The sequence below is a fragment of the Roseobacter sp. EG26 genome (assembly GCF_049830555.1).
Classification (GTDB): Bacteria; Pseudomonadota; Alphaproteobacteria; order Rhodobacterales; family Rhodobacteraceae; genus Roseobacter.
In genome coordinates, this window is record NZ_JBNBLH010000013.1 from 1 (window position 1) to 106,107 (window position 106,107).

The following is a 106,107-nucleotide window of genomic DNA, read 5'->3' on the forward strand; positions in this document are numbered from 1 at the left end:
GACCCGGTTCAGCTCGCGCTCGCTCATCATCACCCATCCCATGCCCGCAACCTCTGCCTGTTATCGTTGCGGGCGAGAGTGACATTCCTGAATTGCAGATGGGTGACATTTTAGCTTTGCTGCTACACATGACATAACGCATAAGGATTCTTATGTTAATAAAATAGATACAGCAGACGTTCGTACGACAACATTTGAGGTCTGAAGTGCGGACTTTGCTACCCTTCGATGAAATTTCGCCGATGACCGGTTTCCATGGGAAGTTTGTCTGACGTCAGCGCTTATGGGTCCAAATAGGGTCATTTGCTAAGAGAGGGTTTGTTGCTCATCGTGACCACCAAGGAGTGGACGATGAGAAAGACAACGAAGAGCCCCGGCGAGAAGATCGTCAAAGACATCAAGCGCGCCACGCGCAAGCATTATTCCAGCGAAGAGAAGATCCGCATCGTGCTGGATGGATTGCGCGGTGAGGATAGCATCGCCGAACTGTGCCGCCGTGAAGGCATATCACAGGGCATCTACTACAAATGGTCCAAGGACTTCATGGAAGCCGGTAAGAAGCGGCTGGCTGGCGATACAGTGCGGGCTGCGAACACGGACGAGGTCAAGGCACTGCGCCGCGAAGCAAAGGACCTCAAGGAGGTCGTTGCCGAGCAGACGCTTGAACTGCGTCTTCTCAAAAAAAGCATGACAGGCGATGGGGGCGACCACGAATGAGATATCCTGCATCAGAGAAACTGGAGATCATCCGGCTGGTCGAGGAAAGCCATCTGTCGGCCCGCATGACGTTGGCCAAACTGGGCATTCCCCGCACCACATTCTACCGCTGGTACGACCGCTATCTGCAGCGTGGTGAGGCCGGGCTGCAGGATCAATCTCCCAAGCCAAAGCACGTCTGGAACCGTGTGCCCGATGAGGTGAAGCGCAAGGTTGTCGACTTCGCCTTGCAGGAGACAGAACTGTCACCGCGCGAGTTGGCGGTGACGTTCACGGATCAGGAACGCTATTTTGTGTCAGAATCTACGGTGTACCGCGTGCTGAAGGCGCATGATCTGATCACCAGCCCAGCCTTCATCGTGCTCAAGGCAGCGAACGAGTTCAAAGACAAAACAACTGCGATCAACCAGCTGTGGCAAACAGACTTCACCTACATCAAGGTCCTCGGATGGGGCTGGTTCTATCTCAGCACGATCCTGGACGATTACAGCCGATACATCATCTCCTGGAGCCTCTGCACCACTATGCGCGCGGAGGATGTGACGGATACACTCTACCTGGCTTTGCAGGCGTCTGGCTGTGATCAGGTGCATGTCATCCACAAGCCACGTTGGCTCAGCGACAACGGATCAAGCTACGTCTCCGGTGATCTGGCCGAATGGCTAAAAAACAAAGGTATGAAGCACTCTCGTGGTGCGCCATATCACCCGCAAACCCAAGGCAAGATCGAACGCTGGCATCAAACCCTCAAGAACCGCATCCTGCTGGAAAACTACTTCCTGCCCGGCGATCTCGAAGCCCAGATCGCGGCTTTCGTCGAACACTACAATCACCAGCGCTATCATGAGAGCCTCAGCAACGTCACACCTGCCGACGTCTACTTCGGCCGGCACAAAGCCATTCTACAACAACGAGAAAGGATCAAACGAAAGACGCTCGAAGCGCGGCGCTTGCATCACCGCCAGCGCGCCGCATAACAAAACCAACAAGATGAGCCAAACTCTCGCTTAGTTTACGCCGCCATCGGTTCCAAAAACCCTGACGACGGACACTACGATGGTGAGAAAATGCGGGAGCTGATTTCTCTTGGCATGCTATCGACGCCAGAGGTGTTCAAAAGCGGTCGGCGATCTTGCTCATGACGCGTGGGACTCGCCAGGGTCGGCGCTGTTCTCGAATGTATCTGCCAAAAACCAAACCATGCGGTCCAGGAACCAGAGTTTCGCCCCTATGGTGACAACCAGCCCGGCAAAAAACGACACCCAAATCAAGGTGCCACAGGCCGTAGATCAAGATCACCACCCCGGCCCCAGGGACAGAATTCAGCAAGCGTCCCATCTTCACATGATGCGCTGGAATAGATGTGACCGATTTGGCCAGCCAAACCCTCTCGCCCAGAACACCTTTAGTCATCCACGCATCATTACGTGCGGGCGGCCGAAACAGACGTGGATCGCCAACCTTCGTGTCGGGTGCCCACTTGGCCTCCGGCCATCTGGTCCGGGTCTTGCTTGAGTACATGTTTCCGGAACAGGCGCTTTATGCTGTTTTTCCTGAGCGCCGTCACATGCCAATGAAAGTTCGCGCCTTTGTGGATTTCCTTGCTGAACGGATCGGAAAGGGCAGGCCATACTGGGATGTCGAGGCGGGGTTGAATTATTGAATTATCCTGCACCAAGAACCATGCGTGTGGTAAACGTCGCGTACTGGAAACGCATTCAATTCTTATACATGTTCAGTGGTCTCACCCAGCAGGATTTAGGATAACGCCTCGAAGCGTTTGAATCGCTTTTTCAAGAACCCTGTCTGAACCCAGCAAAAGAGCACCGCTATCCTGCGGAATCTCAACATCTGGCGGAATGCCAATCGCCTCAAACTCCTCACCATCCATTGAAACGTACTTTTGCGGGGACAAACCAAGCGTCCATCCATTCGGTAAGGTTAGTTCCATCATGTCTGACAGCCCACCCGAAGTACGTGATCCCATTACTGTCACATTGGGTATTTCACGCATTGCCAACGTGAATATCTCAGCTGCACTGCCGGTCAGCTCGCTGGTAAGAAGCAAGGTTGGTTGTGCAAGAACCAGATCGGAAGACGGTGTCAGCGTCGCTGTGAACGGTTTTGAGTATTCCGGTTTCTTCCACGCCATTTTCTGGAAAACGTCCTGAGTGCGATCCGTAAAGAACCCTGCTAGGGCCATGGAAACACTGTCCGCTCCTCCGGGGTTATAACGCACGTCCACCACAAGGGCATCGGCATTCTGAAGGGCTTCAGCAACTTTAGCAAAGGCCTGAACGGTCGCGTCATATGATGACTGGTTGAACCCGGCCCGCACTTCCATTTCCTTTATTGCGATATACCCGATCCCATCAGTGCGAAGACCATAACGGATAGAGATGTTTTCTGTCTTTTGGACCTCAATATCCGCTTCGCTCAAGGCGATGTCCCACAAACGGTCATGCGTGAGTGTTGGGGCATTCTTCAGCCATTCGGGGGGGCGTTCCGGAGAGAATGTTCCCTGTTTACCCATTGAAAGCTGAACATGACCATCGTCCAGCCCGGCCACAGCATCTCGCAAGCGTTGCGCCAGCTCCGCTTCTCCAATGGTATTTGTTTCTGGAGCCCGTGACTTTTGAGCTTCCCAATCCACGCCGTAGACCGCAAAGAAGGGATAATGGTGGTCCATTACGTGCCAAAACACGTCAAATGTATGCTGTACACCGCCGTCCCGGTGTTCCGGATCATCACATTCGGTTGGAAGGTCTGAGGTGGTAAACCGTATAGGCTCCAGCGCGCCGTCCAAACGCAACTCGATGCCGCCTTTGTTGGTAGATATTGTTGCCCCGGATGCGATCTTTACTAATCCGTAATGAGCCGGGAAGTGGTACTCCCGGAAGCAACTCACTGGTGTTATTCGAAAAACCTCAGCCCGAAGAGCACCTATGCGTAAAGCCATTCCATAAGCGGGGGCAGACCAGGTGCCTCTCGGTTCTTCCTCCGGGAGGGTGACATACCATGTCACAGCTCCGAACGCGAGGATGCTACCAACGGCAGCGGTGCTCCAGCGGACCAGTGTTTTGAGCATCAGCCTACCTGTTTCGGGGATGGTTGCGTGCCTTGCGTTCATTGCCGCGTTTGTAGTTTCCGGTCAGGCGAGCCATCTCTTGTTGCTGGCTATCGAAGTCCAGCCCGTCCATGTCCTGCAGGAACCATTCTGCCTTGTCGCCCCGAAGGATTGTGGCCCGCTTGCCGCGATGGTCGACCACCACCTCATCGTTCTTGGACTGCCTGAAAGTGAAACCAAGATCGCTCATTCTAACCTCATTGAACCGTATCTTCGAAACCTTAAGACAGGAATTTAAACAAGGGTCAAACCCATCTTGGGATCGACCTCTCATAAAGAGTAGTGCACACATTTTGCCAAGCCTGATCGTGGAAACTAAGAGGAAACCCGATCAATGTGCAAACGGGCGGACCAACGGCGATATCCACTTGTGAGTGATCACTGAGAGTTCCATAAGATGCTGATGCAGCCAGTGGCGTTAGTCATCCGACTAAACCAATCTCGGCTAATTCGTATTAACTTTGGCACGCCAACCAACAATGCGCGCATGGTTTCAGGGGCTGAACTTGGGCAAAAGCCCCGATGTCACTGTAGCAAGTTATCTAGAATTGGAATTTGTGATGAGCGAGAGCAATTTGAGAAAGTCGGTATTAGCTGCCCAGAACAATGCCGATCTTTGTGCCGCAGTGTTTGCGGCCCACGGTCTTGCGGTGCGGCGAGACGAGAACGCATTGGTTTGTACCGGCACGCCTCCGCCCCTCTACCCAAAGGCGGTTACTTTACGACCGGGACTCGGCGCCGGGCCTTTTCGGTCCGAGAACATGGCCGCTCAATCCGCATTTGCCGTCAAGGACAGCTTTGCTGACTTGCCACTTGGGCAACTTTCGGCAGTAACACTGTTTTCCGCGACGTGGATCTGGAAAGAGGCTTCGGCTGAAGAAACTTCCGCTCCTTGGAAAAGGATCGCTACCAAAGAAGGCCTGACACGATGGGAAGCCGCTTGGAGCGCTTCGAACGTGCAATCCGAAACGCCGATGTTTCCTGCCAGCCTGTTGGATAACACCAATATCGCATTCTTTGGACAAGAGGGCAAAGAGGGGTTTCGGGCCGGTTGTATTGCAAATCAGTCATCCGAAGTGGTTGGCGTGTCAAATGTGTTTGGACCGACTAATAATCATTCGGTTGTTGATGCCGCTATCCGTTGTACGGAGTGTTTTGGCACGGGCCGACCCATCGTCGGATATGAAACTCACGAAGATGCCAGATCATTCGTCGACCTCGGGTTCGAAAAGTCAGGAAATCTCCGGGTGCTCTTGGTAGATCAGAATATGCAGAGCGACCAGGCAAGAGTATCAATGTAGACAATATCGACGGCCAAATATGTCCTTTTCCAGCCCACAGCGATCAGTTCGACGCCGGTCGAAGTGTCATGGTGACTAAGTGCGTATGAAAGGCCAGTTTAAGGGCCACAGAATGATCAACAAATGCAGAGGGGTTAGCGGATGCCCGACCCGTGATTAATAGGCAGCTGCCATTTGTGTTTGGTGCAGCATCAGTCAAATTGGGCTCACAGCCAGGTTTTGCCGCTGCGAAGCCCATCTCCGCTCTTGTGAAGTAACCGGCAGAGCGTCGCAGAGTGCGCGGCTAGATTAGAGTGTTGCATAGCTCGGTTAGTGGCTGGTTACGGCCTCAAACAGTCATGGACCCTGTCGCAAGAGTATTAGGCGGCGATGAGCCCACCCCTACCGTATCAAGCGCATTGTAAAGCCTTAATGTTCTCTCTATGTTCCAATCTCTACACCTGCGACGCAAAGAGCTTAACTCACAATGCGACAGTCTCTAAAGACGAAAGCAATCGGAATTTGCAACGAAAAGATCGCCAAGAAAGGTGAGACTGTAGGCCTTTCTTTCTATGCATTCTTTGCGAACAAAAACGATGATCCCGCGCTTCTCATGGAAGCTGCAGAATGGTGGATCAAAACCCATGAGCTTGATCATTTTGAGAGGGCCACAAAAATCAGAGACCTGATTGTTTCGGGCGTGTGAGCAATGACTGCTTCGTCCCGTTGACCTGTGGATTGTCTGGCCTACCTTGTGCCATCGCCACCTATTCTTAGATACCGTAGTATAGCAGGCATTTGAAAAGCTGACATTGCAGCAGCTGCCGCGAAGGACAGCTTCGTCTCGCCCCCTGCCCTTCTCGATCAACTTCAACAAAAGTCAGGAATTTCAGATCCGGTCATTCGTGTCTTTGGAACCGAAATCGTGATCTGAGCCCAAAATGGCCGAAGCTGCGTCCACAACAAACGTCCATTTCGGCGAAAACTTATTCAGGCGGACCAGTGTCACGGAGACTGGTGAGCCATAAGCGTAGAAATGAGCGATCGCTGGTATAAAGTCTGAATACAAAACCTTTCAGCGCCGCTTGCCTTTGGGTCTGTCCGAAGCTTAATTGCATAAGCTGCGTTTAAAATGGTGGCTCCAATGTCCGATGCACCGCCCACGCTACACCTGTTCTGCGGCAAGATTGCCGCCGGAAAGTCCACATTGGCCGCCACGCTCGCGAGTATGGAAGGGACCGTCCTCATCAGCGAAGACGAATGGCTCGGCGCTCTCTACTCGGATCAGTTGGCCACACCCCGCGACTATGTGCACTGCGTGTTTAAACTCCGCACTGTCATGGGGCCACATGTGGCCGCGTTGTTGAAAGCCGGCGTTTCAGTGGTGTTGGATTTTCCCGCCAACACGGTGGAAACACGCCAGTGGATGCGTGACATACTTCAGGAAACGAACGCGTCTCACACGCTGTACTTGCTGGATATTCCAGATGAACTGTGCCTGGCACGGCTGCGCGCCCGCAATGCGCAGGGCAATCATGCTTTCGCGGTGACCGAGAAGCAGTTTCGCCAGTTTTCCAGCCATTTCGTTGCGCCTTTGGCCGAGGAAGGCTTCAATATCGAGATTTTCACTGCAACTGGATGAACCTGCCACGGCCCTTCTCACCGAAGGTTCCGTCTTTGCGGCTGATTTGGCAGACGACCCCGCGTTTGGCAGCGAGGTCGTCAATAGTCCCTTAGGTCAGGCGGCTTTCACCGTGTCGGGCGCCCAGGCATTCGGTGCGAAGGCGTCATCAAGCTCAGTGCGTGCGATGTGGTTGGTATAGTTGGACATGACCTTCAGCGCGGTGCCGAGGATCACTTCCAGAACGGTCTGCCGCGTGTATCCAGCTGCAAGGAACGCGTTGACCTGCGCGTCTGTCGGCCAACCGCGGCTTTCGGTGACGGCGATGGCAAATTTCCGCAGCGCCTCGAGTTTGGCGTCAGCAATCGGCGTATCTGTGCGCAGCGCTTCGACCACATCAGCCGGTACGTTGGCCATCTGCGAAATCGTCGTATGCGCGGCCATGCAGTAGGTGCAGCCATTCAGGCGGTTATTGGTCATCAGAATGATCTGGCGCTCGGTCTCGGTCAGGTCGGTTTTGCCGAAGATGCCGGCCAGGGACATGTATCCCTCAAGCAGGGCGGGCGCTTCGGCCATATTGCCCAGAAGGTTGGGAACGAAACTGTAGGCGCTTTTTGCGCTTTCAAGGAACGGCTTGGCGGCGGCAGGCGCCGTGTCGATGCTATGCGTGGTGAAATCGGTCATGTCAGGTCTCCATTGGATTTGAGCGATTGGTCCACGTTACTTAGGTGAGTTTACCGGTCGGTCAATACTTTCTGAAAAATCCCTACCTTTCGGTTGTATGTGCAGAGCATGGCGCCGGATTGTGCAATGACCGTCACGGATATCCGAGGGCCGCATGCTAACAAGGAAGCGCGAGAGCCCCGGCGATCACCGCGCTTGACAAAATGGCCAAGCGCAGTGCGGTCACGACTTCCGGTCGGTTTTGGTTTTTGTCTATTCCGCCGCTGGCAAATGGGCATCGATCAGGACACGCGCGGTATTCTTGGCATCTCTCGCTGCCTCAAGCCCACGACCCAGCACGGCCATCACAATCGCGCCTTCTTTCAAAACCAGGATCTGCTGGGCGAGCTGCTCGGGCTGTGACGTGCCAGCCGCCTTACACAACCGAGCAAAGTGCTCCGACAAAAGCCGTTTATGTTCAGATGATTGGGCGTGAATGGGGTCGTCATGTTCCTGGTACTCGGCGCTTGCCTTGATAAACATGCAGCCGCGGAATTCACGCATGGAAAACCATTCTTCGAGCGCATCGAAGATCGCCAGTAGCTTTTCACCCGGCGTGTCGGACAAATCGTCTATGCGTCGGAACAACCAGTTCCGGAAGTTTTCGTCGCGCAACCTGAGAACGGCGAGGATGAGATCCTCCTTCGTGCGGAAGTGCTTGTAGATGGATGTCTTTGATACGCCGGTTTCCTTGGCGATCATATCCATTCCAGTGGCGTGAAAGCCATTGCGATAGAAGGTGTCGAGCGCTTTGCGAACGAGTTCGTCCCGTTTTGTTTGCTGCATGATTCGCCTCAATGGTTGACTGATCGGTTTTAACCCTTGCTGACGGCCACCTCAAGGAAAATTGGGCATGTGCTTCAAAAAACACGCAAAATTTACCGCCTGTTATAATACGCTTCATCCGAAGAAAAATACAGTTGACAGGGTTAACAGATTTGTACACTTTCTAAGTATTGACCGAACGGTTAACCTAAATCCACCTTTCAAGGATTCCCCGCATGACACATCCCCGAAGCCCCATGGCTCCCGATGCAGAGGCTCCTCCCACCTCTGCTGCAGCCATTTCCCTGACTGCTGGGGCTCTCGTGCATGCGCGGGCAGAGATCGAAAGCGACGACCGTTCGGTTAAAACTGCGCCCCGGCCCTGTCCTCCTCCCTGCCTCGTTGGCCGGGGCGCCTTACCCCAAAGAGAAAGAGCAGACATGTCCCGACCGCCCCTCCCCCCATTCAACCAAGAAACCGCCACCCAGAAAGTTCGCATGGCCGAAGACGGCTGGAATTCTAAAGAACCGGAAAAGGTCGCATTGGCCTACACGTCCGACAGTATCTGGCGGAATCGCGCTGAGTTCGTCGAGGGCCGCGCCGCCATCGAGGCGTTCCTGACCCGGAAATGGGTCCGCGAGTTCGACTACCGGCTGATCAAGGAGCTCTGGGCCTTCGAGGGCAACCGGATCGCCGTGCGCTTCGCCTATGAATGGCACGATGACGGCGGAAACTGGTTTCGCTCCTATGGGAACGAGAACTGGGAGTTCGCCGATGATGGCCTGATGCAGCGGCGTATCGCGTCGATCAATGATCTGCCGATCACCGAAGCCGACCGCCTGATGCAATGGGCCGACGGGCCAAGGCCCGAAGATCACCCGGGCCTGACCGAACTGGGGCTGTAAGGCGCCGGTCCCCGAGGAAAGCGGATTTTTCCCTTGCCCACACGGCGGCCAGACCGCCGTGAACCGGACAGACGTGCCAACAGGTACGGGGAACAGCCCGCCGACCAGGAGCATCGATAAATCTCAGCCGTGAAGTGAGAAACCATCATTTTTCACGTCGCGGTCCTCCCGTCACCCTGACAACACAAACAAAGGAGACCAGATATGAAACACAAACACGATCATGACTGCAGCTGCGGCATTGACGACGAATATGTCAATCAAGCCCGCCGTCGCGTCCTGGCTGGCGCAGCCGGTGCTGCCGCCGCAGGAGCTGTGGCCATCACCGGTCAAAGCGCTGCAGCCGCCACCGACGAAGCTCGCGCGCTTTATGCTGATCCAGAAAAGCCGGGTTTGCCGCAGATCGATATGACAATTGATCCCGAACGTACCGCCCTGGTGGTCACCGACCCGCAAATCGACTTTTTGTCGGAGGACGGCGTGACCTGGGGCGTGGTCGGAGAAAGCGTGACCGAACAGGGCACGGTCGACAATATCGAGCGGCTTTTTATCGCGGCGAAGGCGGCGGGCATGCCGGTCTTCATCTCGCCGCATTACTACTATCCGCATGACCACAAGTGGAACTTCGAGGGCACGCTCGAGGCCACGATGCATGGCATCGGCATGTTCGACCGTCCCGGGCCGCTGAACCTCGACAATTTCGATGGATCCGGCGCCGACTGGATGCCGCAATACAAGAAATACATCGAGGATGGTGAGACCATCGTCTGCTCGCCCCACAAGGTCTACAGCCCGGCGCAGAATGACCTGAACCTGCAGCTCAGGAAGCGCGGGGTCGACAAGGTGATCCTGGCCGGCATGTCCGCAAACCTCTGCACGCAGGCGCATCTCTATGACCTGCTCGAGCTCGGCTATGAGGTCGCCGTGGTGCGGGACGCCACCGCCGGGGCGAAAGTGCCCGAGGGCGACGGCTATCTGGCCGCCATCATCAACTTCCGCATGGTCGCAAACGGCGTCTGGTGGACGGATGATGCCGTCAAGCGGATCGCAGCGGGTGCCTGACGCCCAACCCAACAACCCTCAATTATGGAGTTTCCAATGAACACGACATTTATCAAAACCGTCCGCACCTGGACCACCATTCTTGTTCTGTCTTCTGCGGCAATCTTTCACCATGCCTCCCATGCCTTTGCCGCCGACGAATACAACGTCGTTAATGGCCTCACCCTGACCGGCAATTCCCTGGGCATGCACGGTATCGACCCAGTGTCGATGTTCGAAGGTGACGTTCCCGAAATCGGCGATGCGATTCATACCTCAACACGTGACGGTGTGGACTATTACTTTGCCTCTGCCGAAGCCAAGACCCGTTTCGACGCGTCGCCCGAGGCTTTTCTCCCCCAATTCGGTGGCTTCTGTGCCTTCGGGGTGCATGTCGGCAAAAAGCTCGATGGTGATGTTCGCTATGCGGATATCGCGGATGGCAAACTCAATCTCTTCGTCAACGCGACCATATTCGAGAAATACCTCGAGGATAAAGAGACGGTGATCGCTGGTGCTTTTGACAAGTGGCCGGGTATCCGCACGACACCAGTCGAAGATCTCTGACCAAAATCGGAATGCGTGATCCTGTTCCGACCGGGGTCACGCTCTCTTCTGTTCAATCGAAAAGAAACTCTATGTCTATCGAAGCCATCTTTGGCCTTCAGCTTGGATTCAGCCTGCTCGTCGTGGCCCTGATTGCCCGCGCCTATGTTGCCCCCTGGCTGTCGACGCTTTCACTTCACTCAGCTCTGGCAGTGCTTGTGATCCCGCACATGTTCCGACATGTCGGGATGAGCTTTCAGGTTCCGGGGCTCGTTGGCGCTGACATCCCTGGAGACTTCGCGGCAGCCGCTGCCTATGGCGACCTGGCAAGCGCTGCCTTGGCGGTCATCGCATTTCTTCTGTTGCGCGCGCGAGCAGCCGTTGCCATCGCGCTTGTCTGGGTTCTCAATCTGGTAGGCTTCTTTGGTCTGTTGAATGCTTTGCGACAGGCCGAAGCGATCCCGCAACTTGGTGTCACGTGGTACATACCGACATTCATCGTGCCAGTGTTACTTGTGACTCAAATCATGATGTTCGTTTTGCTGGCACGAGCGTTGCGCAGCAACCGAAACTGCGAGCGGCAGGTTCCAGCCGAATGAACTCAGTTTATCGGTTTCGGCAATGATCATTCTGTTGCCGAAACCTTTAGGTCTTCTAACAGATTGCCGCGCAAGATACGCAGCCTAAATCCAGAGCAAAAAGCTTTAGCGGCTTCTTCGGCTGACCAACTGGCCAAATATGCGTTCTGATTCAGAATCCCAAATGCTGTTGAGCGCGCGAAAGTCGGCTTCAGCTACAAAATTACAAACGGAAATGGACGTACTGCGAACTGGTTTGGTTGACGCACGTTCAGTCTCAACAATGAAAAGGCTGAACAGGACCGACTGCAGGAAACTCTGCTGCGGGATGGAGACGGACAATCTGCGCCGGGATACCAGCGACGGTGCATCCTTGTGGGACGTCTTTCAACACGACACTGCCTGCCCCGACTTTACTAAAAGCGCCGATTTCAATGTTTCCGATGATGTTGGCCCCAGTACCAATCATGACGCCCCGTCGCACTTTGGGATGACGGTCTCCCTGTATTTTCCCGGTGCCGCCGAGGGTCACGTTCTGTAGGATCGTGACGTTATCTTCGACAACAGCCGTTTCGCCTATCACAATCCCGGACCCGTGATCCAGCATGATCCCTGCGCCGAATTTTGCAGCAGGGTGAATATCGGTGCCAGAAACTGCAGAGGCACGGTTCGATAACCACACAGCAAGCTCTCTTCGGCCGGTATTCCACAATCGGTGCGCGATACGGTGCACCTGCAAGGCGTGAAAGCCCTTGTAGTTCAAGAAGGCATGGACATGTGTCCGGCACGCAGGGTCGTTTGAATAGACCGCGATGAAGTCAAGCGCGGTATCTGCGACGATGGCGGGGTCTTCATCAAGCACATCTGAGAGAAGTGTCAGATATGCGCCTTCGCCCATCCCGGCGGAGGCCAAGTCACCGGCGAGCCTGTGCGCGATAGCATCTTGCAGGGAGCCGCGGTCGAGAAGCGTCCGCTTTAATACCGGAGCGAGAAAGGGTTCCTTTTGTTCCGTCGCGCGTGCTTCGTGCAGAAGGATCTGCCAAAGCTGTGCCGGATTGAGGTCAGGTTCGAAGGTGACATTCATCAGCAACGGCTCCTATCTTTGAGGTGACTGTCGCAATTAGGCGGACTGAGATTTCTTTGGGTCGGCAGGCAACCGACCCAGCCCGCCGCCCTTGTTGGACGAGCCAGTGACCAAACCGGCAACCACCAGGGTCAAGGCCGAAAAATCTATAAGATCAGGGACCTGACCAAGCACCGGAATGGCCAGCACGGTCGCAACGCCGGGCGTCAATGCGGACAGGGCGGTTGCGTTGGTGCCGATCAATCGAAGCGCTTGGCCGAAGGCAAAGAGTGAGACCAGGCCTGAGAAGATGCCTTGGAACACAGCTTGAAAAAGAATGTCAGCCGGATGCGCCGAGCCCAATGTAGACAGATCGAGCAAGGCCCAGATAGGGATAAGCCCCACTGAAGAGACCCCGCCGACGATGGATGTGGCCAGATAAGGCGAGATGTCGAGCGCTATCACCGTTGTGGTAAAACAGGCCCAGCACAATGCCCCCATCAGAAAGAGCAGGTGGCCGACCCACATCTCGCCCGCGCCAGATGCCGCTGATGTTCGAAGCAAGATCGCCAAGGCTCCTGACTGAATAAGCAGGACGGATATCACTTGCCGGGGCGACAATCGTTGGCCCAGAAAAACATAGCTTAGCGCGGCGGCAAACACCGGCATCAGACCGGGGACCATCGCGCCGGCATGGGCAACAGGCGCATAGGTCAACCCATATCCGACACACAGGGTGAAGGGTGCGCCATATGCGGATAGGAGCAGGCATCGCGTGACGCCCAACTGAGCGATGTTCCGACGCTGGCGCCAAAGCAACGGCGCTAGTATGAACGTTGGGATCAGCGCCCGAAACCCGGCCAGGTCAACGATGGAAAGGGCGGTGGTGCGACCCGAAGAGGTCAGAACCAGCCAGCTTGCCCAGATCAAGACGGCGACCGCCATCCATGCGTAGCCCGCCATGGATGATCTTTTGCAGTTGGCGCATGTCATGACACGCCCTGCCGTGTTTGTGGTGCTTGATCCCTTTCGGCGGGCAGGTGACGCAACAATACTTGACCTCCATCGTCAAGAAGCGCGAGCCAATCAGGGCCTTGCGTGGGGATCGTATTCTCGAGCCGTGGGATTGCGTGGAGCGAAAGGTTTGTAGGCTGTGGGCCTGAAATAAAACGTTCAAAAGGTAACATCGGATCTCTCCTCTGTTCCGGCGCGCTGTCACGCGCGCCGGGCTATGTCAGAAAATGCTTGTGTGCGGTGCGAGCGCGTTCAGGATGTCGCGGCGCGGATATGGCTGACTTGCTTGCCTTCCATGCCCCAGTTGTCGAGCGGCACTTCGTCGATCACAACAAAGGTCGTGGCGGGATTTTTGTTCAGAACGTCCTGAAGGAGGTTGGTCACACCAGCGATCAGCCGTGCTTTTTCCTCCGGTGATGGTCCGGTGCCGTTTGGGCCACCTTCTTGCGTTACCTTGATGTTTACATAGGGTATGGTGTCAGTCCTTTCTCTCGACGAATGAGAAGATCTTGGTCAGAACCCGCCATCCATCGTCTGTGTTGATGAGCGTCAGCAGGTCCTGATAGTTGCGGCCCATCATGGTCATGCGTGCTTCGACAATGCCGATGCGATCCCCCTTGAGCGTGATCCGTTCGATCACCTCCTCCCGGGGGTCGCCGCGTGAGGCTGGCGGTGTGCGCGCATCGATGCGTGCCATGTAGGCCTCCAGCCCCATATGTTCATATGTGCCGGAGGTCCCATTCACATAGGCGAGGTCGTCGTGAAACACTGTGCGCAGAACTGTGCTATCGGAATGATAGAGGCCATCGAAATAGCGCCCCATCAGGCCCTGAATTTCTACGTGATCTTGCTTGGTCATCACGCAAGCCCCTCTGCAGCCAAGGCGGCCTTGGTGGCGGGACGCCCCGCAATCCGCGCAACGTAGTCCGAAAGCTTGGGCCAGCCGCCGAGGTCAATCGCCTTGAAGTTGGCCCAGAAGACCAAAACGAAGGTATAGGCATCCGCGACCGAAAACTGATTGGCGACCAGGAAATCACGGCCATCTGACAGTACCTTCTCCAGATAGTCGAACTTTTGCTTCACCTTTGTTGCGGCCGCTTCTTTTTCCGCGTCAGTCGCGTTGTCGGCAAAGAGCGGCCCCCAGGCTTTGTGCAATTCGGCTGCAGCATAGTTCAGGAATTGCTGCAGTCGTGCACGCTCAACACTACCGGGCGCGGGTGAGTAGGCGTGTTCCGCATTGTTGTCCGCGATATATTGCAGGATCGCGACGCCTTCATTGAGGTTCTCGCCGCCATCCGTTTCCAGCGACGGGACATAGCCATTCGCATTGATTTCGCGGTAGTCGCGCCCGCTTTCGGTTTTTTTGGCGGCGGTGTCGACCGCTTCGATCTCAAAATTTACCCCTACTTCGTGCAGCATGATGTGGCTGGCAAGCGAGCAGGCTCCGGGTTTGTAGTAGAGTTTCATAACACGCTCCTTTTTGATTGCGGCACTGAGGTAGCAGCCATGAGCAGCAATTGATAATATCGAGTTTTCATGATTATGATCTAAAAAAAAGATCATATGATGCGCCGATGACCCTGGACCAGCTTGTTGCACTCGACGCCATTGTTGCTGCCGGAACGTTCCGCGCTGCGGCTGAACGGTTGAACAAGGCGCAGTCTGCCGTCAGTCACCAAATTCGGAAGCTGGAGGCGGAACTTGGATTTGATCTGTTCTCCCGTGATGCTTACAGGCCCTGCCTGACGCCCGAAGGCGAAGTGTTCTTTCGCGAGACAACGCGGGTCCTGGAGCAGATGCAGGGGCTGAAATCCGTGGCCGCAGGGCTGCGCAGCGAACAAGAGCCCATGATTTTCATCGCAATGACAGCGACAATGTCCCTGGACCCAATCCTGAACGTTCTGGGTGAGGTCGGACGACGCTTTCCAGGAACCCACATTCGGGTCTCAACCGAGATGATGGGCGGCCCTCTGGCGCGGCTCATGGATGGTGATGCTGACCTGATTGTCGCTGGATTGCAGGGGGTGCCGATAGACGAGGTTGAAACTTTGCCGGTGGGCTCCATCACAATCCGGCCAGTTGCAAGCCCGGACTTTCCGGCGGCAAAGCGGTCAGGAGTACGGCCAAGACGAGAAATGCAAGCTTATACTCAAGTCATTGTGTCCGGCACAGGTGGGCCGGACTTCGATCAAAGCCGGGACTTGCTCTCAGGCGGGCAGCGCTGGACCGTTTCCGATTTTCAAGCAAAAAAATCGATCATAAAGGCCGGACTGGGCTGGGGTGGTATACCTGAGCACCTGATGGAGCAAGAACTGGCGACAGGCGAGTTTGTTCCCCTGACTGTCGAAGGCTATCCGCCGCGGCACACCGAGATATTTGCAATAAGACGACGGGATCAGCCTATGGGGCAGGTCATGTCGAGCATTTGGACAAGATTGGCGGACTAATCGTTTGTGACGCAGAGCATCTTCCGCAGTTGGCCAGTCACGTTTCGGCGCCCCCGCTGAAGGTTCCTGTAGCAACAATCGCGTCGAGAGCAACTTGTTGATCAAAGTCAGCGGCCTAATCTAATACGATCTGATTATCAGATCATAATCGTGAAAACTCGATATTATCAATTGCTCACCATCTTCGCTATCTGATCTTCATCATGGAACTCAGAAAGGAGCGAGCGATGCAACTCTCACACGAACAGGGCGCTGGTTCAATAAAAGCACCCATAAAGAGACTGTTTCAGACAGACCAATCAGAAACTTAGTACTGGCGGTCTTTACCACATCCAAGATCAACGTAGCTCTCGGAGTGCAAACCACTCCGAAGATGCACAGAATGCGAACCCAATCCAAGAACGAACTAGGAGAATATCATGTCAGAACATGTCAAAACCGCTATCGTAACCGGTGCCTCCGGAGGACTTGGCAAGGCAGTTGCTAAGGCGTTTGTTGAAGGCGGCTATAACGTCGTCGTGTCCGGTACGGACTCGGAAAAACTCAGAGTGACAGTGGCCGAGATTGGTGAGCTTGATCGGACACTTGCTGTGGTCGCTGATGTCACGCATCAGCAGGACAGAGAGAAGATTGTGGGTGTTTCAGTTGATCAATTTGGTCGTGTCGACGTCCTGGTGAACAACGCTGGCGTGTTCGAGCCGCGCCCATTTCTCGATGTCGATGAAGACCATCTCGACCGGTTTCTAAACATTAATCTCAAGGGGACATTCTTCCTAACTCAGGAAGTTATTCCACATTTTCGTAGTGCGGGTGGTGGATTGGTCATCAATGTTGGCACGGTACTAGTTGATCACGCCGTCGGCGGTGTCCCTGCCACGGCCCCGATCAGCAGCAAGGGCGCTATACACGCTTTAACCGGCCAACTCGCCGCCGAATTTGGTCCTGAGAACATTCGGTTCAACACCATCGCCCCTGGCATTATCAGATCGCCCATGCACGCACGCAATGGAATTGAGGATGACGACAGTCTTAGTGGTCTGCACCTTCTCTCCCGGATCGGCGAACCGAGCGAAATTGCAAGCGCCGCGCTGATGCTCGCCGAAAGTGACTTTATGACGGGCACTGTCATTAATATCGACGGAGGCCACGTTGCTGGACACTCACTCCATTGAAGCTACTCCCTGCCGCCCGTTGGCGTGACCGCGATATGCAATGTTCCCATGAATAAGGCTCTTGCGGACATGGACGTGTCGGCGGATTCGGCGCAGGACTACTGGACTACCACCTATCTTCCCCGCTGGACGTTCTGGAACTCTGTTCGGACGGCCGCTTGCGCCGTCTCAGCATTTCTGCCGCTCGTCGGGATGTCGCAGCTTTGAAACCAAAGGCAGGTGCAGGAGGATTGATGAGAAACCAGCTGCACCGCCTGGGGTACATTCACTGACTACGATCGATAATACGGCGTTGGATTACTTGGCGAAATCTCGGCATCCCTATAGCCCTGAAATATCAACAAAAACGCGGTAATCGGCAATCTTCCCGTCGCGAAGATCAAGATGTGCGGCAAAGGGAACTTCGTGCTCTGACAGGTCCAATCGGGTGTAGTGCACCGTGCCGTCGCAGATCGCGGTATCACCGCTGGACCAAATGCCGCTGATCGAATGGCGCATCGCATTGATCGTTGCAAAGAACGCGGCATTGCTTTCTTTGACGGCATCGCGACCTGTGAGCGGGTCGAAATTACCCAATTGAAACCGAACGTCGTCTGTTACGTGATCAACGACAGCTTGGGCGTCCCTCGCATCCACCGCAGTGTATAACGCGGCGATGAGAGGTGCATGTTCGGATGAGGTCTTGGTTGTAAATTGCATTGGTCTTTCCTTTCAGTGCAGTGGGTTGGGACGTGGGCGGCATCTTCGAAAGCGCGGCAGCCCGGCAGCTTGACGAAAGTGCGAGCGGGACAGGTGGCCGCTGGTGATCGCCAGTCCGAGAAAAATGAGCAGAAGCGCGGCAATGAAGGCCAATGAGAGCTCTTCTCTGAAGGCGATCGCGCCGAAGGTGATACCAGACAGGGTTGCAAAATAGCCTACCTGAGAGAAGCCGACACCATCCGTTCGCCTTTGGACTTCGAAGGTCAGCGCATAGCTGATTGCGGTGATCAGACCGATCCCGGTGATTGCGGCGAAGACCATTGGCTTAAGCGCTGCGATTTCTGCCAGGCGACCTGACACCAGAAGCGTGGCACCGATCAGAGCCAATTGGAGAAAAAGCGTCCCGGCGGCCAGCGCCATTGGGTCTGCACCCGCCGGGTAAACGCGACTGCGGAACACGTTTCCCGAGGCAAGAACAAACGGTCCGCTTAATGCAAGCAAGATCCAAGTTGGCTCAATCGCGGAAGTGTCCAAGCCGCGCAGTGTGGCAAGGCTGATACCGGCGAACCCGATCAGAAGTCCCAGAAGTCGATGAAGTGGGAGCATCCGGCGTTCCACCATGGCTGTGATCGCGAAGGTGAACATGGGTGAAAGTGTCACCAGTGCCGAATAGAAACCGGTCGTGATGTGCTCCAGCACGACGTATCCGATCAGCGCAGGCAGGCTGACCCCAAGCAGCCCTGCTCCGAGGTAGTAGCCGATGTAACGCGGCGCGGTGGGTGGAGTGATGCGCGTGGCGAAAAGCAGGCCAAGCAAGGCGGCGCTGGCGACAGCCACTTGCCAGAATAGCGCAAGAAATGCAGGGACATCTGACATCGCCACATACTTCGATAAGGTGAAGCTGACCCCGACGAGCAGCCCGATGGCAATGATCAGGGCGGAGGGCGAGGCGGATCGGACGAACCCAAGCATCATGCGACTCCTTTCATGGGAGCTACAAGCGCATAAAGAGACATCGGGCCAATTGGGATGATCCCGGTTGGATTGATATGTCGGTGGCTCCTGAAATAGTGTTCACGGATATGGGGCAGGTCGATGGTTTCTACGATCTCGGGGCGCGCTGCCAGTTCGGCGACGTAACGAGAGAGTGCCGGGTAATCAGCAATGCGCGCCCGGTCGATTTTAAAGTGAGTCACATAGACAGGATCGAACCGCAACAATGTCGGGAATAGCTTCAGATCGACCTCAGTCAGACGATCACCCGCGAGGTATCGTCGATCCCGAAGCAGGTCCTCAAGAATGTCCAAGGTGTCATAGATTTTCGTGACCGCATCGCAGTAAGCTGTCTGACTGGTGGCGAAGCCCGCGCGATAGACACCATTGCGAATAGGGTTCTGGATTAGGTCGGCAAGCCGGTCGATTTCTTGGCGGAGGTCCTTGGGCAAGAGATCGGGCCCTGCGGCATCCGAAAACGCATGTCCCAGCATGCGCATGATATCAGCGGACTCGGTGCTGACGATCCCGCCGCTTTTGCGGTCAAGTAACACCGGCACCGTGATCGCGCCCGTGTAGTCGGGCGCGGCACGCTGATAGACCTCGTAGAGGTATCGGTTACGCGGCACGCCATGCGCCGGATCGAAAGCCTTCTGGTCGATGACCCAGCCGCTTTCCGACATGACAGGGTCCATCCATGTGATGCTGATCATGTCCCGCAATCCTTTGATCGACAGAACGAGGTCGACGCCGTGACACCATGGACAGGCCTTGGACAGGTAGAGATGATAGCGGTTGGGCTCGGCGGGAAATTCCGCGTCCCCGTGGGTTTGGATCCAGCCGCGAAACCTGCTGGGCAACCGTTCGAAGCGTCCGTCGGTTTGTGCGGGTTTGTCGCGCAATATCCCGTTGATCAGCATTTTGGTCATCATTCTCTCCGGTTATTACCGTTCTGAATGCGATGTAGATGGTTTCCTAAAGATCGATAATCAGCTAATTTAGATACATTGGGGTGAGAAAAAGTTTACCTAAGGAGTCGCTATTGACTGAAATTGGTGCCATTCCCGTATTCGTGGCAGTGACTGAGAATGGGAGCTTTGCTGCGGCTGCGCGACGCTTGGGCATCACAAAATCCGCAGTCAGCAAACGCATTGGTACGCTTGAAGCCCGGCTGGGTGCGCAGCTTTTCCACCGTTCGACGCGCAGCATTTCCCTGACCGAAGCCGGAGAGCTTTATCTTGCACATGCCGTACAAGCGCTCGGATCGGCTCAAGAGGCCGAGGATGCGGTCACCGCACTCCAGGGTGATCCCGTCGGACATCTGAAACTCAGCGCACCGATGTCATTCGGACAACTGCATGTGGCCCCGGCGGTGCCCGAGTTCTTGCGCCTCAATCCCGGTATCAGCCTCGAATTGTCGATGGATGACCGGTTTGTCGATCTGGTGGACTCTGGCATGGACCTGGCTCTGCGAGCGGGAACCCTCCCCGACTCTGCGTTGATCGCGCGCAAACTCGCGCCCATCCACAGCGTGATCGTCGCTTCTCCCGATTACCTGGATCGGGCGGGTGAGCCTCTGCATCCACAGGACCTGACCCGCCACGACTGTCTGCACTATGCCTACTCGCGCGATCCCTTGGAGTGGAAATTCATTGGCGAAGACGGAGAGTTTGCTGTGAAAACAAAGGGAAGGTTTCGGGTCAATAACAGCCACGCCCTGAGCACGACACTTGTTGCGGGCATGGGGATTGGCCGTTTGCCGACCTTTATTGCGGGATCGTACCTGGCGGCGGGGCGGCTTCGGCATGTGCTGCCCAATTTCGCAATGCCCGAACAAGCGCTCTATGCGGTGTTTCCGGAACGCCGACATATTCCGGTAAAGGTGCGGGCCTTCGTCGAGTTCTTCGCTGATTACGTAGGGCGCGATATACCCTATTGGGACACGGAGGCCGGGATCACTTCGCCCCGCTGACCAGTCCCCGCATGAACATGTCAATCGCTTCTGAGCGCATTGACTTGTGCCGCGCAGCCGAGATGCTGAACAATCCCTTATGCAGAATCATTCCATCAATCAGGCTGGCCAGAACACGGCCGAGCTTCTTGGCGTCTGCGTCTTCCCGGATTTCTCCGACCGCCTGAAGATGTTTGATCTGGCCGGTGTAGTGATTGCCTAACTTGTCAAAGAAAGCCGCGACCTTCGCGCTGAACGTATCGGATGCAAAGCTTGGACCAAAGACCTCAAAGAAGACACGGATGAACTTCGCATGGTCGTCCGGAATGTTCATCGTCTGAGACAACCCATTGGCAAAATCATCGAGCGTTTCCGGTACCTTCTCCCCAAAAAACCTGTCTTCCATGCCCTTGAAGTGTCGTTCTACCATCGAGATCGCGATGGATTCCTTGTTCTTGAAGTAGAGATAAAGAGTCCCTTTACCCAGACCCGCAGCCTCCGCCACGTCGGCGATCGTTGCGGCATGATATCCCTTCTTTGCATAGACTTGCATGGCGGCATCGAGGATCCCGTGCTGCATCTCTTCGCGGTCAACGACCTTTGGCATTTCCCTACCTCAATTATCAGTTTTTCAGGTTCTGGCATATTTTTGACTGGACGACCAGTCATAATAGATGTACATGACTGACCATCCAGTCATAATAGATTCGAAGACGCCACATGGAACTCGTAGTTGAAAGAGATACGAAGCAAGCCTCACTGCGCGGCTTCAAACGAGCCTGCCCCCGTTGCGGTAAAGGGCCGATGTTCAACGGCTATCTTGCCGTTTCCAGGGAATGAGACTCTTGCGGGCTGGACCTGACACCACAACGTGCAGATGACGGACCAGCCTATCTGACGATCTTGATTGTCGGTCATCTTCTCATTCCGTTTCTTGTTCCTGCTTACACAGCCTGGAATTTGCATCCGGCACTCATGGCGACGATGTTTTCGGTTCTCGCTGTCGTGCTTTCTCTGATCCTCCTGCCGCGCCTGAAGGGCGCACTCATTGGCTTTCAATGGGCCAAGCGCATGCATGGATTTTGAATTTATTGACCGAACAGGCAGTCACTTAGGGAGGCGAAATTGGCTTACGATGATCAACCAAACCAGGCCATCCCGCTGAACAAGATCTCTTCGGGCCCTTTCGGCCCAATGGACCCGCTTGTCGAAAACGGAGCAACATCCGTCGAGCGGCTGATGGGCTATGGGTGAGCAGGTGTCCCTACCGCCCTGCTCCGACATCAAACCAGCAGTTTCAAGGAGACTTCACAATGACGAAACGCGTCTATGTGCTCAACGGCCATCCGGGCGAGGCATCGCTCTCCCGCAGCCTTTCGATCGCCTATGCTGAAGCCGCCCAAAAGGCAGGTCATGAGGTACGTCTCACACATCTGCGCGACCTCGCTTTTGACAGTGATTTCGGCAATGGCGGCTATCAATCTACTAAGCCCTTGGAGCCTGTGCTCGATCTGGTTCTGGCAACGCCGATGTGGTGGGGCGGCATACCAGCCAAGCTCAAGGGTCTCTTTGACCGCATTTTGCTGCCCGGACGCACATTCGACACACGCAAGAAAAGCTTTGGTCTGCCGTCCCCCATGCTCAGTGGACGTACGGCTCGGGTAATCCTCACTTCAGATACCAAGAGCTGGCTGCTTCGGTTTGTCTATCACAATGCCATTCTGAACCAGCTTCGGTGCCAGATCTTCAGCTTTGTCGGCATCAAACCCACGCGCTTCACCCAGTTTTTGGAAGCAAGTCATCCAAACGAAAGCACGGTCGCAAGGTGGCTGTCAGACGTGCGCCAGCTTGGGCGCAAGGCTGCATAGCGTGCAGCGTGTTTTGAAAGGAGAAACAGATGAAAACCAACAGCGTTCTTGTTGCGGGTGCCACCGGGTATCTCGGTCGCCATATCGTGAAGCAATACATGTCCATGGGCTGGAACGTTCGGGCGCTGGTGCGCAAGTCCGAGGCTGCGCGCGCCTCCGGGCTTATCGCAACAGAGCTCTTTGAAGGCGAGGCCACCAACCCTTCGACCCTTTGCGGAGCAATGGACGGCGTTGATCTGGTGATCTCAGCGCTCGGGATCACACGTCAGCGCGATGGCCTCACTTATTGGGATGTCGATTATCAGGCCAATGCCAACCTCCTGGCTGATGCATTGGCCGCCAATGTTGAGCGGTTCGCCTATGTGCACGTCCTTAACGCGCACAAGATGCAAAATGTCCCATTAGTTGCGGCAAAGCAGGCCTTTGTGGATCGTCTGCAAGCGGCACCCATCCAGTCAACTGTGATCGCGCCATCGGGGTTCTTCTCGGACATGGGGGATTTTCTGAACATGGCTGCAGCGGGCCGCGTGTATCTTTTTGGGTCCGGTCATCTCAAGCTCAACCCAATTGATGGCGCGGATCTGGCAGAGGCGATCGCAGGAGCGATCAGGGACGAGCGGGATTACGTTCCTGTAGGCGGGCCGGAAGTCTTGACGCAAGACGAATTGGCAGAAGTCGCTTTCGAAGCGATCGGCAAACCGGCGAAGATTGTTCACCTTCCGGATGTCTTGCGCCGCGCTACGCTCAAGATCCTGCCTTTTGTTACACCTTCCACGGCACATGGCCCTGCTCTCTTTTTCCTTTCGGCCTTGGGCATGAACATGGTCGGCGAAGCGTATGGCCAAAAGCGCGTATCAGATCACTTTGCCGAGTTGAGAACCCCAACCTCCGAAAGAGCGGTTTCCGATTCGATGACGTCGCCCGCCGCGGACAGCTTGTCGTGAAAGCGCTGACGTATCAGCGCTATGGGCCACCTGATGTTGTTCAAGTGGCTGACGTCCCGCGCCCGGTTCCGTCGACCAATGAAATCTTGATCCGCGTCCACGCAAGCGCCGTGAACACCAGCGACTGGCGCGTCCGCGCAGCGGCATTCCCCGGCATCACTGCACTTCCGGCCCGTCTGATGTTCGGGCTTTGCCAACCGCGCAATCAACGCCTTGGAAGCGAGTTCGCCGGGGTGGTTGCGGAGGTGGGTTCCGATGTTACCAATTTCGTTCCGGGACAGCGCGTCTTCGGCATCACCTCCAATGGGGGCGCGTCCGCGGAATATCTCACTGTATCTGCGATGTCGGCTGTTGCCGAAATCCCCGACGCACTCTCTTTTCCCGAGGCCGCAGCGCTCCCCTTCGGTGGTCTCGCGGCATTGGTCTTTCTTGAAAGATTTGCACAATTGCAACCAAACCACAGGCTTCTCATCATCGGTGCCTCCGGGGGTGTCGGCAGCTATGCCGCACAAATCGGGAAGGCGCTTGGTGCGCATGTCACCGGCGTGTCTGGGTCCGCCAGCCAGGATTTTGTTCGGACCCTCGGAGCCGATGCCACCGTGAACTACGAGGCAATTGACCTGCGAGAGATCAAAGACAGGTTTGATGTCATTCTCGATACCGTCGGTAGTGTATCCCCGCGACTGTCGCGCCGCCTCTTGCGACCGGGTGGTGTGTTCCTACCTCTCAATATCGGGCTGCGCGAGATTGCGGCAGCCCTTCTCAATCCGATTCGAAACCGGAAGATCCGCCTCGCGATCAATCCCAATAGAGCAAGTGACCTGAAGAGGTTGGCGCAACTCATACGCGCCGGTAACGTTAAACCCGCAATCGATTCAGTTTATGGTATGAACGACGCGGCTGCAGCTCATGTACATGCAGAAGGTCGGCACCGGAAAGGTTCACTGGTTTTAAGAATTGTCGAAGCGCAGCTTTCTTGAAACAGTACTCTACTCACAAGAGTGGGCTTCCATTTGAGCATGACGTAGGGCAGCTAAATCCTCCCCTAAACTTTCAAGCCCTGCGTACAGAAAGGTCAGAAATCTAGAAGCGGCCAATCGTGCCGAAAACGCATGATGCCGCAGTAATGAACGTCCGCATCGGGGTTTTCAATAGTACGCTTGTCAAGTGAGAAGCCTATCTCGCCTCAAAATTCTTTAGGAAAATCTTAAGTAAAGAATCGAGTTTCTCGCGATCTTTCTCAGACAATCCCGATACCAAACTTGCTTGGGTTTCAACATGTGCAGTGACGGCTTCATCGATGACGCGAAAACCCTCGTCCGTTAAAGAAATGAGAAAACTGCGACGGTCTTCATCACTTTGTTTTCTTTCGACAAGTCTGGCTTTCTCCAGCTGATCTATCCGGTTCGTCATCGTACCGGATGTCACCATGGTGGAGGCGATCAGGTCACTCGGTGACAACGCATAGGGCGGACCAGACCGCCGTAGAGTCGCCAGAACATCGAAGCTCGCCGCGTTCAGGCCATGTTCTGCCCAGGTCTCTCCCATTTCCCGAGAGAGATGGGCCATCACTCGTTTGAAGCGACCGATCAATCCCATCGGCGTGACTTCCAGGTCTGGGCGCTCGGATCGCCATTGGGCGAGAATTCTATCGATATGATCCATGGCCAGACTGTCTGGAAAATTTATCTTGACGTCAAGGTAAAAATATATATCTTGACGTCAAGATAATTCAGGAGGGCGTTATGTCCCGCGGCACAGATCTGATTTTGACGGCATTGGCCCCCGCCATATGGGGCAGCACCTATTTCGTAACCACCGAGTTTTTGCCCGATGGCTACCCGGTCACCATTGCCATGCTGAGGGCGCTGCCCGCCGGCCTCTTGCTTCTTTTAGTTGTCCGCCAGCTGCCAACCCGCGAATGGTGGGGCAAAGTTATGCTGCTCGGCGCCATCAATTTCTCGATCTTCTGGGCGCTGTTATTTGTTGCTGCCTATCGATTGCCCGGCGGGGTTGCCGCAACGGTTGGTGCGGTTCAGCCATTGATTGTCATCTTTCTTTCTTCAGCCCTACTGGGTTCACCCATTCGCGTATTGTCGGTCATCGCTGGTGCCATTGGGATGGCTGGCGTCGCGCTTCTTGTTCTGACGCCTGACGCTTCCCTGGATGTTGTCGGAATAGCCGCAGGCATTGGCGGTGCGGTCTCGATGGCAGCAGGAACTGTACTGAGCCGGAAGTGGAAACCCCCCGTATCCCTGCTCGCGTTCACGGCGTGGCAATTGTCGGCCGGAGGCCTGCTGCTGCTTCCGCTGTCACTTTGGCTGGAACCGCCACTGCCTGCCGTGAGCGCCGAAAATGCGTTGGGGATCGCGTATCTCGGTCTGATTGGGGCTGCGCTGACCTATGTCCTCTGGTTCCGTGGCATCAGTCGGATGGAGCCGTCAGCGATTTCGACACTGGGCTTTCTGAGCCCTGTGACCGCCCTCCTGCTCGGGTGGTGGGCGCTCGATCAACACCTAAACCATCTGCAATTCCTCGGATTTGTCACCGTTCTGGCGGGCATCTGGATCAGCCAGCTTGCCGTTCGCGAACCACGTCTGGCAGCGCCCGCCTGATACCCCTCAAACTGAAAGGAGAAAGATCATGAACATCATCGTATTTGGCGCGAGCGGAGACGTCGGAAGCCGTATCGTCTCTGAAGCCCTGGCAAGAAACCACTCCGTCACGGCCGTAGTGAGAAAAGGGGTGCAAATCGACACCCTGCCTCCTTCGGCGGCCGGTCAGGTTGCGGATGTGACCAACACGGAACGGGTAACTGATCTGATGGCCGGTCACGACTTGGCGATCAGCGCATTGCGCCCGCCGGATGGCCAGGAAAAGATACTGGTGGAACTGACAAAATCCATTCTGGCCGCATCCGCCCAGACTGGCGTTCGAGCGCTGATCGTAGGCGGTGCCGCGAGCCTGAAAGTGCCTGGCTTGGGTGAGCATACAGTATTGACCGCACCAGATTTCCTGCCGGCTGACGTCGTGCCCATCGCAAAGGCATGCCAGGCCCAGTTTGAACTGTTCAGCGCGGAAACTAATGCGGATTGGACCTACTTGTGCCCGCCCGCAATGCTGATGCCCGGTGAGCGCACGGGCCAGTACCGCATCGGCACGGACGCGCTTGTGGTCGATGCTGACGGCAATTCTGCAATCGCGATGGAAGACTTCGCTGTCGCGATGATCGACGAGGCGCAGACCGCCCGGCATCGAAGAGAACGGTTCACCGTGGCGTATTGACCGGAGATTTGAACGAGGAGTCGTAGAGATGGCCTACCAACTGTTTGACGCGAAATTCACAAAAGCTGCACATGTGTCGGCGCCCCAAAAATGCAACGCCCAATTTGCTTCGACACGTGGTTGGCGTGCCGCAGCAAAGATTGGGGCCGGGTACAACCGAGGATGGCTGCTCTTACACTTGATAGTGATCGCTGTGTTGGCGCAAAGCCAAGTGGGCCATGCTCATGTTCGTTGGTTCGTGGATACCGACAATCCCTCGGTTGAAGACTTCCAACCCTTCTCTTTTCATGATTCTGCCGTCCTGATTTGGATCGCAGTGGCACTTTCAATGGTTGGCATCGCGGTATTCCTCGATACGAGATTGCCAACCATTCCGATCGCCAAGAGCAGGGTTCGCCATGACGTGATGGAGTTGATGCGGATCCTGACAGGAATGTCCTTCCTCTTGACAGCCTATGAAGGTGCGCTGATCGCGCCGCACCTCGAGGCCTATGGCACCCTAGGCATCATGTTGGTGTTGTTGCAGGCAGCGATTGGTATTCTGCTGCTCAGCAATCACTTCATCCATCACGCCGCAATCTTGATCATGATCCTGTTTCTCGGAATGATGGTTCAGTTTGGATTTGTGCGGTCATTTGAATATGTAAACGTCATCGGCATTTCACTCTTCTTGTTGTTCAATTCTCTGCCATCAGATCATTGGCGTGAGCGGTTGAAACCCTTCTCGGTAGACGTTCTGCGCATATTCACTGGGGTATCCCTGGTGACGCTCGGAATAACAGAGAAGCTTCATGGCGCGGCCTTTGGGCAATCGTTCATAGCTGATCACCAATGGAATTTCATTCGGCTGTTGGGGTTTGAGACATTCAGCGACCAGCTGTTCGTGCTGTCTGCCGGCGTCATGGAAGTGGTGTTTGGCGTCATCCTGATCCTTGGTGTCGTGACACGCCTCAATATCCTCTCCGTTGCCGGCCTGATGTTGATATCGAACGCCGTGTTCTTGTTCCAAAACCAAAAAGAGGCAGCCCTGACGGAATTGATCGGTCATTTGCCCATCATCGCGACGGCGCTGATCCTGCTGTTGTTGGGATATGGGCAACGTCTCAAGATCACCAATATCTCCCCGAGGAGTGAAATACAGGAGGCTTTGTCATGAGGTTGGAAATGGTACCAATCAAACCCGTGTATGGACTCTATTGGACGGTGGTTTGCGTCCTCGTCGGCGCCGTACTGGCATCGCTGGCGGGGTCGCCAATACCCGAAGATCACTCAACCCACTTCACCCACGACCATTCCGCGGCTCACGGAACGATCGAAGTCGATCCGCGCCTGGCCCCAAGTGTAGAGATTGAAGTTGTTCGCGATGTGATGTCAGGCTGGAACGTCTACCTGGATGTTCAGAATTTCAGATTTGCTCCTGATAGGGTCAATCTTGCCCCTGTTCAGAATGAAGGGCATGCGCATCTATACTTGGATGGTGAAAAACTGACCCGGCTTTACGGAATAGCCTATCACATTGCGGGACTGCCTGAGGGCGAGCATGTCTTCTCGGTAAGTTTGAATGCAAATGACCATTCTGAGTTTACCCTAGGCGGCGTACCGATTTCAGCTTCGGTTACCATCGAGAATTAGAACGTCGCCGAAGTTCGCGGACACAAAGATGCTTCTGCAATGTTCCGGTCTGATTCAGCTAACGGATCAGGCAATTCTCCGGCATGGCATTCTATTGAAGCATTTCCTCAAACTGACCAGGGAGTTATCGCCCCGAAGTCCCGTCGACCGTGAGTTTTTGCGGCCTTTAGTTTCGCTCATGCAGCGAATGACCGGAATGCGGGCCGCGACCGAGGCAATCAAGAAACGGACTGAGTGTCCGGATTGGGCCGCAGATTGTTTTTGATGTGAATTTTAGCCTCAGTTTTCTGGTGGCACGCGGATGCACATGTAGTGCGCATTCTCGAACCTCCAGAGTCGATTCCGTCTCCATATATCAGCGTCGCACTGAGGTGCGAAGCAATGGAAGGCTCAGCCGCTGACAGGTTGAGCCTTCACAGACTGGTATCTGGAAGGAAAACCACAATGCCAAACAAAACACTTGCAATGGCGCTTTCGACGGCTGCCCTTTTCATGGTCGACAGCACGGCTTCTGCCGGTGATCTGGAATTCTTCGATCTTACACACCCGATTCCGACGTTCGAACCATTGGAGGGCGACTTGATGAAACCCGACCTCTCCAAACCCGTGGGAAACAGCCGTCCCATTGCGGGCTTCTACCATCAGGCCGTGCTGTACCCGTTACATGTCTGGCCAACTAACGAAGGACAGTTTGAATCCACTGCCATCCTGATCCAGGAGCATAACGGGACAAGCTTTAACACTCCGAACCACTACATCAACAATGCAAAGAGCTTTGATGTGGGCAGCGACCCGAATGACCAGAGGCGGGCCACAGAAGATCTCATGATTTCCGACCCGACTGGACCTGTCGTGATGATTGATGTGTCCGCACGCGTAGAACGGGAGTTGCGTAAAAACGGCGGGCGGCCCAGCCCGGATACTTCGGTGACAAACTTTTCGGACACGTCCCAGGCGACAGTTAGAGCCTCGGACATTGACGCGGTCGCCGACCAGATAGAGGACGGTGCCTGGATTGTTGCCAATCTCGGGTGGTCTCAATTCTACGGGCTTGGCGGTGAAGACTGGGATGCACCGGGCTATGTCAATGGTCTCAACCATCCCGGTTTCACCGAAGAAGCGCTTGATCGGTTGATCGAGATTATGGACAAGAAAAACGTGCGTATCTCCGGGATCGCAACCGACAGCCTCAGCGGAGATTCCGGTGACGGCGTTCGGGGATCTTCCGACGATTGGTCCGACTCCTGGCCTGCCCATGTGAAGCTGTACCAGCGCGACATTCTGATCGTTGAAAACCTTGCCAATGTCGGAAGCCTTTCTGCTGCATCTACTGCGGGCGACTGCTCTCTGATTGTGGGCGCGCTAAAGCATGTCGGCGGCACGGGCGGTCCTGCGCGCGTCATTGGCGTCTGTACGGGTGAACAGGCTGGATAATACCTTGTGAGGGCGCGCTGACAGACCTCACGCAGAGCTCGTCCCAGTGCGCCGCGGCTCCAATGCTATCGCGTCGGGGTCGCCAAACTTCTCTTCTTTCACAAAGGACACATCGATGACCTCAATCGATCTCGAAGCGTATTTTGATCGCATTGGCTACAGTGGCCACAAACATCCGACGTTGGATACTTTGGCAAAAATCCAATTGCTGCACACCCAGACGATCCCCTTCGAAAACCTGGATCCCTTTCTGCGCTTGCCGGTTCAGTTGGAGATACGCGCGATTGAACGCAAATTGGTGCAGGGGCGCAGGGGAGGCTATTGTTTCGAACACAACATCCTTCTGAAACACATTCTCGAGGTTCTGGGATTCAAAGTGAAGGGATTGGCCGCAAGAGTGCTTTGGCACGCGCCGCCAGACCTCCCAACGCCGAGCACGCATATGCTGTTGCGCGTAGAATTCGGCGGGCAATCCTATATCGTCGATGCGGGGTTCGGCGGACAGGTGCTGACAGCTCCGCTGATGCTTGTCCCCGATATCGTTCAGGAAACGCCGCACGAACCCTTCCGCCTTGAGATGGTCGAAGGTCGCTACGTCCTTCAATCGCAGATCAGCGGAGCCTGGCAGCCGATATACGGTTTCGATCTGTCGGAAAGACTGGGCCCCGACTTTGAAATCCTGAACTACTTTCTGTCGACCTCACCAAAGTCACCCTTCGTAACCGGGCTGATGATCGCCCGCCCCGCCCCCGGACGGCGGTGGACATTGAGCAGCAATGTCTTTCGCGACCGGCAATTCACAAACGGCGATCGAAAGCGCGGGGCAGTGACCTTGGCGGAGCACCGATTGACTGGTGAAATCATCAAACGAGAAATCAACACGCAGGCGGAACTTGTTGAGGCTCTGAGACACACGTTCCTAATTGAGCCGCCACAGCAAATTGAATTGCTGGCGTACATGCAGCACGCGCCGACGCGTTCGACAGGTACACATGATTAGAAACCCAATGAGGTTCTCATTCTTCGGACCGCGAAGCGGACCCGTCAATGCGCAATCTACCCACGCGCATCGGTCAAATTGGCGGACATACCTGTCCGCCTTTTTACGCGATGGTGCAGAACGATCGACGTGACAAGAACACCCAGTGCATAGCCAGTAAGTACACCAAACGCTCCCAGGCCGAGATGTACCCCCAAACCCCAGGCCAATGGAATTGCCAGCATCCAATACGCCACAACGGAAATCGTGTTGGGGATCGCATTGTCAGAAAGTCCCCGCAATATGCCAAGAGCCGTTGACTGAAAGCAATCGGCCAGATGCACCAATGCCATTGCGCCAAAGAGCAGCGACGCCAACCGTGCAACGTCCGCACTTGGCGCAAGGCCTTCCGACAGCGTTCTGCGGCTTACAAGAACGAATAGAAATACAAATAGCGACCAGCCAAATGCGAGCCAGGTTGATGAGGCCCAGATCATCCGCAATCGGGGCATATCATGTGCCCCGAATGCTTTCCCTGTGCGGATTGAAACCGCAATCATAAGACCAATGGGAACCATATAAAAAATCACCCCAACCGAATGCACAATCTGATGTGCCGCAATGGCAATTGTGCCCAGCTGGCTCATCAGCAACCCGGCAACCGCATAGGCGCCGCCTTCGCCAACACTTCCAACAGCGACTGGAAATGCCTCCTTGAATTGTGCGGAAAGAGTCGCCAGACGGAACCGTCCCAGGCTGCGGTACGACCTCATTGAGCGCGCGACCTTCCAATGCAACGCCAGGGCAGCAACGGCCGCAAGCTTGGCAAGAAAACTCGCCACTCCTGCTCCGACGAGGCCCATTCCATCGAAGCCGGCCCAGCCGTGAATAAATACCCAGTTGAGTGGGATGTTGAGCAGGACGCCGAGCAAAGTGAACAGAACGCCGATCCACGGCCTGTCGATGGCGCTGTAGAAGCCTCGCATAGCGGCCAGAAAGACGTGCGGGACCGCCGCGAAGGACAACGTGATCCAATAGGACTCGAGCAGCACCAGAATATCCCGATTGGGCGCGAGGTCTGAAATCAAGGGAGTTGAGATCAACATCACAACAGTCGAAAAGCTGGCGAGGCAAAAGGTCAAAATCATGCTCGCGGCAATCGCGCCACCGGCAGACGTCTTGCTGTCGGACCCGACCGCTTGGGCCACCTTGACCCCCATGACCGACACAAACCCGATCACTGCCGAATTGACGAAAATAAAGGCGCTTGTCGCCAACCCTGCTGCGGCCAGAGTGCTACCGCCCAATGGCGACACCATCATGGTGTCGATGATCCCCATCAAGAGGCCGGCGACCAAGCCGATAACGATAGGAATTGTCAGATGCACAATATCGCGCATCTCGCGTTGTGAGCTCAGTGCTGACTTTCTTAGATTGGAAGTGAAACGAATTGAAACATGGAGCATGGCTAAACACCTGAGTTGCTGTCTCGCATGACTTAGGTGTGCGCTAAAATTGATCAATGTATTGAATTTTTGCAAAGTATGCGCATATTTGCGGCATGCGTGCATGGAACGAGATTCGAACTGCCGCCTGCGTTGCCCGGCTTGGAACAGTCAGTGCGGCGGCGCAGGAACTCGGCATTCACAGGGCAACGGTGAACCGCCATCTGGATGCCTTGGAACTGGAGCTTGGGGCAAAGCTGTTCATGCGCCACAGGCGTGGATTTACACCCACGCAATTGGGTGTTGAGCTGTTGAGAATTGCGGATGCCACCAGTGACCAGTTCGGCGAACTGATGCGAATGGCGACCGCTGGGGCGACCGAACTCGACGGGCTGTTCACGGTAACTTTGGTCGATGACTTGGTTCCGATCATACTTCCGTATCTTCAGACATTCGTAGCCAGCAACCCAAAAATCGACATGGCACTTGTCGGAAGTGATCGGGTACTAAAGCTTGAGTACGGGGAGGCAGATGTAGCGTTTCGCGTCGGGCCAAAACCGGACCATCCCGATAACGTGGTTGTTCCTATCACGAAATTCAAAATGGGATTTTTTGGGCCATCGGGATTTAAACTGCCTAACAAGCTCTCTGATCTGCCTGATCGCAGTGTTATAGGACCTGACGATGAGGCTCCAAGCGCAACCTATTTCGATTGGCTGCATAGGGAGGTGCCCAAAAAAGCTATTGGCCTTCGCAGCAATAGAATTCCGATACTTTGGGACGCTGTCAGACACGGATATGGCATCGGTTTTCTTCCGCGTCACCTTTCCGGTGGATGCAACCTGACCGAACTGACTGATGCCGAAGAAGATTGGCATGAGCAGGTCTGGATGGTCACGCATGTGGACATGCATCGGTCTTCGAAGATTCAAGCATTCATTCGGGCCGTCAAAGAAGGCAAGCGCTAGCGCGCATAAACGCGCACGATATGCGCATTCGAAGGCCTTTGCTTCCGAATATTCCCTCTCATGTTGTTAACGCCATACGGGTGCTGCCTGTAGTCGCACGAACATCGGACTTCAGGCAGCACCCGTTCGGCTCAGCATCTTTGAAAGGGACAATTCACATGTTGAACATTGTAAATCGGCTCGCACTTGTTCTGTCGGGCCTGATTCTTGTGGGTGCCGGTGGCACAATGCTTCTCGCCCCGGAGGTACTCCACGCCAAAAACGGCGTCACTTTGGGCAATGATCCCAACCTGCTTTCTGAAATCAGAGCACCCGGCGGCTTCCTGTTTCTGGCAGGTTTGACGATCGCGGCGTCCGCCGCCCAAGATCGATTTGTGTGTTTGGGGCTGGGCCTCGCCGCATTGGTGTATTCCTCATTCGGGGTCGCAAGGGTGTATTCGATCTTCGTAGACGGCTTCCCGGTCCAATCGCTCGTTTTGGTAACCGGATTGGAATTAGGGGTCGGTACTCTGGCGGCGATTTTGTCGTTTTACAGCTTTCGGACGGACCAGCAATCGAACCAAAGACAGCAAAAATGAACTCGCCGCTACGGTCGGGACATAGTCGGCGGTCGGCATCCGCTTTTCTGCAAAACAGACCTTGGCGCCTTCATGGTTTTGCCGCGAGACCGAATGCACAGCGCAACGGGTGCGTGTCGACATTGAGGACATCAATTGCATGCCAGGAATGAGGCACCTCAACCACCAGGTCATTGTCAAATTCCTGCGATGCTGCATCACCAATGGTGCCCGGAAAGTACTCGGCTCGTTTGTTTCTCAAGTCGCGGCGAAGTTCCGTTTCCGGTTCTTGCCACTGGCGGCATTCTATGGATTGCTGTAATTCCAAAAAAATTCATTGAGGTATAGAATGATCGATCTCACCGTGCTGCTCACCTACTCGCTGATCGTTCTCGGCTTCGTCTTCATTCCCGGCCCTGCAACTTTGTTGACAGTCGCGCGGGCCACCACTTCTGGCACCAAGGTGGGCATTGCAACCGGCGCCGGTATTACAGCTGGTGATTTTCTCCACACGATAATGGCCGTAGTCGGTATTTCGGCGATCATCGCGGCTTCGGCCACGCTCTTCACTATCGTGAAGTATCTTGGTGCGGCATACTTGGTTTACCTTGGCTTGAAAGCGATCTTTGAGAAGACCTCGGTTGATCTCGGCCAAGGGCGCGTTCCAATTACCGCCCCTCAAGCTTTCAGACAGGCGATCGTCGCAGAAGTTCTTAATCCCAAAACAGCGCTCTTTTTCCTCGCATTCCTTCCTCAGTTTGTCGTGCCCGAAAATGGCTTTGTGGTCGTGCAACTCACCATCCTAGGCGTCGTCTTTGCGCTCATCGGTTTCTTCAGCACAATCGTCTATTCAGTTGCTTCTGGAGGTCTCGGAAACTTCCTGCGCCGCAACCCGACTGTTCTCAAATGGCAGGGAAAAGTCGTGGGAAGCATTTACTTCGCTTTGGGTATTCGCTTGGCCTTGCAAGAGCGGTAAGCAAAATTGCGAACAGCAGCAGCCTCGCCGAGCCGTGCGGTCATCTAGCGCGCCTTACGCTGCAGGGTCGATCAAAGTCTGCTTCGACGAAACTGCAACGCCGCGTATGTCAATGAGGCGAAGGTCTTGAAAGTGCCGGTAGGCGATGGTAGCTAAGTACCGCATGGGCTTGCGGGCACGGCAATAACGCGCTGTACTACTTTGAGGTGCTCCCACCGAGAAAAATGAGGCCAACTGTTTGCGCTCAAGCCCGAACCTTCCTCCGCTTCTGTCGCTTCGCGCTTTTTCAGCCGTTGCGAGGCTTCTGAGTTTTCGGAAGGCAGCGGATGAACTGCTGATTTCGCAAAGCACGATTAGCCATCACATCAGACAGCTTGAAGCGATGCTCGGCACGCCTCTTTTCGTACGGCATGCCCGTAGCATCTCTTTAACACCTGAGGGAGTGCGTTATCTTGCCGAGATCGACGCCGCATTCCGGACGATCACTGATGCGACTGCAGAGCTTCGGGCAGAGGCAGGCCAGGAGACGGTTCGCGTCACGGCGCTGCCGTCCTTCTGCTCAATGTGGCTCATTTCACGTCTGGCCTCTTTTTCGGATGTGCATCCAGGGATTGACATCGAAATCGACCCGACCCTTGAGATTGTCAGCTTTGCACGCGACGAGGCTGATCTGGGCGTGAGATACGGTACCGGCCCGTGGAAGGGCGTGGATGCCCGGCTCCTGCATGTCGAAAAGATTGCTCCCGTTTCACATCCCGAGCGACCCATTCCGCTCGTAGACCTGCCTGACCACCAGCTTCTTACGAGCCTTAAAGAGCAGGAATGGCAGTCCTGGGCGGACATGCGCGGACTAGATCTTGCGGATCCGAAACGGATGCCGCTCAACGACTACAACGTGGTAGTTCAGGCTGCGGTCGACGGCGGAGGTGTGGCGATCGGTCGTCAGTTACTCGTTGAAACTCTCATACGCGAAGGTCGGCTCACTTGGCTGGCAGAACCCGAGATTGTAGACGACCGCCTCGGCTATTGGCTGGTCAGCGCCAAAGGACGGCCATTTACTCGAGCCATGTCGCTATTCGCCGACTGGCTTGCCGAGGCTTTCGCTCAAACCGCAACATGAACCTTTACCACTAAGTGATCTAATAAATAGATCGCTCACGCGCGTTCTTCGAATTGGTAAGAAATCAAGCGAGAAATTAAATTCCTCCTCGTAACAGAAAGGGGGACGCCATGACCAAAGCGCGACTCGATAGACACCCAAGCCACGACAAGAAAGACCTGTTTTCAGATCTCATCGAAAGCAAACCTGCGGCAGACCGGTTTGACGCGCCTGTCGAGCTCGGCCCGTTTCAACGCATCATCGTTGCGGGCTTCCACGCCCTGGTTGCGCGCAAGACCCGACGGGCGCTGGAAGTTCTCAGACCCGACCGTTTGCGCGACATCGGCCTAGATCCGAGCGATATTGATCGCACTGTCGAAGACACCGCTGACCAAGCGGCCGAAGCATTCGCGCGCCGGCTCGACAGTCGCCGTCAATTTGCCGATCAAGGTGCCGGGCTCCTCAACGCAGAGCTCGATTACCTTATGCGCGCCGGAAGGATGCAGCGATGAGTAACCGCGAGCCGTCCGCTTACACGAGCCAGGTCACACGCCGCACAATGCTGCAGATGACTGTGGCAGGCGCGCTCAGCGCGGGCCTGCGACCATCCCCGAGCTTTGGAGAACCCAACATGACCCGACCGACACCTGCCGTACCGGCCGATGCCACGTTTGATGGCACCTGGCCCTTTCCCGCACGCTACACCGATGCGCCCGGATACGCCGCCCACTACGTCGATGTCGGCGAAGGGCCCGAGACTCTGCTTCTGCTGCACGGTGAACCCACCTGGAGCTATCTCTTCCGGCACCAGATCGCTACGTGGTCGCGCCATCATCGGGTCGTGGCGGTTGACCATATGGGCTTCGGCAAGAGCGCCACGCCCAGCGACCGGAGCTATTGGCTGCAGGACCATGTCGACAATCTTGAAGCGGTCGCTCTGGCTCTCGACCTTAGCGACGTAACCCTTGTGATGCATGACTTTGGCGGGCCGACGGGCATGGGCTTCGCAAGCCGCCATCCGGATCGGATAAAACGGATTGTCTCAGTCAACGGGCCAACGCCGTTCGGTCAGGTCGATCTCATTGACCGGCTGGTCGCAAATGCCGGCGAGGCTCCCTGGTTTCAGTGGATCCTGAAAGCGCAAGACGACGGCACGCTTGAGCCGCTTCTGGGCCAGCTTGACTACACGATCCTGTCCACGCTGAAGCTGAACGGCTTCGAAGACGCCTCAATTGTGACGGAGGCCTGGCTCAACGCCTATCGCGCGCCATTCCCGACACCGGCAGAATCTGCCGGCGCTATCGGATGGGCCAAGGGGTTTGCCACCGGGGCACACAGGTTCGAAGAGCCGGACGCGGCGACCCGACAAGCGATGAGTGCCAAACCAGCGCTTGCACTTTGGGGTGAAAAAGACCAGACGCTGCACGCAAAGCACTTTCTCCCACTGTTCAAGGCGGCTTTTCCGAACGGCAAAATTCAACGCCTGCCAGGTGCTGGCCATTACAGCCCAGAAGACGCCCCGCAAAAAGTGGCAGATCACGTGCTGTCTTTCATCGGGTAACTTTTCAGACCCTGCGCACAGAAAGGTCAGTAGCATAGAACCGGCCATGCTTGCCTTGCGCAGTGAAACTGCAATTCGAACCCACAGTGCAATACTCTGCGCATGACACGGCCTACTGTGAAGCGCGCAAAGCCGACAACGATCACGGTGAGCACGGCCTATGGCTGCTTTTTTGTCATTGGATTGAGTTGCCGCGCTGCAGGATGTTCGTGGCAGTATAAGATCAGCCGGGAGTTGGTCTGGCGCGCGTTGAATTCTTGCGACCGCTCCGTTCGGTAGCTTCTATTGCATCGCCAGCCAAAACGGCGGGCAATTCTTGCTTCAAGAAATCGCGGAACGCTTCGAACGCCGGCAACAAGCCTCGGCGCGATGGCATCAATAGGCTGATCTGTGGGCGACCCGCTGTCCAACCCGGCAAGACGCGCACAAGCGATCCGGCTTCCACCTCTGGTCGGCAAACGTAGGCTGGCAGGGCGGCAATCCCCAAGGATAACGCTGCGGCATTTTTGAGCGTCGACATATCATCACTCGCAAAACGCACTCGGCAGGGCACCGATGCGGTTTGCCCATCAACGCCCGTTAGCAACCATTGGTGCGTTGCTCCTGGTCGACCAAGGACCAATACCGGGTGATCGGCCAGCGCGACCGGGTCGTCACCTGGGTCCAAAGTGTCATGGAACTCAGGCGAACAGAACAGGTGCCATTCTACCAGCGCCAGTCGCATTTGGATCAGGCTCGAGTCCGGCAGAGTGTCCATATGTCCCCGGATTGCAACGTCGATCCCAGCCTTGATCAAATCCTCCATCTGGTTTGAGGCCCGCTGCACTACGGTCACGCCGGGATTATCCTGCAAGAAACGTGGCAAGATCTGATCAAGGCCGAATTGTGCCATGCCCACCGAACAGGACACCGTGACGGTCCCTTCAACGGTGTTGGTATTGCGCCGGACGGCGGCTTCGGCGATCTCGAATCGGGCCAAGGCGTCCCTGGCAAGGCGATAGTATTCCTCGCCAACCCCCGTCATTGTGACGATGCGCGATGTGCGCTGCAAGAGGCGCACACTGAGGTCATCCTCAAGTTGTCGCACGCGGCGGCTGAGCCGCGATTTCGGGATGTTCAGCGCGCGCGCCGCGGCAGAAAAGCCGCCCTTTTCAACAACCTGAACAAAATAGAATGCGTCGTTGAAATCCATCCTGAGTCCCGTCATTGTCCCATTAATAGAACGATAAGTTCCAATATTGGCTGATTTTCGTTCAATTGTCTCGCTCATATTGTCAATTCAACAAATGCGAGAGACTGACATGAACACGCAACATATCGACAAGCTCGCAGGCGTACCCTGTGAAACCCATGCCCAAAGTGACGGGCGCGCGATCACCATCGGCGACGGTTTTGAGGCGCAAAACTACCAGCAAGCAGACTTCCGGGGGCTGTTGGACCCGCTGATCATGGTGGATCATTTCGTCATTACGCAGCCCACTTTCGGGACACATGCCCATGCCGGGCTGTCCGCCTTGACGATCATGTTCGAGGACAGCGAAGGCACGTTTCACAACCGCGATTCCCTTGGCAATGACCTCGATCTGGCGCCCGGCGATCTTTATTGGTTCAAGGCCGCGCGCGGGGCCCTTCACAATGAAGCGACCCGTCCCGGCGCCAGAACCCACGCGTTGCAGGTCTTCGTCAACCTCTCCGCAGAGCACCGGCATGACGCCCCGGCCGCCTTTCACGTGGCGGCGGCGGATATCCCAAGGCTTGCGGGCCAGCGCGCAACTGCACGGCTCATCCTTGGTGATGGCGGCGGCCTTCAGGGTGCGGTTGCGCCCGACAACCCGCTGACGCTGCTTGATATCGACATAAAGGCCGGTAGCCAGTTTACGCACACGGGCGACAACGACCACCACCCCTGGATCCTCGCCGTCAAGGGCACGTCCCGCGTGACGTGGAACGCAGGGTCTGCCGATCTGAAGCCCGGCAAGGCCATTGCATTCGCCGATGCCACGAACATCTCATTCTCTTCGGAAGACGACGCCCAAGTCGTCCTGTTCCGGGGCCAACCCCTTCGCCAAACCTTTGTCCAAAGAGGCCCATACGCGATGCGCACCACGGAAGAGCTTGACGCGGTCGAGGCCGCCTATCGTTCCGGTCGCCTCGGATCAATTGACTGAGATCAACACCACTGAAGACCCAAACAGAAGGGAGAAGACCATGACCAATTCGCACAATCCGGAACCCCTGACCCGTGACAATGCCGCCGTCGTATTTGTCGACAATCAGGTCGGGCTAATGACCGGTATCCGCGACTATTCAATCGCCGATTTGAAACACAATATTGTCGGGCTGGCCAAGGCCGCAACGGCGCTCGGCTTGCCGATTGTCACAACTACCACCTCGTCCCAGACACTTTGGGGCCCCGCCATTCCCGAGTTGCTGGAGGCCTTGCCCGATCAGACCTTCATCGACCGGACAACCGTCAATGCATGGGATGACCCACGGGTGGAAGAGGCCATTCGCGCAACCGGGCGGAGCAAGCTGATCTTCGCGGGTCTTTCCCTCGAAGTCTGCGCCGCGTTTCCCGCGATGCGGGCCGTGCGCGAGGGGTTCGAGGCCTATGTCGCCGTGGATGCCAGCGGGACCTTCAACATGACAAAGCGCGAAACCGCCCTTACCCGCTTGGCCCAAGCAGGCGTGGTTGTCGCCGATGGTGCCAGCCTGATGATCGAAATCCTCGCCGACAACGCGAGCAATCAGGCCGGTGATGTCTACAGTGCCTTGGGCATGGATTGGTCGATTCTGGTCGGCCAGGTCCGTGAGAGCGCGTAACGATGCCGTACTTCGCTCAGAGGCCGCGCCATACGAGGCTGACACTCAAGAGGCACCCCTACCCGGGGTGGCAGGTCCAGTTCTACCTGATCTACGCCTCCTCGCTGTTCTGCCTGTTGGCGTCGGGCTGGGCTGCGACGTTGTTCCATTGACATCGGGTTGCCCGGCATCGGGCACCCCCCTGACCGGCGCAATGAACGCGCCTGACATTCACCATCGGAGATTACCATGACCAACCAACCTATCCTTGTCATCGGCGCCACCGGAAAAACCGGGTCGCGCGTTGCGTTGAAACTTGAAGCGAAAGGCGTGACTGTCCGGCGTGGTGCGCGCCACTCCGAAACACCTTTCGACTGGGAGAACCCGACCACATGGGCCCCTGTCCTAAACGGCGTATCCAAAGCGTATGTCACCTACTTCCCCGATCTGGCCTTCCCCGGTGCCATCGAAAAGCTGGAAGCCTTTGCCAAGGTCGCCCTCGACACCGGTTTGCAGCACATCGTGTTGCTCTCAGGCCGGGGCGAGCACTTCGCCAGCATGGGCGAAGAGGTGATCCGCAACTCCGGCCTTGGGTTCACAATCGTGCGCTCGGCGTGGTTCGCGCAGAACTTCTCAGAAGGGTATCTGCGCGACCCGATCCTTGGCGGATTTCTTCCCATGCCCGGCGGCGATGTCGCGGAGCCGATCATCGACATCGATGATATCGCCGATGTGGTCGTGGCTGCCTTGACCAAAGAGGGTCACCTGGGCGAACGGTACGAAGTCACCGGCCCACGCCTGATGACCTTTGCCGAGATGGCCGAGGTCCTTACCACCACGCTGGGACGCCCGATTCAGCACATCCCCATCAGCTTTGAGGACTTCCACGCCAATGTCGCGGCCTCTGGCGATACATTCGTGGCCGATGTCTTTACTGCAATTGCGCGCGAAACACTAGACGGGCGCAACGCTCATACCGAGGACGGGGTTGAACGGGCTTTGGACCGCAGGCCACGAGACTTCGCGGAATTTGCACAAACCGCGATGACCGCCGGGGCCTGGCCCAAAGCGGCCTGAGCCAACCTCATGATTGGGCGGGTGCCATACAGCTCCCGTCCAATTTTTGCATAGGGAGGTAGCGACATGTCCACCATCATCATCCTTCTGTTTCAATGCTCCATACTCGCCTATGCCTTCATCGGCGGCGTTTTTCTCGCGTTCTCCGAATTCATCATGCGGTCGCTGGCGATGACTGGCGGCCATGGCGGCATTGAAGCGATGCAGGTGATCAATCGAGAGGTCTTTCCCTGGGTCTTCATGACCCTGTTTCTCAGCTTGGCAGCGGTGTCAGGATCTATGTAGCCTATGTCGGTGACTTTCAAAAATGGATCCAAGACAACCTCCCAACTTTCACGCAAATTCAAGAGAGAATGCCCTATCTTCTCAAATTAGATGTTTTCACCTGACAGCTGAGAATTTCGCCCACATGTGAGCTGGCAATCGGGTTAGAGTAGAACGACGAAATAGCATCGCATCAGGAGAGCAAAGCCGCGCGTCATGGCGAAGATACCGTCGTTGAAAAGCATTCAGGCCTTCGAAGCGGCCTGCCGGCATTTGAGTTTCAAGGATGCCGCCGATGAACTATGCGTCACTCCGACTGCAATTTCCCATCAGATCAAATCGCTGGAGGATCAACTTGGGGTGCGCCTGTTCCACCGGCTGACCCGCGCCTTGAAACTGACAGAAGATGGAGCCAATTACGCGCCACATATCATTGAGGCCTTCAAGAACATCGAAGCCGCCTCTCTCGCGCTGGAGGAAGACGACCTTGCGGGCACATTGACAATCTCAACAACCGGGTCTTTTGCCGCCAATTGGCTTAGCCCGCGGCTGCGAGGCTTTTACGAGAAATACCCGGAGATTTCGGTTAGGGTTCTGTCTAGCGATCAGCTGGTGGATTTCAAATCCAGCGATGTGGATGTGGCCATTCGGTATGGCTATGGCGATTATCCTGACAGCAATGTGGCTTGGGTCTTGAATGACTGGGTGGCCCCTGTCTGCAGCGTGGAAAAAGCGAAGTCACTGAGTTCACCCGAAGACCTTCTGAAGTCTCGCCTGATCGAATACCAATGGAGCGGGTTTTCCGATGCGGATCCGAGTTGGGAGCGCTGGATGGACGCGGCTGGCTTGCAGACTGGTGATGTCGAGCCCTATGTCACCTATTCCGAGGAACACATCTGCTTGCTGACGGCAAGCGATGGTCATGGTGTGGCCCTGGTCAGCCTTTTGGCCGCCGCGCGTTTTCTGGAACGCAATATGCTGGCCGCTCCCTTTGACACGGCATTGAAGAACAAGAGCTATTTTCTCGTCTGCCCGGAAACTTACGCCAATCGTGCACGCGTTCGTGTGTTCCGGGAATGGCTATTGGACCAAGCAGATGAGTTTCGCGACAGCGCCGTCGGTCAAAGGTTTTTTGAAGACTAGCACGTCCGCAACGATCTAATCCGTCGCTTGAAATTTTGTCATTTCTAAATTGCCGAGAAGCATGCGTTTCTGAACCCCTACCCGACATTGCCATCGTACCCGCCGTCTGTTCAGGCCGTGACCCGCGATAAAGGGGTCTTTGCACGGGAAAACGCCCTTATCCTGTCGGTATCGATGAAAGCCGCTTTCCTCAATGCCCAACAATTTCCATTCCATTTGGAGAACGGAGACCGGGGGTCAGCCTATCCTTGAGCGGCGGCGCAAACAAGAACGCGGATGTACTTGCGACGGCGTCTCATCTGGAGAAGATTTTTTCAGCGATTAAAGATGGGTGAGGTCAGTTCACTCTATTCAGAATTCTCTTCATTTGTACCTGCGCGTCACTGACTTCACTTTTGAATGGTTCATTGCAAACTGACTAGGTGACAAGATGACCACAATCCTGAGAATTGACGCCAGCGTGCGTCGCACCGACAATCCTGTTGCGGCCTATAACTCCATTTCCCGCGCTTTGGCGGACAGTTTCGTGGAAGAATGGAAAAAGGTTGATCCACACGTCGAAATTATTCTGCGTGACGTCGGAATGACACCGCCGGATTTCATTTCCAACGATTGGATCGCGTCCGTCTTTACAGCAGAAGAGGAACGCACCCCTGAACAGAGCGCTTTGGTCAGCTTGTCTGACACGCTAATTGACGAACTCGACCGCTCCGACATCCTGCTGATTTCGACGCCCATGTACAACTACGGCATGCCCGCAGCCCTGAAGGCTTGGTTTGATCAGATCATCCGGATCAACAAGACATTTACGTTTAATTTGGCGCGCGGCGACTTCCCCCTGGAACCGATCATGTCCGGCAAAACCCTGGTGCTGCTGACATCGGCCGGCGAATTCGGCTTTGAGGACGGTGGGATTCGCAATGACTCGGGGCACCTTTCTGCGCACATCAGCACATTGCGCAAGTACCTGGGCGCAGAACGCATGTTCGAAGCTGCGGCCGAGTACCAGGAATTCGCCGATGAGCGTCACAAAGCTTCGGTCGCCTCAGCTCAGGCCCAGGCACGTCACATTGCGCGTGAGCTTGCCTAGCCTTTAGCCAGTTTATGGAAATTAGAACCTGATGAAATGAACAGGTTCTACATTTCCAACTAGTTACAGCTCAAAGTGTGTGAGGCAGGTGGTTATGTCCTGCGCCCTTACTTGAGTGGTTCAAGTCGCTAAAGACACGAAACGGCATCGAATGTAGTTGTAAACCTTCATTTCGGATTGGCAGACAGTTTAAACCAATTTCTTGAATCAACATCCCCTTATTCGAAAGCGGACTTTGCTATGCTGCGTTTTAACGGCAGATTTGTCCCGCACACAAGTCCTTCGGTCGGGACAATTGAACGGCTGCAGTGCGGACTAAATCGCCCCTTCGCTGCGGATGCGCCAATGTCCGTTTCAGGAATTCAGCGTCCTTAACTTAGCCAATGACCGGCGCATGTAATCCACGAACGTCAATGACCGCACAAGTTCATCGCGGGATCGTTCGGAGCTGGTCGCGATCTTGATCGAGGCAAATGCCACAGCATTAAACACCGGAAAGCCAGTCTTACTTCGTGGCTAGGTGAGCAATAAGACTCGAAACTAAGACCTTGCGTCAATTGGTTTAGTTCACAGGTTCAAATTCCTCGATGAACGCGTTCATGATAGGCGTTGGAGATCTGGATTTTCGCCAGGCCATGCCGACATCCATTGTTGGAAGGTCGTCGTTCAGATTCCGCTTCAGGACTCTCAGCCCATCTATCGTCCAGCTACGAAACACGACATCGCTGAGCACGGTGATGGCAAGACCATGCGCTACCATCGTTCGCACGGCTTCGATCGAGGCCGTCTCAAAGATGACCTGCGGTTCAATTCGCGACGTGGACCAGAAAGAACGCGCCTGGCGCTCGGCCTCGTCTGATTTCAGCAGGACAAAAGGATAGATCGATAGATCAGCGAGGGAGACAGATGGTCGCTCTATGATCGGGTGACCGGCAGCGGTCCAAAGCCGTCGCCGGGATCTGTGAAAGGTCCTGAAGGTCAGTTTTCTTTTTTCCTCGATATTTGACGTCAGTAGCAATGCGACATCGATTGTGCCAGCAAGCAGCATCGCCTCCAGCTCAGCACGGGTGGCCTCCCTCAGTTCAACGATCAAATCCGGGTGCTCGCGCCTGAAGCGCGCCAGTTTGGGGAACAGAAAATAGCTGGCGAGCGTTTCGGTCACGCCCACCCGAAGCGTGCCGGTAAGCGGATCGTCCAGTCGGTGCACGCTTTGCGTTGCGCGGGCGACCTGCTCCTGGATCGCAGCGGCGTGGGTCAAAAAGGTTGTGCCTTCGCGGGTCAACTCGAGCCCTGTGGATTTTCGGTCGAACAACTGAACACCAAGACCCGCCTCCAGATCCTGAATGGCAAGTGTCATTGCCGATTGCGACACGTTGACGTTATTGGCGGCGGCTGAAACCTGGCCCGCTTCGGCTACTGCTAGGAAGTATCGCAGCTGTTTCATCGTGAAGGACATTTGAAAAACTAATACTGACTCTTTGGAATTTGAATTTCAAATTCACCAATCCCTCCGTTATGTCAAGACTGACAGCAAAGGATTGGCAAAATGAACCGAATTATGAACCCTGATAGCGTTAGAACCAGAGTGCGGATCGTTGACCAAGATGACCGTCTGGACAGGTCCGGATACATGCCAACGAATGCTATACAGCCAGAGCAAGCCCAAGTGCCCGGGACACCGCACGCGCGGGAGCCGCGGTGGAACGGCCATTGGGCATTGGTCAAATACATCTGAAAGGAACGAGGCACCAAGATGCCCAATGACCCCCTGTCCGATATCGTGCGATCACTGGATCTGACAGGCGGCGTGTTTCTGGATGCGGAATTTTCAGCGCCCTGGGCGATAGCGTCTAAAGTCTCGGAAGAGGATTGTCAGCCGTTCCTGCCGGTCCCGAAACAGGTGATTGCCTATCATGTCGTCACTGAAGGGCGGATGATGGTTGCGCTTGATGACCGGACCGAACAGATGGCCCGGTGTGGGGATGTCGTGTTTCTTCCATCGAACGCGTGGCATGTTCTTTCAAGCGACCGGGGTCTGTCTCCTGCACTTGGCGATGATCTTGTCCTGCCGGCGGCCGAGGATGGGCTTGCTTCCATCCGTTTCGGCGGTGGCGGTGCCAGAACCCGGATTCTGTGCGGGTTCATTGCCAGCAGTTCCGGTCCCAGCCCGCTGTTGGAGACCCTTCCCGAGACGCTTGTCATTCGCATCGAAGACGTGGCCACGCGCCGCTGGCTCGAGGCGTCGATTGCGATGGCCGCCCGTGAACTGACCGCCGGTCGCGTGTCCTCCAACACCGTGATGGCGCAATTGTCGGAGCTGTTGCTGGTCGAGGCGCTGCGGGCCTATCTTGAGACGGCGGATCGTCCATCCGGGTGGCTGGCCGGAATGGCCGATCCGCAGATTGCCGACGTCCTGGCGCGCGTTCACCGTAACCTTGCCAACCCGCATGGTATCGAGGCATTGGCGCGCGAGGCGGGCATGTCACGCAGTACCTTCGTGGACCGTTTCACCGAGATCATGGGTGTCGCACCGGGAGGATATGTCTTGACGCAACGCATGCAGACCGCGCGCAGCCTGTTGCGTGATACGCCGCTGCCCATGGCGGAAATTGCAAATCGCGTCGGCTACGATGCGCCCGAAGCCTTTTCGCGCGCATTCAAACGCTGCTTCGGGATGGCACCGGCAGAATGGCGCGCGGACGCTTCCGAGGCACCGGAATGAGACAGGCCTTCAAAGGTCTTCGGACGAACGATCATGCTGTTCGGATCAGCAGTCATTCGTTCCCAGCGATCCCAGGGTTAGAACGATCCTGACCAAAAGAAAGGATCTGTTATGACCACCAAGAAATACCGCGCCGCGCTTCCGCAACTGGGTGACACCCGTCTTCTGACTGACGGTGGTTTAGAGACAACGCTGATTTTTCACGACGGCATCGACCTGCCGCTGTTTGCGTCATTCCACGTGTTCCGCTCTGTCGAGGAGCAGCGCGCGCTTCGGCGCTATTATGAACGTTATGCCCGGATCGCACTGGCGCAGAAAACCGGCTTTATCCTCGACAGCGCAACCTGGCGCGCCAGTCGGGATTGGGGTGACCAGCTAGGCTATTCGGCGAAAGAGCTTGCTGCTGCCAACCACGAGGCCGTTGCAATGCTTTTCGATCTTCGGCGCGAATTCGAGGCAGATCAGCCTTTCGTCATCAGTGGCAACATGGGGCCGCGAGGGGATGGATATGCACCGGAGACGATGATGACGGCCGCGGAATCGGAAAATTACCACGCCAGGCAGGTTGCGACACTCGACGAGGCCGGCGTCGACATGATCAGCGCGATCACCATGACCCATGCCGGCGAAGCGGCCGGCATCGCAAGGGCCTGTGCCAAGCGCGCCGTTCCGCTGGCGCTGTCCTTTACCGTCGAGACCGATGGACATCTTCCGTCAGGGCAACCGCTTGGGGATGCGATCCGCGAGGTTGACGCCGATACGGCCCATCGCCCCAGCTACTACATGATCAACTGCGCCCATCCGGATCATTTCCGCGACATCCTCGACAAAGGTGAGGACTGGACGCTGCGTATCCGCGGCATTCGGGCCAACGCATCGCGCATGAGCCATGCAGAACTGGACGAGGCCGACGTGCTGGATGATGGCAATCCGGCCGAGCTTGGGCAGGACTATGCGAACCTGCAGCGGGTCCTGCCAAATCTCCGTGTCTTCGGCGGCTGTTGTGGCACCGATCACCGGCATGTCCATTCGATTGGTGAAGCGTGCATTCATGCACCCGCCGCGTGATGACGCTCAAGCGTTGACGTCCCCACATGATGCCGCGACCTCGATGGCGGGTCTCGGCATCAGCGGAAGTCTTATCAGTCAGGTAAGGAGCATTCAAAATGCGCATGACAGTTCAGGGTGTAGGCCCCGAACCCGCAGTGCGGCTGCGTCCTGCGCGGCGTGAGGATACCCAGGCGATTGCCCGGCTTTTTCTGATGTCCTCGGACCGGCTTGCCGCTTACATCTGGTCGCGCCTGGCAGAACCGGGCGCGGATCTGGTTGCAACCGGCGCTGCACGCTATGCCCGCGAAAACACCGCTTTTTCCTATCAGAACTGCCATCTGGCAGAGGTCGATGGGCAGGTTGCCGGGATGCTGCATGCATTTGAATTGACGGCAAGTGCCGCTGTCGAGACCGACCCAGTCTTGCGGCCCTACGCAGAGCTCGAGGACCCAGGGTCGCTCTATATTGCGGGGCTCGCGGTGTTTCCAGAATATCGTCGCAAAGGGCTGGCGCGCGGCCTGATGGCATTGGCCGACACGCACGCGCAGACACGCGGGTTGTCGCGACAATCGTTGATCTGCTTCAATCGAAACCTCTACGCGCTGAGCCTCTACGCTGACCTGGGGTTTGCCGAAATCGACCGCCGGGCGGTGATCCCGCACCCGTCGCTGCGCTATCAGGATGGGTTCGCGCTTCTGCTCGGGCGGAGCACGGGCATCACAGAGACGTCACCGTTGTGACATGCATGGAAAGGACCAAACAATGCCAACAATCATCAGAACGCCTACGCGCTTGCGCGCTGCAGGCGGCGTTGAGAAATCGATCTTCGAATACCTCGGGCGCATGGGCGGCGAAGACGGGATGTCCGTCGCCCGGATGGAAAGCCCCGCCGGGTGGTCCGAGCCGGGACAGCGGCCCGCATTTCGCGAAGTGACGCTTGTCGTCTCCGGCGCACTGCGCGTCGAAACCGAGCGGGCTGTCGAGGTGTTGCGCGCCGGTGAGGCCATCATCGCCGAGCCCGGCGACTGGGTCAGGTACAGCACCCCAGATGAACCAGCCGAATATCTTGCGGTCTGCACACCCGCCTTTACACCGGAGCGTGTGAACCGCGACTACGACCACGGCGAGACATCTACACCTGCGCGCCCGGCATGAGTATTCCAGCGTTTGAAATTCGCCTTTTCAGAACGTCTGACGCCGACGCGCTTGCGAACATCTACGTTGCGGCCGTGGCGCAACTTGGCCGTGGTCACTATACACCTGCTCAACTGCGGGTCTGGCGGGCGCGGTCTCCATCGGTTGAGGCAATCCGGGACGCTTACCAAGACGGACGGCGAGCATTTGTGGCGGTAAATGAGTATGGGCAGGTGTCGGGATTCTCTGATCTCGAACAAAACGGTCACATTCGATATCTTTATATCAGCCCGCATATGGCGGGACGTGGGATTGCACGCAAGCTGCTGGTAACGCTTGAGGATCAGGCTCGGGCACTTGGCCTGTCCCGTATATTCGCGGAAGCCAGCGAGGTCGCGCTCCCGGTGTTCGAACGGGCGGGGTTTCTGAGTCTGCAGCGTCAGAATTTCGAGATCGACGGGATCGCAATACACAATTACGCCGTCGAAAAACGTATTTTGGATTCCGCGAAACGCCAAAGTGCTAAGGCGACCCGATAAGCGAAATCTAAATACTTGCTCAAATTCGCGGCTATGCCGCCGGACCAACCGCGCAGCCAAGGAGTGAATGGGGCTAAAACGGTCATGAAAGCGATCCAAGAAAGATGCTTTTCCTGCGGCGGTCGGTTCCGTCAAACCGACGGCCCGACACATGCGTATATGTCATCGACGCCGGGATGCTGGGCAACCTATGGCGATTTGCTCGCGCGCGAATATTCAGATCACGATCTGTTTCAGCGCGTGCATCGACTGACCGTCGACAGCTATGCCTTGCAACACCCCGGAGATCCATCGGATGCCCGGGCACGACGGTCTGTCTGGGTGCATTACCTAGCACTGACCCTGAAACTACGAGACCATTGCAGCGATGAAGAGATACTTGCCCGGATGAGAATCCTGGTGCGACGCCAGTTCCCGGTGATCCCTGCGAGGCCAAAATCGTTTGACGTTACCCATGCTGACGTGATGGCGCCCGACCCGGCGGCGCATGCCAAAGCTGTAAGAACATGGGCGGTATGCTCGCTATCAGCGTGGGACTGCCTTGCCGACGGCGCTGAAGGCATCCAGACAGGACGGATCCTGACCTGATCGACGCACTGTCTGTGGTTTTCGCAAAGAAGTTTAAAAGATGCTGGCGGCGCATGAACGACATACTTCGGCAAACCGCTAGGTAGATTTTTGAAGGTCACGACGTCTGATATGGCCTTCCTTTCTGGTCAGATAAGTTTTTTGCAGCAGCAACGCCGCAGGGCCTCCAATGGCTGGCGATGAGCCCGAACTGCCGGATGCTGCTCAACCAACTAATGGGGCAATAGGTCGAACCGAAGACATTACAGAGTTTCAGATCTTCCGATCCTGCTTAAAACAGTGCCAAAAATATCTGACGCAAATTTCGAAAGCGATGCAATCGGACGAACTGTCATGCGTTTCGGCCAGGCAATCATTCAGGGATTGGCGACCCTCCTGTACTTGGCTCTGGAAGATACACGGAGTCAAAAATGCCGCAGCCAGAGAACTCAAAATCTCGCATCAACAGAAACCATGAGAGTATTGCCGCGGTGATCGGTTTCGGCCGGGCCGTGGTCATTCCAGCCGTCTTTGTCCTGAGTTCCGTCGCGGTGGCCCAGTCCGACCAAAGAGCGGCTCAAATTGCTGAGATCAAGTTCATTTACGATGGAACTCCACCTGAGGCGCTGGTTGAATTGGGTCGAACCCTGTTTTTCGACCCAATTCTCTCGGGCAATCGGAACATCTCTTGCGGGACATGTCATCATCCTGCACTCGGGTCCGGTGATGGTCTTGCACTGGGGATCGGTGAAGGCGGCACAGGTGTCGGGCCGGAGCGGCGGACGCAAGATGGCGTGATCGAACGGGTGCCACGCAATGCGCAGCCGCTCTGGAACATCGGAGCGACCGAATATGTTTCGATGTTCCACGATGGCAGGCTGGAGCCGGATCCGCGCGAAACGTTCCCAAGCGGCTTCTGGAGCCCTGCGCGAGAAGACCTGCCATCGGGGCTGGACAGCCTCTTGGCAGCGCAGGCCATGTTTCCGGTCACGTCGCCAACGGAAATGGCTGGCCAGAAGGGCGAGAACGCCGTCGCCACGGCGGTTGCCGAAGATCGGCTTGGCGATGCCTGGGACATTCTGGCAAAGCGTCTTGCAAGCAATCAGGACTATGCCGCGCAATTCGCATCGGCCTTTACAGAAATTGAAGCGCCCGGGGATATATCTTTTGTGCACGTCGCCAACGCGCTGGCCGCGTTTCAGACCGTCGCTTTTCGGTCCGATGAGAGCCCGTTCGATTTGGCGCTTAGGGCCGGCGACATCTCGCATATGTCCGGAACGGAACAAGAGGGGTTCCGGTTGTTCTATGGCAAGGCCGGGTGCGTCACTTGCCACTCCGGCCCTCTTCTGACCGATCATGAATTTCACGCAATCGGAATGCCACAGATCGGGCCTGGAAAGGGCCACGGATCGGACAGCGGGTACTGGCGTGCATCCGGGTTCATGGACCGGCTCGAGGATGAAGGCCGCTATCGGGTGACGTTCGACCCCGAGGACATGTTCGCATTCCGTACGCCGTCCCTGCGCAACGTGGCTTTGACCGGGCCGTGGGGACATGACGGCGCTTTCGACAAGCTCGAAGACGTTGTGCGGCACCATCTTGATCCGCTAATGTCGCTCGCGGCCTATGACCTGGACACGACCCATCTTCCTGCGCTGGATCAGGTGATCGAGCGGACGGGGCAAGGCTCTCAACTTATCTTCAGACCGTTGAACCCGGCCCGACGAGGGGTGTTCGATCTGCGTGATGGATGGGTACAGACATCAAAAGAGCTGACGGCACGGATTTCCGATGAAGTCGAAATCATGCCTGTCGCGCTGACCGATACCGAGGTGAACCAGATTCTGGCATTCCTCGACACATTGACCGACCCGAGCGCCGTTGATCGCGGATACCTTATTCCGGATGTCGTCCCGTCAGGATTGATGCCGCAGCCGTCTCGAGATCGAAAAGGAGATGCGCAATGAATCGCAATATCGGCCTTAGGCTAATTCGCAGATGGTGCAAAATTTACCGGAATATCCAGAAGAACTACTGCTGCCTCAATGTAACTTCACCACAAGTTCAAGCACTTTCCGATCACATTTTGGCGGACATCGGGCTGAACCCGGAAGCTAGGCAGAGTTTTTTTGCCCATCAACACAACACTTGGAAACCGACCTCATGAAGGGAAGAAAACTATGAAACAGAAGCTTTTGACGACGACATGTGCTCTCATCTTAACTGTGGGCACTGCATTAGCGGACCAGTTAAATCTGGAAACTGAACACACTCAATGGGATTCCGGCTTTCCCGTTGGGCCGATCGATGTAGCTCAAAGCGGCGAACCTGATCCGCAACTTGACGCTCGGGAAGAAATGGCTCTGACCTTTATCTTCCACATTGATGAAGATCTCACCGAGCAGGACGTTTTTTATGAAAATGTCCCCGAATCCGGTGAAGTCTGGCGCCCCACGGGCGCGACACGCGACATGGATGTCCCGCTTTACGCGTCAGCGGATCCGGTCAAACATACACCGCTTCAAACCGAAAACACCGGCCCATGGAAAAAGGGAGAGCCCTTGGGGATCACGCTTGGTGAGTGGTTCTCGGCGAAGGGATCAGGAACCTATGTCTGCGAAAACGGCGAGGGCGAGGTCGACATCGTATTCAATAACCTGGTGCCGAACGGTATCTACACCATGTGGCATGATTTTGCGGTCTGGCCTCCGACGGAACCCTTCCTGGGCTTCTATGACCTTCCGTTTGGCGCACGCGATGGGTCCGAAAACACCTTTGTCGCGGACGCCAATGGCTATGCGGTCTTTCAACGGAAAATGACACCCTGCCTGCAGCTTTCGGGTGAGCAGCTGATCTCGGAACTTGCAATCGCCTATCACAGCGACGGGAAGACGTATGGTCATGTTCCGGGCGATTTCGGGTCGGTCAGCCACGTGCAGCTCTACGCGCCGCTGCCCAAACGCACCGGGCTTTAGCATCAGAGGGGTGGTGCTGTCAGGCTGCGCCCCATCGCTTTCAAACGGTGGGATGATATATGGCGTGGGTTATGGAACATGCTACAAATTCAGTTTTTCAGCTGCTGACGGGTATTTCCTGTCTGGCACCTTGTGATCCTCCCCCACTGAACTGGACTGCGCCTATAGTTAGGAAACGGAGGATCAGATATGGGAATCAAGCGACACAAACCAGAAGCGCCAAAGCCAAGAAAGTTCAAAGTACATCTAGTCCTCTGTGCTACCTCGGCTCCGCATATGGATCCAATGTCTGCTATGCGCAACAGATCTTGCCTTCTTGGATCGGGGGACAAGGCACCGTTGCGTATGAACAGTAGACGCAGCAATCGCCTTCGAGCGGCTTAAGGACAGTCTGGCAGGACTTGCATTCATAGAACCACTGACAGGCGTCGGTGGGCATGGTTTCCGTCTCGACATGCCCGCATGACGGACAGGTCAGCGTGGATTCAAAGACTACTTTTGTTTCTTCTGTCGCCATAGCGCGTACCCCGTCAGTATGAGAAAACCTGCCAAGATCGGCAGCAAAACAGCATCGTTGTAGAGAATGCCGAGCAGGCCCGTCAGACCAAGTGCTGTGAGCACAATCGGCAACAACGGCGTGAAACAGCAAAGGGTTGCGAGGATCGTTCCGCCCACTCCAAGTGCCAGTAATTTGTTCTTCATCGCGTCGATCTCCACAAATCCCACATGAACCGTTGTGCTGAGGCTTCCCAATATGGCGATGACAGCGCAACCAAGAAGGCAGTGGTGGCGAGGGATGCCCAGACGATAGCGGATAGCCTACGCCTTGCGCACGCGCCGGGCCATATCACTTGTACCATGCACCACCACGGCTGATGATTGACAGCCCGATTGGCAACACACGGTAAGATGCCGATAACAATGCGACAATTGCAGCGAGTGGCATGACCAAGCAGCAATCATCTGAAGAAAAGTTCCACCAAGTGCTGTATAAGCGAGTGCCTGGGGCGGCACAAAAAATGCGACGGCCTCAAAAAGACCGGTTTGTTTCGTTGACATTTTTACTTTGCAGCATGCGTCTATACCAGAGGTAACAAGTGGAATGCCCATAGGTTTTTAGCTATTAAACCTGAACGGAGTCAGAGAATTTGCAGATGCAAATTTGCTGCAATCCCAATCAGTATTGTCCCGCCCGCCCAAGCCAATCGCTCGCGCACCACCCTTTTGTTGTTGATGACTCTGGCCATCGTGCCGCCCATGCAGGCCACCACCAAATCCGAGGGAATTGCCGTCAGCGGAACCAACACACCCAAAACCAAAAGTTGCATCTGTACGCTACTTTCGGCTGATTGTCCGACACCAGCGTTAATGAAGGGTGGCAGAAACAGCGCGAAGAATAAGACCGTTTTCGGATTGAGTAACTCGACCAATACGCCTTGCCAAACGACCGATGTAAGCGGCCCGTGCTGCACGTTTTCTACACTCAGTGTGGCTTGCGCAGCGGCCTGCGCGTTGCGGATCATGTCCACTCCGAGCCAGACCAGATACGCCGATCCGACATAGCGCAGGGCAACTACAAGCCAGCCTGAGTTTTCGAAAATCGTGGCCAACCCCATTGCGGTAGCGATCGCCAGAAGCACGCCTCCAAGACAAAGACCGAGCGCCGAGGCAAGACCGGCAGCGCGGCTGTGCCCGACACTTCGTGACAGCACATAAAGCATTGAAGGACCCGGTGTCGCGCTTAGCGCCAATCCGGCTAGCGCAACGGAAATCATCGCATCGAGAGATGGCATAGCTTAACTCGAACTCCGGTTCATACGTTTTTCAAATGGGTTCGTGATCGTAATTGTTTCTCTGACGCTGGCTGTAGAAGGATCGCGCAGACAGAGTTTTTTCAAGTACGGAAAGTCCCGTACCAGCATGCTCTCCAGATGAGCGCCAGCCTTGAACGGCTCGTATTTGGGCATTTCGTCCCTACCCACCAATTCGGGAAAGGGACGTATCAATGTGTCATGGTTGGCCGCGACGAAATATGGCATCGAGAACCTTTCAGGACTTAGATTCAGAACGCGATGCGGGGTCGAGCGCAGCAACCCGTTGGTCCAGGCTTCCAGCATGTCGCCGATGTTGACCACGAAGACGTGCGGATCTACCGGAACGTCAATCCATTGATCCCCAGTGGTCATGACCTGAAGGCCGGGATTTCGGGTGTGCAAAAGTGTCAGGCACTCATAATCCGTATGAGCCCCCATGTTGACTGAATTGACATCGGTCAACGCCTTTTTGCGGACGTAGTGCAACAGCCGAAGCTGGGAAACAGGCTTTGTCATGTTGGTGGTCATCGTACCGGATGGCAGTCCCAGATGGAGCTCAAGGGCCGAACATACCAGCCGCCCGAGCGCAGAAATCTGACTGTAGTATGCTGATACCGTCTGTCTGAACCCGGCAAGATCGGGCCAGACATTGGGGCCGAGAACCCTGTTGCCTGCCAGATAGTCCGGATCATCGTGCGGCAGATCCAATCCAAGGTCGAAGGCTTCATAGCTGCGGTCCACCTCGTCGGGGTAGTCACCTTTCTCCGTGAACGGCACATAGCCACGGTGGTTGCTGCTGAGGCCGATGTAGTAGCGACGCTTAACACCATCCGGCAGGTCAAAGAACCGCTCCGCCATCTGGTAGGTGCTCTCAACCAGCGCGAGATCGATGCCGTGGCCAGTGATTCTGAAGAAGCCAATTTCGCGCGCTGAATTACCGATTTCGTCGGCGATCCTCCTGACCTCAGAGGCGCTGCCCCCTCGCAAGCCACGCACATCGATTAGCGGCACGCTGACGTGTGCTTCTGCACGATTTACCATCGGGTTAGTCACCAAAGCCATCACGAAATGACAGCCTCCCTGCTACCGGTTTATGGTTAAGGAATCGTTTTCACCGCTCGTGACGGCCGGAAAATAAAGCTCGAACGTCGACCCCTGTCCGATTTCGCTCTGCACGGCGACGGTGCCTCCCGACTGGCGCATAACTCCCAGAACCATCGATAGGCCCAACCCTGTACCCTCGCCCGGCCTTTTGGTCGTGAAAAATGGGTCGAAGATCTGCGACAAGCGTTCCGCTGCAATTCCGGTGCCGTGATCAGAGACGCTAACTCGTACATATCGTCCCGGCAGCAGTTCCGAGAGGAAGGGCCGCTCCTCCGACAGCATATGGAAGATGTTCTCTGTCGTGATCTTGATGCTGCCACCCTTCGGCATCGCGTCAATGCCATTAAGCGTGAGATTGAGAAGCATATTCTCAATTGCTATGGGGTCAACCGACACCATCCAGAGGTCATTCGCCAGACTTCGCTCAACCCTCTGTGCCAGAGATCGCTCGGAGTTTTCGCAAAACGCCGAGACATATGCGTTCAGATCGAGGGTTTCGGGCGCAAGGCGTGTTCGCTGCGCGAAAGCAAGCATGTCGCGGATCAGCGCCGCACCTCGGGTTGACGCTGTTCTCGCGCCTTGCAGCGTCTCTTGAGACCCTGCGTCGGGCCCTTCAAGTTCGAGCAGCTCCAGGTTCCCAGAGATCACCGTTAGCAGATTGTTGAATTCATGTGCGAACCGACCGGTCAGCCGCCCGACCGCTTCAAGCTTGCGCGCTTCAAAGAGCTTTGCTTCCAAGGCTTTTCTGTTGCTTGTCTCTTGGGTCAGCCGAGTATGTGCAGCGACCAGCTCTTTGTAGCGATCTTGGGAGCGATCGGTTTCCTCCAGTAGCTCCAGCTTTGCTCTCGTCATCGCTGCAACGGTGCTCAAAAGCTCAAGTTCAGGTTCACCAAACGCGGCGACCTCGGGGTGCTCGCTGTCGATGACACCCACGATCCGGCCCGACGAGATAAGGGGCACACAAATCTCTGACCGTGCGGGCTGCGTGTCGGTGATGTAATTCTCATCCTTGACGAGATCGTCCACAATAATTGGTTTGCGGCTCTGTGCCACCTGACCCGTGATGCCGCGCCCGAAAGGAATGACCAGCGGGTTGATAATATCCCGTCCGTAGGGGTTTTTTTCGCCCCAGGCTGAAACCTGAGTCAACTCCGATTGCGCCTCATTGGCCTGATAAATCACGCAGTCCACAAAGCCTAGCTTGCCAACAACATTTTGCGCAACGTACCAGAACAAATCTTCGACACACGGAATTGACATCAGATCAACCGCGAAGGTGTTGAGCGTCCGAAGCATCTGCGCCTCGCTGGCTCGGTTAGTTCTGTTCAGGCTTGATGGTACCGGCTTCAACATGGTGTTGTCCCGTGAAATCACTAATGTGATCAATTTATGCGGTTTTAAACCTTGGGGATAGTTCTATTTTGAGGCTCTCTCTTGGGTTGTATACGCCATACAATTCCGAGCCAGTGTAGTTCATCAAATGAAGTTACTGAGAACAATTCAAGCACTCTGGGTGCTCATTTTGCTCGCGCAAAATCGGGCAGTTTTGCCGGTGGTACAAGCGCTACCAGAAACAAGTTCCTGATCATCACATCCAAGTAGACGTCAAGCTCATGACGTTTAAGGGGAAAACGCAGCGAAAAGGTGCGTCGGTTCCAATACAACGCAATTGACGATGTCACACGTTTCAGGGCGCTTAAGATCTACAACAAGCACACGCAGGCAAATGCCATCGACTTCATTGATCATATCATCGAAAAGTTCCCGTTCCGCATTCGAGATGTTCGCACTGACAATGGCCATGAGCTCTAGGCTAAATTCCATTGGCAAGTTGAAGACAAGGGCATTCGACACGCCTACATCACGCGAGGCACGCCACAGCTTAATGGTAAAGTGGAGCGGTCGCACCGATCTGATCAGCAAGAATTCTATCAGCTCTTGAGCTACAAAGGTGACATCGACCTTGAAGCCAAGCTGGACGAATGGGAGCGGTTCTACAATTTCACCAGCCCATACGGCACGTAAAATGGGCAGCCCTATTACGAAGCTCTCAGAGACAAGCTGCAGTAACGGGATAGTGCTCCACGGGTCAGTCTAGGATTACGCCGCCCCAAGCCGACCGGCAAGTGGCACCTTGACGAGGTGGTGATCTTGATCAAGGGCGAGAAACACTGGCTCTGGCGCGCAGTAGATTCAAATGGCGATGTACTCGATATTCTGGTTCATCCGCGCCGGAATAAGAGCGCAGCCGAGCGCTTCTTCCGCAAGCGGTTTCGGCGTTGGGGCAGGCCCTGTGTACTGGTCACAGACAAGCTTCACTCCTAAGCCGCTGCCAAAGCCGAAGTCGCCCCCGGGATTGAACATCGCCAGCACAAGGGCTTAAGTAATTGAGCTGAAGCCTCGCATCGGCACACACGCCGACGAGAGAAGATCATGGGGCGCTACAAATCACCACGCCATGCGCAACGGTTCCTTTTTAGCCCATGATCAAACCACTGCTCTGTTCCACCCGAAATGCCATCGCCTTTCTGCAACGTCATATCGCCACGCCCGCGCCGATGCTTTCGAACTTTGGCAAAGTATAAACTCGAAGTGACTGTATGATTTCAGTTCAAGACACGCGTTTCGCCAGTTGCTCAACAAACTGAAAAAGCCGTTGAAGCTCATTGCCGACATCTGGCGGCCTTCTTATTTGCCATTGATCTTAGCCGCGCTAACCGACACTTAGAGGTCGATATCAGCGGCTTTCTCGATCAGGCTTTGTGATCCTTCGGAACCGTCAATCTTTGGTCTGGTATCCTCCAGCCCGGCTACTTCGTGCAATAACGCAAGGTCGAGGGACCAGACCACCAGATGTACCCGGCGCTGCTGATCTTCCCCGACCATGGCCCACACAGCCGGCGCGCAGGTCTCGTAGATCAATTGCTCGGCCCCATTATATTGCATTTGAGGTGACCGGAATGCCTTGGCCATGCGGCTGAGGAGCTGGAAATTCGGATCCTGATTGAAGGCTGTCAAATCCGCCCTCAGTTGATCACGCATTTGCGGCATACATCCGGCGCGTGCGCCCCATGTCAACACCTGTGCAGGACGTGGGCCGTAAAGCCCGCCGTCTTCTACAGTCTCAGGGCTGGCACCATATTTGCGCAAGAGCGCGCCCACCAAAGCATCCGTCGTCACCTTGTCCGGTTCAAAAACCCGGTGGCTGCCCACGGCAAGAACTCGATCGGGGTCGCGATCTGGTTCACGCATGACAGCCAGAGCTTCATTTCCGCTTCTGCTGAACAGGAAGTGGCCGTTGTGATAGGCTTGGAACTGGGCCATCGGTCCCAACAGCGCATTGTTGCTGGTCATCTGAAAATTTGCAGGTGCGCCGACATTCTCGACGACCATGGCCTCGGGCAAACGGCGCTGAGCTGATTGCAGCGCCTGTTGCCAATCCATCCCGGGTGTGATCTCAAAGATATCTGAACTGAGCGGCGGTGCGGGTAAATCTTCTGCCACCAGCGTATCCACAATTTCCAGGGCAATGCGCCCAGTCTGTGGATCTTCGCCCAACGTGTAGACCTCCGAACGTGTCACATCGACAAAAACCTGCAAAACCCCGTCGGTGCCACGCTCAATCGCCGCCATGCCGACATCACGGACCACCCGGGCTTCCTGCGTTTGCACAAGCGGTTTGCGGATCGCGCCCCGAACGGTGATCATGGCGGTATCTGTCTGCATCCCGCTCATCTGTTCAGGCGCAATCTTCAATCGGTTCCGGGATGAGATATTGCAATTCACGCTGCCCACCCGGTTCGAGGACGCCAGCGCGGGTGAGCCAAACACGGAGTAGCGTAAGTCGGGCATCTGACGCACTCCTGCCCCACGCACTCGTTGCTGGTATATCTGAAGCATCTGCATATATGCACTATGTTCGCTTTTGTTGAGGTGCATTACCAACTCTGGTGGCACGGTTCTCTCAAAATCGCGGACGGGTGGTGTGAAGGATGACCAGCACTGAAAGCCGCCGTCAATGTAGCCGGAGTGTTGCTGCACAAAGACCTCGTCAGGCAATGCCGCAGCCCGTGCGATACTCCAGTCACGAAAACGCTCAAGCATTGCCTGCACACGTATCGGGTCGATCTGGCTGACACCGGGCGGGAAGAACCAGCCCCATGCGAGCGGATAGCCACTGCCACGTGCCACCTGTTCACGCAGCATCCGATCGTACATCATGCGCGTCCATGTCGCCTCTGAAATATCATCGCTCGCCTCACGGATCATGAGCAGATCAAGGTAGTCGGAATCGAGTGCAATCTGGCTGGGTGCCTGTAACGCGACGCTGGCCAGATCCGTCGCTGCAACAGCACCATCCTGCGCGGCTTCGGGTGTGATCTCGACATAGGCCGCAGGATATCCGGTGCCATCTTCTGCGGCAGAGTAAAACACGATGCGCTCCGGCTCGATGTAGAGTGTGCCGCGCCGACCGTCGAAGTTGGCAATGCTTGGTTTGGCCCAGACAACAAACGGCACCGAATTGCCTCGGTTCCGATCCTGCAAAAGCAGGCTCTTTGCGGTCTCCACATCAACCTGTAGTCGTCCGAACAGCTCTGGCGTGACCAACTGCACAGCGGGACTCTGAATACCGATCTCACCGCGCTGGTATCTGAAATCCAGCCCCTCGACCGGAAACACCTGATTGGGCACATCGTATTCGCCAAGTGATACCTGACCGGTGAGTTTGAGCACTTCAGGCATCGGCAATGAGGCAAGCCGTGCCCGCATATCCTGCTCGACCTGCAGCCGGTCAAATTGCCCGGCAGAACGTACCTCGCTTGAATTCTGCACAAGATGCGCAAGGTAGTCGGGCGTCGCCATCAATTTCAGAGTAGCGGCAACAACCTCGTCGGAAGTGCTGTAGCTGCCACCCCGGACATCGGCCCAGAATTTCACACGCTCGGGGTCCGCGACCGGGCGTTCTGGTCCTCGATATGCGGCCAGGTCAAACTCTTTGACTTTCTGCCCCATGGGGTCGGGATCCGGCGTGCGTTGGTTATAGGCGTGCAGAGAAATCGATTGTGGCTCGATGATCGGCAGAAGCACCTCAGTTTTCCGGTTTTGCTGCCGCTGAATGCGCGCGCCGGTGACGCGGTATCGCGCGACAAGCGTCATCTGCCGATTGCCGGGCCCGAATTTGTTTTCCAGATAAGCAACAAGTTGGCGCGCAGGCTCAAGTGGACTGGGCAGGAAATCGGGCAAACCGCCAAATGCCGGATACTGCCCCTGTGCGGCAATACCCAAGGCGCCGACCCCACTGGAATTGATGGTGAACCCGCCGTTGGAGTGATCATATTCCCCAAGGTTGACGGGAATACGGGCGATGACATCAATGGGAAAATTGGGTAGCCGCGCCCTAACGACCGGCCAGAGCATTTTGTCCACCCGCGCCAGAAGCTCCGCACGCTCGAACTCATCGACGGATTGATCAAACGCAAAGCTGTTGTTCCGCCCGTATTGACCAAAATAATGCGGCGGGATGACGGCATCCCGCTCCTGTTGGGTTGCAAGTTGGAAGAAGACCTCCGCACGAAGTTGATCTTCCAACTGAGCCGGTGCGTTGGCTTTGAGGTTCGCCAATCGCATGAGCTGGGCGGCAGCATTCGCAGACCGACCGCTAGGGTCATAGGACTGCCCCTCAATAACGGCGCCTTGATGCATGCCAATTCCCAATAGCATTGCCACGCCGGCGATACCGTTTTCCGGTGTCGTGGCGAGCTGCGCTAGAAAGACCGCGACCAGCCTGGTGTGATCTATGGTCTGGCCGCGCGCTTGCGGCTTGTCAAATAGCCCGGCAAACCGCACCTGCCCGCGCGCCACTGCCCGCGCGTTTGTCTGCGATGAACCATGTACTTCAATCCCGTCAATCTGTGTGACGACACCAAGGGAAAGCTGCGGCGATTTCTGTTGAATGTAAGCGGCCTGCTCGTTGTTCATCGCCAATTCCGACACATCGAACTGCGAGATAGCCCGTTGCTCAATTGTCGCGACGCCACTGATCATCAGGTTCGCCGCTCCTAATGCCTGACTTTGCCCCCCGCCCTGCACCTTCAATTTTCCACCTTCGTATTGGGCACTCTGCAAAGGGTTGCCCTCGACCCGGCCAATCAGGAACGGACCCGGTGGATTGGCGGAAATGCTGCGGGTCAGATGATCGCGCGCAACGGCCAATTGTCCATCCTGACCCTGCGACTGCCCTTCAAAAACGAGCCGCGCCCAGGCGCGCAGAACACTCTCGTTCTGCAACATTTCCGGCCGCGCCCGGACCACTTCGATGATCAGTTTAACCTGAACTTGTTTGGGGTCCCAGATGACCTGCCCCAACTCTGCCGGCTGCAAGGGTGTCAATGGCACGGACAAGGCTTGCGGTGGTTTGGGTCGTGTCTGCACCGCCACCCGAACCGGCTTGTCGGCCTTGACCACGGTCAGCTTAGAAATCCGCGCGCGTGTCGCCTTGGAAATACAATCGGTGCTCTCGGCGCAATTCTTGCGAAAGTCTGTCCAGGATGTCTGCTCTTTCTCCAATTGTGCCCGCGCTCGCTCATCCAATGTCGCCAGTCGGGTACGGTAAACTGCGTTCATCTCCGTCTCTAAAGCGCGCAGTTCCGGCGCAGAACAAATCGCCACGGCGGTCCCACCTTCCGGAGCATCGCAAAAGTCGAACGCCAGATCAGGTTCAGGTTCTGAGGCCACGTCCCGGTCACACCATGTCACCAGCTGATCGAGAGCCGAGTCCAGATTCTCTAGCGGAATTGAAACCGTCCGGTCGTTACCCAAAACCATGGCTACTTCTTTGGCCTGACGCATCGCTGCAAGAAACGGTAATTTGCGCGGCATGCTGGTTGCCAGCTCTCCGGCGTCAGACATCAAAAAAGGTCCTTCTCCCCGGGCCTGCCCATCCAGCGACAAACCGATGCGCACCACGTCGCCTACCGCCGCCGAAACTTGTTCATCGACAAGGGCACCCGCAATTCGCCAGGTCAGATTGTCCGGATCATACCCTGCATCGGCGCGTGTTCGACATGCGAAACTCATCACGATGCGGTCGTCGGCAAACTCTATAACACCTTCCGGGCCAACCGGCTCCGCGAATTGCCAGTTTTTTGCCGAAGCATTTCCGGCAACACAAAAGAATCCAACAATCAGGACAAAGCGAATAAACGTCATCAAAATGTACTCCAGGATCGTGCCGGAAGCGTCGCTAAATCCCGCAATTCTGTCAATGAAAAGCTCTTCCGGGGGCGGCCGTTGCGTTGTTCGCGCGCCTCCGGCGATCATGCAATTTAACCCGAATAGAAGGGGTTACGATGCGCAAGAATCCACTCAAGGGACACCGCTTCCCAGCCGAGATCATTCTTCTGGCATTGCGATGGTACTGCCGATACCCACTCTCCTATAAAGACGTCCGTGACCTGTTAGCTGAACGCGGTATCTCCGTCGATCCCGCAACGATCAACCGATGGATCATCAAGTTTAGACCAGAAATAGCCAGGCCATGTTTTTCAAGGCGCGGCCCGCGCGGCTTTAGTTGGCACGTAGATGAAACCTATGTTCGTGTTGGGGGAAAGAGGCGATACCTCTGGAAGGCCGTCGATCAGAACGGTAAAGTCATTGATTTTCGCCTGACAGCGCGAATCTACGGACCGATGTCAATCACCACGGATAAAGCTCCAACCTATTCGCGTGTCATCGGCGAAATGAACACCTTTTGCTTTCCGGGAGAAGAAATCATCCACGTGGATAGAAAGTGGCGAAACAATCGCATCGAAAGCGACCACGCGGCGTTGAAGCGCATCACCGATCCGGGTCGAGGCTTCCAGTCGCTGCGAACGGACAAAGCAACGTTGAAAGGCATCGACGCCGTACGCATGATCAAGCGCGGCCATGTTTGTGACCCGCCGACAATTGCCTAGGGCGAAATCCGTCTTCTCACCGAGCTATTTGATCTGGCTACCTAATTTTAATGAAAATCATATAATTCATCTGAGATAGTTCTAACAATGCAACGGTCCCGCGTACGAAAACCAATCAACCAGTTTCAAACGCCGCCGGGAAAAGATCCTGCCAAAACGCGGCAATCGCCTCCGCATTCAGCGCCGACATCCAGCCGTGGTTTTCGAAATCAGCCCGCGCGGCCGGGTCTTCGACTTGCGATAAGAACAGGCGTTTGTCTGCGTCGCGTTGTGTGGGCGAGCGCCCGGCCGCCAGGTCGCGGATTACCCTCAGACGCAGTGCGCGCGCACTGTTGAAGGCCGCAGGTACGGCGGGGGTCTTCCCACCGTAGTCATCCCGCAGCGCCGCCGCGAGGTATTTGGCAGGGCTCTTGACCCCCTCCTGCGACGCCATGTAATCCAACTTTGCGCGCACTGTATCTTCGCCGTGGTGCTGCATCCATTGCCGCGCCAGCCGATCGCTGACGCCCATCTCACGTAACCGCTCATAAACCGGTGCACGTCTGTGCCCTGCCCCGTCGTCCAGATCCAGAATGGCCAATTGTGGGTTCTGGCTAATCGCAAAACGAATATCCACGACCGCCCTGCCCCGCTTGCGCACTTCAGGCGTCACTATGATGTTGCTGGACCGGTTCACCTCCGCGACCGCCGGCTTGATAATCTTGGCGTTGAGATGTTTGTAGACTTCGTAATAAGCGCTGTCATCGACGCCCATGAGTCTGCGGAAGGTCTCCAGCGGCCACCAACCCGTGCTGCCCGTGCGGTGAAACCGGTAGCAGTTCTCATAAAGCGCCAGCGCGTGGCCCGAGGTGAATTTGCGTTGGATGTTGAGATTGATCAACGCAAAGACCTTGGGATCCGCCAGCTTTTCCGCCAAAGCCGGGGAATAGGCATATTCGCAAACACCCCCTTTTAGTTTGGCGTAGCTCAGCAGGCTGGATACACCCCATTCCTGCTGCCCTGCCCCGTCCAACATGTCCCATTCTGCCACCGTTTCCGCCAGACCTCGTAGCGACTGTTTCAGCGTTTCAAAATCATTTGAATTGTAGCCGACCATCAGGCACAGCGTGCGCGCATCCATCTGGAAACTCTGTGCCTGTGTCAGTGTGTCATAGGCATTGAGCAGCAGCACATTGCTCAGCTTGCGTTGAAGCAGCGTCAGCTTCCCGGACACATGGATGGCGGCCACGTGTTTTTTCACCGCCTCGCGCCGCAGGGACCCTGTCAGCCTGTCTTTGGGAATATCGTTCTTCGCCATTTTGCCTCTCATGCCTGAACCTCTGTGGGTTCTTTCTCTCGATTCTACAGCATTAGGCACCCGGCCTCAATCGCATGACGGATACTTTTATCAGTACGTCGCCTTCGGTCCAAAGGAACCCGTTTACAGGAAGGTATGTTGGTACGAGAGGCTTTAGCAGGCTCTAACGTGGTATTTAAGCTCTACGCACCGCGAATCGGTACCTATCAACCCGAATTGTGGTCCCTTCAATCCTGTATTGTGGTACCTTTCGTCCTGTATTCTGGCACTTAAATATACGCAAGACATTGTAAAACATTACATTTTTGATCTTAAAGTTCTTAAAGATTCTATATTTTCTTAAACAGCTGCCGTGCCGTTTCTGATATTTTCCTTTGAAAGGATTCACTTACAACCCGTAATGTGACATAGCTTGAGCAAAGAGTTATAAACAGCATAACATCGGCAGTTCAATATGACATCAATCGGAAAACCTCCCCTACCCCCATATATCGGAATCGAACCCGATCAGGCCGCCTCACGCTTGCCTGACCCTATCCGAACGGCTCGATTCGCGAAAGCCGCAGCCTTCGCCTCACGGGGCCGCGAAGAGTTGGCAAAGGCGGGACATGCCCCGGACGGTCGCAAGCGTTTGCGCAAGTTCTCCACTTGGGAAATCTGCCGCTATCTCATCCCAGTAGCCCCCGCTCATTTCCGCCGTGTGTTGAAGGCCCAGCCAGATCTGCCACAGGGCGTTGGTGAAGGAAATTCAAAGTGGTTTTCGTTGGAAGACGTGATGGTCTTGCGCAATCATTTCGCGACCGAAGGGGCGGCGCATCGTGAATACCGGCCCTATCGCCCTGAGGGGCTGAATGCCAAGGTGATGGCGATTGCTAATTTTAAAGGTGGCGTGGGAAAGACCTCCACCTGTGCGCACCTGGCGATGAGCGCTGCACTTGATGGTTATAAGGTGCTTGTTGTTGATCTCGACAGTCAGGGGTCGCTGACGTCCATTATGGGAGGTGAGGTCGAGGACGAATGGCAGACAGCATTTCCGATTCTGGCGCGGGATTTCGCTCAGCATTTGGAGAGTGAAAACACTGTTCGGGCCGCGCGAGGTGAAGCGCCCCTGCCTCTTGACGAGACCCTGACCGAAGCCCTGACGGTTTCGCCGCGAAACCTCATCCAGACGACCCACTGGCCCAACATTGACCTCATCGGAGCCCAACTGAACCTCTACTGGGCAGAGTTCCAGGTGCCAGTCTGGCGGATGCAAAATCGCAGCTGGCCTCTCTGGGATGCCTTGCTCAACGGGCTTGAGAGCGACGGGATTTTGAAGGATTACGATCTCGTTTTTCTCGATACGCCCCCTGCCCTCGGATATCTTACGATAAATGCTCTTTCGGCCGCTGATATCCTAATTGTCCCACTTGGCGCGTCCTTTCTGGAGTTCGATTCCACTGGTCGTTTTTTCGATATGCTCTACTCGACATTTGCCAGCATCGAGGATGGTGAAAACAGCCAACGCCGCAAGCTGGGGCTCGAGGATGTGCGCTTTGAATGGGACGCCGTTCGGACCCTGATCACGCGCTTCGACGCTAGCCAGCAAACGGACCTCGCCAATGTGATCCAGGCCTATTTCGGGGATCTGATGACGACCTTCCGTCAGGACATGACAGCGATGGTCGGGCAAGCCGGAGAGCAGGTGAATGGGATTTACGAGGCGGACTACCGTGACTTCAACCGTGACACCTATGTCAGGGGCAGAGAAACATTCGACCAGACCTGGGCGGAGATCAAGGAACTGATCATCGGCGCTTGGTGGAAAGATGAGCAGGAGGCAAAAAGTGGCAAAGCGTAGAAAGGTGTCCGCCCCCAGCGCGGAGGATCTGAACCGGATCGATGCAGAGTTTCGCAGCGAAACCCTTACCACAACTCCCGGTGCATTAGCGCCAATTTCACAGGTTTCGGCTGATGCGGCGCGGGCGACCCCTATCTTGCCAGCTGAGACACGTGTCACGCAGGAAAAAGACCGCAAGGATGCCGAGGCGTTGCGGTCTGCGGAGGCCGAGGGCCGGGTGATCCACGACATTCCGATTGACCAGATTCTGGCGGATGCCATCGTGCGCGACCGCACGGTGATTGATCCTGCAGAAATGGAGGAATTGAAATCCTCGATCGCGGCACACGGTCTCAGGCTGCCGGTGGAGGTCTTTGAACGCGTAGGCGAGGCGGATCAACCCTACGGCCTGCTGTCGGGTTACAGGCGGCTCTGGGCGGTGCGCGAGCTGCTGACGCTGACCGGTCAGGCGCAGTACAAAACCATCAAGACATTGATCCGCGATCCAGAGGTCATGGGTGGTAGTTTCGCGGCCATGGTCGAGGAAAACGAAATCCGCGCGCAACTTTCGCATTTTGAGCGAGGGCGGATTGCCGTGGTGGCCGCACAGCATGGCGCATTTGCAACCGTCGAGGAGGCCGTGGCGTCACTCTTCAGCATGGCGAGCAAGGCAAAGCGGTCAAAAATCCGATCGTTCTCCCTTATCTTCGAGGAACTTGGTGACATGCTGGAGTTTCCTGAGAACCTCAAGGAACGCGACGGGCTGCGCTTGTCCGCGGCGCTGCGCAACGGAGCGGAAAGCCAGTTGCGGGACGCGTTGGTTCATGCGCAAGCGGCGACGCCAGACGAAGAATGGCTGGCCTTGGAAGCCGTGATCGACAGGTTCAATTTGAGTATAAAGCCGTCTGACCGGGGTGGCAGGCCCAAAAAATCAGCCCCGAAAACCGGGTGGGTCGGTACGAGTACTGTGCACCTTTCAAGCGGAGTGACGCTGCAGTCGGGCCAGGACAGCCAGGGGCATATAATCCGTATCAAGGGGGATCCGGTCAACTTTGTGCTGATCGAACGCGCCATGGAGCACCTGCAAAACCTCTTTGAAAAAGGGTAGGGCAGGACGCAAGATCGACACAAGAGTTTGCAATTAACCTTGCATTTCTACTATCGCACAGCATAAATGCAAGGTATGATTACCCGAAGTCACGAACATCAAATCACGCAAGCTCTGTCCGAGCAGGCCGGTGTTGTACTTTTAGGCCCGCGCCAGGTCGGCAAGACTACGCTGGCGCAGGACCTCAGCCAGACCCGTGACGCGGTCTATCTTGATATGGAACGCGCCGCGGATCGCCGTATTCTTGAAGAGCCTGATCTCTATCTGGATGAGCAGGCCGGACGGCTGGTGATCATCGACGAGGTGCAGCTGATGCCGGGTCTCTTTGGCGCCCTTCGGGGTCAAATCGACCGGCGGCGCAGGACCGGGCACCGGACCGGGCAGTTTCTGCTGTTGGGATCCGCGTCAAACACATTGCTCCATCAAAGCGCAGAATCGCTGGCGGGGCGTGTGAGCTATCACGAACTGTCGCCGTTTACACTCGCGGAAACCGGGCAGGGGTACTTGCAACAGCTTTGGTTAAGAGGCGGATTCCCGGAGAGTTTTCTGGCCACCTCTGACCGTGTGAGCCAGACATGGCGCGAGGATTTCATCCGGACCTATTTGGAACGTGATATCCCGGCGTTCGGGTTGCGCATCCCGGCGGAGACCCTCCGGCGGTTCTGGACCATGCTGGCCCATGAGCAGGGTGGTTTGCTGAACGCGGCCAAACTGGCGGCGGGCCTGGGCGTGTCGGGGCAGAGCATTGCGCGTTATCTCGATCTTTTGGTCGATCTGATGCTGGTGCGCCGGTTGCCTCCTTGGCATGTGAACGCTGGCAAACGTCTGGTGAAATCGCCCAAGGTGTACATTCGCGACGCCGGTCTGGCGCATGCGCTGCTCGGGCTCGGCACGGTCGAGAATCTTCTGGGCCACCCAGTAGTGGGCGGGTCTTGGGAGGGGTTTTGCATCGAGAACCTGATCGCGGCCGCGCCGCGGGGAACGGAGGCCAGCTTTTACAGGTCTTCCGCAGGGGCCGAAATAGATCTGCTGCTGAGGCTGCCCGGTGGCGCGCTCTGGGCCATTGAGGTCAAACGAAGCACCGCGCCCAAAGTCACCCGGGGGTTCCACATCGCGACTGAGGAACTGGGCGTGGCCAAACGAATTCTGGTTTATGCCGGAGATCGCGAGGTGCCGGGGCAGGGCGGCGTGCGCGCGATGCCGCTGGCGGATGCGATGGCGTTGTTGGCGGGAGAAGAGACGGTGCAGGGTCAAACGACCGGACTGCACTCTCACTGATGGCGGGACGGTTCACATCCACTACGACACCGGCCAGATACACGACAGGCTCATTGCCGTTGGTAGGGCTGATACTCGGTCTGGTGACCACGCCGACACCAGCAATATCAAGTGAGTTGACGCGTGCCAAGGTGCGTTGGCCGCAGCCTAGTCTTTGTTGTCCTGATGTTTGCTGAGGTCAGGTTTTGGCTTTGCGGCTTTGGCGTAGCCTGAAGCTTTCGCCGTTCATTTTCGAGAATGTGGACGTTATGGGTCAGGCTATCCAGAATGGCACTTGTGAGACGTTTCGAACCGAAGACCTCGGTCCCGTCGTCGAATGACAGCTTGGAGGTGATAACGATGGAGCCGCGCTCATAGCGCTGAGAGATGATCTCGTAGAGCACCCTGGCCCCGGTCTTGGAGAGCAGCGCGAAGCCCAGTTCGTCGATGATCAATAGGGCGTGGCTGACCAGCAGCTTTTGGCGGCGCTGTAAGCGCCATTCGTTGGCAGTTTCATCAGTTCGTAGACCAGGGCGGCCGGGGTCGTGAAGCCAACCTTTTGGCTCCATTAGCAAAGTCGCGGGCCGCGTCGATCAACCGATCCAGCTAGCGGGAACCAGCGACGTGGGGAGGGCAGGACGATGGCGTCGTTGTCCTAAGGAGTTCTTCCGTCGCGCTCGACATTGTTCATCGCGTCTTTGGCTGATGAGTGCGATTCCTCGGCTCCTGGGCGTTTGTCTTCGGGGGGATGCTCTATGTTTTGGAGGTGAAATTATTTATGTCCGATAAGGCAAGATTATCGGACATAAAGGGGAAGGGCAGGGCGGGGCGGTTTGGGTAAGGGATTATGTCAAAAAGCGCCGCCATGCACTAGTCTTGTGGCATGACCTATACCCTCGCCAAAATGACAGACAGCTTCGACACACTATCCCGGATGTCGGCCTGGGTCACCTCTGGGCGTGCGGAAACCCCTGAAGATGTTGCTTTTTTGTCGGGCGCGGGGCTGAACCATCTGCATCTTGTGTTGGGCCAGTCAGAGGTCCCCCAGCCCTTGCTGCGGGCGCGATTGGCGCTGCGGGCGGCGGAGGTCTGCGTGGCGCATGCGGGTCGCGTCGAGCGGGCAGGGGAGTTGCGGGATGCGGTGGCATTCCTGCAGCCCGGTGACACCGCAGGTCCGGCGGGGGAAGTTTATCAGTCGTGGCGGCGGGCAGTGGAACGACCGGTGTCAATCAGATCACTAAGCCGGGCGCTGCCAGACGTGGACTCGGAGCAGATTGCGGTTTGGCTTGACGTGGCAGGGCTGGGGGTGCCGGTGGCTCGTGCGGCAGCTGTTGTGTAAGCCGTTCTAACAGATCGGCCCCGCGACCACACCGGGGCGGTGCTCCTCGCCGACGCCACTCTGGCGCAGACGCTCGGGTGGAGCCATGTCGTGCCGCTGCTGGCGATCGGATTCAAGCGCCCCGATCTGCGGAGGAGGGATGAAGAGCTTCGCCTGGCCTGTCACCGGGCTCTTGTCGATGCTGTGCAGGAGGCGTCGCGATTGGCCTCCGACCTGACCCGGCGTGTGGCGCGTTTGCGGGAGGTCGCCCCGAAGCTGCGGGCGCAGGGATCTGACGATGCAGTGGCCCTGTTCCTATCCCATGATGCCCTGCCGCCGATGGCACTGACCTCGTTACGTTCTGATCGGGCTGCACGGCGGTTCTGCGATCGGCTGGTCGATCTTGGCGCGGTGCGCGAGTTGACCGGCCGAGACACCTTCCGGCTCTACGGAGTGTGAGAATGGCAAAAGATCATGTCGAAACCGATCTGGACCGCGAGTTTGAGGACTTGCCGCAAGACTTACGTTGGCGGGAGTGGATGCGCCGGATCGAAGCGGTGCTGTTTGCCAGTGCCTCACCCGTGCCGCGTGACGACCTTGCGCGCGTGGTGGGGCAGGGGGCCTCGGTCGATTTGTTGATTGAAGACCTGATCGCCGATTTGGAAGGACGGTCTTTCGAAGTGGCGCAAACGGCTGGTGGGTGGATGCTGCGGACGCGGGCCACCTACGCCCCGGCAATCCGGACGGCCGCGGATGTGGGCGACCAAGACCTCGATTTGCGCGACTACGATATCGCCGTTCTGGCGGCCATCGCCTATCATCAACCGATCACGCGGGATGGACTCAAGGACATCTTTGGCAAGGAGATCAGCCGGGATTTGATCGGGCGGCTACATGCCCGCGGCCTGATCGGGACGGGGCCGCGGTCGCCCCGGCGCGGGGCACCCTATACGTATGTAACGACGGAACAGTTCCTCGTTGCCTTCGATCTGGAGACGCTCCAGGACTTGCCGGACCGGGAGCAGTTGGAGGATGCGGGGATCACAACTGCTGCGGAGCCTCGAGCCGAGACAACCTAGCAACGGTTCAATCGCGACGCACTTTCAATCGGTCGAAGAGTCAGCCGAGGAGTTTCTCCAGCTCTTCCCTCTGCTCGGCGTGTTTTCTCGGGTTGTCCCGGATCAGTCGCTTCAGGTTGAGAAGCTTCCAACGTACGGCGGGAAGCTCGGAAGCCTGTGGTCGATCTATGGCAGAGAAGTCCGGGGTGCCATCCTGCAAGCTTAGCAGGAACTGTTTAGTGCTTTTATCGAAACGGGATTGAATGTCCGCGATCAGCTGGCTGCGTGTCATCAGGAGGCCATCAAGTTCGACAGGTGATTTGGTCATGCCTTCGAACTCACGGACGTAGGGCTGGTTGAGATCTATGAGATTGGGGTTCAGCAGCTCATGCGCAGGACGTGATGAACAGGCGACGTAGATCAAGAAGGTCCTGAACAGACCGTCCGTCAGGCCTTCGTGCTCATAGAGCAGCTTCACGTCGTAAAGATCGCGCGGGTGCTGGCGATCGACTGCGGCATGTAGCTTGCCGCCAAACAGGTCTTCGAACGAGACGATTTGCATTTCTGCATACCCGAACGCGTTTGCCACCGCCTCGGACACGGAACGGATTTCGGGATCATGGACAACGCCCCGCGTGACCGGCGAGGTTTCGATTTTGATCTCGGCACCTCCCAGACGTACGAGTATGCGTGTGGCACCGCCCCCACCACCCAGAATTCGTTGAGCTCGCGCACCGTTGATGCCTCCTTCGATTGAGGCAGCGATGCGATCCATAGTTTCGTTGATCTCAACGAGGCTTTCAGCACGCTCTTTGATCGGCAGGTAGGTCAGATCGATATCAACCGAGAGGCGCGGCAATTCGCGATAGAACAGGTTGATTGCCGTGCCTCCTTTGAGCGCGAAAATCTCCTCTTTCGCGACATGAGGCAGGACGCGTACCAAAAGAGCGACTTGGGCTTCATAGGTCTGACGTGCCATCTTCGACCTCCGTTCTCACAAACTCCTCCGGCACCATGATGCGATACTGTGGGTGGATCTTCCCGCCCTTGACCAGCGCACGGTCGCCTGCTCCAAGGTCGAAGGCTTTGGGATCGAGGCGTTTGCGCCACGGGTGATTGTGGCGATCCGCAAATACAAAGAAGAGTCGCCGAACCTTGATTTTGGTGCAGCTCAGTAGCAGTGCCGAGAGCAATTTCGGACGCAGCGTTGTCAGGCCCTCAAATATCATGTCGAGGTTGTGAAAGCTCCCATGATCCGGCAGTTCGTCCATGGTTTCTATAACGGCTCGTTCGGGGGCAGACATCTGCAATTGCCACTCCCAAGGAAGGGCATTTTCAGACTTGCCGGTGTTCTCTGCGAGACCAAGTGCCGGATCAGTGAACAGCGATGTTTTGCGTGTCTCGATGGGGGCGTCGAGTGGGAGTTTGCCCAGCCACTTTGGTGTGGCGTCGCCATAAACCCAGACAGGAGCATTTTTGCCAAGACGCAGGTAGTGATCATAGCCCTGTTGAGAAAGCGCAGTGGTGCCACCGATGTGAACCTCGTAGTTCATGATGTGCTGCATTGAGAGCAGGCAGGCATTCCAGGGTATGGTGTTTGATCCTGACGTGTTTGGGACAGGGCGGCGGAAGACGCCGCGGTGAACGCGCTCAAGCCATCCACGTTTCACGTAGTCGCGAAAGGTCTCGTAAGCGACACCTTGGCCAGTGAGCCAGGCGGCATCCACAAGATATCCTGGTGGCACCGCCTCGAGAACTTTCTTCAGGTTTTGCGATCTTCCAGCGCTCATGACGCTTTAGATGCCATTCCTTCAAAGAGATCGCAATAAGAATTCTTTGAAGAATCGATTTCTTCGGTGTTTATAGCGCTGAAAACCGGAACTCAGCAAAAGAGGAGTGGGATCCGAATGTCTGTCAGACATGCGTGATAGTCCGAAAAATCCGATGCCAAGGACGGAAAGCGCAGCCTGAGTTCTCGGCTGTTTCGTTCGCGAAGGCGTCCATGCTCAGGTGTGTGCCACGATCTGCTGCACGACTGGATGCATCCAGGCCGGGACATGTCGGCTTTGCTTTGCCAGCTGCGCCCGGTCCTTCGCATCCAGCATGCGGGCGATCTTCCCGATCACACGATCGTCCACGCGATCCTTGCCGAAATAGCGTAGAGCCTGGAACACAGTGCCCGTCTTTGAACCGGCACCGACCAATGTCTTCGGAGAGGCATTGCGGAACTGGATAACCTGCCGCCCGATCTTCTTGGTTCGTGTAGGCCCGTCGGTCATGTAAGTCGGATTGGACGGGACCTGGGTGGACAGACCCAACTGGTTCGCCGCCATGGAAGGGGAGGGCTGCAGAACCTGATTGTCCTTCCGGGCAACGGCGCGTGCGATGTCGTCAGCAGAAGGTGCCAAGGCACCGAAACGGGAGCTGTGTTTGGGATAGTCGTAGAGCCCACGTGTCAGCCGCCGGATCACGCCCTGATCTGCCAGGCGTGACAGTGCCTGATCCACGCTTGCGCGCGATCCGATGTCGAGGAAGTCCGACGGGGCGAAGATGGTGCCTCGACCCTTTCCAACGATACGTTGCTTGATTTTCGACGTGATCATAGGTCAACCCTATGTCAGAAATTAGGGTATGTTCTTCTGAACATCAAGATGGAGGGATTCCGGCAGGGAGGGCGGAAAGCCGTCATTCGCTGCGCGTTCAAGGCTGCATGCTCAAGGTTTCAAAGCTGACATTCGAAATTCACTTTTTCGATATCCACGCTGTGTCGCGCTCCAAAACCGATTTGAGGAAAGCAAAAGCACCCGTGAATGCTCAATGCAGTTGGTGGAAATATATCCGGAGCCCAAGGGGAACTGGATGTTCCATCGATGCGCGCGTTGGGGGAGAGACTTTAGGCAATTGCGACGACGCGGATCGAGCAGATAGTCGGTCAAACACTTTAAGAAATTGGGAAGGGTCTGGCCTCTGATACACGCCCGCCCACAGCAGGCCGGTATCACCTCATATAACTCTTTGAACTTTTGGTCTTGCTTTGCGAAAAGGTAGAAGGCCTTCCAAATTCCAAAAAAACAGCCGATTGACGACAGCTGCAACGCCTCGAACGAATGACTGTCTATTGCTCGCCGACGATTGATAGTCCTTTCGTTCATCTGGGGATGGTCTGGATACCCTTCCCTATCCTGCCAGTTCTTGTTGCTCTGCCAGAAATCTGATCAATCGCATCTTAACCGCAAGCATTTGTTGCGTTTCAATGGCATCTACATGTTGAGCAACCCACAGTGGAACTGACATTGGCGGCATGAGGTCGGGAAGCCTCAGCAGCCGATGGTCCCTGTCACCGACAAAACATGGCAGAACAGCTATTCCGCCCCCAACCGCTGCCATTTCCTGCAAGGTCAGAAAACTGTCCGCAGCGATCGTTATCTGATCACTAGCAACATTGGCATCCATCCAAGCCCCTGCAATTGACCTCGCCAAGGGGCCGGTCAATCCGAGCCATTTGGTCTGTGCATCATTGACGGCATAGGCCGCAAAAGCCAATTCTGCAGCAACCTCGCCAACCATATCCTCTGGCAATCGAACCGAGGGGCGCACCGCAATGCTTGCTTGCTCACGTGAAAGATCCAAATGGGTGTTGCTGCTCAACAGCGTGATGGCAAGATCCTGCTCTTCAACCTGCAATGCATCGACAAAGGCGGGCAAGACCGCACGACACAGGGTGTCCGTGGACGTCACGCGGACGGTCCCCCGCAGTGTTAGCCGCCCACCGCTGGCCAATCGGTGCACCTCTTGCATCGCAACCGCTGCAGAATGGGCCGCGCGAATGATATGTGCACAGTCGGCAAGCAGTTGATACCCTTGCGATGTCCGCTCAAACAGGACGGTCCCGTACCGGTCTTCAAATGCACTTACCCTACGCAGGACGGTTGCGTGGTTTACGCCAAGATGTTTGGCGGCCTGTAAGACCGATCCTGTTTCTGCCACGGCCAGAACATATCGCAGATCGTCCCAATTTTCGTTGTGCATAAATTGAGTACCCACTCCGCAAATATTGTGACTGTTTCTAAATTAGTGAACATCTACCCTAGGGGCAATTGAAAGCTGGAAACCATACTGAAAGGGGTGCCAAAATGCGGAAGTTCAATCTCACAATCCTATCTGCGATTGTCGGTTCTGTCGCTGTACTTGCCTATGCGGACGGCCATATCAGCGACAAACAGATCTCCGCAGGCATTAAAGCACGCCAATCTCAAATGCAGCTTTACGCCTTCAACCTTGGTGCGTTGGGGGCGATGGCCAAAGGGGACGTCCCCTACGATGCTGACGCGGCAGGCAGTGCTGCAAATAACCTCGCCGCACTCGCGTCACTGAGCCAGGCGGGCTACTGGTTGCCCGGTTCTGACAGCAACAGCGTCGAAGGTAGCCGCGCTCTTCCGGCGATCTGGGCGGCCGATAGTAAAGTGGGTGAAAAAGGCAAAGCCTTCTATGACGCAGTGATTGCGATGCAAGCCGCTGCAGGCACAGACCTTGGCGCATTGCAGGCAGCGATGGGCGCGGTGGGCAAAAGCTGTGGCAGCTGCCACGAGGATTACCGCAAACCAAAAGGGTAGTCCAAAGGCAGACCGATTGTTGTATTTCAGACCAAAGGAACAATAGATGAGTTTTGCAAAAATCCTGGCAACGGGGGCATTCGTTCTGGCCTGCGCGGCCCCGGCCTATGCTGCAGACCTTTACAAGACCGACCAAGGTCACACCGAAGTTCGCATTGCGTGGAGCCACGCAGGTGTATCCATGCAGCATGGTGAGTTCACCAACGCAGAAGGCACGCTGATGCTCGACCAAGACAATGTCGAAGCGTCCAGTCTTACAGCCACGATTCAGGCGGCCAGCATCTCAACTGGATTTGGACCACTGGATGAGCACATCCGCACCGCTGATTTTCTGGAGGTCGAAACCTACCCAACGATCACCTTTCAGAGCACCGCAATCAGCCGGACGGGGGATACGACCGCAGACATTACCGGCGATCTGACATTGCACGGTACCACCAAGCCGGTCACGATGGCCGCGACGATGACGCACCTTGGCGATCATCCATTGGGCGCTTTCCTTGACTATTACAAAGGCGACTGGGCTGCATTTGCAGCGACGATGGAAATAGATCCAGCTGAATTCGGTGTGGGCATGACCATTCCCGTTGGCAAGCTGGTCATTGAGATCAGCACAGAGTTGAAAGCGCCAGGTTGAGCGCACTACCGTCTGGCGAAATTCAGGAGGAGCAGGAACTGTGAGTTGGCCCTCAGGTTTTGCTTCTTTGGATATTTCAAATATGCACGCTCGCCCGACCAAGAGCTGATCCAGATACAGTGTGGGTATGGCAGAGGTTGAAGCGGCAAGTCGCTGGAACAGGTTTGTGCCAAGCATCCGCCCACTTCATATGGTCGAGGGCACTGACATTGAGGCCAAGCTATTGAAGCGAAAAATTGCGACCTGAGTTCAGCATAAACCAACACGGACCACTCACCATACTTGGGGGATGCGCAGCTTTGTAAGACCAAAGTCGGTAATTCCGACAGGATCGCGCGGTTATGCTGATTCAATCGGCGCACCATGCTTTTCGATGAGGTTTCTTGAATGTTCTCTAATGGCGGCGTCGAGCCATACAACCGAAAGGATGACTCAATGATCGGATTTAGAACTGCAGTATTGATACCCTTTGCTATCGCCAGTCACATTGGCATGGTGCAGGCCCAGGACCACGCGATGGGATTTTTTGTGACCAGCGTGGGGTTGGGCAACGGTGCAGACTTAGGGGGGCTAGAGGGGGCTGATGCGCATTGTGATGCGCTCGCGACCGCAGCTGGCAGCGCCGGTCGGACTTGGCGCGCCTATCTCAGCACACAAGAGGAGGGAAAGCGTGGTGTGTCCGCCCGATACCGCATTGGCAAGGGCCCTTGGTACAATGCAAACGGAGAGCTGGTGGCCAGCGATCTTGATGAATTGCACTTGAACCCGAATATTATCAAGCGGACGGCCGTTGATGAAAATGGGGCCAAAATCAATGGCGTCGGTGATAGCCCGAACGAACATGACATACTAACGGGATCCATGGTGGATGGGATGGCTTACTTTCCCTGGGCCGAGGGTGATCACACCTGCAGCAATTGGACCAGTTCCGGCGAGGGAAGCGCGCAGGTCGGCCATCATGACCGTCATGGCGGCGGTAACACGTCTTGGAACTCGGCACATGGTTCCCGAGGGTGCAGTCAGGACGCGCTGACGGGGACGGGCGGTGCGGGACTGTTTTACTGCTTTGCAGCTGAATAGTTGGCTCAACTTGTGGATTGGCAGTTGGGGTTGCCAATCCAACATCCTCCTCACGTCCATCCCCTTGCCTTTTAGGGACCTGCGGACGGCCAAAGACCTCAGACCTTAGTCTGAAATCCCGTCAGACCATTGAGCCAAAACTCCTAGACGATCAGCCGATGTGACAGGCGCGATTGAGCGCGATAGTTGCACCACCAATCAACTCAGGAGAATGAACATGGCACGCTCAAAACTACTACTCTCAACGTCTCTCTGCCTCGTGTTTTCTGCTCCGGCGTTTGGTGCAAGCCAGAGCTTTGGGCAGATTGATGTCAACAACGATGGCTCGCTGAGCCGCGATGAACTCGCATCTGCGTTCGGCGCAAGTGGTGCAGATCGCGTTCTGGGCCGTTCTGACCGGAACAACGACGGCCGGGTGAGCCTCGCCGAAGCACGATCATCCCGGGATGGCAACGAAAGCGATGACGAGGAGGATGACGACGAAGAAAGCGATGATGGCGAAACCAATAGTGGGGGTCATAACGAGAGCGACGACGAAGAAGGTGACGACGGCGAGAGCAACAGTGGCGGTCACAACGAAAGTGATGACAGCGGCGAAAGCGACGACTCAGGTGAAAGTGATGATGGCGGAGAGAGTGACGATGGTGGAGAAGGCGGCGAAAGTGACGACTAAATGCCTGCCCAATAGCGTCTGAGCGAGGAGACGAAAAGTCTGGCTGGCTTCACCAGGATGCCAGCCGGATCACCCTTGCTTTCGCTCGAACTTTTGCCTCAACTTTGAACCAAACCCAAGTAACTCCAGATGCACCATGATTTCAGAAACCAAGTTTGAAAAACTCTTCTCATCGCCGCTTTTTCGATATGACGTGGCCAATCACGAGGCGCTCAGCGCGGAACTCCTGAAAGAAGGGGCAGCCATGCGGCGCGAAGATGAGGGTGTCACGAAGTCAAATAGGCGTGGTTGGCATTCCGCTGGTAACCTGTTTTCGCGGAAAGCTGATTGCATTGTTGAGTTGCGCGTAGCCGCTGAAATGGCTGTGATTAGTGCGACACGGAAAATGACCAAGAAGGTTGACCCGGGAGAACTAAAGCTGAAGTTGTTCGGATGGATGAACGTCAATCCCCTGAATGGCTACAACGCCCCGCATACGCACCCGGGCGCGCATTGGTCGGGGGTCTACTATGTTTCCCAGCCAGACACGGATGAAGGGGACTCTGGCATGATCGAATTTGTCGCCCCGCGCGTTGATCTGCCTCATTGGGAAATACTGCAGACCAGCGCGTTTCGCCTAAAGCGACGGATCAGGCCTGCGGCAGGTGAGATTATCCTGTTTCCATCTTACCTTTTGCATTGGGTGTATCCCAACGAAATGGATGAAGATCGCGTAACGGTCGCGTTCAATGCAACCTTCCGAAAATAAAGGGTCTTTCAGCGCCTTTGACAGACGGATGCTGACCTGCAACTGATCGTGATCTTGCAGGGACCAAAGTCCATTGGAATACATTTTCACCGCCTTATAATCGATGCCAATTGAATTGAGTGATGTGAGGCGATGAAGCCGCTAGAGACGACAAAAATCCTACTGATGACCTCGGTCTTTGCGGTCGTTCCATACCGTTTAGAAACGGATCTTGCAGGGAAGCTCACGCTCGTTGCATCCCTTGCACATGCTGAGAGCGGTTCTGGGAGTGATGGTAACGGTGGCGATGGCGGCGAAGGTGGAGACGATGGCGGCGAAGGCGGTGACGATGGTGGCGAAGGAGGAGATGACGGCGGCGAAGGTGGAGACGATGGCGGCGAAGGAGACCGCAAAGCGCCGCGAGCGGTCAAAGTTCAGAAGCTCGGGAATGGCGCCCGCATTTTCTTCAGCGACGGGAGTCGTGAGGAGATCCGAAACGGCAGGTATGTTCGTTTAGACCGCAACGGACGCGTTCTCGAAAGAAGGCGCGCGCGGAGCAGTGACCTAGCACGGGTCCGCGCGTTGACTGGCGGACAAGGAAAAATAGTTGAAGCCGCACCATCTGGAGTGAAATCTCGTGCAGTCCGGGCCACATATCGTGGAAACAACGCTGAGATATTGTATGCGAATGGTTGGCGCGAAGAGATATCCTCAGGACGATACAGCCTGATGGATCAGTATGGCAGAACTGTCTCCTCGCGCCGCGCGACGCAAAAGGACCGAAATCGGCTAAATCGCTTTCGCAACAAATAGGTCGAAGGAGTCGAACAAATCATTTGTTCCAGGCGTCATGGGCGATCAATGCGGCCTCTACTCTGTTGCGGGCGTGAAGTTTGCTCAGAATCACGGTCATGTAGTGTTTCACCGTCTTTTCCTGAAGCTCGAGCGCATCCGCTACCTCTCGGTTGCTTTGACCTGTTGCGACCAAACGCAGGATTTCTTCTTCCCGTTTGGTGAGATCGTCTATTGGATTGTGCGTGTTCGCCTTTGGTGCCTGCATGATCTTCAGAACCTGCGCTGCAAGACCGGGGGACACATGTGCTTCGCCCATTGCGATCCCTTTCAGAACCCGCCGTAACTCTTCTGCGGAAACACCTTTGAGAACATACCCAATTGCGCCCACCTGCAGGGCATTGGTCACATCGGTGTCGTCTTCTGACACTGTCAACATCGCCACGTGACCTGCAAGCTTTTCAGCGACGATCTCTTTGGCGGCCGTGATCCCATTTCCCGGCATCGACAAATCCAAGAGAGCCAGGTCCGGCTTGTGCTTCCGTGCCATAGCGATTGCTTCCTGTGCCGTCGCTCCGGTGCCAATAACATCAAACTCTCCGGTTTCAGACAGGCTTTGAACCAACCCATCCCTGAAAATTGGATGGTCATCCGCTACGATCATTGTGATGGTCATGTTAGTTCCTTGGTTGCTATCTCAAGGGCAAGGACGGTGCCTTTGCCGATGCTGCTTTTGATGTTCAATGTTCCGCCAATACTCTCAGCTCGGTCCTTGAGACCAATCAAACCCTGCCCGCCACTTTCGTCGAGTGGGACTGGATTATCGAAGTCAAACCCCTCGCCAGCGTCTTCGATGATGATCCTGACACATTCAGGCGCACCGATCACCGTGACGACAGCGGCGTCGATTTTCCCATGTCTGAACGCGTTGGACAGTCCTTCCTGAAGAAAACGGTATATGCAGAGTTTTTCAGCATAGCTCAGCGTCTTGGGTTCTGATCCTTCAAACCTCAGGTCGACGCTAAGCCCTGATTGCGTTTCCCGCTCTGTCACAGCTCGACGGACGAGCCCTGCTACATCAAGCTCTTCAAGCTCGGGTAGGGCCAGACCACGTGATATCGCGCGGATTTCTTCCAAGGCCTTGTCCAGTGAGGAACGGATTTCATTGCGAATGTCGGTTGCTCCGCCTTTGCCAAAGCCAGAATCCAGCCGCAAAGCCGCAAAGGAAAGGTGCTGCGCAGGTCCATCGTGCAGGTCAGATCCAACGCGCCTTATCGTCTGCTCGGTTTGCGCTGTTGCGCGCTGGTTGGCCGTGATGGCACGCTTTCTAAGAGTGTCATTTTGGATCGCAAGCTGCTCCGAGGCCGCCAACTGCGCCTTAAGTTCAGCACGTTGCACTTCAATCGTACGCCCGCCTGCCTTTACGATGCCAATAAGGAGCAAACCACTTAGCGCAAATGCTGAACCAACCACCATCTATGTCGTGCGTTGCGCATTTGACAATTCGATCTGCAGGGCGTCAGCGCGTTCGTAGAATTCGGCAACAGCGATGATCTCGCCGCTAAAGACCTCGTGGATTGGACTATAAACTTCCAGCAAAGGTACACCAAGCGAAGCTTCCGACGCGTCTTCGGGATCATTCAGATCCTCAAAAGACGCTGAGACCTCCCCCTGCCAGGCCGCGCGGAGATCATCAGAGGGTTCAAATTTTTGCCCTGCAAGCGAGGGATCAGAAGCGTGAACAATCAAACCGCCCTTTTTCCAGATTTTGTAGGATACAATTCGATCGCTTAAGGCTGTACTGGAGAAGATCTCTATCATCGCCTGCTGTGCGGGATCTGAGAGTTCGGTCCCGTCTGCCAGATCTTGCGTGACAGGGGAGATAAAGCTCTCAACATAGTTTGCTGCGGTGATCGCAAAGTTCTGCACCGCAGCCTGCTCAATTCTGTGCGACACCCATGATCCCACCGCAACCATTGCGATCAGCATGACTGCGCCGCCGGCCAATATGAATTGACCAGGCAACGACAAACGCTTCCAAACTTGCGAAGCAGAGTTTTGGCTCATCCGGATAGTCTAACTTGAGTAGTCAATACCGGAAGGGACTTTCGTCTGAAGCTAATCGTTATTGTGGGAGTCCGCGTCTGGACAATCCTATCCAAGCGATTTGCAGCGGACTATCTTTGCTACGCCACCTTTGATGCGGCCTCGCAGCACGCTCGTACCAATTTTCTGCGAGCCGTTGAATGTCTGCTATGCGCAACAGATCTTGCCTTCTTGGATCGGGGGACAAGGCACCGTTGCGTATGAACAGTACACGCAGCAATCGCCTTCGAGCGGCTTAAGGACAGTCTGGCACGACTTGCATTCATAGAACCACTGGCAGGCGTCGGTGGGCATGGTTTCCGTCTCGACATGCCCGCATGACGGACAGGTCAGCGTGGATTCAAAGACTACTTTTGTTTCTTCTGACGCCATAGCGCGTACCCCGTCAGTATGAGAAAACCTGACAAGATCGGCAGCAAAACAGCGTCTTTGTAGAGAACGCCAAGCAGGCCCGTCAGACCAAGTGCAGTGAGCACAATCGGCAGCAACGGCGTGAAACAGCAGAGCATCACAAAGATCGTGCCGCCCAGACCAAGTGCCAGTAGTTTGTTCTTCATTGGGTCGATCTCCACAAATCCCACATGAACCGTTGTGCTGAGGCTTCCCAATATGGCGATGACAGCGCAACCAAGAAGGCAGTGGTGGCGAGGGATGCCCAGACGATAGCGGATCGCCTACGCCTTGCGCACGCGTAGGGCCATATCACTTGTACCATGCACCACCACGGCTGATGATTGACAGCCCGATTGGCAACACACAGTAAGATGCCGATAACAATGCGAGAAGTGCCGCGAGTGGCATAACCAGCCGCGCGGCTAAACCGGGTTCAGTCTCTATTTGTTGATTTGCGTTCAGGTCCATTCTGCGGTTTTAGTTCCTGTAGTGGCTACAGGAGCAAGCACAATGTTCACCATTGGCAAGGCATCAGAACAAAGCGGCGTGAACATCGAAACGATCCGCTATTATGAGCGCGAAGGCGTCGTTCCAAAGCCGGGGCGGTCGGCGGGAGGGCGCAGACTATATTCACCCGATGAAATTGCGAAATTGAGGTTTGTGCGGCGATGTCGAGACCTGGGTTTCCCAATCTCAATCATCCAGACCTTCCTGTCGCTGACTGAACAAGATGATCGAAGTTGTGGTGAGGTGAAGACGTTGGCAGAAAATCATCTGGATGAAATCAACGCCAAGATTGAAAACCTGACACGCCTCCGCGAAGCACTTTTAAGCCTGTCCTCGAATTGTGACGAAGGGACTGCGGCTTGTCCGATGCTGGACTCTCTCATGAAAGGCGGTCTTGGCGAAAACAGACCAGAGCAAGGTAGACATTGAGCTTGCTTTTGCCAACGCAGCTTTGTCCCACACATTCCCCGTTCGCCAACGGTTCCATCATGCACTTGCAGCAAATGGCCGGTTCGACGGGCCGCACCGCAGCTGACGGTGACCCGGGTGAATGGCAGCAAAGGGCCGTCCTCATCCGTGATTCAGCCCGCTTGGTTGCGGGATCCTGCGCCGCCTTCGTTGACCGCGAAGAGCCCACTCCGTCAAGCGCTGCGCCGCGAACGAAAGTCCGGTCTAAGTGAATGCTGAGTTGTCTATGGCTTTGTCGCAATCTGGCTTACGTAAGACATAAAGCCGAAGAAGGTCTTCTCAGCCACCCGGCGTCGTGCCTCGGCCTTCAACGCCTCTGCTGTTTCGGGAAACAGAACACGTTCTTCGATCATACGGTCGGCACCTCGGTCTATGACAGTCAAGAAGTATGTCGCTTCTGCTTCGGCGACGTATCCATGCCCCTTTCGTGCCCCAAGTTGAAAGCCCGTCTTGGCGAGTATGCCGGAGACTTGTCGCATGATCCAAAGGTTGGTGACGTTTTGATTGATCATGAACCGAATAAGTTGATCTAGCGGATCGAAATCTGCAATCTGTGCCGTCGCGGTATCGTAATCGCCGTCGCAAATCGCCAACACACCGCCCGGCTTCAGGATGCGGAAAGCTTCCTGCACAACAGCTTCAGGGCCGGGCACGTGACACAGCAAGGTATGCATCAAAACCAGGTCGAATGAGGCGTCCTCAAACCCCGTGTCCTTTGCATCACCGATGTCGAAGCTGAGCCGTGTATCATTTCCAAAGCTCTTTTTCGCCCGTTCAACCATCACCGGTGAAGGTTCCAGCCCATGCGCTGTTTTCGCGCCAGCAAGGTCCAGTAGGTCCTTGGTTACGTGGCCTGTGCCGGACCCGAGTTCCAACGCACGCGCATCGCTCGGGAGCTTTAGGTCACTCAAGTAGGCCTTGCGAATTGCGACCTGTGCGGGCTCAAGGCAACGGGCTTCCATCGCCGCTGCTATACGTTCCTGAAGCGCAGTGTCTTGTGCGCCAAGATCAGAATATGGATCAGACATGGCTTAGCTCTCAAAATACATCCTGCCGAAATGCTAGACACACTTACCCAAGAAATCAAAAAAACCGGGCCTTTGAGCAGCTCGATCAGACGGTAACTTGGTGTCCCGCGACCCGGTCATACGCATTGTGGAAATGCTGCACGCTGCGCGAAGGTCCGCTATGCGGGCTGCGACCGCAGCATCTGGGCTCACCCGTCAGCGGCAGCTAATGGGATGTACCGGCTGCTTCACCCAGCAGGTTAGGCTTGGCCTATTTCACCTGCAGATAGGAGAAGTAGCATGGCGAAGAGCGACTTTGATGAGCTGATGTCGGTTGGCATTGATATCGGCAAGGACACATTCCATATCGTGGCATTTGACCCTGATGGGCAGTTGGTGATGCGCAAACAGATCAAACGGCTGGCGCTGGTTCAGACGTTTGAGAGGCTGCCCCGTTGCGTAGTCGGCATGGAGGCGTGTCTGAGCGCTCACTTTGTCAGCCGGACGCTCCGCAAGATGGGCTTCGAGCCTCGGATCATGCCCGCAATATATGTAAAGCCGTTCATCAAGGGCCAGAAGAATGACTACAACGATGCGGAGGCGATAGCTGAAGCTGCACTGCGCCCCAATCTTCCGATTGTCCCCGAGAAGAGCCAAGAACAGTTGGACCTACAGGCGCTCCATCGTGTTCGGTCACGGCTGGTGTCGCGCCGGACGGCGACAATCAATCAGATCCGCGCATTCCTGATCGAACAGGGCATTACAGTGCGCAAAGGTCTTCGGACTCTGAAGAACTCGTTCGAGACGATCCTAGAAGAGCGAAAGGACGAGATATCACCTCGCATGCGAACGATCCTGATCGGTCTCTATGGCGATTGGCTGTGGCTGGATGATCGGATCGATACGGTCTCGAAGGAGATTGAACACATCAGTCACACCGAAGAAAACTGCGTCAACGTAATGACGGTGCCCGGTATCGGTCCGATGATCTCGACTGCGATGGTTGCTGCCATTGGCACGGGAGAGGCCTTTGGTCGAGGCCGTGACTTTGCCGCATGGGTTGGGCTTGTACCACGTCAATACAGCACAGGTGGACGAACGGTTCTTGGGCGCATCTCCAAACGCGGCAGCCGATACTTGCGAATGCTGTTCGTTCAGGCCGCCAAGGTAATTTTGATGCGAACCAATCGATGGCCGGACTTCAGCTTTGGAGAATGGCTAACGCGAGCCGCAGAACGGATGAACCGCAACAAGCTTGCTGTCGCCCTGGCCAATAAGCTGGCGCGCATGGCGTGGAGCATACTGAGATACAAAACGGCGTTTGACGCGCCCAGAGACGAGGTCGCTATCGGCGTGTGAGCTGGATCGACCCAAAGGAGTTCGCGACTGAAAGAAAGCATGGAACGGAACAATTACGCACCCAGAGTCTGACGGCCCAAACGGTTATCTTAGACCTTGCCGCTAATTAGACCACGGCGCGTGCGTAACCCCAACAAGGCCACGACCCGCGTGTCGATCAGTAGGCCGGATACATATGAGCGACTTCCGAGAACATGCCAGAAATCACTTGCGAACAGCAGCCGGTACATACATTTGGGCCGTCCTCGTGGATGCATCTACACCCCACCGGCCACAGAGTGGGCAAGGAGCTCGATACGGGCAAAGGCAGATTGTGAAGGCGACTGCGGTTTTTGAGTTCCGCTGCCGTGCTCGTCGGTTCTAGGCCTTGCGTACTTCACCCATCTGATCGAGCTGTTGGGCGAACGCAGATTCCTCAATCTCTTCTGACAATGCGCGCGTGAAAAAGGCGGCTTGGGTTTCCAGGGCAAGACCGTTCGTCGGCGGATCGCGATCCAGGTTTGTTGGAAAAGAATACCCTTCGGCGGTTGCGGCGATTACCGCAGACAATTCCGCTGCGCTCAACCTTCCTTCTTCCCTGGCCCGGACCGCGTACGGAAACAGCAGCTTGCACATCGTGTCCCGATCGACAGTTTCCATTGCGCGACCGAAGGCTGACGACACCTGCAATAGGTTTGCGAAACGGTGGATGCTAGGACTCGTGTTGGCTCCGGCAGCGTGAAACAGAGCAGGGGAGAAAAACACGGCATCTCCTTTGGCCAGCGGTAATTGCACATGGCGTTCTTCGAAAAGTGCCCGAAAGTCATCCCGGCGCCATGCTGCATAGCCCGGACGATATGCTTGCGAAAAAGGCAGCAGTTTGGTCGGGCCGCTGTCCAAAGGCATGTCGCAATGTGCGACTGCGCCCTGAAGCGTCAGAATTGGCGAGACGTCGTGGACGTGCGCGGGATATGACGCGCTGACGTCGGCGGTTTGAAATCCCAGATGATAGTCGCGATGAGCCTGCTGAGCGGCGCCGCCGGGGTGCACCAGGTTGACCTGTGCAGTCATCTGATAATTCGGCCCCAGCCAAGCTTCGCAAACTGCCGCGATGGAAATGTTTGAGAAGTAGTCAAGAAATACCTCGGGCGAGGCTTCGCAGAGCTTTTGAAGAGCGTTCCATATCCGATCATTCGATCCCGATGCCGCGAAGTGATCGCCTGCGCCCCCGTTTCCCTGCTTCTCTTCCGCGATTATTCCTTCGTAGATGCGGGTTGCCCGATCCAGAACCGCCGTATCGGCATAAGCTCCCTTCAAGGCCACGACCCCCGCGCCGGCGCGCAGGACCTGCGCCCATTCCGCCATGACCTCTCGGCGGGTCTGGTCATTTTCGAGAGCCGAGCGCAGGTTCGTCATGTCGTAGATCGGGATGTTCTTTTCAATGCCGGCCGCGTGCGGCACCTGCTCGCCGCGTGTCGTTTGACTTATGAGTGCCGTGAACTCCCCCAGATCACAGGTATTGGGGTCGTAGTAGGCGATCGTGTTGTCGACAGTATCTGTCATCATGGCTCCTCCCTTGTCTCGAATAGGATAAGGTGGCGGGGATTGCGTTGGACCAAAAAGCGCATCAAAAACACATCAAATGACACACCGCTTTCCTATAAAAGAGATCGCGCGGCAGGCAGGTCTCGGCACTGCCACCGTCGACCGGGTTCTGAATGGCCGGGCCCATGTGAGCCCGCAGACAAAGCTACGTGTTATGGCCGCAATAGAAGAGTTGAAGGCCCAAGAAGCCCAGCTTGCTGCCCGTGGAAGGCGTTTGTTCTTCGATTTCGTTGTTGAGGCACCATCACGGTTCAGTCGCGAAGTGAAAGCGGCCGCAGAGGCCATACTGCCTCAGATCGGAACCGCTGTTTGCCGTCCGCGATTTCTGTTGCAGGACATTATGGAAGAAGAGGAGGTCGTTGCGGCGCTCGGGCGGATCATGAAACGCGGAAGCCAAGGTGTCTGCCTCAAGGCCCGGGACACAGCAAAAATAAGAAAAGCAGTCAAAATGCTGGCTAAAGCCAGAATCCCCGTGGTCACGCTTGTAACGGATATCGGAAGCCCCGATCGGCTTGCATATATCGGGCTGGACAACGCCAGTGCTGGACGCACTGCTGCCTACCTTATCTCGCGAACGCTTGGGGATGGTCAGGGAACGGTCTTGGCCACGCGCAGCCATGAAGGCTTTCTGGGAGAAGAAGAGCGCGAGTCGGCATTTATCGAAGCACTAGCTACCAACTGCCCTGGTCTGCAGGTCCTGGCTATCCAGGGCGGCAGCGGAATGGATTTTGAAACGTCAAAGCTCCTGAGGAATTCCTTGGGCGACATTCACGATTTGAATGCGGTCTATTCGATGGGGGGCGGCAACCGATCGATCCTACGCACGTTGAAGGACAACGGGCTGCGCCCCAAGGTGTACGTGGCTCATGACCTTGATAAGGAAAACCGAGAACTTGTTCTGCACAGGCGCCTTGACTTCGTGCTGCATCACGATTTGCAACTGGACATAAGAAACGTCTTCAACGCCTTCTTGTCCTACCATCGGCTATCTAACGATCCGTTGGAGACGCCAATCTCAACCGTTCAGGTCCTGACGCCAGAGAATGTTCCACGGTGAGTTTTCCGATCTGAGTGTGCACTCTGACCTAGATAAGTCGAAACCATCGGCTTGTTTGGCAACGCCTGATCAATTCCGCAGACCGTGAGTGCGTGTAGTTTCTAGCTTTGTGCTTGCAGCGAACGACGGGAATGCGGGCTGCGATTGCAGAATACTAGCGGCTTGCCGAATGTCTCTTATGGGCCGCCAGCGAGAGCGGTACAGGAATTCTGAATATCAAAAACGCCGCACATGCGGTGTTGTGGACATTACCGTCAAAAGATGAAGGACTCGCGATGCAGTCTGCCTTCGTCGACGTTTAATTCGGAAAGTGCCGCTTCGCACCAAGTCATCAGAGCCTCAGGTCCACACAAGTAGACCTCTCGTGTGTCGAGTTCTGAGATGGGCTCAAAATCGTCAATCTGAACGCGCCGCTCTTTGAGATATAAACCATCCTCAGAGAATGCCTCTCTTAGATCATCCTGCGCAGCTCTTTCGGCCATTGGGTCAAGACCTATGCTGTGAAACACCGTGATGTGAAGTCTCACATTGGCCGAGAGCGCGTCGCTGTGTTTTGAAAAGTGTTCCAGAACCTTGATGTCGTCACCCCGACCGGAAAAGTACAGTTCGATCTCTGTCAAATTGGGTCGCGTGTGCGCCTGCGCCATCTCAAGGATACCGTCCCACATCGCCATGAACGGTGTGATGCCGACGCCGCCTGCGATCCAAAGCATCCTAGGGGGGACTTCAGGTGGATCGCCGCCATTGCCTTGGGAAAAGCAACTAAAGCCTGCCCCGGTGCCTTTGAATGCAATTGGCAGCTGCTCTTCGATCAGCTTGTGGGCGTTGTTGTGTAGGACATTGGACATCAAACCACCCGGCTTACGTTTCACCGTGACGCTCACCCTATTGGTTGGACGAAACGCATTATCTCTTGTGTCAAATCCAGGCGTGCTCGAAAGCGTCCAAGTGCGCATGTAATCCTCATTGACGAGCTGCGGGTTCGCTTCGTTCATGTGACTGTATCCGGCATCTAACAGCCCCGAAAAGTCGAACACACCGAACCCACCGGGCAGCGGTGCGTTGATCGGTTCCGAAAGCTCAAAGTTGAAAGTCTTGATGCTGTCAGACAGCGTGTTGGTCGAAATGAGCGTCGCCGATATTGGCGCGTCGTTTTCACCAGCAACCAGCTCGTGGCCCATCTGCTCCATTTCCTGGCGCAGGTATTTCACTGGCGGATTGTAGGGTGAGAGTTGCTCGCTGGACGTCAGTTTTAGGTTGAGTCCTTCTTTAACAAAGACGGCCCCGGTTACCTTGATGCGCGTCAGAAGGCTTGCCCGTGGCATCAGTGCCGCGGCTGCGTCATCCATCAGGTTTTCAGCCTTACCCGTCACATAAAGGATATCGCCGGTTTGAAAGTCAGGAAACACCAGCCCGACCTGTGGGTCGAACTCAATATTGCCCAAGGATTGATAAAATCGATTTCCGGAATGGTCAGGTAGCACCAGATACGTCGTGGTGCGGTCGCCCTTGGTTTCTTCGTAAAGGCGCGTAAAACCTGGTGCGCCGCCGCGATGGTTGACGCCCATATCGGTCTGGGCCCCTGAAGTGGTACCATCAGCACTGTGCTTGGTCGCCAGAAATACCGTGCTCGCACGACCGACAACCACCTTGGCCTCGTTCGGAAGCGCCGTCGTGCTGGTTTCAAAACTGTCATGCAAAAGTTCAGCGGTGCGCGGTACGTGCGCCAAGCTGCGCACAGTGATGTACTTTGGACAGTTCCCGAGGTGCTGATCGGACACCAATCGCAAACTGACTCTGCCTGCGTCATCGACACTAGCGGCCTCGATTGACCCGGCGATCTTGTTCCGGCGCCGGTTGGTGAAATCCACGCCCACCCCAGCGAAAAGCCGCCCTGCGCCGTCCGCCTTTGTGGCGTGCTGCAAGGAAAGGGCGAAAGGATCATGCGGATTGGTTTCGGCAACCACATCCATTTGATTGTGACCGGTTACCTGAATACCGATCGCTGGATCACTTTCGGAACCTGTGACCAACAGGCTGGCCCACGGACGCCCGTGGCCATCAAGCGTTGCCAGTGGCACATATGGCAGACCGGCAAAGAACTCGGCGTGTTGCCGTGGCATGTCCGCTTGGATGTACTGCGGAATGGATTCGGCGAGCTCTCTTGGCGTCTTGCGAAGTTCCTGAAGCCGCCGCTCACCCTTATGGGATGTATGTAGCTGAACCATGTCTTGACCCTTTCATCCGCCGAACGGCTAAAGCCCCAAATCGCTTAGCTCCGGGTGATCATCCGGGCGCCGTCCTAGCAGCCAGCGGAACTTGCGGTCGGTTTCCTGAATGGGATGCTCATTGATGCTGGCAAAGCGCTTGGCCATATAGCCGTCATCATCAAACTCCCAGTTCTCGTTGCCATAGGCCCGAAACCAGTTGCCGCTGTTGTCGTGATACTCGTAGGCGTAGCGCACCGCGATGCGGTTGCCGTCGTGGGCCCACAGCTCTTTGATCAGCCGCTAGTCCAGCTCTTTGGCCCATTTGCGGGCCAGGAACTCTTGGATCTGAGCGTGCCCTTCGGGGAATTCCGCGCGATTGCGCCACTTGCTGTCCGGTGTGTAGGCCTGTGCAACTTTTGCCGGATCACGGCCATTCCAGCCGTCTTCGGCAAGGCGCACTTTCTTGGCTGCCGTCGCTTTTGTGAACGGTGGCAACGGGTGACGTTGGGCTTCGGCTGTCATGTCAAAGTTCCCTTATTCAGCCACAAGGCCGACAGCCGTCGCTGGCATAGCTTCGAAATTGGGCAGCGCCTCGAAACGGGCAATCCAGGCGCGCACATTCGGATATGGCTCAAGCGAGACATTCCCTTCGGGCGCGTGGGCTGTGTAGGAATAGGTGGCGACATCCGCGATTGTCGGACGATCTCCAACAAGCCAATCCCGGCCGTCCAGACCCTGCTCCAGCTTTTGCATCGCCTTTTCCGCCGTCGCTGCGGCAAAGTCTGGATCCAGCGGCGCGCCAAAGACGGTGATCAACCTCGCAGCGCAGGAGCCGAACGCAATCTCGCCCGCAGCAAGCGTCAGCCAGCGCTGCACATTGGCCTCTGCTAACGCGTCGGTTGGCATCCAGTCCGGCGCATAGGTCCGCGCGAGATAGACGAGGATCGCGTTCGAATCCGATACAACAACCTCACCATCCTCGAGAACGGGCACTTGTCCATTCGGGTTCATCGCGAGGAATTCGGGTGATTTATGCGCCCCTGCGGCCAAATCAACAGGGACGGCCTCATGCGGGATCCCAGCAAGTTTCGCAAAAACCAAAGCGCGGTGCGCGTGACCTGATTTTGCAAAGTGGTGAATGCGAACGGCGATTGACATTTGTGGCTCCTGTTCTGTTGTCGGGCGCGAGACGACAGGTACGCATTGTGCATTCCGGCGATAATCGCCTAAATTTGGGAAAGTCTAAGCCCTGGGAGGGCGCAATAAGATGGACAAGATTGATCGTATGCGCGCCTTTGCACTCGTCGCGCAGAACGCCTCGTTCACTGTCGCGGCACAGCGCATGGGGCGTTCTGCCCGCTTGGTCAGCAAATACGTGGCCGATCTGGAAAACGCGCTTGGGGTCCAGTTGCTCAACCGGACGACGCGCAGTGTTTCTTTGACAGATGCGGGCGCGACGTATCTGTCCCTATGCGCGCCGCTGCTCGACGGATTTGATGAGCTGGAAGAGCGGGTCCGAAACGAACAGACGTCGCTGCGTGGCGCGATACACATCTCCGCGCCCACGGGGTTCGGAGCCCTGCGGCTTGCCCCTTCTCTGGCCAGGTTTGGGGCGAAACACCCCAACGTTGAACTGGATCTGCAATTCTCGGATCGTCGGGTGTCGATTGTCGAGGAAGGGTTCGACCTCGCCATTCGGATTGGCCCGATGCGGGACAGCTCGCTCAAAGTCCGGCAACTTGGTCGTATGCCTTTGGTTGTCTGTGCATCGCCCGACTATTTGGCGCGAACAGGTGTGCCCAGCCATCCCCGCGCGCTGGCCACCCATGAATGCATTCTAGATGGCAATATGACGGAACCCGCCGTGTGGCGGTTCAAGGTCAACGGCACAGAGGAACTCGTGTCCGTCAACGGACGTTTTCGGATCAACGCCCCCGCCGCCTCGGCTCGGCTTGCGATGATGGGCACCGCCATTGCCCGCTGTCCCGCCTACACGGTCGCCGAGGCCTTGAGAACCGGCGACCTGGTCGAGCTTTTTGCTGAACACCGCGTCTCGCCATACACTGTCGCAGCACTTTTCCCGCAAAACCGGCGGCTGACGACAAGGGTGCGCGCCTTGATCGATCATTTGGCAAGCGATCCAGACCTGTGCCCTGACGGTCACGCAACCGCTTAATTTGAAAGAGCGCTACGGGGCCTTGCGCGGTACTTTCGCCACGTCGACAAACGCCCTCAGGCGTCGGGTCATATTACGTTTGCTGCGATAATTCAGCGAATAGCGGGGCAGTTGTTCCAGATGGTCGTTGAGTACTTCGGTCAGGCCGCCCTCGCGTAAATAGGGAGAAGCGATTTCCCGGTAGACATACGCCAGCCCAAGCCCGTGTTTCGCATAAGCGAGAAGAGTTCGCATATCGTTCGCAACCATGCGCGGTTTGGGCCGCAGCGTGTAGGCGCCGTCCAGCCCGGAAAATCCCCAAGGGGCAAGGTTGTCACCCGACCCAAACGCATAGCAGATGGCATCGTGATCCAGGATGTCACGCGGATGGGAGGGTGCCCCTCGCTGCGCGAGATAGTCATCTGACGCAACGATGGTCATAGCCAGTTCCGGTCCCACGGCAACGGCATGGGTGTCTGGCGCCAGAAAGGTGGTTGAACGGATAGCGACGTCAACTCCGGAAGTGAGAAGGTCTACTTTCCTGTCATCATAGATCACCTCGACATCCACACTTGGAAATGCGGTCGCAAACCGCGCGACCAGATCATCGAGAAAGAAGGGCCCTGCACTGTAAGGCGCCGAAAGTCTCAAAGTGCCGGCGACCTCATCCTTCTGGTCATGAATATCATCCAGTGCACCTTCGAGATCGATAATGGAGGGGAGGCTCTTAGCGTAGAATTGTTCCCCGATCGGCGTCAGCGCGACAGAGCGTGAGGAACGCTCAAGCAGTCGTACACCGAGACGGTCTTCAAAGCGCTGGACAGCCTCACTGACTGATGCGGGGGCTTGTTGAAGATGTTCCGCAGCCGCGCGGAACCCACCACGCCGTGCAACCTCCACGAAGACACGAATGTCGGCAAAATTGCTACGGGCCATTGTTCGCTTATCCGATCATAATGTCAGGAAAATACGCTCTTATCCTAACGATATCAGCGACGTACATATGCAGCAAGACGCGAATTCAAGATGCGAAGAAGTGGTCGATGACCGGTTCTTCACTCAAAAAACCAAGGAGCAAGACCATGACTGAACGTGAAGAAATCCAAGCCGCCATCGACGAATGGAACAATGGCCTCGACAGCGGTGACATCGAGCGGATGGTGGCGTCCTGCCATCCCGACGTCATGACAATCAATGAACGCCAGCCTGTCACCGTTGGCACGCAGGCAATCCGTGACAAATACAATCCGCGCATCGCAGCGGCGGAAATCACGTCCGGCTACGACATCGAGGATCTGCAATTCTACGGAGATACCGCCATCGTGTCCGGCCGCTTCCACGGCACGATGAAAATGCGCGACACAGGCGAGCTCAAACGGCCAGAGGGGCGCCTGGTGCTTGGCTACAAGCGCGATGAGGGCGGCGCATGGAAGATGTTCCTCGACATGGACAACAACGGCCCGACCTGAGCCCTCGCGGCTGCGCCCAACCAGGCGCGGTCCCGTCCCTCTGACACACCCGACTGCGCAAGGAACTTGAGATCATGAGCCCCCTAGAAATCGTCAACGAGGAAATCGTGGCCCTCCACGTCTTCTTCACCGAATGGTTCAATGGCACCGTTGACCGAGACTTATTGGAGCCCCGGTTCTTGTCGCGGCTGCACAAAGACGTCCAGTTCATCCCCCCTGAGGGCATGGTGATGACCGCAGATATCATTCGAGAAGGGTTTAGCCGCGGATACGGCACCACCCAAATTTCCGGAGCCATATCCGCGATGTCGATATTCGCTATTTCCGAGGAGATCTCGTGCTCGCAACATACACGGAATGGCAAACCGGGGCCGTCCTGTCGGATGAGGCAAACAATGCCCGCCGGACCTCTGTTCTGATTGAAATGACCAACTCCATCACGTGGCTTCATATTCAGGAAACTTGGCTTCCAGATCATGAACGGAATGCCGGTTCTTTCGACTTCTGATCCCCCCAAATGAAAGTAACGACATGACACAACACATCGCCCATAGGCCCCGTGACATCGCGGATTGCGTCAGCGCCTATCTGCAAGAGGGAGATCTGGATGGCATCACCTCGATGTTTCATCCAGATTGCCAGATATTCTTTCCACCCGATCAGCCCCCCAGACAGGGGATTGCAGGTGCACGGGCTGCCTTTGAAGGCTTTATGGACGTCCGCCCACAGATCCAAAGCGAAGTGTTCAGTGAAGTGATTGTCGGTGACATTGCCTTGCTACGCGCGAATTGGAGCGTTGTTGCTCCGGACGGTACTGTGATGGCCGAAGGTCAATCCACCGAAGTCGCCAAAAGGTTGGAAAACGGTGGTTGGGGCTATCTGATTGACTGCCCCAACGGGCCTCCAATCATAGGCTGATCGTATTTCAAGATCGTGTTTTCCGACTTGATTGGCACCGTGAAACGTCGTCCACGGTGCCAACTGTCTTGTTTCTGACTTTACTCGGCAGCGATCGCGGTGACGTTGCTGGGTGTTTCGAACACGCCCAGGAATGTGTCTGGGTGAGGACGGCGGCGGTAGTTGTCTGTCTCGTCGCCGAAGATCACGTTGCCTTGCTCATCCAGAGCGATGACAGTCGCCATGACCGTATCGTTCGGGTAGCCGGGCATACCGGACGGAGCGCCGCCCATATCTTCGATGCCGAGGGCTTTGGCTGCGCGGAGGTCTTCGTCCTGCAGGATTTCGAAATGCGTAGGCAGGTCCATGTCTTTCGCCAGCTTCGCCGAGTTTTCAAAGCCTTGGTTGGAGATGAATTTCACCTGTACGCCATTCGCACCCAGACGATCAGCTTGCGCCTTCACGTCCTTGAGCTGGTTCATGCAGAATGGGCACCAGTTTGCGCGGAAGAAGACCAGCAGCGTCTTGTCACCGGTAAATTCCGAAGAAGACACGGGCGTCTGATCAAGGCGGTGCAGCGGCAGCTCAGGCAATGCCTGACCTTTCACGATGGCCTTGCTTGGGGTGCGCTTGTAGTTCGAAAAGATGTGGATGTACCACTGCATGGACAGTGCGCCGTAGAGGGCCAGACCGATGGAGGCGTATTCTGCCGTAGTCGATGGACCACTGCGACCGAAGAGCGAGTAGGCCACGAAGGCAACAGCAGCCAGATTGATCAACTGGATCACGGGCAAGTTTTTCGAGGTACGGGAGAGGCCAAGGGCACCGGCCAAAACCATCAGGAAGAATGGCATGGTGAAGGTGGCGAAGAATGTGCCGATCCAGATGGGATCATAACCAGAATACCAGAACATAACGGCGGAGCCGACGCCTGACAGCATGTTGGTCATGATGTATGGGAGAATTAGTTTGCCTTTCATTGGTCTCGTCCTTTCGAGTTCGATTTGTTGGTCCTGCGGCGGCCTGGTTGCTGCGTTTTGCGGGGAGCCTTGAATTGGTGAGATGCGCGGCCCGACATGCGGGCCGCACGGGGAGCGTTATTCAGCGGCAACAGAGGCAGCGAGGTTGTCGAGAACCGGGAACAGGTCCGCAGGCTCAGGGCGGCGGGTGTAATCGGGGTTCACCTCCACATAGGCAATGCTGCCGTTGGTATCCACGACGTAGCGGGCTGGCATCGGCAGGTTCCACTGACCGTCGCCATGGATGCGCGGCAAGTGAACACCAAAGCCGTCGTGGACCGGGATCACATAGTCTTGCAGCGTCCAGCGGATGCCGAATTTCGCGGCCAGCTCACCATTCTTGTCCGTCAGGATCGGGAAACTCAGCTCATTGTCTTTCTGGGATTTGCGGCTATCTGCGGCACCCTGCATTGAGATTGCAACAAGGGTTGCACCACGGGCGCGGATGTCTTCGGCGACAGCTTCAAGGGCCTTCAGTTCGATGTTGCAGTAGGGGCACCACACACCGCGATAGAAGATCAGAACGACCGGGCCTTTGGTCAACAGGTCTTTCAGAGCGACTTCGTTACGATCCGAATCCGTCAGCACGAAATCAGGAACATCATCGCCAGCCTTGAGAGCGCGTTCGGCTTGGCCGCTGTCGATCAGCTCTTGGGTGGACCGGCCAAAGGCTTCAAATGCGCCTTCGGGGGCCATCGTCTTGAATTGTTCTTTGAAAGCGTTGAGTTGGTCTTGGAGGGTCATTTTTCATTCCACTTCGAGGGTTTGTGTTGTGTTCAATCGAATGGGCGGCACGTTTCTCAATCCGCCTCGCTCCTTGGATGCCGAGGAAGCGCGCTGCCTGTGTAGACAATATTGAGCATTTGATATTTCGTTGGTAGAATGTGGAAATGACTAACTGTTATTCATTTTCCAAATGACTGATAACATTGCTGCGCTTCGTCTTTTTTGCCGTGTGGCACGCACCGAAAGCTTCACAGCGGCAGGAAAAGAGATCAGTCTCTCTCAACCCTCCGTTTCCCGAATAATCTCCAAGCTTGAGAAAGACCTGGGTGCCGCTCTGTTTGTGAGAAGCACGCATGCCGTGAAACTGACTGAAGTTGGTGTCAATTATCTGGACAGAGTGGAAGGCATCATCGCATCTCTCGACGAAGCCAATCATCTTGCCCGAGGAGATGGAACATTAAAGGGACGACTAAGAGTAGGCTGTGCAACCAGCTTCGCGGTCCGAGAGATCATCCCAAGAATCCCAGAATTCGTAGATGCACATCCTGAGCTGCAAATTGATTTTGTTCTAACGGATACAATGCAAGATCTGATAGATCAGGCAATTGATGTCGCCATTCGGTTTGGTGAGCTGGCAGACTCAACGCTGATTGCGCGGAAGATCGGTGAAACCCAACGCATGATTGTGGCATCGCCCGCCTATCTTGAAAAAGCAGGTAGCCCGAAATCACCGTCCGATCTGGCAAGTCATAAAATCATTCTGGGACCTGCGGGAAGAGGTGCTCAAGGTTGGAAATTCTCAAAGAACGGAAAGGCGCTCTCAGTTAAGGTCGATAGTCCCGTATCCGTCACAGTCAATGAAGCCGCTACCGCTGCTGCAGTTGCTGGGATGGGCATCATCACAACCAGTTACTGGGGATGCAAAGCAGAGCTTAAGACAGGGCAACTCGTTCGGTTGTTTCCAGAATGGGAGATTGGGCTTGTCTCCGTTCATGCCGTGCTGGCGGGTGGGCGCCATGCAAAACCCTCTGCTAAAGCGCTGACAGACTATCTCATCAAGTCATTTAAGAACTAATCCGTCAGACCTGCAACATAAGCAGAAATTCAAAAAACCGCAGAGAAAAGTAGTTTGGTCCGCAGATAGTGAGTTCGAGCTTTCCCCGATTTCGCAATCGCAGCGAATGTCCGGAAAGCGGGCTGCGGCTGCAGCATCCTGATCGTATGCTCAACGGCAGCAAAGGGCCGTCCTCATCGGCCAGATCCGACCTCTAGAACAGGATGCTGCGGTCGCTCCGATGGCCGCGAAGAGCCCAATTTTCTTGATGCTGCGCGTGTGACGAGCGTCCGCTTCTGAATACTAAGTTGAACAGGAACGACGTTCCTAAAGCGACGGCACGAGAACTTTCGCGGCAGCCGCCACATGGTCATGAAACCATCGGATTTCAGGTTGATCGCCAGTGGTTGCGCTTCGGAATAGTGTCAATTCCAGCGGTTTCAGGTCGAAAGGAACTGCGCGTCGCTCTAACCCATAAACCTGCGCAGCATCATCCATTGCGATCGAGGGGACCGAAAGCAGTAGGTCGGTCCGGGTTAGGACCGGGGCTGCCATGGAAAAACTCGTGATGACGGCCCCGACGTGTCGCGAGATACCCTTTTCGACGGCCGACCGATCAATAGGGCTGTGACCTGACGAAGCGGATGCACTCACCTGAAGATGTGGAAAGTTCCCCCAGGTCTCGAGCGACCAATCGGAGAATGCCGGATGGTTCTTTCGCCCGTAAACGACCCAAGGCCAAGCGCCAATCGGCGTTCCGCGCAGGTCGTCTTTTTGTTTGAAACTCGGCGCTATCAGTGCATCGAACCGCCCTTGGCCCATTTCTAGAACCGCCGTCGGAGAGAATGCCGTCAATTCCACCCTGACACCCGGAGCTTCTTCTGAAATCAGTTTGAGCAAATGCGGAAGCAATGACGTGATGAAATCCGGTGCTGCCAGTCTAAAGGTTCTGTTTGAATACGCGGGATCGAATGGTTCGGGGGCCTCAAGGACATGCTCGACCTGAGTCAGAAGGGAAGGCAGTGAGTCAGCGAGGCTTTCACCCCTGGCTGTTGGGACCATGTGCCGACCGTCTCGCACGAGCAATTCGTTACCAAACAAGACACGCAAGCGTTTCAGCGCATGACTGACAGCAGATGACGTGAGGTTCAGCCGATCTGCGGTTCGGGCGACGCTCTTTTCGCGCAGCAAAACATCAAGCACGACGAGTAAATTCAGATCGATCTTTGAAAGTCGTGGTGCATCCATGATGAATTTCATTCACTTATACTGAAAACGTTTCATTTGATTCATCTTAATTGCGGTGCGACACAGATGCAATCCTGCGTGTGTCGCCAGGCATCGCTCAACTGTAAAAATGGAGATCAAACCATGTCACGAAGTTCTGACATTGCTATCACACTGGCCGCCGCTCTAACGATCGGGACCGGCGCGCTCGCCGAGACGTCGCTCGATATCAAATTCGCCGGCGCGCTTGAGTTTGCCGATGACGGCACGCTGTTTGTAGGCGACAACCACAACGGCGCAATCTACGCCTTTGAGGTTCCGGGGGAAGCTTCGGACGCACAAGTCATGCCAAGCTCTATCTTCAACATCGACGCCAAAATCGCTGAACTTCTGGGCGTGGGGACAGGCGCAATCCAGATCAATGATATCGCCGCACACCCGGTTTCGAACGACGTCTACATTTCGGTAACCCGGATCGGCAATCTCGTCTCTCAGCCAGCGATTGTGGCAGTCTCACAAGACCAAAGCCTGCGCCTCCTGGACCTCGCTGCGCTCGAGTTTCAGAAGCAGGAGCTTATCGAATTCCCGGAAGGTGAGATCACTTTCAATGGGCGTTCCGGTAGCCCTATGACGCCAGCGATGCCGCGTGATCTCGCTAAAGCCGCAGTGCCACTGAACACGCTGGCGATCATGGATATGGAGTTTTACGAAGGCGAACTCTTCGTGGCAGGGGTTGCCACTGACAATTTCCTCTCATCCTTGCGCCGCGTGTCCTACCCGTTTGACGGCACACAAAGCGTAGCGAACGTTGAGATGTACCATATCGCCCACGACCAATATGAGAGCCGCGCGCCAATTCGGGCGATGTCAATCCAGGAGATCGATGGCGAGCCCCAACTAGTTGCCGCCTATACCTGCAGCCCGATTGTCTTGGTTCCCCTGTCCGATATCGAAGATGGTGCCAAGATCTCAGCACGTACAATCATGGATTACGGCAACGGCCAGCCACTCGACATGATCGCCTATAACCACCAGAACCCATTTGGCGGCGAAGCCCAACCTTCTTTGTTTGTCACGAGCAACAGCCGTGCGCCGCAGCTCATTCCCATCAGTGGACTGCAGAACGTGCAAGTTGTTACGCATGAAGACTTTGAGCGTGGCTTCAAGTTGGATGATAGCCCGGTGATGCCCTTCGGGCCTGTTGGCGAAGCCGTCATGTTTGAAGGTGTGCCCCTGCACATGGACTTGGTTGGCGGCGGTTTCTTTGTGTCTGTAAATCGCGATGCCTACACCGGAAGCCTTAATCTTGACACCAACCCTGCATGGTACCCGAACCGCATTCACAATCTGCTCGCAGAGTTCGACTTCCCACAGTACGACCCAGCTGCCTCCGCAGAGCGGATGTCGAACTGATCATGGGGCGTGGTCTTAACAACGGGGTCGCCAAGATATTGGCGATCCTCTCGGTGGTTGCAATGATAGGTTCACCTGTGCATACAGACGAGACTGGCGTATCCTTGCCTCAAACGAGGGCTGAGCCTGTCTCTATGCGCTTGTCCGCAATCGAGACAGACGATGTGGATCTCTCCCAACGACTTCAGATCTTTGTCGGTTCAGCAGACCGCTGCTGTGAAGGTAGAACGCCGATGGCTGGCAGATACTCCCAGTCCGAAGGGACGTTGACCTTTTTGCCGGCGTTCGGTTTTGACACCGGCCAAGACTATGTGGTGCACGTTTGGACTCCGCAAGATGAACATGCGCTTCACGTGTTCCGTCTTGCAAATGAGGTCGCCACGGTTCCTGCCTCCGTAACCGAGACTTACCCAAGCGGCGAAACCATTCCAGAAAATACCCTTCGGTTCTACATCCATTTTTCAACGCCGATGAGACCCCAAGTTGCATTTGACTACATCAAGCTGCGAGACGCCTCCGGCAATGTCGATGACGCCGCCTTTATGCAATTCAAGCAAGAGCTTTGGAATGAGGACCGCACACGACTGACCGTTTTGATTGATCCTGGCCGTATCAAGCGAGAGGTCGCAACCAACGTAGAGCTCGGCCCAGCATTGCGGGCAGGGCAACAGTACACGCTATCTGTTGAGGGCGGTTGGCCCTCTTCCGATGGGGCGTCTGTCTTGCCCATTTTTTCAAGGACTTTCACTGTTTCATCAGCCCTTCGGGAGCGCCCGGATGTCGGTCTATGGCAGTCAGTTTCGCCCTGCGTTGGAACACGTGAGGCCCTTGAAATCAGCTTTGATCGCCCTTTTGACCGTCATCTCTTATTCAGCAAAGTTCGCGTTTTGGCGAAAACGGGTCATAGAATTGAAGGGAAAATCGAGGTTGCTGGCAACGAACGCGTCTGGCGTTTTGTACCCAATCATCCTTGGTCAGGAACCGATGTTAAACTCGTGGCCGAGACCGAGCTGGAGGATGTCGCAGGAAACAATTTTCTCGACCTTCTTGATCGAATCACAAGCGATCAAATCGCTGTCCCAACTTCGACTGACCTCAACATTGGTCTGACGATTTGCTCTGAATGAACGCCAATCGATCCATACTTTCTGCTGGCCCAGTGCTTTCGTGGTTCGCGGGTTTCGCGAAGCGCACCAAATGGGCGCTTGCATCGAGCCAATGGCGTTGAGGTCCGCCTCGGAACATCAAGACAGCCTGGATTTAAGGTCCGAAGCTAGTCCAATGGTCCGTTTTCAGGACCTGGACGAAGCCGCTCGCGCAGCGGTGTGGTCTTGGTGTCCGTCATGGGACCCTCCTGTCTGTTGATTGAGAGATCCAATCGTCAGACAGTCGTGCCCATTTCCAAAATCGCTACCGTCAGATCACCGCGCAAGGGTGTCCACAAGCGCCCCTGCCGCGCGAGCGGCTTCGTCCTTGTCCGCGATGTGTGAGTTCCCACCTCTTCAGACTTTGCGCTCGCAGCAAACGGCGGCTTTGGTAGGCCGCACCGCAGCGTCGAAAGAGTTGGGTGAAGGGCAGCTAATGGGATGTACCGGCTGCTTCACCCAGCAGGTTAGGCTTGGCCTATTTCACCTGCAGATAGGAGAAGTAGCATGGCGAAGAGCGACTTTGATGAGCTGATGTCGGTTGGCATTGATATCGGCAAGGACACATTCCATATCGTGGCATTTGACCCTGATGGGCAGTTGGTGATGCGCAAACAGATCAAACGGCTGGCGCTGGTTCAGACGTTTGAGAGGCTGCCCCGTTGCGTAGTCGGCATGGAGGCGTGTCTGAGCGCTCACTTTGTCAGCCGGACGCTCCGCAAGATGGGCTTCGAGCCTCGGATCATGCCCGCAATATATGTAAAGCCGTTCATCAAGGGCCAGAAGAATGACTACAACGATGCGGAGGCGATAGCTGAAGCTGCACTGCGCCCCAATCTTCCGATTGTCCCCGAGAAGAGCCAAGAACAGTTGGACCTACAGGCGCTCCATCGTGTTCGGTCACGGCTGGTGTCGCGCCGGACGGCGACAATCAATCAGATCCGCGCATTCCTGATCGAACAGGGCATTACAGTGCGCAAAGGTCTTCGGACTCTGAAGAACTCGTTCGAGACGATCCTAGAAGAGCGAAAGGACGAGATATCACCTCGCATGCGAACGATCCTGATCGGTCTCTATGGCGATTGGCTGTGGCTGGATGATCGGATCGATACGGTCTCGAAGGAGATTGAACACATCAGTCACACCGAAGAAAACTGCGTCAACGTAATGACGGTGCCCGGTATCGGTCCGATGATCTCGACTGCGATGGTTGCTGCCATTGGCACGGGAGAGGCCTTTGGTCGAGGCCGTGACTTTGCCGCATGGGTTGGGCTTGTACCACGTCAATACAGCACAGGTGGACGAACGGTTCTTGGGCGCATCTCCAAACGCGGCAGCCGATACTTGCGAATGCTGTTCGTTCAGGCCGCCAAGGTAATTTTGATGCGAACCAATCGATGGCCGGACTTCAGCTTTGGAGAATGGCTAACGCGAGCCGCAGAACGGATGAACCGCAACAAGCTTGCTGTCGCCCTGGCCAATAAGCTGGCGCGCATGGCGTGGAGCATACTGAGATACAAAACGGCGTTTGACGCGCCCAGAGACGAGGTCGCTATCGGCGTGTGAGCTGGATCGACCCAAAGGAGTTCGCGACTGAAAGAAAGCATGGAACGGAACAATTACGCACCCAGAGTCTGACGGCCCAAACGGTTATCTTAGACCTTGCCGCTAATTAGACCACGGCGCGTGCGTAACCCCAACAAGGCCACGACCCGCGTGTCGATCAGTAGGCCGGATACATATGAGCGACTTCCGAGAACATGCCAGAAATCACTTGCGAACAGCAGCCGGTACATACATTTGGGTCGGCTGTGTCGATCTAACCTAGATCGGTCGGCCTGTTAGTCGCGTTACTGCTAACAGCGGGAGTGGGCAAAACGCAACTGGTGCCAAACTGCGTTTCACAAGCAGCAGTCTTCAGGAAGCGTGCGTTGTCGAACGATTTTTTTGCGACTGATTGAACCATCTTCCCGATACAGCGCACCTTATCTACATGGAACAGTCAAAAGCATCCTCGGCCCAAAAGGCCCGTGCACTTGAGGCCTATTTGGTAGCGTCAGCGCGTATGGGGGACACCGCTGCGATGGATCAGTTGGTGCGCTTGGTGCAACCACATCTCTTGAGGCATGCGAACCGATTGCTTGGCGATGCGGAGGGTGCGCGTGATGTGACCCAAACGGCTTGGGTCGATATCTTGCGCGGATTAGCTCGGCTCCGCGAAGTTGCAGCATTTCGGGCTTTTGCAATGCAGATTGTCACCCGCAAAGTTGCCGCGGCAATCAAAACCCGTCAACGAGATCGGGAAATAGCAGCGGGCTGGGCCGAAGAGGGCGAATTCACGACTGCCCCTTTGGGTGAGCAAACAGCGGATGCACAAAATGTGCGTGATGCGATCGCTAGATTGCCGCCAACGCACCAGGCGACTTTGGCGCTGTTCTATCTTGACGAAATGACCGTTGCTGAAGTGGCGACGGCACTCGATGTGCCCGTTGGCACGATAAAGACCCGCTTGATGCATGCGCGTGACAAGCTTCGGGTATTATTGAAAGGAGACAAGAATGACCAAACTGGATGAATTGATTCATGAGGCTCTTGAAGACCAAGATAAAGCCGCTTTGGCTGAAACAAAGGAACTGGGCTATTTCGCACTTGGTCTAAGCCAGTTCAGCGGTAAGCTCGGTTGGGTCACTTGGGTGATTTTGGTGGTTCAAGGCGCAATGTTCCTGTGTGGAGTTTACTGCGCAACGCAATTCTACGGCGCGACCGAGGTCTTGGGCGCGGTCAAATGGGGCATTACTGGCGCTGTCCTTATGATTGTTGCGACCAGCTTGAAAATGAGCCTTATGCCGCAAATGCAAGCCGACCGTGTCATTCGCGAGTTGAAGCGGTTGGAACTCTTGTTGCTGAGCCGAAACTAACGGCTTTGGCCTGCGTTTCGGTCATTGGGCTACCAAAATGCTGCGCGCATCTGCCAGAGTCCGCTTTGGAGAAGCTGCGCTACAGCGTCGGTAGGCCCGATGAAGGGCAGCAATGGGCCGACTTTGATATCTGGCGGTGAGAGGCCAAGGACCGCGCTGCGCTATCCCCAAGATTTGGATTCAGCCAAAGGTTTGAACACCCATCGCTCAAAGCTTCGCATCAGTCGTCCGATGGTTTGAACCCGTCATCTGTCTTGGTTAGGTCGTTAAAAGTATCCTCGGCGTCTTCAAAGCTGCTAAACAATCCGTCGATTTCGAGGTCGTCGAACAGATTCTGATCAACTTGCACCAATGGCCCACCGATGAGGAGTTTGACTTCTGGCCTGATGAGGCGAACTGCCTTTAGTATCCTTTGCATCGTATTCGTTGAACTGATCGAACCTACCGACAAGGCAAGAATTGATGCTGGCGACTGATCGATTTCAACCATCAATTTGGAATAGTTTACGTTTGTTTTCAGATCGACATCCCACCCCTTTGAGCGCAAAGCATCCGCCGCAATTTTCGCACCAATCGTGTGACTATCACCTGGAATACTCGCCAAGATTGCCTGCTTGGCTTTCCGAGTTATTCTTAGAGGTTCGGGTGACTGGGTTTCTTCCAAAAACCCTTCAATTCTGAGCATTGCAAGTTGAACAGATAAATATGACACTTCGTTCTTGTCCCAAAGAGTTCCGAATTGCCGTGCTGCTTGTGGCAAGACACGAAGGTACAAGTCACGTTTACTCATCCCATCAGACATCAACTGATGCAGCGCATCTTCCCCACTAAACGGAGCACCACGAAGCAATCGGTCACATAGGTCGTCAAGGTCGCGTTTGGCGAAATGGATCGATCTTGACCCGCTTGAGTATTCAAATTCTTGCAAAGGACCTCAACGATACGTTCAGCTAGATTACACAAGCGCAAAGTCGCATTTTTGCGCAAAATCCATCAATATGCTTTCAACATCCTCAATGGACGGTACAGACATGAACATTCCCTTGCCTTAGTGTAAAGTAGGTACGGAATATTGCGATCCTGACAGTTTTGCTTCCGCTTGGCCGTGAGCGCTACTATCTAAAGAGATCGACGGCCAAGTCCATCGATCCGTTATTTGGTCTGGTAGCAGATTTCGCGAACGCGACGAATGGCGGCTAAGCGGGCGCGGTTACTTCATACACGACCAAGGTCGAGTGACCGGTTTGGGCCGGCAAGACCTTAAAACTAGTCAGAGATTGGAATAGACTTAACGCCAATGAATTCATTCAGAATCCAATTTTATCGCTAATCGGCGAATTGCGAACCGAACCTGGTTCCCGTGTTGCTACGATCTATGGATCACAATT

General features: G+C 55.7%; 112 protein-coding genes and 6 pseudogenes. 72 read left to right on the forward strand and 46 right to left on the reverse strand.

Annotated features, from left to right (window positions below):
* Positions 1 to 351 precede the first annotated feature (351 nt).
* Positions 352 to 1,694 (forward strand): IS3 family transposase gene (locus ACOTTU_RS21020; RefSeq protein ID WP_425660870.1). Its coding sequence is split into 2 segments (ribosomal slippage): positions 352 to 679 and positions 679 to 1,694, totalling 1,344 coding nucleotides; the frame shifts between segments, so codons are not numbered across the junction.
* 136 nt (positions 1,695 to 1,830) lie between these two features.
* Here the strand turns inward: ACOTTU_RS21020 and ACOTTU_RS21025 are convergent.
* Positions 1,831 to 2,238, reverse strand: a complete 408-nt coding sequence (locus tag ACOTTU_RS21025; protein ID WP_425660872.1) for a DUF6653 family protein — start codon at positions 2,236 to 2,238, stop codon at positions 1,831 to 1,833.
* Between ACOTTU_RS21025 and ACOTTU_RS21030 the strand changes: the two genes are divergently transcribed.
* On the forward strand, positions 2,183 to 2,380 hold the full coding sequence (locus ACOTTU_RS21030; protein WP_425661082.1) for a hypothetical protein: 198 nt from the start codon (positions 2,183 to 2,185) through the stop codon (positions 2,378 to 2,380). The two genes, ACOTTU_RS21025 and ACOTTU_RS21030, sit on opposite strands and share 56 nt — an antisense overlap.
* 81 nt (positions 2,381 to 2,461) lie before the next feature.
* Here ACOTTU_RS21030 and ACOTTU_RS21035 read toward each other — a convergent pair whose 3' ends face one another.
* Positions 2,462 to 3,805, reverse strand: a complete 1,344-nt coding sequence (locus ACOTTU_RS21035) for a S41 family peptidase (RefSeq protein WP_425660874.1) — start codon at positions 3,803 to 3,805, stop codon at positions 2,462 to 2,464.
* 4 nt (positions 3,806 to 3,809) lie between these two features.
* Positions 3,810 to 4,034, reverse strand: a complete 225-nt coding sequence (locus tag ACOTTU_RS21040) for a hypothetical protein (protein WP_425660876.1) — start codon at positions 4,032 to 4,034, stop codon at positions 3,810 to 3,812.
* 289 nt (positions 4,035 to 4,323) lie between these two features.
* Here ACOTTU_RS21040 and ACOTTU_RS21045 point away from each other — a divergent pair, with 289 nt between their 5' ends.
* The 3 genes from ACOTTU_RS21045 (at position 4,324) to ACOTTU_RS21055 (ending at position 6,766) form a co-directional block, all read left to right on the forward strand.
* Positions 4,324 to 5,145 carry a hypothetical protein gene (locus ACOTTU_RS21045; protein ID WP_425660878.1) on the forward strand — a complete coding sequence of 274 codons (822 nt, stop codon included), beginning with the start codon at positions 4,324 to 4,326 and terminating at the stop codon, positions 5,143 to 5,145.
* Positions 5,146 to 5,611: 466 nt separating this feature from the next.
* Entirely contained in the window at positions 5,612 to 5,830 is a 219-nt protein-coding gene (locus ACOTTU_RS21050) for a DUF6500 family protein (protein WP_425660880.1), read from the forward strand.
* Positions 5,831 to 6,268: 438 nt separating this feature from the next.
* The gene (locus ACOTTU_RS21055) at positions 6,269 to 6,766 is read left to right on the forward strand and encodes an AAA family ATPase (protein WP_425660882.1); all 498 of its coding nucleotides are present in this window, start codon (positions 6,269 to 6,271) and stop codon (positions 6,764 to 6,766) included.
* A gap of 96 nt (positions 6,767 to 6,862) precedes the next feature.
* Here the strand turns inward: ACOTTU_RS21055 and ACOTTU_RS21060 are convergent, their stop codons facing one another.
* Together ACOTTU_RS21060 and ACOTTU_RS21065 are read right to left on the reverse strand one after the other, a co-directional pair.
* On the reverse strand, positions 6,863 to 7,429 hold the full coding sequence (locus ACOTTU_RS21060; RefSeq protein ID WP_425660884.1) for a carboxymuconolactone decarboxylase family protein: 567 nt from the start codon (positions 7,427 to 7,429) through the stop codon (positions 6,863 to 6,865).
* Between the two features lie 252 nt (positions 7,430 to 7,681).
* The gene (locus ACOTTU_RS21065) at positions 7,682 to 8,254 is read right to left on the reverse strand and encodes a TetR/AcrR family transcriptional regulator (protein ID WP_425660886.1); all 573 of its coding nucleotides are present in this window, start codon (positions 8,252 to 8,254) and stop codon (positions 7,682 to 7,684) included.
* 419 nt (positions 8,255 to 8,673) lie between these two features.
* On the opposite strand from ACOTTU_RS21065, the gene ACOTTU_RS21070 reads away from it, so the two are divergent.
* The 4 genes from ACOTTU_RS21070 to ACOTTU_RS21085 all read left to right on the forward strand — a co-directional run bounded on the left by ACOTTU_RS21070 (position 8,674) and on the right by ACOTTU_RS21085 (position 11,324).
* A complete protein-coding gene (locus ACOTTU_RS21070) occupies positions 8,674 to 9,138 on the forward strand; it encodes a DUF1348 family protein (protein WP_425660888.1) in 465 nt (154 codons plus the stop codon).
* Between the two features lie 204 nt (positions 9,139 to 9,342).
* Entirely contained in the window at positions 9,343 to 10,200 is an 858-nt protein-coding gene (locus ACOTTU_RS21075; protein ID WP_425660890.1) for a cysteine hydrolase, read from the forward strand.
* Positions 10,201 to 10,236: 36 nt separating this feature from the next.
* Positions 10,237 to 10,746 (forward strand): YHS domain-containing (seleno)protein, encoded by a 510-nt coding sequence (locus ACOTTU_RS21080; protein ID WP_425660892.1) that lies wholly within the window; start codon positions 10,237 to 10,239, stop codon positions 10,744 to 10,746.
* A gap of 71 nt (positions 10,747 to 10,817) precedes the next feature.
* Positions 10,818 to 11,324 carry a hypothetical protein gene (locus tag ACOTTU_RS21085; RefSeq protein WP_425660894.1) on the forward strand — a complete coding sequence of 169 codons (507 nt, stop codon included), beginning with the start codon at positions 10,818 to 10,820 and terminating at the stop codon, positions 11,322 to 11,324.
* Between the two features lie 256 nt (positions 11,325 to 11,580).
* Here ACOTTU_RS21085 and cysE read toward each other — a convergent pair whose 3' ends face one another.
* From cysE to gstA, 5 genes are all read right to left on the reverse strand, one after another.
* On the reverse strand, positions 11,581 to 12,387 hold the full coding sequence (gene cysE, locus ACOTTU_RS21090; protein ID WP_425660896.1) for a serine O-acetyltransferase: 807 nt from the start codon (positions 12,385 to 12,387) through the stop codon (positions 11,581 to 11,583).
* A gap of 36 nt (positions 12,388 to 12,423) precedes the next feature.
* The gene (locus ACOTTU_RS21095; protein ID WP_425660898.1) at positions 12,424 to 13,329 is read right to left on the reverse strand and encodes a DMT family transporter; all 906 of its coding nucleotides are present in this window, start codon (positions 13,327 to 13,329) and stop codon (positions 12,424 to 12,426) included.
* Between the two features lie 303 nt (positions 13,330 to 13,632).
* Positions 13,633 to 13,854: a tautomerase family protein gene (locus ACOTTU_RS21100; RefSeq protein ID WP_425661078.1), complete on the reverse strand. Its 222-nt coding sequence runs from the start codon at positions 13,852 to 13,854 to the stop codon at positions 13,633 to 13,635.
* A 4-nt stretch (positions 13,855 to 13,858) separates the two neighbouring features.
* Positions 13,859 to 14,239: a nuclear transport factor 2 family protein gene (locus tag ACOTTU_RS21105; protein WP_425660900.1), complete on the reverse strand. Its 381-nt coding sequence runs from the start codon at positions 14,237 to 14,239 to the stop codon at positions 13,859 to 13,861.
* The gene (gene gstA, locus ACOTTU_RS21110; RefSeq protein WP_425660902.1) at positions 14,239 to 14,847 is read right to left on the reverse strand and encodes a glutathione transferase GstA; all 609 of its coding nucleotides are present in this window, start codon (positions 14,845 to 14,847) and stop codon (positions 14,239 to 14,241) included. Before gstA ends, ACOTTU_RS21105 begins: the two co-directional genes overlap by 1 nt.
* 107 nt (positions 14,848 to 14,954) lie before the next feature.
* Here gstA and ACOTTU_RS21115 point away from each other — a divergent pair, with 107 nt between their 5' ends.
* From ACOTTU_RS21115 to ACOTTU_RS21125, 3 genes are all read left to right on the forward strand, one after another.
* Positions 14,955 to 15,827, forward strand: a complete 873-nt coding sequence (locus ACOTTU_RS21115; RefSeq protein ID WP_425660904.1) for a LysR family transcriptional regulator — start codon at positions 14,955 to 14,957, stop codon at positions 15,825 to 15,827.
* 419 nt (positions 15,828 to 16,246) lie between these two features.
* A complete protein-coding gene (locus ACOTTU_RS21120; RefSeq protein ID WP_425660906.1) occupies positions 16,247 to 16,999 on the forward strand; it encodes an SDR family NAD(P)-dependent oxidoreductase in 753 nt (250 codons plus the stop codon).
* Between the two features lie 24 nt (positions 17,000 to 17,023).
* Positions 17,024 to 17,206: an anthrone oxygenase family protein gene (locus ACOTTU_RS21125; RefSeq protein ID WP_425660908.1), complete on the forward strand. Its 183-nt coding sequence runs from the start codon at positions 17,024 to 17,026 to the stop codon at positions 17,204 to 17,206.
* Positions 17,207 to 17,320: 114 nt separating this feature from the next.
* On the opposite strand, the gene ACOTTU_RS21130 is transcribed toward ACOTTU_RS21125, so the two are convergent.
* Genes ACOTTU_RS21130 through ACOTTU_RS21140 form a run of 3 tightly spaced genes read right to left on the reverse strand, consistent with a single transcriptional unit; the run spans position 17,321 to position 19,620 of the window.
* Positions 17,321 to 17,698, reverse strand: a complete 378-nt coding sequence (locus ACOTTU_RS21130; RefSeq protein ID WP_425660910.1) for a nuclear transport factor 2 family protein — start codon at positions 17,696 to 17,698, stop codon at positions 17,321 to 17,323.
* Between the two features lie 12 nt (positions 17,699 to 17,710).
* A complete protein-coding gene (locus tag ACOTTU_RS21135; protein ID WP_425660912.1) occupies positions 17,711 to 18,670 on the reverse strand; it encodes a DMT family transporter in 960 nt (319 codons plus the stop codon).
* Positions 18,670 to 19,620, reverse strand: coding sequence for a glutathione S-transferase family protein (locus tag ACOTTU_RS21140; protein WP_425660914.1), 951 nt, complete (start codon positions 19,618 to 19,620; stop codon positions 18,670 to 18,672). The genes ACOTTU_RS21135 and ACOTTU_RS21140 overlap by 1 nt, the downstream gene beginning before the upstream one ends.
* 113 nt (positions 19,621 to 19,733) lie before the next feature.
* Between ACOTTU_RS21140 and ACOTTU_RS21145 the strand changes: the two genes are divergently transcribed.
* Positions 19,734 to 20,663 (forward strand): LysR family transcriptional regulator, encoded by a 930-nt coding sequence (locus ACOTTU_RS21145; protein ID WP_425660916.1) that lies wholly within the window; start codon positions 19,734 to 19,736, stop codon positions 20,661 to 20,663.
* Here ACOTTU_RS21145 and ACOTTU_RS21150 read toward each other — a convergent pair.
* A complete protein-coding gene (locus tag ACOTTU_RS21150) occupies positions 20,647 to 21,249 on the reverse strand; it encodes a TetR/AcrR family transcriptional regulator (protein WP_425660918.1) in 603 nt (200 codons plus the stop codon). The two genes, ACOTTU_RS21145 and ACOTTU_RS21150, sit on opposite strands and share 17 nt — an antisense overlap.
* 113 nt (positions 21,250 to 21,362) lie before the next feature.
* Here ACOTTU_RS21150 and ACOTTU_RS21155 point away from each other — a divergent pair.
* The 5 genes and pseudogenes from ACOTTU_RS21155 to ACOTTU_RS21175 all read left to right on the forward strand — a co-directional run bounded on the left by ACOTTU_RS21155 (position 21,363) and on the right by ACOTTU_RS21175 (position 24,434).
* Positions 21,363 to 21,728 (forward strand): annotated as a pseudogene (locus tag ACOTTU_RS21155) (DUF983 domain-containing protein).
* 39 nt (positions 21,729 to 21,767) lie between these two features.
* Positions 21,768 to 21,896, forward strand: a complete 129-nt coding sequence (locus ACOTTU_RS21160) for a hypothetical protein (RefSeq protein ID WP_425660920.1) — start codon at positions 21,768 to 21,770, stop codon at positions 21,894 to 21,896.
* 59 nt (positions 21,897 to 21,955) lie between these two features.
* Positions 21,956 to 22,510: an NAD(P)H-dependent oxidoreductase gene (locus ACOTTU_RS21165; protein ID WP_425660922.1), complete on the forward strand. Its 555-nt coding sequence runs from the start codon at positions 21,956 to 21,958 to the stop codon at positions 22,508 to 22,510.
* A 29-nt stretch (positions 22,511 to 22,539) separates the two neighbouring features.
* Complete coding sequence (locus ACOTTU_RS21170; protein WP_425660924.1) at positions 22,540 to 23,454, forward strand: SDR family oxidoreductase; 915 nt, start codon at positions 22,540 to 22,542, stop codon at positions 23,452 to 23,454.
* On the forward strand, positions 23,451 to 24,434 hold the full coding sequence (locus ACOTTU_RS21175; RefSeq protein WP_425660926.1) for an NAD(P)-dependent alcohol dehydrogenase: 984 nt from the start codon (positions 23,451 to 23,453) through the stop codon (positions 24,432 to 24,434). The genes ACOTTU_RS21170 and ACOTTU_RS21175 overlap by 4 nt, the downstream gene beginning before the upstream one ends.
* A 196-nt stretch (positions 24,435 to 24,630) precedes the next feature.
* On the opposite strand, the gene ACOTTU_RS21180 is transcribed toward ACOTTU_RS21175, so the two are convergent.
* Positions 24,631 to 25,119, reverse strand: coding sequence for a MarR family winged helix-turn-helix transcriptional regulator (locus ACOTTU_RS21180; RefSeq protein WP_425660928.1), 489 nt, complete (start codon positions 25,117 to 25,119; stop codon positions 24,631 to 24,633).
* 80 nt (positions 25,120 to 25,199) lie between these two features.
* Here ACOTTU_RS21180 and ACOTTU_RS21185 point away from each other — a divergent pair, with 80 nt between their 5' ends.
* The 6 genes from ACOTTU_RS21185 (at position 25,200) to ACOTTU_RS21210 (ending at position 30,805) form a co-directional block, all read left to right on the forward strand.
* Positions 25,200 to 26,069: an EamA family transporter gene (locus ACOTTU_RS21185; protein ID WP_425660930.1), complete on the forward strand. Its 870-nt coding sequence runs from the start codon at positions 25,200 to 25,202 to the stop codon at positions 26,067 to 26,069.
* A 28-nt stretch (positions 26,070 to 26,097) separates the two neighbouring features.
* Complete coding sequence (locus ACOTTU_RS21190; protein ID WP_425660932.1) at positions 26,098 to 26,739, forward strand: NAD(P)-dependent oxidoreductase; 642 nt, start codon at positions 26,098 to 26,100, stop codon at positions 26,737 to 26,739.
* Between the two features lie 28 nt (positions 26,740 to 26,767).
* The gene (locus tag ACOTTU_RS21195; RefSeq protein WP_425660934.1) at positions 26,768 to 27,895 is read left to right on the forward strand and encodes a DoxX family membrane protein; all 1,128 of its coding nucleotides are present in this window, start codon (positions 26,768 to 26,770) and stop codon (positions 27,893 to 27,895) included.
* Positions 27,892 to 28,371, forward strand: coding sequence for a hypothetical protein (locus tag ACOTTU_RS21200; protein WP_425660936.1), 480 nt, complete (start codon positions 27,892 to 27,894; stop codon positions 28,369 to 28,371). Before ACOTTU_RS21195 ends, ACOTTU_RS21200 begins: the two co-directional genes overlap by 4 nt.
* A 444-nt stretch (positions 28,372 to 28,815) precedes the next feature.
* On the forward strand, positions 28,816 to 29,805 hold the full coding sequence (locus ACOTTU_RS21205) for a cyclase family protein (RefSeq protein ID WP_425660938.1): 990 nt from the start codon (positions 28,816 to 28,818) through the stop codon (positions 29,803 to 29,805).
* A gap of 115 nt (positions 29,806 to 29,920) precedes the next feature.
* Entirely contained in the window at positions 29,921 to 30,805 is an 885-nt protein-coding gene (locus ACOTTU_RS21210) for an arylamine N-acetyltransferase family protein (protein ID WP_425660940.1), read from the forward strand.
* Between the two features lie 56 nt (positions 30,806 to 30,861).
* Here the strand turns inward: ACOTTU_RS21210 and ACOTTU_RS21215 are convergent, their stop codons facing one another.
* On the reverse strand, positions 30,862 to 32,250 hold the full coding sequence (locus ACOTTU_RS21215; RefSeq protein WP_425660942.1) for an MATE family efflux transporter: 1,389 nt from the start codon (positions 32,248 to 32,250) through the stop codon (positions 30,862 to 30,864).
* 95 nt (positions 32,251 to 32,345) lie between these two features.
* Here ACOTTU_RS21215 and ACOTTU_RS21220 point away from each other — a divergent pair, with 95 nt between their 5' ends.
* Together ACOTTU_RS21220 and ACOTTU_RS21225 are read left to right on the forward strand one after the other, a co-directional pair.
* Positions 32,346 to 33,197, forward strand: a complete 852-nt coding sequence (locus ACOTTU_RS21220; RefSeq protein WP_425660944.1) for a LysR family transcriptional regulator — start codon at positions 32,346 to 32,348, stop codon at positions 33,195 to 33,197.
* 158 nt (positions 33,198 to 33,355) lie between these two features.
* Complete coding sequence (locus ACOTTU_RS21225; RefSeq protein ID WP_425660946.1) at positions 33,356 to 33,775, forward strand: DUF4345 domain-containing protein; 420 nt, start codon at positions 33,356 to 33,358, stop codon at positions 33,773 to 33,775.
* A gap of 70 nt (positions 33,776 to 33,845) precedes the next feature.
* Here ACOTTU_RS21225 and ACOTTU_RS21230 read toward each other — a convergent pair whose 3' ends face one another.
* Entirely contained in the window at positions 33,846 to 34,016 is a 171-nt protein-coding gene (locus ACOTTU_RS21230; protein WP_425660948.1) for a hypothetical protein, read from the reverse strand.
* A gap of 87 nt (positions 34,017 to 34,103) precedes the next feature.
* On the opposite strand from ACOTTU_RS21230, the gene ACOTTU_RS21235 reads away from it, so the two are divergent.
* The 5 genes and pseudogenes from ACOTTU_RS21235 to ACOTTU_RS21255 all read left to right on the forward strand — a co-directional run bounded on the left by ACOTTU_RS21235 (position 34,104) and on the right by ACOTTU_RS21255 (position 37,390).
* Positions 34,104 to 34,730 (forward strand): LysE family translocator, encoded by a 627-nt coding sequence (locus tag ACOTTU_RS21235; protein WP_425660950.1) that lies wholly within the window; start codon positions 34,104 to 34,106, stop codon positions 34,728 to 34,730.
* Positions 34,731 to 34,968: 238 nt separating this feature from the next.
* Positions 34,969 to 35,160: pseudogene (locus ACOTTU_RS21240) on the forward strand (LysR family transcriptional regulator); the annotation flags it as partial.
* Positions 35,161 to 35,172: 12 nt separating this feature from the next.
* Complete coding sequence (locus tag ACOTTU_RS21245) at positions 35,173 to 35,850, forward strand: LysR substrate-binding domain-containing protein (RefSeq protein WP_425661080.1); 678 nt, start codon at positions 35,173 to 35,175, stop codon at positions 35,848 to 35,850.
* Between the two features lie 110 nt (positions 35,851 to 35,960).
* On the forward strand, positions 35,961 to 36,341 hold the full coding sequence (locus ACOTTU_RS21250; protein WP_425660952.1) for a hypothetical protein: 381 nt from the start codon (positions 35,961 to 35,963) through the stop codon (positions 36,339 to 36,341).
* On the forward strand, positions 36,338 to 37,390 hold the full coding sequence (locus ACOTTU_RS21255; protein WP_425660954.1) for an alpha/beta fold hydrolase: 1,053 nt from the start codon (positions 36,338 to 36,340) through the stop codon (positions 37,388 to 37,390). Before ACOTTU_RS21250 ends, ACOTTU_RS21255 begins: the two co-directional genes overlap by 4 nt.
* A gap of 223 nt (positions 37,391 to 37,613) precedes the next feature.
* On the opposite strand, the gene ACOTTU_RS21260 is transcribed toward ACOTTU_RS21255, so the two are convergent.
* A complete protein-coding gene (locus ACOTTU_RS21260; protein ID WP_425660956.1) occupies positions 37,614 to 38,597 on the reverse strand; it encodes a LysR substrate-binding domain-containing protein in 984 nt (327 codons plus the stop codon).
* Positions 38,598 to 38,691: 94 nt separating this feature from the next.
* On the opposite strand from ACOTTU_RS21260, the gene ACOTTU_RS21265 reads away from it, so the two are divergent.
* The 6 genes from ACOTTU_RS21265 to ACOTTU_RS21290 all read left to right on the forward strand — a co-directional run bounded on the left by ACOTTU_RS21265 (position 38,692) and on the right by ACOTTU_RS21290 (position 43,766).
* Positions 38,692 to 39,558 (forward strand): pirin family protein, encoded by an 867-nt coding sequence (locus ACOTTU_RS21265; protein WP_425660958.1) that lies wholly within the window; start codon positions 38,692 to 38,694, stop codon positions 39,556 to 39,558.
* Between the two features lie 40 nt (positions 39,559 to 39,598).
* The gene (locus ACOTTU_RS21270; protein ID WP_425660960.1) at positions 39,599 to 40,213 is read left to right on the forward strand and encodes an isochorismatase family protein; all 615 of its coding nucleotides are present in this window, start codon (positions 39,599 to 39,601) and stop codon (positions 40,211 to 40,213) included.
* A 228-nt stretch (positions 40,214 to 40,441) separates the two neighbouring features.
* Positions 40,442 to 41,269 (forward strand): NmrA family NAD(P)-binding protein, encoded by an 828-nt coding sequence (locus ACOTTU_RS21275; protein WP_425660962.1) that lies wholly within the window; start codon positions 40,442 to 40,444, stop codon positions 41,267 to 41,269.
* 66 nt (positions 41,270 to 41,335) lie between these two features.
* Positions 41,336 to 41,554: a hypothetical protein gene (locus tag ACOTTU_RS21280; RefSeq protein WP_425660964.1), complete on the forward strand. Its 219-nt coding sequence runs from the start codon at positions 41,336 to 41,338 to the stop codon at positions 41,552 to 41,554.
* 195 nt (positions 41,555 to 41,749) lie between these two features.
* The gene (gene gcvA, locus ACOTTU_RS21285) at positions 41,750 to 42,676 is read left to right on the forward strand and encodes a transcriptional regulator GcvA (protein WP_425660966.1); all 927 of its coding nucleotides are present in this window, start codon (positions 41,750 to 41,752) and stop codon (positions 42,674 to 42,676) included.
* Positions 42,677 to 43,106: 430 nt separating this feature from the next.
* Positions 43,107 to 43,766, forward strand: a complete 660-nt coding sequence (locus tag ACOTTU_RS21290) for an FMN-dependent NADH-azoreductase (protein WP_425660968.1) — start codon at positions 43,107 to 43,109, stop codon at positions 43,764 to 43,766.
* Positions 43,767 to 44,328: 562 nt separating this feature from the next.
* Here the strand turns inward: ACOTTU_RS21290 and ACOTTU_RS21295 are convergent.
* On the reverse strand, positions 44,329 to 45,210 hold the full coding sequence (locus ACOTTU_RS21295) for a LysR substrate-binding domain-containing protein (protein ID WP_425660970.1): 882 nt from the start codon (positions 45,208 to 45,210) through the stop codon (positions 44,329 to 44,331).
* Positions 45,211 to 45,519: 309 nt separating this feature from the next.
* On the opposite strand from ACOTTU_RS21295, the gene ACOTTU_RS21300 reads away from it, so the two are divergent.
* From ACOTTU_RS21300 to ACOTTU_RS21335, 8 genes are all read left to right on the forward strand, one after another.
* Complete coding sequence (locus ACOTTU_RS21300; protein WP_425660972.1) at positions 45,520 to 46,488, forward strand: cupin domain-containing protein; 969 nt, start codon at positions 45,520 to 45,522, stop codon at positions 46,486 to 46,488.
* Between the two features lie 111 nt (positions 46,489 to 46,599).
* Entirely contained in the window at positions 46,600 to 47,556 is a 957-nt protein-coding gene (locus ACOTTU_RS21305; RefSeq protein ID WP_425660974.1) for a homocysteine S-methyltransferase family protein, read from the forward strand.
* 98 nt (positions 47,557 to 47,654) lie between these two features.
* Positions 47,655 to 48,278, forward strand: a complete 624-nt coding sequence (locus tag ACOTTU_RS21310; protein WP_425660976.1) for a GNAT family N-acetyltransferase — start codon at positions 47,655 to 47,657, stop codon at positions 48,276 to 48,278.
* A 22-nt stretch (positions 48,279 to 48,300) separates the two neighbouring features.
* Entirely contained in the window at positions 48,301 to 48,693 is a 393-nt protein-coding gene (locus ACOTTU_RS21315; RefSeq protein ID WP_425660978.1) for a cupin domain-containing protein, read from the forward strand.
* Positions 48,690 to 49,211, forward strand: coding sequence for a GNAT family N-acetyltransferase (locus ACOTTU_RS21320; protein WP_425660980.1), 522 nt, complete (start codon positions 48,690 to 48,692; stop codon positions 49,209 to 49,211). The genes ACOTTU_RS21315 and ACOTTU_RS21320 overlap by 4 nt, the downstream gene beginning before the upstream one ends.
* Positions 49,212 to 49,295: 84 nt before the next feature.
* Complete coding sequence (locus ACOTTU_RS21325) at positions 49,296 to 49,799, forward strand: DUF5946 family protein (RefSeq protein ID WP_425660982.1); 504 nt, start codon at positions 49,296 to 49,298, stop codon at positions 49,797 to 49,799.
* 410 nt (positions 49,800 to 50,209) lie between these two features.
* Positions 50,210 to 51,745, forward strand: a complete 1,536-nt coding sequence (locus tag ACOTTU_RS21330; RefSeq protein ID WP_425660984.1) for a cytochrome-c peroxidase — start codon at positions 50,210 to 50,212, stop codon at positions 51,743 to 51,745.
* A 213-nt stretch (positions 51,746 to 51,958) separates the two neighbouring features.
* The gene (locus tag ACOTTU_RS21335) at positions 51,959 to 52,753 is read left to right on the forward strand and encodes a hypothetical protein (RefSeq protein ID WP_425660986.1); all 795 of its coding nucleotides are present in this window, start codon (positions 51,959 to 51,961) and stop codon (positions 52,751 to 52,753) included.
* A 292-nt stretch (positions 52,754 to 53,045) separates the two neighbouring features.
* Here ACOTTU_RS21335 and ACOTTU_RS21340 read toward each other — a convergent pair whose 3' ends face one another.
* From ACOTTU_RS21340 to ACOTTU_RS21360, 5 genes are all read right to left on the reverse strand, one after another.
* On the reverse strand, positions 53,046 to 53,270 hold the full coding sequence (locus tag ACOTTU_RS21340; RefSeq protein ID WP_298920906.1) for a GDCCVxC domain-containing (seleno)protein: 225 nt from the start codon (positions 53,268 to 53,270) through the stop codon (positions 53,046 to 53,048).
* Positions 53,246 to 53,455, reverse strand: a complete 210-nt coding sequence (gene merF / locus ACOTTU_RS21345; protein ID WP_425660988.1) for a mercury resistance system transport protein MerF — start codon at positions 53,453 to 53,455, stop codon at positions 53,246 to 53,248. Before merF (ACOTTU_RS21345) ends, ACOTTU_RS21340 begins: the two co-directional genes overlap by 25 nt.
* A 437-nt stretch (positions 53,456 to 53,892) precedes the next feature.
* A complete protein-coding gene (locus ACOTTU_RS21350) occupies positions 53,893 to 54,546 on the reverse strand; it encodes a LysE family translocator (RefSeq protein WP_425660990.1) in 654 nt (217 codons plus the stop codon).
* 3 nt (positions 54,547 to 54,549) lie between these two features.
* Complete coding sequence (locus ACOTTU_RS21355) at positions 54,550 to 55,629, reverse strand: isopenicillin N synthase family dioxygenase (protein ID WP_425660992.1); 1,080 nt, start codon at positions 55,627 to 55,629, stop codon at positions 54,550 to 54,552.
* A gap of 21 nt (positions 55,630 to 55,650) precedes the next feature.
* Positions 55,651 to 57,024: an ATP-binding protein gene (locus ACOTTU_RS21360; RefSeq protein ID WP_425660994.1), complete on the reverse strand. Its 1,374-nt coding sequence runs from the start codon at positions 57,022 to 57,024 to the stop codon at positions 55,651 to 55,653.
* 206 nt (positions 57,025 to 57,230) lie between these two features.
* Between ACOTTU_RS21360 and ACOTTU_RS21365 the strand changes: the two are divergent.
* Both ACOTTU_RS21365 and ACOTTU_RS21370 read left to right on the forward strand, forming a co-directional pair.
* Positions 57,231 to 57,696 (forward strand): annotated as a pseudogene (locus tag ACOTTU_RS21365) (integrase core domain-containing protein); the annotation flags it as partial.
* A gap of 81 nt (positions 57,697 to 57,777) precedes the next feature.
* A pseudogene (locus tag ACOTTU_RS21370) lies at positions 57,778 to 58,267 on the forward strand (IS6 family transposase); the annotation flags it as partial.
* 128 nt (positions 58,268 to 58,395) lie between these two features.
* Here ACOTTU_RS21370 and ACOTTU_RS21375 read toward each other — a convergent pair.
* Complete coding sequence (locus tag ACOTTU_RS21375) at positions 58,396 to 62,880, reverse strand: lysozyme inhibitor LprI family protein (protein ID WP_425660996.1); 4,485 nt, start codon at positions 62,878 to 62,880, stop codon at positions 58,396 to 58,398.
* A gap of 140 nt (positions 62,881 to 63,020) precedes the next feature.
* Between ACOTTU_RS21375 and ACOTTU_RS21380 the strand changes: the two genes are divergently transcribed.
* On the forward strand, positions 63,021 to 63,626 hold the full coding sequence (locus ACOTTU_RS21380; RefSeq protein WP_425660998.1) for an IS6 family transposase: 606 nt from the start codon (positions 63,021 to 63,023) through the stop codon (positions 63,624 to 63,626).
* A 115-nt stretch (positions 63,627 to 63,741) separates the two neighbouring features.
* Here ACOTTU_RS21380 and ACOTTU_RS21385 read toward each other — a convergent pair whose 3' ends face one another.
* Positions 63,742 to 64,923 (reverse strand): replication initiation protein, encoded by a 1,182-nt coding sequence (locus ACOTTU_RS21385; protein ID WP_298920937.1) that lies wholly within the window; start codon positions 64,921 to 64,923, stop codon positions 63,742 to 63,744.
* Between the two features lie 454 nt (positions 64,924 to 65,377).
* On the opposite strand from ACOTTU_RS21385, the gene ACOTTU_RS21390 reads away from it, so the two are divergent.
* From ACOTTU_RS21390 to ACOTTU_RS21400, 3 genes are all read left to right on the forward strand, one after another.
* Positions 65,378 to 66,763 (forward strand): AAA family ATPase, encoded by a 1,386-nt coding sequence (locus ACOTTU_RS21390; RefSeq protein WP_425661001.1) that lies wholly within the window; start codon positions 65,378 to 65,380, stop codon positions 66,761 to 66,763.
* Complete coding sequence (locus tag ACOTTU_RS21395) at positions 66,750 to 67,850, forward strand: ParB/RepB/Spo0J family partition protein (protein WP_425661003.1); 1,101 nt, start codon at positions 66,750 to 66,752, stop codon at positions 67,848 to 67,850. Before ACOTTU_RS21390 ends, ACOTTU_RS21395 begins: the two co-directional genes overlap by 14 nt.
* Before the next feature lie 66 nt (positions 67,851 to 67,916).
* Positions 67,917 to 69,128 carry an ATP-binding protein gene (locus ACOTTU_RS21400; RefSeq protein ID WP_425661005.1) on the forward strand — a complete coding sequence of 404 codons (1,212 nt, stop codon included), beginning with the start codon at positions 67,917 to 67,919 and terminating at the stop codon, positions 69,126 to 69,128.
* A 107-nt stretch (positions 69,129 to 69,235) separates the two neighbouring features.
* Here ACOTTU_RS21400 and ACOTTU_RS21405 read toward each other — a convergent pair whose 3' ends face one another.
* Positions 69,236 to 69,676, reverse strand: a complete 441-nt coding sequence (locus ACOTTU_RS21405; protein WP_425661007.1) for an ATP-binding protein — start codon at positions 69,674 to 69,676, stop codon at positions 69,236 to 69,238.
* Positions 69,677 to 69,990: 314 nt separating this feature from the next.
* Between ACOTTU_RS21405 and ACOTTU_RS21410 the strand changes: the two are divergent.
* Both ACOTTU_RS21410 and scpB read left to right on the forward strand, forming a co-directional pair.
* Positions 69,991 to 70,884 (forward strand): annotated as a pseudogene (locus ACOTTU_RS21410) (DUF1403 family protein).
* Positions 70,885 to 70,886: 2 nt separating this feature from the next.
* Positions 70,887 to 71,504, forward strand: coding sequence for an SMC-Scp complex subunit ScpB (gene scpB, locus ACOTTU_RS21415; RefSeq protein WP_425661009.1), 618 nt, complete (start codon positions 70,887 to 70,889; stop codon positions 71,502 to 71,504).
* A 40-nt stretch (positions 71,505 to 71,544) separates the two neighbouring features.
* Here the strand turns inward: scpB and ACOTTU_RS21420 are convergent, their stop codons facing one another.
* The 4 genes from ACOTTU_RS21420 to ACOTTU_RS21435 form a co-directional block, all read right to left on the reverse strand.
* Entirely contained in the window at positions 71,545 to 72,462 is a 918-nt protein-coding gene (locus tag ACOTTU_RS21420; RefSeq protein WP_425661011.1) for a nucleotidyl transferase AbiEii/AbiGii toxin family protein, read from the reverse strand.
* Positions 72,443 to 73,273: a type IV toxin-antitoxin system AbiEi family antitoxin domain-containing protein gene (locus ACOTTU_RS21425; RefSeq protein WP_425661013.1), complete on the reverse strand. Its 831-nt coding sequence runs from the start codon at positions 73,271 to 73,273 to the stop codon at positions 72,443 to 72,445. The genes ACOTTU_RS21420 and ACOTTU_RS21425 overlap by 20 nt, the downstream gene beginning before the upstream one ends.
* 216 nt (positions 73,274 to 73,489) lie before the next feature.
* Positions 73,490 to 74,086: a DUF6088 family protein gene (locus ACOTTU_RS21430; protein WP_425661015.1), complete on the reverse strand. Its 597-nt coding sequence runs from the start codon at positions 74,084 to 74,086 to the stop codon at positions 73,490 to 73,492.
* Between the two features lie 574 nt (positions 74,087 to 74,660).
* Entirely contained in the window at positions 74,661 to 75,512 is an 852-nt protein-coding gene (locus ACOTTU_RS21435) for a LysR family transcriptional regulator (protein WP_298920926.1), read from the reverse strand.
* A gap of 104 nt (positions 75,513 to 75,616) precedes the next feature.
* Between ACOTTU_RS21435 and ACOTTU_RS21440 the strand changes: the two genes are divergently transcribed.
* The 6 genes from ACOTTU_RS21440 to ACOTTU_RS21465 all read left to right on the forward strand — a co-directional run bounded on the left by ACOTTU_RS21440 (position 75,617) and on the right by ACOTTU_RS21465 (position 79,730).
* Positions 75,617 to 76,096 (forward strand): c-type cytochrome, encoded by a 480-nt coding sequence (locus ACOTTU_RS21440; RefSeq protein WP_298920923.1) that lies wholly within the window; start codon positions 75,617 to 75,619, stop codon positions 76,094 to 76,096.
* A gap of 46 nt (positions 76,097 to 76,142) precedes the next feature.
* A complete protein-coding gene (locus tag ACOTTU_RS21445) occupies positions 76,143 to 76,733 on the forward strand; it encodes a YceI family protein (protein ID WP_425661018.1) in 591 nt (196 codons plus the stop codon).
* 435 nt (positions 76,734 to 77,168) lie between these two features.
* Positions 77,169 to 77,813 carry a hypothetical protein gene (locus ACOTTU_RS21450; RefSeq protein WP_425661020.1) on the forward strand — a complete coding sequence of 215 codons (645 nt, stop codon included), beginning with the start codon at positions 77,169 to 77,171 and terminating at the stop codon, positions 77,811 to 77,813.
* 217 nt (positions 77,814 to 78,030) lie between these two features.
* The gene (locus ACOTTU_RS21455; RefSeq protein ID WP_425661021.1) at positions 78,031 to 78,486 is read left to right on the forward strand and encodes a hypothetical protein; all 456 of its coding nucleotides are present in this window, start codon (positions 78,031 to 78,033) and stop codon (positions 78,484 to 78,486) included.
* 136 nt (positions 78,487 to 78,622) lie between these two features.
* The gene (locus ACOTTU_RS21460; protein WP_425661023.1) at positions 78,623 to 79,234 is read left to right on the forward strand and encodes a TIGR02466 family protein; all 612 of its coding nucleotides are present in this window, start codon (positions 78,623 to 78,625) and stop codon (positions 79,232 to 79,234) included.
* 247 nt (positions 79,235 to 79,481) lie between these two features.
* Positions 79,482 to 79,730 carry a hypothetical protein gene (locus ACOTTU_RS21465; RefSeq protein ID WP_425661025.1) on the forward strand — a complete coding sequence of 83 codons (249 nt, stop codon included), beginning with the start codon at positions 79,482 to 79,484 and terminating at the stop codon, positions 79,728 to 79,730.
* A 315-nt stretch (positions 79,731 to 80,045) separates the two neighbouring features.
* On the opposite strand, the gene ACOTTU_RS21470 is transcribed toward ACOTTU_RS21465, so the two are convergent.
* The 5 genes from ACOTTU_RS21470 to merF (ACOTTU_RS21490) form a co-directional block, all read right to left on the reverse strand.
* Positions 80,046 to 80,681 carry a response regulator gene (locus ACOTTU_RS21470; RefSeq protein ID WP_425661027.1) on the reverse strand — a complete coding sequence of 212 codons (636 nt, stop codon included), beginning with the start codon at positions 80,679 to 80,681 and terminating at the stop codon, positions 80,046 to 80,048.
* A complete protein-coding gene (locus ACOTTU_RS21475; protein ID WP_425661029.1) occupies positions 80,678 to 81,481 on the reverse strand; it encodes a sensor histidine kinase in 804 nt (267 codons plus the stop codon). The genes ACOTTU_RS21470 and ACOTTU_RS21475 overlap by 4 nt, the downstream gene beginning before the upstream one ends.
* A complete protein-coding gene (locus ACOTTU_RS21480) occupies positions 81,482 to 82,012 on the reverse strand; it encodes a hypothetical protein (RefSeq protein ID WP_425661031.1) in 531 nt (176 codons plus the stop codon).
* A 246-nt stretch (positions 82,013 to 82,258) separates the two neighbouring features.
* Positions 82,259 to 82,483 carry a GDCCVxC domain-containing (seleno)protein gene (locus ACOTTU_RS21485; protein WP_425661033.1) on the reverse strand — a complete coding sequence of 75 codons (225 nt, stop codon included), beginning with the start codon at positions 82,481 to 82,483 and terminating at the stop codon, positions 82,259 to 82,261.
* Positions 82,459 to 82,668: a mercury resistance system transport protein MerF gene (merF, locus tag ACOTTU_RS21490; protein WP_425661035.1), complete on the reverse strand. Its 210-nt coding sequence runs from the start codon at positions 82,666 to 82,668 to the stop codon at positions 82,459 to 82,461. Before merF (ACOTTU_RS21490) ends, ACOTTU_RS21485 begins: the two co-directional genes overlap by 25 nt.
* Before the next feature lie 346 nt (positions 82,669 to 83,014).
* Between merF (ACOTTU_RS21490) and ACOTTU_RS21495 the strand changes: the two genes are divergently transcribed.
* On the forward strand, positions 83,015 to 83,440 hold the full coding sequence (locus ACOTTU_RS21495; RefSeq protein ID WP_425661037.1) for a MerR family transcriptional regulator: 426 nt from the start codon (positions 83,015 to 83,017) through the stop codon (positions 83,438 to 83,440).
* A gap of 263 nt (positions 83,441 to 83,703) precedes the next feature.
* Here the strand turns inward: ACOTTU_RS21495 and ACOTTU_RS21500 are convergent, their stop codons facing one another.
* Positions 83,704 to 84,507 (reverse strand): class I SAM-dependent methyltransferase, encoded by an 804-nt coding sequence (locus tag ACOTTU_RS21500; protein ID WP_298922481.1) that lies wholly within the window; start codon positions 84,505 to 84,507, stop codon positions 83,704 to 83,706.
* 279 nt (positions 84,508 to 84,786) lie between these two features.
* Here ACOTTU_RS21500 and ACOTTU_RS21505 point away from each other — a divergent pair, with 279 nt between their 5' ends.
* Entirely contained in the window at positions 84,787 to 85,845 is a 1,059-nt protein-coding gene (locus ACOTTU_RS21505; protein WP_425661040.1) for an IS110 family transposase, read from the forward strand.
* A 360-nt stretch (positions 85,846 to 86,205) separates the two neighbouring features.
* Here ACOTTU_RS21505 and ACOTTU_RS21510 read toward each other — a convergent pair whose 3' ends face one another.
* The gene (locus ACOTTU_RS21510) at positions 86,206 to 87,387 is read right to left on the reverse strand and encodes a phytanoyl-CoA dioxygenase family protein (RefSeq protein WP_425661042.1); all 1,182 of its coding nucleotides are present in this window, start codon (positions 87,385 to 87,387) and stop codon (positions 86,206 to 86,208) included.
* Positions 87,388 to 87,466: 79 nt separating this feature from the next.
* On the opposite strand from ACOTTU_RS21510, the gene ACOTTU_RS21515 reads away from it, so the two are divergent.
* Positions 87,467 to 88,486: a LacI family DNA-binding transcriptional regulator gene (locus tag ACOTTU_RS21515; protein WP_425661044.1), complete on the forward strand. Its 1,020-nt coding sequence runs from the start codon at positions 87,467 to 87,469 to the stop codon at positions 88,484 to 88,486.
* 254 nt (positions 88,487 to 88,740) lie between these two features.
* On the opposite strand, the gene ACOTTU_RS21520 is transcribed toward ACOTTU_RS21515, so the two are convergent.
* The 3 genes and pseudogenes from ACOTTU_RS21520 to ACOTTU_RS21530 all read right to left on the reverse strand — a co-directional run bounded on the left by ACOTTU_RS21520 (position 88,741) and on the right by ACOTTU_RS21530 (position 91,854).
* Positions 88,741 to 90,714 carry a pyridoxamine 5'-phosphate oxidase family protein gene (locus ACOTTU_RS21520; RefSeq protein ID WP_425661046.1) on the reverse strand — a complete coding sequence of 658 codons (1,974 nt, stop codon included), beginning with the start codon at positions 90,712 to 90,714 and terminating at the stop codon, positions 88,741 to 88,743.
* Positions 90,715 to 90,741: 27 nt separating this feature from the next.
* Positions 90,742 to 91,218: pseudogene (locus tag ACOTTU_RS21525) on the reverse strand (DUF1348 family protein).
* A gap of 12 nt (positions 91,219 to 91,230) precedes the next feature.
* Positions 91,231 to 91,854, reverse strand: coding sequence for a glutathione S-transferase family protein (locus ACOTTU_RS21530; protein ID WP_425661048.1), 624 nt, complete (start codon positions 91,852 to 91,854; stop codon positions 91,231 to 91,233).
* Between the two features lie 109 nt (positions 91,855 to 91,963).
* Between ACOTTU_RS21530 and ACOTTU_RS21535 the strand changes: the two genes are divergently transcribed.
* Positions 91,964 to 92,872 carry a LysR family transcriptional regulator gene (locus ACOTTU_RS21535; protein WP_425661050.1) on the forward strand — a complete coding sequence of 303 codons (909 nt, stop codon included), beginning with the start codon at positions 91,964 to 91,966 and terminating at the stop codon, positions 92,870 to 92,872.
* A gap of 12 nt (positions 92,873 to 92,884) precedes the next feature.
* Here the strand turns inward: ACOTTU_RS21535 and ACOTTU_RS21540 are convergent, their stop codons facing one another.
* Positions 92,885 to 93,787, reverse strand: coding sequence for a LysR family transcriptional regulator (locus ACOTTU_RS21540; RefSeq protein ID WP_425661052.1), 903 nt, complete (start codon positions 93,785 to 93,787; stop codon positions 92,885 to 92,887).
* 146 nt (positions 93,788 to 93,933) lie between these two features.
* Between ACOTTU_RS21540 and ACOTTU_RS21545 the strand changes: the two genes are divergently transcribed.
* The 3 genes from ACOTTU_RS21545 to ACOTTU_RS21555 all read left to right on the forward strand — a co-directional run bounded on the left by ACOTTU_RS21545 (position 93,934) and on the right by ACOTTU_RS21555 (position 95,238).
* Positions 93,934 to 94,320, forward strand: a complete 387-nt coding sequence (locus tag ACOTTU_RS21545) for a YybH family protein (protein WP_425661054.1) — start codon at positions 93,934 to 93,936, stop codon at positions 94,318 to 94,320.
* A gap of 74 nt (positions 94,321 to 94,394) precedes the next feature.
* Positions 94,395 to 94,739: a hypothetical protein gene (locus ACOTTU_RS21550; RefSeq protein WP_425661056.1), complete on the forward strand. Its 345-nt coding sequence runs from the start codon at positions 94,395 to 94,397 to the stop codon at positions 94,737 to 94,739.
* Positions 94,740 to 94,851: 112 nt separating this feature from the next.
* On the forward strand, positions 94,852 to 95,238 hold the full coding sequence (locus ACOTTU_RS21555) for a YybH family protein (RefSeq protein WP_425661058.1): 387 nt from the start codon (positions 94,852 to 94,854) through the stop codon (positions 95,236 to 95,238).
* Positions 95,239 to 95,318: 80 nt separating this feature from the next.
* Here ACOTTU_RS21555 and ACOTTU_RS21560 read toward each other — a convergent pair whose 3' ends face one another.
* Together ACOTTU_RS21560 and ACOTTU_RS21565 are read right to left on the reverse strand one after the other, a co-directional pair.
* Complete coding sequence (locus tag ACOTTU_RS21560) at positions 95,319 to 96,167, reverse strand: peroxiredoxin family protein (protein ID WP_425661060.1); 849 nt, start codon at positions 96,165 to 96,167, stop codon at positions 95,319 to 95,321.
* A gap of 147 nt (positions 96,168 to 96,314) precedes the next feature.
* The gene (locus ACOTTU_RS21565) at positions 96,315 to 96,980 is read right to left on the reverse strand and encodes a peroxiredoxin-like family protein (protein ID WP_425661062.1); all 666 of its coding nucleotides are present in this window, start codon (positions 96,978 to 96,980) and stop codon (positions 96,315 to 96,317) included.
* A gap of 172 nt (positions 96,981 to 97,152) precedes the next feature.
* Here ACOTTU_RS21565 and ACOTTU_RS21570 point away from each other — a divergent pair, with 172 nt between their 5' ends.
* Positions 97,153 to 98,037, forward strand: a complete 885-nt coding sequence (locus ACOTTU_RS21570) for a LysR family transcriptional regulator (RefSeq protein WP_425661064.1) — start codon at positions 97,153 to 97,155, stop codon at positions 98,035 to 98,037.
* A 306-nt stretch (positions 98,038 to 98,343) separates the two neighbouring features.
* Here ACOTTU_RS21570 and ACOTTU_RS21575 read toward each other — a convergent pair whose 3' ends face one another.
* Entirely contained in the window at positions 98,344 to 99,264 is a 921-nt protein-coding gene (locus ACOTTU_RS21575) for a LysR family transcriptional regulator (protein ID WP_425661066.1), read from the reverse strand.
* Between the two features lie 123 nt (positions 99,265 to 99,387).
* On the opposite strand from ACOTTU_RS21575, the gene ACOTTU_RS21580 reads away from it, so the two are divergent.
* The 5 genes from ACOTTU_RS21580 to ACOTTU_RS21600 all read left to right on the forward strand — a co-directional run bounded on the left by ACOTTU_RS21580 (position 99,388) and on the right by ACOTTU_RS21600 (position 104,719).
* Positions 99,388 to 100,656, forward strand: a complete 1,269-nt coding sequence (locus ACOTTU_RS21580; RefSeq protein WP_425661068.1) for a hypothetical protein — start codon at positions 99,388 to 99,390, stop codon at positions 100,654 to 100,656.
* 233 nt (positions 100,657 to 100,889) lie between these two features.
* Positions 100,890 to 101,783: a hypothetical protein gene (locus ACOTTU_RS21585; protein WP_425661070.1), complete on the forward strand. Its 894-nt coding sequence runs from the start codon at positions 100,890 to 100,892 to the stop codon at positions 101,781 to 101,783.
* A gap of 525 nt (positions 101,784 to 102,308) precedes the next feature.
* On the forward strand, positions 102,309 to 103,367 hold the full coding sequence (locus tag ACOTTU_RS21590; protein ID WP_425661040.1) for an IS110 family transposase: 1,059 nt from the start codon (positions 102,309 to 102,311) through the stop codon (positions 103,365 to 103,367).
* Between the two features lie 427 nt (positions 103,368 to 103,794).
* A complete protein-coding gene (locus ACOTTU_RS21595) occupies positions 103,795 to 104,376 on the forward strand; it encodes an RNA polymerase sigma factor (protein WP_425661072.1) in 582 nt (193 codons plus the stop codon).
* Positions 104,360 to 104,719, forward strand: coding sequence for a DUF6768 family protein (locus ACOTTU_RS21600; protein ID WP_425661074.1), 360 nt, complete (start codon positions 104,360 to 104,362; stop codon positions 104,717 to 104,719). The genes ACOTTU_RS21595 and ACOTTU_RS21600 overlap by 17 nt, the downstream gene beginning before the upstream one ends.
* Before the next feature lie 220 nt (positions 104,720 to 104,939).
* On the opposite strand, the gene ACOTTU_RS21605 is transcribed toward ACOTTU_RS21600, so the two are convergent.
* Positions 104,940 to 105,569 carry a cobalamin B12-binding domain-containing protein gene (locus ACOTTU_RS21605; RefSeq protein WP_425661076.1) on the reverse strand — a complete coding sequence of 210 codons (630 nt, stop codon included), beginning with the start codon at positions 105,567 to 105,569 and terminating at the stop codon, positions 104,940 to 104,942.
* Between the last annotated feature and the right edge of the window lie 538 nt (positions 105,570 to 106,107).

Excerpts from the sequence above, each read along its gene's own strand:
- ACOTTU_RS21390 (WP_425661001.1), top strand. The coding sequence starts at position 65,378 with ATGACATCAATCGGAAAACCTCCCCTACCCCCATATATCGGAATCGAA.
- ACOTTU_RS21450 (WP_425661020.1), top strand. The coding sequence starts at position 77,169 with ATGATCGGATTTAGAACTGCAGTATTGATACCCTTTGCTATCGCCAGT.
- ACOTTU_RS21585 (WP_425661070.1), top strand. The coding sequence starts at position 100,890 with ATGGCTGGCAGATACTCCCAGTCCGAAGGGACGTTGACCTTTTTGCCG.
- scpB (WP_425661009.1), top strand. The coding sequence starts at position 70,887 with ATGGCAAAAGATCATGTCGAAACCGATCTGGACCGCGAGTTTGAGGAC.
- ACOTTU_RS21265 (WP_425660958.1), top strand. The coding sequence starts at position 38,692 with ATGAACACGCAACATATCGACAAGCTCGCAGGCGTACCCTGTGAAACC.
- ACOTTU_RS21330 (WP_425660984.1), top strand. The coding sequence starts at position 50,210 with ATGCCGCAGCCAGAGAACTCAAAATCTCGCATCAACAGAAACCATGAG.
- ACOTTU_RS21385 (WP_298920937.1), bottom strand. The coding sequence starts at position 64,923 with ATGGCGAAGAACGATATTCCCAAAGACAGGCTGACAGGGTCCCTGCGG.
- ACOTTU_RS21050 (WP_425660880.1), top strand. The coding sequence starts at position 5,612 with ATGCGACAGTCTCTAAAGACGAAAGCAATCGGAATTTGCAACGAAAAG.
- ACOTTU_RS21485 (WP_425661033.1), bottom strand. The coding sequence starts at position 82,483 with ATGGCGTCAGAAGAAACAAAAGTAGTCTTTGAATCCACGCTGACCTGT.
- ACOTTU_RS21045 (WP_425660878.1), top strand. The coding sequence starts at position 4,324 with ATGCGCGCATGGTTTCAGGGGCTGAACTTGGGCAAAAGCCCCGATGTC.
- merF (WP_425661035.1), bottom strand. The coding sequence starts at position 82,668 with ATGAAGAACAAACTACTGGCACTTGGTCTGGGCGGCACGATCTTTGTG.
- ACOTTU_RS21400 (WP_425661005.1), top strand. The coding sequence starts at position 67,917 with ATGCAAGGTATGATTACCCGAAGTCACGAACATCAAATCACGCAAGCT.
- ACOTTU_RS21590 (WP_425661040.1), top strand. The coding sequence starts at position 102,309 with ATGGCGAAGAGCGACTTTGATGAGCTGATGTCGGTTGGCATTGATATC.
- cysE (WP_425660896.1), bottom strand. The coding sequence starts at position 12,387 with ATGAATGTCACCTTCGAACCTGACCTCAATCCGGCACAGCTTTGGCAG.
- ACOTTU_RS21505 (WP_425661040.1), top strand. The coding sequence starts at position 84,787 with ATGGCGAAGAGCGACTTTGATGAGCTGATGTCGGTTGGCATTGATATC.
- ACOTTU_RS21550 (WP_425661056.1), top strand. The coding sequence starts at position 94,395 with ATGAGCCCCCTAGAAATCGTCAACGAGGAAATCGTGGCCCTCCACGTC.
- ACOTTU_RS21475 (WP_425661029.1), bottom strand. The coding sequence starts at position 81,481 with ATGGTGGTTGGTTCAGCATTTGCGCTAAGTGGTTTGCTCCTTATTGGC.
- ACOTTU_RS21460 (WP_425661023.1), top strand. The coding sequence starts at position 78,623 with ATGATTTCAGAAACCAAGTTTGAAAAACTCTTCTCATCGCCGCTTTTT.
- ACOTTU_RS21380 (WP_425660998.1), top strand. The coding sequence starts at position 63,021 with ATGCGCAAGAATCCACTCAAGGGACACCGCTTCCCAGCCGAGATCATT.
- ACOTTU_RS21080 (WP_425660892.1), top strand. The coding sequence starts at position 10,237 with ATGAACACGACATTTATCAAAACCGTCCGCACCTGGACCACCATTCTT.
- ACOTTU_RS21135 (WP_425660912.1), bottom strand. The coding sequence starts at position 18,670 with ATGCTTGGGTTCGTCCGATCCGCCTCGCCCTCCGCCCTGATCATTGCC.
- ACOTTU_RS21425 (WP_425661013.1), bottom strand. The coding sequence starts at position 73,273 with ATGAGCGCTGGAAGATCGCAAAACCTGAAGAAAGTTCTCGAGGCGGTG.
- ACOTTU_RS21225 (WP_425660946.1), top strand. The coding sequence starts at position 33,356 with ATGTTGAACATTGTAAATCGGCTCGCACTTGTTCTGTCGGGCCTGATT.
- ACOTTU_RS21215 (WP_425660942.1), bottom strand. The coding sequence starts at position 32,250 with ATGCTCCATGTTTCAATTCGTTTCACTTCCAATCTAAGAAAGTCAGCA.
- ACOTTU_RS21260 (WP_425660956.1), bottom strand. The coding sequence starts at position 38,597 with ATGACGGGACTCAGGATGGATTTCAACGACGCATTCTATTTTGTTCAG.
- ACOTTU_RS21535 (WP_425661050.1), top strand. The coding sequence starts at position 91,964 with ATGGACAAGATTGATCGTATGCGCGCCTTTGCACTCGTCGCGCAGAAC.
- ACOTTU_RS21105 (WP_425660900.1), bottom strand. The coding sequence starts at position 14,239 with ATGACCAAGCAAGATCACGTAGAAATTCAGGGCCTGATGGGGCGCTAT.
- ACOTTU_RS21220 (WP_425660944.1), top strand. The coding sequence starts at position 32,346 with ATGCGTGCATGGAACGAGATTCGAACTGCCGCCTGCGTTGCCCGGCTT.
- ACOTTU_RS21190 (WP_425660932.1), top strand. The coding sequence starts at position 26,098 with ATGAACATCATCGTATTTGGCGCGAGCGGAGACGTCGGAAGCCGTATC.
- ACOTTU_RS21440 (WP_298920923.1), top strand. The coding sequence starts at position 75,617 with ATGCGGAAGTTCAATCTCACAATCCTATCTGCGATTGTCGGTTCTGTC.
- ACOTTU_RS21530 (WP_425661048.1), bottom strand. The coding sequence starts at position 91,854 with ATGTCAATCGCCGTTCGCATTCACCACTTTGCAAAATCAGGTCACGCG.
- ACOTTU_RS21455 (WP_425661021.1), top strand. The coding sequence starts at position 78,031 with ATGGCACGCTCAAAACTACTACTCTCAACGTCTCTCTGCCTCGTGTTT.
- ACOTTU_RS21055 (WP_425660882.1), top strand. The coding sequence starts at position 6,269 with ATGTCCGATGCACCGCCCACGCTACACCTGTTCTGCGGCAAGATTGCC.
- ACOTTU_RS21115 (WP_425660904.1), top strand. The coding sequence starts at position 14,955 with ATGACCCTGGACCAGCTTGTTGCACTCGACGCCATTGTTGCTGCCGGA.
- ACOTTU_RS21235 (WP_425660950.1), top strand. The coding sequence starts at position 34,104 with ATGATCGATCTCACCGTGCTGCTCACCTACTCGCTGATCGTTCTCGGC.
- ACOTTU_RS21555 (WP_425661058.1), top strand. The coding sequence starts at position 94,852 with ATGACACAACACATCGCCCATAGGCCCCGTGACATCGCGGATTGCGTC.
- ACOTTU_RS21405 (WP_425661007.1), bottom strand. The coding sequence starts at position 69,676 with ATGGAGCCAAAAGGTTGGCTTCACGACCCCGGCCGCCCTGGTCTACGA.
- ACOTTU_RS21205 (WP_425660938.1), top strand. The coding sequence starts at position 28,816 with ATGCCAAACAAAACACTTGCAATGGCGCTTTCGACGGCTGCCCTTTTC.
- ACOTTU_RS21070 (WP_425660888.1), top strand. The coding sequence starts at position 8,674 with ATGTCCCGACCGCCCCTCCCCCCATTCAACCAAGAAACCGCCACCCAG.
- ACOTTU_RS21120 (WP_425660906.1), top strand. The coding sequence starts at position 16,247 with ATGTCAGAACATGTCAAAACCGCTATCGTAACCGGTGCCTCCGGAGGA.
- ACOTTU_RS21280 (WP_425660964.1), top strand. The coding sequence starts at position 41,336 with ATGTCCACCATCATCATCCTTCTGTTTCAATGCTCCATACTCGCCTAT.
- ACOTTU_RS21500 (WP_298922481.1), bottom strand. The coding sequence starts at position 84,507 with ATGTCTGATCCATATTCTGATCTTGGCGCACAAGACACTGCGCTTCAG.
- ACOTTU_RS21595 (WP_425661072.1), top strand. The coding sequence starts at position 103,795 with ATGGAACAGTCAAAAGCATCCTCGGCCCAAAAGGCCCGTGCACTTGAG.
- ACOTTU_RS21040 (WP_425660876.1), bottom strand. The coding sequence starts at position 4,034 with ATGAGCGATCTTGGTTTCACTTTCAGGCAGTCCAAGAACGATGAGGTG.
- merF (WP_425660988.1), bottom strand. The coding sequence starts at position 53,455 with ATGAAGAACAAATTACTGGCACTTGGAGTGGGCGGAACGATCCTCGCA.
- ACOTTU_RS21150 (WP_425660918.1), bottom strand. The coding sequence starts at position 21,249 with ATGCCAAAGGTCGTTGACCGCGAAGAGATGCAGCACGGGATCCTCGAT.
- ACOTTU_RS21290 (WP_425660968.1), top strand. The coding sequence starts at position 43,107 with ATGACCACAATCCTGAGAATTGACGCCAGCGTGCGTCGCACCGACAAT.
- ACOTTU_RS21095 (WP_425660898.1), bottom strand. The coding sequence starts at position 13,329 with ATGGCGGGCTACGCATGGATGGCGGTCGCCGTCTTGATCTGGGCAAGC.
- ACOTTU_RS21430 (WP_425661015.1), bottom strand. The coding sequence starts at position 74,086 with ATGATCACGTCGAAAATCAAGCAACGTATCGTTGGAAAGGGTCGAGGC.
- ACOTTU_RS21165 (WP_425660922.1), top strand. The coding sequence starts at position 21,956 with ATGACGAAACGCGTCTATGTGCTCAACGGCCATCCGGGCGAGGCATCG.
- ACOTTU_RS21465 (WP_425661025.1), top strand. The coding sequence starts at position 79,482 with ATGCTGAGAGCGGTTCTGGGAGTGATGGTAACGGTGGCGATGGCGGCG.
- ACOTTU_RS21130 (WP_425660910.1), bottom strand. The coding sequence starts at position 17,698 with ATGCAATTTACAACCAAGACCTCATCCGAACATGCACCTCTCATCGCC.
- ACOTTU_RS21540 (WP_425661052.1), bottom strand. The coding sequence starts at position 93,787 with ATGGCCCGTAGCAATTTTGCCGACATTCGTGTCTTCGTGGAGGTTGCA.
- ACOTTU_RS21255 (WP_425660954.1), top strand. The coding sequence starts at position 36,338 with ATGAGTAACCGCGAGCCGTCCGCTTACACGAGCCAGGTCACACGCCGC.
- gstA (WP_425660902.1), bottom strand. The coding sequence starts at position 14,847 with ATGAAACTCTACTACAAACCCGGAGCCTGCTCGCTTGCCAGCCACATC.
- ACOTTU_RS21305 (WP_425660974.1), top strand. The coding sequence starts at position 46,600 with ATGACCACCAAGAAATACCGCGCCGCGCTTCCGCAACTGGGTGACACC.
- ACOTTU_RS21300 (WP_425660972.1), top strand. The coding sequence starts at position 45,520 with ATGCCCAATGACCCCCTGTCCGATATCGTGCGATCACTGGATCTGACA.
- ACOTTU_RS21185 (WP_425660930.1), top strand. The coding sequence starts at position 25,200 with ATGTCCCGCGGCACAGATCTGATTTTGACGGCATTGGCCCCCGCCATA.
- ACOTTU_RS21320 (WP_425660980.1), top strand. The coding sequence starts at position 48,690 with ATGAGTATTCCAGCGTTTGAAATTCGCCTTTTCAGAACGTCTGACGCC.
- ACOTTU_RS21085 (WP_425660894.1), top strand. The coding sequence starts at position 10,818 with ATGTCTATCGAAGCCATCTTTGGCCTTCAGCTTGGATTCAGCCTGCTC.
- ACOTTU_RS21545 (WP_425661054.1), top strand. The coding sequence starts at position 93,934 with ATGACTGAACGTGAAGAAATCCAAGCCGCCATCGACGAATGGAACAAT.
- ACOTTU_RS21200 (WP_425660936.1), top strand. The coding sequence starts at position 27,892 with ATGAGGTTGGAAATGGTACCAATCAAACCCGTGTATGGACTCTATTGG.
- ACOTTU_RS21470 (WP_425661027.1), bottom strand. The coding sequence starts at position 80,681 with ATGACCATCACAATGATCGTAGCGGATGACCATCCAATTTTCAGGGAT.
- gcvA (WP_425660966.1), top strand. The coding sequence starts at position 41,750 with ATGGCGAAGATACCGTCGTTGAAAAGCATTCAGGCCTTCGAAGCGGCC.
- ACOTTU_RS21575 (WP_425661066.1), bottom strand. The coding sequence starts at position 99,264 with ATGGATGCACCACGACTTTCAAAGATCGATCTGAATTTACTCGTCGTG.
- ACOTTU_RS21445 (WP_425661018.1), top strand. The coding sequence starts at position 76,143 with ATGAGTTTTGCAAAAATCCTGGCAACGGGGGCATTCGTTCTGGCCTGC.
- ACOTTU_RS21355 (WP_425660992.1), bottom strand. The coding sequence starts at position 55,629 with ATGGCTTTGGTGACTAACCCGATGGTAAATCGTGCAGAAGCACACGTC.
- ACOTTU_RS21195 (WP_425660934.1), top strand. The coding sequence starts at position 26,768 with ATGGCCTACCAACTGTTTGACGCGAAATTCACAAAAGCTGCACATGTG.
- ACOTTU_RS21360 (WP_425660994.1), bottom strand. The coding sequence starts at position 57,024 with ATGTTGAAGCCGGTACCATCAAGCCTGAACAGAACTAACCGAGCCAGC.
- ACOTTU_RS21515 (WP_425661044.1), top strand. The coding sequence starts at position 87,467 with ATGACACACCGCTTTCCTATAAAAGAGATCGCGCGGCAGGCAGGTCTC.
- ACOTTU_RS21075 (WP_425660890.1), top strand. The coding sequence starts at position 9,343 with ATGAAACACAAACACGATCATGACTGCAGCTGCGGCATTGACGACGAA.
- ACOTTU_RS21580 (WP_425661068.1), top strand. The coding sequence starts at position 99,388 with ATGTCACGAAGTTCTGACATTGCTATCACACTGGCCGCCGCTCTAACG.
- ACOTTU_RS21335 (WP_425660986.1), top strand. The coding sequence starts at position 51,959 with ATGAAACAGAAGCTTTTGACGACGACATGTGCTCTCATCTTAACTGTG.
- ACOTTU_RS21510 (WP_425661042.1), bottom strand. The coding sequence starts at position 87,387 with ATGACAGATACTGTCGACAACACGATCGCCTACTACGACCCCAATACC.
- ACOTTU_RS21600 (WP_425661074.1), top strand. The coding sequence starts at position 104,360 with ATGACCAAACTGGATGAATTGATTCATGAGGCTCTTGAAGACCAAGAT.
- ACOTTU_RS21315 (WP_425660978.1), top strand. The coding sequence starts at position 48,301 with ATGCCAACAATCATCAGAACGCCTACGCGCTTGCGCGCTGCAGGCGGC.
- ACOTTU_RS21060 (WP_425660884.1), bottom strand. The coding sequence starts at position 7,429 with ATGACCGATTTCACCACGCATAGCATCGACACGGCGCCTGCCGCCGCC.
- ACOTTU_RS21570 (WP_425661064.1), top strand. The coding sequence starts at position 97,153 with ATGACTGATAACATTGCTGCGCTTCGTCTTTTTTGCCGTGTGGCACGC.
- ACOTTU_RS21270 (WP_425660960.1), top strand. The coding sequence starts at position 39,599 with ATGACCAATTCGCACAATCCGGAACCCCTGACCCGTGACAATGCCGCC.
- ACOTTU_RS21025 (WP_425660872.1), bottom strand. The coding sequence starts at position 2,238 with ATGTACTCAAGCAAGACCCGGACCAGATGGCCGGAGGCCAAGTGGGCA.
- ACOTTU_RS21325 (WP_425660982.1), top strand. The coding sequence starts at position 49,296 with ATGAAAGCGATCCAAGAAAGATGCTTTTCCTGCGGCGGTCGGTTCCGT.
- ACOTTU_RS21560 (WP_425661060.1), bottom strand. The coding sequence starts at position 96,167 with ATGACCAACATGCTGTCAGGCGTCGGCTCCGCCGTTATGTTCTGGTAT.
- ACOTTU_RS21250 (WP_425660952.1), top strand. The coding sequence starts at position 35,961 with ATGACCAAAGCGCGACTCGATAGACACCCAAGCCACGACAAGAAAGAC.
- ACOTTU_RS21310 (WP_425660976.1), top strand. The coding sequence starts at position 47,655 with ATGCGCATGACAGTTCAGGGTGTAGGCCCCGAACCCGCAGTGCGGCTG.
- ACOTTU_RS21520 (WP_425661046.1), bottom strand. The coding sequence starts at position 90,714 with ATGGTTCAGCTACATACATCCCATAAGGGTGAGCGGCGGCTTCAGGAA.
- ACOTTU_RS21180 (WP_425660928.1), bottom strand. The coding sequence starts at position 25,119 with ATGGATCATATCGATAGAATTCTCGCCCAATGGCGATCCGAGCGCCCA.
- ACOTTU_RS21295 (WP_425660970.1), bottom strand. The coding sequence starts at position 45,210 with ATGAAACAGCTGCGATACTTCCTAGCAGTAGCCGAAGCGGGCCAGGTT.
- ACOTTU_RS21340 (WP_298920906.1), bottom strand. The coding sequence starts at position 53,270 with ATGGCGACAGAAGAAACAAAAGTAGTCTTTGAATCCACGCTGACCTGT.
- ACOTTU_RS21420 (WP_425661011.1), bottom strand. The coding sequence starts at position 72,462 with ATGGCACGTCAGACCTATGAAGCCCAAGTCGCTCTTTTGGTACGCGTC.
- ACOTTU_RS21350 (WP_425660990.1), bottom strand. The coding sequence starts at position 54,546 with ATGCCATCTCTCGATGCGATGATTTCCGTTGCGCTAGCCGGATTGGCG.
- ACOTTU_RS21565 (WP_425661062.1), bottom strand. The coding sequence starts at position 96,980 with ATGACCCTCCAAGACCAACTCAACGCTTTCAAAGAACAATTCAAGACG.
- ACOTTU_RS21435 (WP_298920926.1), bottom strand. The coding sequence starts at position 75,512 with ATGCACAACGAAAATTGGGACGATCTGCGATATGTTCTGGCCGTGGCA.
- ACOTTU_RS21210 (WP_425660940.1), top strand. The coding sequence starts at position 29,921 with ATGACCTCAATCGATCTCGAAGCGTATTTTGATCGCATTGGCTACAGT.
- ACOTTU_RS21375 (WP_425660996.1), bottom strand. The coding sequence starts at position 62,880 with ATGACGTTTATTCGCTTTGTCCTGATTGTTGGATTCTTTTGTGTTGCC.
- ACOTTU_RS21170 (WP_425660924.1), top strand. The coding sequence starts at position 22,540 with ATGAAAACCAACAGCGTTCTTGTTGCGGGTGCCACCGGGTATCTCGGT.
- ACOTTU_RS21035 (WP_425660874.1), bottom strand. The coding sequence starts at position 3,805 with ATGCTCAAAACACTGGTCCGCTGGAGCACCGCTGCCGTTGGTAGCATC.
- ACOTTU_RS21065 (WP_425660886.1), bottom strand. The coding sequence starts at position 8,254 with ATGCAGCAAACAAAACGGGACGAACTCGTTCGCAAAGCGCTCGACACC.
- ACOTTU_RS21275 (WP_425660962.1), top strand. The coding sequence starts at position 40,442 with ATGACCAACCAACCTATCCTTGTCATCGGCGCCACCGGAAAAACCGGG.
- ACOTTU_RS21495 (WP_425661037.1), top strand. The coding sequence starts at position 83,015 with ATGTTCACCATTGGCAAGGCATCAGAACAAAGCGGCGTGAACATCGAA.
- ACOTTU_RS21140 (WP_425660914.1), bottom strand. The coding sequence starts at position 19,620 with ATGACCAAAATGCTGATCAACGGGATATTGCGCGACAAACCCGCACAA.